Below are 115343 nucleotides of genomic sequence, written 5' to 3'. Positions count from 1 at the left end.
GGAACTAATCAACCTCTTGAGGGCCTCTTATCCAACAAAACAGCTTGCCATCGGACCTATTCAACCTCATTAATGCCACCTGAAACTACACAAATCCTTACCGTGAAACTATTTTAAATGGCACTATTCACTTCTTTTATGACTATTGACCGGGACCAAAATATTTTGGTTAATACTCCCATACTTAAATTGAAGGGAAAGGGAACAATAGGTTTGAAAAACCTTGAGAGGAAGGGATGCAGCATGTCACTTGAATGGTTTGACAGGGTAAGCGGTGAATTACAGGATCATTTGGAATCGATTTGCAGTAAATATGATCAGATAGGCAATATGTCTATTGACAGGGGTGCCAAGCATCCCAGAATGGAATTTTTTATTGAAACTGAGGATAACGAAAGGGAGTATTTTTGTACCCTCTTCTTTGATCCTCATAACGAAGAGTTCTATGTAGAAGACTTTGACTTTGAGCTTGGCCATACATCTAAAACCATGCTTTTTGATATCGAAGACATTATTGATACAGTCCATGAAAGCCTCCATGATTACATGAATGGAGAAGATGATGACTATTATGAGCTTGAAACTGATGAAGAGGACGATGTTATATATGCCTCCGAAGATGGGGATTATGTTATCGCGGATGAATATGAAGTCGTGGAAGATGAAGATGGAGATATTTTTGAGGAAGTAGATGTGGAATGGGAAACACCTGAAGTAACCGCTTTTTTCAAAGAAGATGAAGTGGAAGTATCGTACCAGTTTGGAGTGGTCCATGAAACTGGTGATGGAGTGCTTCGACGGGTTAACCGAATTTGGACTGATGACGAAGAAATGATTAAAGATGAAGACCATTTTATCTTCAGCAAAGAGGAGGCAAGTACGATCATCGCCATGATTGCCAGCCACATGGATTCGCTGAGCGGACATGAGGCTGATTATCAGTAACTTAGGGCGTTCTGAAAGTTCCTCAGAATGATTATGTTAAAATTTCTCCTGACTTAGTAAAAAGAAGTGGCTTCTCTTTGATGCCACTTCTTTAACATTATCTAATTTAAACGGTTTCTTACATACCCTAAGACTCAACTTCTGCAATAACTAAAGAGTGGTGCTATTCAGACCTTTTGACGCTTCTTCTCAGCAAAAAGCATTAAAAGCACGCACAAAAGACCGTCAGTCAACGGATTCATTGTTAAGCCCTCAAAGCTTATTCCCATTGGGATAGGCTTTTCAAATTGAATAAATAGCTTTCATGTGCCTAATGGGATTGCATTCTATCTTTAGTACTATTCACGCTTGCCTCCGCCATAAACTAATTAAAGGATAGGGGAAAAGAGGTGTAAAGATGGGGATTCATGTGATTCAATCAGGTGATAGTTTATGGGCCATTTCACAAAAATACAATATATCCATTCAAAGTATTATAACTGCAAACGGCCTGGAAAATGCACCAAGAATTATTCCTGGATTGGCTCTCTACATTCCGGAAGACAAGGGAATAATGAGATCCTATATCGTTAAGGCGGGGGATACTTTTTGGAGAATTGCCCAGCGCTTCCAAACAAGTGTAAATGCAATCCTTTCAGCTAATCCGGGAATCAGGCCAGAATGGCTGCATATCGGACAAAAACTAAACATTCCTTCTCCAGTTAGATTAAGCATGCAAACTTTGGGTTTCGTTGTCCCATATTCTCCTGATTCTTTCTTACCCATTTTTAGGCAGACAGCAAGAAACCTGACATATATTGCTATTTCAGCCTACTCCTTAACAAAGGAAGGCTATGCATATGCAGAACTTGAAGATGAGGCAATCATTGCTGAGAGCAAGCGACTGAATGTTATACCGCTATTAATGATACGCAATCTGATAGGCGGGGAATTCAACGCTGAACTAATTGGAGGAGTTCTGCAAAATCCAGTATACAGACGGAACTTAATTTTAAGCTTGATGAATTTTATTAATCAAAAGGGCTATGGAGGCGTCAGTCTGGATTTTGAATTCATTCCTCCGCTGAGGCGCCCGGACTTCAGCTTATTTTTAAGAGAATTAAAAAATGTTCTGGGCTCACTTGTTCTCCATGTCAATGTCCATGCCAAGACAGAGGATATACCAACGAACCGAATTATTGGGGCATATGATTATAAAGCAATTGGGGAGGCTGCTGATATTGTGGCAGTCATGACCATGGATTACGGCTACCCGACTGGCCCCCCTGACCCGGTAGCTCCTGTATGGTGGGTAGAAGAGGTTATTAAATATTCCATTACCAAAATCAGACCGGAGAAGCTTCAAATTGCTCTGCCTTTATATGGCTATGATTGGAGGACCGCGGACAATTTAACTCGAGCGTACTCCCTGCTAGCCCTTCAGAACATGGCCTTAAGCACGGGGTCCATCATTCAGTACGATTCTTATGCGGCCTCTCCATGGTTTAAATACTGGAGAGGGGCAGAAGAGCATCTTGTCTGGTTTGAAGATATCCGAAGCATCACTGAAAAATATAAATTAATTGATCAGTATAGCCTTTTGGGAATGACTTATTGGCAATTAAGTTTGCCTTTCCCGCAAAATTGGGCTTTTGCTGATAAAAATTTCATAATTGAAAAGGCAATAAATTAAATAATCTCCTTCATTTCCTCCTCAAAGTAGAACATTTTCGGATTTTCTTTAATTGTATATGTGTATTTTTTCATTTTAGCCACATAGCATGATTTGTTGATTGTAACCTTCTCGCCCGTGTTAATTAAAATTACGGTATCATTTTGTTCAAATTTATTTCTTCGTTTCAATACTATCCCTGCTTTCTAAACACCATTACTAAAAAGTGTTATTAATCCATTATCTCATACTTCGGGGGAATTAACCCTCTATTTCTGCTAAATGCAGCTTTATAACCAATAAAAGGAAAGGATGGAAGCGAGCAGCCTCCATCTTTTCTTTTGCATATCGGCACTTACATGATATATTAATCTAATTGAATATTTATATCGAATTAAACGAAGGAAGAGAGATATGACCGCAACACTCACTTATATAAGAGATTGGCAAAAAGCAATTTTGGCTGAAATTATTCATCTAAAAAAATACGGCAGCACCCGTTACTTAATGCTTAATGGGCGGCTGCTTTCAAAATCAGATTCATATACTTATTTTTTCGACACACCTTCAACCATTAAAGTTCCAACAGGATCTTCTATAAAAATTGAATGGGGAAGCAGGAAGGTTGAGGGACGCATCCTTTCTTCGGAAGGCAATAATGTTATCCTTGCCTTGGATGAGAATTTAGGAATGGATTTGTCGGAGACTTATTTGCTACATGATCCTTGGGAGCTTTTAGATCAGCTTTATCAGCGCTTAGAAGACATGAAGGAAAGCAAAAGGAAAAGATCCAGAATAAAAAAACTGATGAACCCTTCCATGCCAGCCAAACATCCCGAAGATAAAATAAAAACAAGCACCCATGAGCTGATTTTACGTTCCAAGTATAATCCGGTTACGTATGTATGGGGCCCTCCGGGAACCGGTAAGACCTATACACTGGCCCGTGTGGCAGCCAATAAGTATTTTAAAGGACAAAGCGTCTTGATCCTTGCCCAAAGCAATCAGGCCATAGATGTATTGATGGCTGAAATCTCGGCTTTTGCAGCAAATAAAAAGAAAGTTCCTGACGGAGAATTGCTCCGATATGGTTCGCAGATTGGGCCAGCCTTATCAGATCATCCTTCACTGACGGCGAACTACCTTTTACAAAAACACCATTCCAATCTTGCTGAAAAGAAAGACTCTTTATTTGAAGAGCGGCGATTGCTAAAGTATGATTTATCTCGTTCCTTCAGCAAAAGGGATTCCGATCTGCTTATTGACGTCGAAAAGAAACTTTCAGGAATCCTTGAAAAAATAAGACAGAAAGAAATAGAGTTTATCAAAAGCGCTTCTATAATAGGATCCACATTGGCTAAAGCAGCGGGTGATCCGGCTATTTATGAGAAGAATTTTGATTTAGTCATTCTTGATGAAGCCAGTATGGCCTATGTTCCACAGGCAGCCTTTGCAGCTTCTCTTGGTAAAAGAGTAATCATATGCGGGGATTTTAAGCAGCTTCCGCCAATTGCTGCCGCACGCCAGAAAATGGCTGAAAAATGGCTAAGGGAGGATATCTTTCATCACTCAGGGGTATCTGAGGCAGTGAAGGATGGATATTTGCATCCCCATCTTTTTTTGTTAAAAGAGCAGCGCCGGATGCATCCTGAAATTTCAGCATTTTCCAATAAGCATATTTACCATTCCCTGGTGGGAGACCACCCGGATGTTCTTGCTGCAAGGTCCGATATTGCCGCTTGCGCACCCTTTCCAGGCAAAGCGTCCGTTCTGCTAAATGCTGCTGGCTCAGGAGAATATGGCATTAAAGACGGGAACACGAATTCGAGAATTAATTTGTGGAATCTGCTTCTTTCTTTTCAGCTGATTCACGAATCCTATATAGGGGGGAGCCGTTCGATCGGATATGTAACTCCATACCGGGCTCAGGCTGTATTAATGGAACAATTGCTTGGAGAATTGTATGAAAAAGAACTGACAGAAGCGGATATCATTGCTGCAACTGTCCATCGTTTTCAGGGCAGCGAGCGGGAAGTGATGATCTTTGATACCGCGGATTCCTTTCCACATGAAAGAGCTGGAATGCTATTGATCGGGAAAGAAAGCGAGAGGCTTTTAAACGTAGCCATTACGAGGACGAAAGGAAAGTTCATCCACATCTGTGATCTGGACTTTATCCAGAAGCATGTATACAGGAATAAAACATGGCGCCGCCTGGCTGATCATCAGCTTCAAAACGGACAGGCAGTCCATCCGGATAAAATAGGCAAATGGATCAAAAATCAGCATGCACGCCTTCAATGGATGCATGCACGGAAAATGGAAAGAGTTAAAGAGGATATTCAGTCTGCACAAAGGAAGATCGTTATTTCCCTGCCGGAGGCTGAAAAACTTGGAGAGGGATGGGGCAAAGTGTTTTCTTTAAGACATAAAAGCACTAAGTTAATCTTACTTGCTCAGAATCCCATACGAGCCATTCAGACTGACGAAGTAATTCCCCATAGGTTTCCGTTTCCATTCATATTAATTGATGAACAAATATTGTGGCTAGGCATGCCTGCAGAGACGCATAAAAAGGCTAAGCCTCCGTATGTAGCCGCAAGGCTGGATTCTGCGGTTGCAGGCACCTATCTTACTTCACAATTTAATCAGAGAAAATAAAAAAGACGCCCCTAAAGGCGTCTTTTTCTACGTATTGCGGCGACCCGACTGCACTCCACATAGTGCATTGCCAATTAAGGCTGTCTGCCGTCTTATGCAATTAGCTCATCGCTTTACTAATATAACACTTTTATTGAAAGGACACAAGACTTTTTTACTTTGAGTTCGCTCCATTGCAATCCTCCATCAGTTCATTCAAAATATAACTAAACTAAAAACTGGGGGTGTGATCATTTGAATCTGAAACCATTAAAGGGTCAGCATCATGTTTCTGCCATAACAGCAAATGCCCAAAAGAACTATGAATTTTATACAAACATCCTCGGAATGCGTCTCGTAAAAAAGACTGTCAACCAGGACGACACTTCCATGTACCATTTATTTTATGCTGACGAAAGAGGAAATCCCGGAACTGACTTAACTTTTTTCGAGATACCAAATGCAGGCCGCACCTATCGCGGAACTGACAGCATTACCTGTACATTTTTACGTGTTCCAACAGATGAATCACTGCTTTACTGGAAAAAAAGACTGGAGGAGCATGGCGTATCACATGAAGATATCCGTGCAGCAGGCACTAGAATGATATTATTTTTTGAAGATTTTGAAGGCCAGCGCCTGGCCCTTATTTCCGATCAGGATAATGGAGGGGTAAAAGGGGGCCGGCCGTGGGCTCGGAGTCCTGTTCCTCAAGAGCATGGAATTATAGGGCTTGGACCGGTTATGCTGACAGTCTCCAATTTGAAACCAACAGAAAAAATACTTACAGAGGTAATGGATTTTCGAAAAATAGGATTATACACTCTGGAAGTCAATGGAGATAATACAGTCCACGTCTACGATACAGGCGAGGGCGGAAACGGGGCAGAGGTCCATATAATCGAACGCCCAGACTTGGCCCAGCAGCGGCCAGGCCGCGGCAGTGTCCACCATGTTGCCTTCCGTGTAGAAGATGAAGAAGAATTAAGGAGATGGATTCAAAAGTTGAAGGAACAGCGGATTGCAAGTTCTGGATTCGTAGAAAGATATTATTTCAAATCATTGTACTTCCGTGAACCGAACGGGATTCTATTTGAGCTCGCAACAGACGGACCGGGATTTGAAGGGGATGAACCCTTCGAACATTTAGGTGAAAAGCTGGCTCTTCCTCCTTACTTTGAAGATCAGCGAGAACAAATCGAGGCAAGAATAAAACCGCTTAATACAAAAAGTCCATAGAAAATTGAGGGATGAACATGATTGTTCGTCCCTTTCTATATAAAGGAAACCTATATCTTGAAACTTTTTATAGAGTTTGTTCGTTTAATATATAATAAGAGGACACTACTAAAAAATAAACATAACAGAGAATAAGAAGGAGTCACCATGGATAAATTTCAAAGTTTCAAGGAAGCTTTTGTGAGGTTTTGGCGAAAAAAACACTTAACACAAATACTGCTTCTTTTATTACTGACCATCATACTTTTAACGATCCTATTTTTCGCATTTCTGGCAGCTACCGCAAACGTTGAGACACTTAAAGAAGGTTTAAGGCAATCCACCGTCATTTATGATAAAGATGGTGATGCTGCCGCAAGCCTGGCAGCTAACAGGGCAGAGGGTGCTAATATTGAAGAATTGCCGGATTATGTCGGCAATGCTGTCGTGGCTATTGAAGATGAACGTTTTTATAAACATAACGGTTTCGATATTAAAGGAATTGCGCGGGCGTTTTTCAGCAATTTATTTGCAGGAAGAATTACCGGCGGGGGCAGTACCATTACTCAGCAGCTGGCCAAAAATGCTTTGCTTTCACCTGAGCAAACCTATAAACGGAAAGCTGAGGAGCTGTTCCTGGCAGTCGAGATTGAAAAAAATTATAAAAAAGATGATATCCTGCAAATGTATTTAAATCAGGTGTATTTTGGCAGCGGCGCCTGGGGAATTGAACAGGCAGCCAACAAGTACTTTAGCAAAACACCTCAGGAAATAACCATCAGTGAAAGCGCACTTCTTGCAGGACTGCTGCAATCTCCTTCCGCACTTGATCCCTATAATCATTATGAGAGGGCGATGGAAAGAAGGAATGTGGTCCTTGGAAAAATGAAGGAACATAAGATGATATCAGGGCAGGAGTATAAGGATGCTGTAAATGAAAAAATAGAGCTGAAGGAAGGCACAAGAAGCAAGCAGGAAAGGAAATACCCATACTATGTAGATGCCGTCCTTGATGAAGCAATTAATAAATACGGCTTAACACAGGAAGAGATTTTTACAAGAGGATATAAAATTTACACGGAAATGGACCAGAACCTTCAATCAAGCCTGGAAAATGTATATGTTAGGGACTCTATTTTCCCTCCTGGCATGAATGGCGAAATCGTCCAAAGCGGTGCAGTCCTTATGGATCCGCAAACGGGGGGAGTCAGAGGGCTTGTTGGGGGCAGGGGCGAGCATGTTTTCAGAGGCTTTAACAGGGCTACACATATAAAAGCCCAGCCAGGATCGACTTTAAAGCCGCTGGCTGTTTACACACCAGCCTTAGAGGAAGGGTACTCACCTACCTCTATGTTAAAAGATGAACCTGTAACATATGGAGATTACACACCAGCTAATGCTTCAGGGAAATATTCCGGTGAGGTGTCCATGTATAAGGCAGTAGAAGAATCAATCAATGTTCCGGCGGTATGGCTCCTAAACGAAATTGGGTTGGATAAAGGGCTGGATTCCCTTGAACGATTTGGCATCCCGCTTGAAAAAGAGGATGAATATTTAGGTATTGCACTCGGCGGAATGAGAAAAGGAATTTCACCACTGAAACTCGCAGAGGCTTACGCCACTTTTCCAAATGGCGGAAAAAGACATGATGCCCACTTAATTACTAAAATAGTCGGGCCGACAGGAAGCATAATTGCTGAACGGGAACGAAAAACCGTTAAGGTAACAACCAAAACCATATCAAACCAAATGACTTCCATGCTTCTGAATGTAGTTGAATCAGGCACCGGAAGTGCCACGAAAATGGAAGGAGTCCAGATTGCAGGCAAAACTGGTTCAACCCAGCTTCCATACAATGACATTAACGGAACAAAGGACCAATGGTTCGTAGGCTATACACCTAATCTGGTAGGAGCAGTCTGGCTGGGGTATGACCGGACTGACAGGGAGCATTATTTATCAAAAAGCAGTTCTGAAACAGCTGTACCTGTGTTCAGGGCGATTATGGAAGAAAGCCTTCCGTATATGGAAGAGGATCAGTTTTCTACTAAATCAGTAAATGAAAAGCTGGCCAAGAAAGAGTTAACAGCAGAAATAGAGCAGACGATTAAAGAACAAGCAGAAAAGATAGAAGGCAAGCTAAGAGATGACCTTCCTGTATGGAAAGAAAAATTAAAAGAAGGCAAACAGGAACTTGAGGAATTCGGTAAATTCCTCAAAGAAAAATGGGGCCAGTTTACTAATTAATCATTAGGCTATATTAAAGCTCATTGTTAATTTTGGCATGATGCTGATGGTAACGGAAGGCGCGACTCCTCGAAAATTTATACCCTTTTCCTTCGAGCGCTGTTGATTCGAAGATGATGGTCTAATATCCTGCTGGAAAATACGGGTTAAAGGGAGACCCCAGGTGGATCGCGCCGAAGAAGCGCCCGCCCGCGGTTCGCTGAGCTTCTAGAGCGGAAACCAGCATCCAAGTTTACCAAAGATGATCATAAAAAGGAGAATGGCATCCGCTGTTCTCTTTTTTATTTTCTTTATCCTTTATACTGGAATAATTCCAAAAAACAGTGTAACCTAAGTATTTATAGCAGCCCCTAACACTTCGACAGCAATCGCTAGCGAAAAGCTAGCAATTAGATATCATTCGCTAGGAGGATTTATTAATGAATGGAGAAACCCGCATACAGCTTAATGTTCGCATATCAAAAGATACATCTAATAAGCTAGATGAGATTGTTGAATACTATCAGGAAAACACGAAGCTTGGCAGAATTTATAAAGGCGATGTATTAACCGATATTATAGAAAAATCATATGAAGTAATGAATAAGCAGAAAAAGCTGAATAAAAAATTTTAACAGATTAATTTTTATGGGAGTATTGGAGGGATTTTTGTGAGGGATGTAAAATTAACGGATATTTTTCAGCACCGGATTGCCCAAAAATATATCACCAGGTCCGGTATCGCTCATGCAATAGCTGTTTCCTATCATGCTTTCCAGCTTGCCAAGGATCAAGATGAAGATGTTGACTCGGCTGCAAAAGCCGGTTTTATGCATGACATTGGCCATTACACCTGGTATAAAAATGGTAAATGGGATTATGATCTTTACAGGCAAAATGATATTCATGCCATTAAAGGGGCAGAGCGAGCACATAAGCTCTTAATTCGTCTTGGAGAAAACCCAGTAAAAGCGAAAGAAATAGCTTTGGCTATTCTCTTTCATACAGATTCTTTTCTGCCAGGCGGAGAGGTTGTAAGAACACCGCTGCAATCCATTGTCAAATTGGCAGATGAAAAGGATGAAGAACCTGGAGGCGGACATCATTATCGTGATCTTGATTTTGAAAGGGCGATGAAAAGCCTGCAGATCCTTGATGAAAAAATTGATGATTTATTGGAGAAGAAATGAGGAATAAACAAGCAATCTGTCTTTTTATGCGCTTCCCCAGGAAATCTGTTCATGATTTTCCGTCCCTGCGAAAGAAGGGAAGCGCATATAGTAAGCAGAATACTATTAGCAGGGAGATAAAACATTGTCAAAATAGTTAAAATTTTGATAATATTTTAGTAGGATGGTGATGGTAAGTGCGTGCAAGAAGCCGAAAACAGCAAACATTTAATGTGGAAGAATTTAAATTTGGATTAACAACCATATTCCTGCATCTATCATTTTATGCACTAATCATTTTTATACTTATACTTTTTATTGAGCTATTTAGTTAATTGCGAATGGATTTCATACATACTCCAGAGCAGGCTAGGAGCAGGCTCTGGAGCTGACCTTAATCTTTAGAAAGCAAACCCTTATCCATCAAATATCTTTCCACTTCCTTAAATTCCTCAACTGGTATAAATGGAATGTTCTTTTTGCTAAGAAGATCCTGCAGGCCATTTTTTGCAAATGTGGTGTCAGCATACTCTGCTGGGTGAGAATCTGGTTCACTGTCGCCAATAAAGAATACCATTTCATACTCATTCTTAAGGTCCTGAATAACCTTTGATTTATCAATTCCATACCTTTCGGAATAATGCCGGTGATTTTTATCTATATTCATATGGACATTTTTTTCACGATAATAGCCCTCATTGGAAAAAACCTTTACATCTTTAATCCCATACTTTTTTAAAATGTGGTAAATATAATAGTCTGTGCCGGCACTCAAGATATAAAAATCGCCGCCATTTTCTTGGACAGTTTTTATAAATTCTGGCACATCTTCATCAATGGGGATCGAAAGAATATCCTCAATAATTTGATCTTCCTCCTGATTTATCGAAGTAAAGACCTTATTTAAAAAATCGATATCCCTCATTTCACCTGCTTTCCACTTTGGCATAAGTTCCCGGCCTTCTGGATAATATTTATCCATCATAATTAAATAAAAATCCCTTTTCGAGATCGTTCCATCAAAATCAGATACAAAAGCCCACTTTTTCATCCTTTTAAACCTCCGGTAATTGTATTTCTCTTTCTAAGATTAATTCATTTATTAGTGCTCTACTAGCAATACCCTTTCTTTTTTATGTTCAATCAATGAAAAATACACCTTTTAATTTTATTCCTGAAGAGATTAATGGTATTATTAATTTGATTTTCACATAAGGAGATGATTAGAATGGCAGAAAAAGGATACATATTATTGAAAAATGGTGAAAAGGTAGAATTCGAATTATACCCGGAAGCAGCTCCAGGCACTGTTGAAAACTTTAAAAAGCTTGCGAACGAAGGTTTCTATAACGGCCTAACTTTCCACCGTGTAATCCCTGGTTTTGTAAGCCAAGGGGGATGCCCAAACGGAACAGGTACAGGCGGTCCTGGCTACACAATCAACTGTGAAACAGAAGGCAACCCTCATAAACATGAGGAAGGTTCCCTTTCAATGGCTCACGCTGGCCGTAATACAGGCGGAAGCCAGTTCTTTATCGTTCATGAACCACAGCCTCATTTAAATGGCGTTCACACTGTTTTCGGAAAAGTTACTTCCGGCATAGAAGCAGTAAAAGCGATGAGAAATGGCGATGTTATGGAGAAAGTAGAAGTTTTAGAAGGATAATTTGTTTATCGCGAAAAAGAGCCGCAATGGCTCTTTTTTGATTTTTCGCAAATAGCCTATTCAGTTATTTCTCATACTAAAGGTAGCGTTAAACACAAGGAGATGACGAAAATGGGCGCCATTGAAAGAAGCGGCTTTCGTTTTGAGCCGGAATTCAGTGTAATCAGCCAAAATGGGGCTATCCATGTATATCAAAATGGAAAGTTCGTAGAAGAAATTCAATTTGAATTTACTGGAAAGTTCCCCGAAAATGACCAAATTGAAGAAATCGTTGATACTTATTGCAATCACCATGGATTGTAAGATTCCTCTTTATCCGGCGTCCTGCACTGTCAACTCCAGGACGCCCTGCCTCTTCTATCACCTCCATTATCCTTTTTATTTTTATTTCCTATTTAAAGTTATGTACAATAGTTAATACCAGCGTAAATGAAAGGAATGATCGCTTAATGGAGCCGATCAAAGACCATTTAAAGGAAAATCTTGATTTGCTGTTTGTTGGCTTTAATCCAAGCATTCGCTCAGGAGAGACAGGGCACCATTTTGCCAATCCCAATAATCGCTTTTGGAAAATCCTCCATGAGTCGGGATTAACACCAAGGAAATTCGATTCCACTGAAGATTACAGGTTACTTGAATTAGGCTATGGCATGACTAATATCGTGCCCCGGCCAACTAAAGCAGCGGATGAAATAACGAAAGAAGAATATAAAGAAGGAAGAGAGACACTGATTAAAAAAATTAGTGCATACAAGCCCAAGGTTGTTTGTTTTGTAGGAAAAGGAGTATACCAGGAATACAGCCGCAAAAAAAAGCTCCCCTGGGGAATACAGGACGAATCGCTGGTGCCTGGGACCCTTGATTTCGTGGCCCCATCTTCCTCAGGACTGGTCAGAATGAAAATGGATGAAATTATTCAAATCTATGCCGAGATTCCTAAGTTATTAAAATCATTAAAGTGAGTTTGCTGTCTTCGTGTAAGCAGCACAAAGTTTATTATTTTTACTGGCTAAGAAGATTGGGTCTCTGTTAATCCTCCCAATTAATGACTATCTTTCGAGCGAGGCAGGGAGTATGAGGGTTATTCCTACTAATTAGCGCCCATATTTCTTGCCAAGCAGGGAACATGGTCGTTATTCCTCCCGATTAACGACCATTTCATGTCCAAACCCAGGAGCATGGGCGTTATTCCTCCCGATTAACGACCATTTCACTCGTCAACCCAGGAACATGGGCGTTATTCCTCTCGATTAACGACCATTTCATGTCCCAACCCAGGAACATGGTCGTTATTCCTCTCGATTAACGACCATTTCATGTCCCAACCCAGGAACATGGGCGTTATTCCTCCCGATTAACGACCATTTCATGTCCCAACCCAGGAACATGGGCGTTATCCCTCTCGATTAACTTCCATTTCACGGACCCTTGAATTTATTTCGTATCCTTCTATAAAGCCAACGCTTTACAAGGAAAACAGATAGACAACTTTTTTCAAAACTACTCTTCTAACCCTGCGCCTAGTGCAAATAGCATAAATTCTTCCTTTTTTCTAACCCAAATCTAGTAAATTCCCCTACGAACGATACTGTCAAAAAAGATTCAGAATTGTTAAAATAGAGATAACACCAAGAACCAGCTTCAATTTAATCTCTTAAGGAGGGAAAGAAATGGAGCAATATGTGCGCGTTATTCCTTATAAGGTAATTCAGGAGGAAGAGGAAGTTAAAGAAGTGCCAAAAGGTGTCGAATTAATTCAGGCGCCAAAGATTTGGAACGAAACCAAAGGAAAAGGCATTAAAGTTGCTGTCCTAGATACTGGCTGTGATGTAAATCATCCTGATTTAAAGGATCGTATTATTGGCGGCCGCAATTTTACAGACGATGATAGCAGCAACCCTGATATTTACACAGACTATAACGGACACGGCACTCATGTTTCCGGTACAATTGCAGCGCAGGAAAATGATGCAGGTGTAATCGGAGTAGCCCCGGAAGCAGAACTCCTGATTGTAAAGGTTTTAAACAAAAATGGATCCGGACAATATGAGTGGATTATCAACGGCATCCATTATGCAATCGAACAAAATGCGGATATTATCTCCATGTCCCTCGGCGGCCCGGCTGATGTTCCTGAACTGTACGATGCAATTAAAGCAGCAGTCAAGAAGAATATCCTTGTTGTATGCGCAGCAGGCAATGAAGGTGATGGGGATGATTCAACTGATGAATTTGCCTATCCTGGCTGCTACAATGAGGTAATAAGCGTTGGAGCGATTAACCTTGAAAGAGATTCATCTGAATTTACAAATTCCCATAACGAAATTGATTGTGTGGCACCCGGTGAAGGCATCCTATCAACATATTTAAATGGAAAATATGCAACTCTTAGTGGAACTTCCATGTCAGCTCCACACGTTTCCGGTGCATTGGCACTAATTAAAGAATATGCAAACAGGCATTTTGAAAGAAAGCTTTCAGAACCTGAGCTGTATGCACAATTAATCAGGCGGACTGTTCCGCTAGGAAATTCCCCTAAGCTGGAAGGAAACGGACTTGTTTATCTAACAGTTCCAGAGCATTTAGCCGGCATTTTTGACAAGAACTTTAAAACAATGGTTATGAACGCAATATGATTAAGATTAAGAGCATTTCCGAGGAATGGATTACTGCTCAGGCAAAACATATTAATAGTGTTCAAAACGAAATATATTACGATTCCCAGCTGGATTTAGTCAAGCAAGAGGAGTATTACAATAGCATCAATTTTGAACAAGATAATATATTTGATCAGCTCTATTCACTTTTGGTGAATACTCATACTACTCACTTGGATTATTCACCACACCAATATGTCTACCCATGGGTAGACTTGCAGGAAAACCGCAAGCTTAAGAGTTTATATTCTGGCCAAGGACTTGATCCTCTTAAAATAATTGATCAGGATTTAAAGCTCTTAAAAACGATACAAGAAGAAGGTTTTATTAGTAAGGGAAGGATCATCTTTAATACTGAGCATGTTGTGCCCCAATCCTGGTTTGGAGAAAAAGAGCCGATGAAAGGGGATCTTCATCATCTTTTTGCTTGCGAACCTGCATGCAATAGTATGAGAAGCAACTTTCCATACTATGATTTTGAGTCATATGTTCCTGAATTCCAAGGAGAGAATATTCGAAACGGCTGCGGAATGGCAGAAAATGAGAAGTTTGAACCTGAATACGGAAAAGGGATCGCCGCACGGGCAGTATTCTATTTTGCAATAAGATATAAAAAAGTGATCAGGATGGAATCCAAAATGGATCTGAACCTTTTGCTGAAATGGCATAAAGAAAATCCTGTGAATTTATATGAAAAGCACAGAAACGCAGCAATCCAGGATCTGCAGGGAAACCGCAATCCCTTCATTGATTATCCTGAACGTGCAAAAGAAATGCTCGGCTTATAAGAGAAACCGCCTGAATTCAGGCGGTTTTTCGTTTATAATAACGCTATAAACAACTAGTCAGAGGAGCCTTCATATGCAGCCGTTTACCGTAAAAGCTATTAAGATTATCCAAAACATCCCTTCCGGAAAAGTTATGACATATGGACAAATTGCAAAACTTGCCGGCAGTCCGCGGGGTGCAAGGCAGGTAGTCCGGATCCTTCACTCCCTAAGTGAAAAACATCTGCTGCCTTGGCATCGGGTTGTAAACGGGAAAGGGGAGATAGGCTTTAAAGATGACCTTTCTTTTAACCTTCAGAGAGAACTGCTTGAAAAAGAAGAAATTTATGTTTCTCCAAAAGGAATACTAGATTTGCAGGAGTATTTATATGACCCTTTATACCCTCACTGATAATCGATAATTACGTGGAATCATCAGTAAAAACCCTGCATTCCAAAGAAATACAGGGTTTCCACTAATTAGAAATACCTATTTTATTCTTGATGCATATTCCTTAATCATATCCATTGTTACCAACTTTCTGGCAGGTACAATGCCCTGTTTAGATAATTCATTAATCCTCGAGGTTACTTCATTTATCTTATCCGCAGAAAATGGCAAACCCTTTTTGCAGTTATCCAAAGCTTGTTCAATATAATATTCGCGTTCCTGATCAAGAGCTGCGAAACTCGTTATGATTTTATTTTGTTTGCCAACATGTTCTGATATTGCTTTATGTACACTCATTTTTCCACTCCTTAAAAAATCCACTTTTTCTCTATCATACCATTTTTCATAAAAATTTTAAGATTAATTTTTTATAATAAATTCACTTAAAAAAATCTGGGTATGTTGAGCCAGTCCTCATAACTTTCAAAGAGGAGAATAAAATAGTGAAGTAGATAAAAATGAATCTTTTTCCTCATACTGGAAATAAAGGGAACTCACCTTTCAAAAAAGAAAAGGTTAGGAACTAGAAATGAAAGGTGGCTTATACAAATGAAAAAAACACTGAAATTAAGTTTTAGCATGTTACTGATTCTTGTACTCGCATTTGTTCCTTTTTCCCAAACGGAATCACCACAGGTAAATGCAACAGAAGAAGGAAGCGATCTGGTACAGCAACTAAACCACATTCTTAACAATGACCCAATTTTACATGGAGCACTGGCCGGGGTCAGTATACGCAATGCAGAAACAGGAGAATTGATTTATGACCATATAGGAGATATTCGCTTACGGCCAGCTTCCAATATGAAGCTTCTGACTGCAGCTGCAGCGTTGGATACTTTGGGTGAAAATTATAAGTTCAAAACAGAACTTCTTCATACGGGTTCGCTGAACGGACAGACTCTGCAAGGTGATCTGATTTTAAAAGGAAAAGGAGATCCCACTCTTTTAAAAGAGGACTTTGATGCATTCGCAGCAAAGGTAAAGGAAGCAGGCATCAAAGTGATTCATGGTAACCTGATCGGTGATGACACCTGGTATGATGATGAGCGCTATTCAACAGACCTATCCTGGAGCGATGAATCCTGGTATTACGGTGCACAGGTTTCAGCATTGACTGCTTCACCAAACGAAGATTATGATGCAGGAACCGTGATTGTAGAGGTGTACCCTGGAGAAAAAGCTGGACAAGAGCCAGTAGTAAAAATGGTGCCTGAAACGGATTACATAAAGATTGTTAATAATGCAAAGACAGTAGCAGAAGGAGAAAGCAAGGATATTTCCATTGAACGTGACCACGGCAAAAACACTGTAACGATTGAAGGAGATATTCCTGTTGGCGGAAGCCGATCAAGGGAATGGATCGCTGTTTGGGAGCCGACAGGTTATGCACTTGATTTATTTAAACGATCTCTCGCAGAGCAAGGCATCAAGCTGCAGGGGAAGATTATAGCGTCTGCTTCGCCTGAAGGCGCAAAAGTTCTTTCAGAGCATCAATCCATGCCTCTATCAGAACTGCTTATTCCATTTATGAAATTAAGCAATAACGGACATGCCGAGACACTCATCAAGGAAATGGGCAAGGTCGAAAAAAAGGAAGGCAGCTGGGAAAAAGGCCTGGAGGTTTTAGAAGAAAAGGTCAAGACTTTTGGCATGGATAAAGAAACTCTAGTAATCCGTGACGGTTCAGGAATTTCACATGTAAACTTAATTCCGGCAAACGAAATTTCAAAGCTGCTTTTCGAAGTACAAGATAAAGAATGGTTCCCTTCCTATTTAAATTCCCTGCCGATTGCGGGGAACACAAACCGGATGGAGGGAGGGACTCTTCGGAATCGAATGAAGAACTCCAATGCTGTTGGAAATGTTAAAGCAAAAACCGGTTCAATCTCTACAGTGAGTTCATTATCGGGGTATGTCACAACAACTGGCGGAGAAAAGCTGATCTTCTCAATTGTACTAAATAACTTAACGGACGGTTCTCAAGGAAAATTAATTGAAGACCAAATTGCCAAATTATTAGCTGACCAATAAAGAGCAAACTAAAAAGGCAGGACTCCATTTCGGATTCCTGCCCTTTTCCTGACTTATTCAGCTTTGGCAGCCTGGATTTGCAGATCAATTTTCACTTTATCGCCCACAAGGACACCGCCAGTTTCAAGGGCAGAGTTCCATGTTAAGCCGTAATCGCTGCGCTTAATTACGCCCGCAGCACTGAAGCCCACTTTTTCATTGCCCCAAGGATCTTTTCCAGAACCCTCATAAGTAACCGTAAACGTTTCAGGTTTTGTTACTCCATGAATCGTTAGATCCCCTGTTACATCATACTCATCGTCACCTTTGCTTGCGATGCTTGTTGATTTGAACGTCATTTTCGGGTGGTTTTCAACATCAAAGAAATCAGCTGAACGCAGATGGTTATCACGGTCTTCATTGCGTGTGTCAATACTCGAAAGTTCTACATTAAATTGAATGTGCGCTGTTGTTAAATCTGCAGGATCTGCTTCGATCTCTGCATCGAAGCTATTAAAGCTTCCTTTCACGTTTGCGATCATCATATGTTTGATTGAAAAGTCAACGCTGCTGTGTACTCGATCAACAGCCCATTTTGTTTTTGCCATTATTTTCTCCTCCATTTGTTTGAATTCAATTGTTTTGAATTCGAGATATTTTAATTCTAGATAAATTATATGACCGTTTCAGTTTTCTGTCAATGATATTTTTTCAAAAGATGGTAAAATGAAGACTACTTAATTTTTCGTTATGATACATAACCTAATACATAATGATTACAGCACAAACTAATTGTGATGTTTAAAGGGGAACGGAACATGAATCAGCTTGAACAAATTTACGATAATGCTGCAGAGCATACGAAAATAAAAATACTGGAAGATGTCGACCGCTATCTTGGAAGTAAAGAGGACATGCCGACTTATAAGGAATACCTGTCTGAAAGGTTCCATTATATCGACCAAATCTGGGTGAATGTCTGGCTTAATAAAATTACCACTAAAATTTCAAAGCACGAAAAAAAGAAGTATTTAAGCGACAAAGGATACGAAACAGAGAACGTAGACAGGAAATTGATCAATCATTTATTTAGAACTGAGATGAGGGATTATCAGCCTTTTAATACCTCAGAATGGCTTAATGATAGGTTCGAAAGCAAAAATGAGGAATGGGAAGACCGCTATAAGAAAGCAAGAGCCCATTTTCTTCAAAAAGCTGAAGAAGAAAGCCTGCAGCAAAAAAAGTATCTTATCCGCGAAACGATTGAAGAGAAAATTGATAAAATCATTGAACAGGAATATAGCCTTCTTTATTTATATATAAGACATATGACAGCAAAGCAATTGGCATCGGATTTTAAAAACAAAACAAGATACTGTCCGGTCGATACCTTTGCACTGGAAGAGAAGCTTGAGGAAGCAGGAGACTTTCATCCCGACGAGTATAAGGCAATGGCTGATTTCCTTGGCGAACTGACTGGAAATATCCATAAAACCCTGCACTGGGGCAAGGGGTATTTTGAATACGAAACCTATTACTATGTGTATAAGAACAACATTTCCGGATATCTTTCCGATACACTGCAAACCCTAGTCCTGCAAAATCTTCCGGTTGAGCTGTTCGAGGAGTATGAAGAAACTTATGGTAAGCCGCTAACTGGGAAGGCGGTTAAAAAGCTGATTGCCCATACTCTTCATGATATCAATGAGAGCTTTTTTGAAAGTATTCAGGAAGAATATGTTGAGGATCTGCTAAAGCTCGCTGACATTCCATTTGACCCCTCTATCCATAAGGAGTTATTTGAAAGGGACCTTGAAGACAGAGAACGAAAAAAAGCAGAGGAATTAGCCGAACAGCAGCGGAAAAAAGAAGAAGAAGCCCGTATGCTGGAGTATATTTTCGGACAGGAATACAGTCCTTCACTTGAACGGGCCAAACGCTATGTTCTCCACATTGGCGAAACCAATACAGGGAAAACCCATCATGCTCTTGAAGGAATGAAGCGGGCAAGCAGCGGTATGTACCTGGCCCCTCTTAGGCTGCTTGCTCTGGAAGTATACGATAAGCTAAACCGTGACGAAGTACCTTGTTCGTTAAAAACAGGGGAAGAAGAAAAATTGGTATCCGGATCGCAGCATCTCTCATGTACGGTTGAAATGTTTCATGAAAAAGATTTTTTTGATGTGATTGTTATTGATGAAGCCCAGATGATTACGGATAAGGATCGTGGTTTCTCATGGTATAAAGCCATCACAAAAGCGAATGCCAATGAAGTGCATATTATCGGCAGCCGAAGTGCAAAAAGCATGATGCTCCAGCTTCTTGGAGATGCTGCCATCGTGCTTAATGAATATAGCCGCGATATTCCGCTCGAAGTGGAAGCAAAGGAATTTAAATTCAAGCATGTTAGGAAAGGGGACGCGCTTATCTGTTTTTCCAGGAAAAGAGTGCTGGAAACAGCCTCAAGGCTACAGCAGGACGGCCACTCGGTTAGTATGATCTACGGCTCCATGCCGCCTGAAACAAGAAAGAAACAGGTACTGCGCTTTATTAATGGCGAAACGTCCGTGATCGTTTCAACTGATGCTATTGGGATGGGGCTTAACCTGCCAATTCGCAGAATTGTTTTTCTCGAAAATGAGAAGTTTGACGGTACAAAGAGGCGGCTGCTTACTTCACAGGAGGTTAAGCAAATTGCTGGGAGAGCCGGCCGCAAAGGCTTATATAATATTGGGAAAGTAGCGTTTACCAAAGATATTAAAAGAATGAAGGCATTACTTGAAATGGAAGATGAACCTGTCCATACCTTTGCGATTGCCCCGACAAATACTGTATTTGAAAGATTTCAAAGGTATTATCGTGATTTAGGCACTTTTTTTGAGCTATGGGATAAGTTCGAAAGCCCTAAAGGCACCAAAAAAGCGGCTTTAACAGAGGAAAGAGATTTATACGAGCGGATCCGCGGAACTGAAATAGAAGCTAAACTTGGTATTATGGATCTGTACGGCTTTCTCCATCTCCCGTTCTCAAAAAAAGAGCATGATCTTGTACGGCAATGGGAAGAGACCATGTATGCCATAATTGATGGTGTTGAGCTGCCTGAGCCGCGTATAAAAAACCGCAGCCTGGAGGAATTGGAACTCACATACAAGGCAATTGGCCTGCACCTTCTGTTTCTTTACCGGCTTGAACAGAGAACCGAAGCACTATATTGGGAAAGGTTAAGGGAGGAAATAAGCGACCATGTTCATGAAAGGCTGAAAACTGACATTAAGGAGCTCTCAAGAAAATGCCGGAGATGCGGCAAAAAGCTTCCTTGGGAACATGAATTTCAAATTTGTGATGAGTGCCATACTGCCCGCTCCAGGAAGAGATATAATTATTATAGAAAGTAAACAATCCAGGAATGATTGGATGCGATCAGAATGTTATTTGGCTGCCATTTAAGCATTAGAGAAGGCTATTTAGGGGCTGCAAAAGCTGCTCAAAGAATGAATGCTTCCGCCTATCAGTATTTCCCCAAAAACCCGAGGAGCCTAACTGTAAAGAATTTTAATCAGGAGGACGCTAAGCTTTGCAGGGATTTTTGCGAAGAGCATGGGATCTTTTCTATCGCACACACACCCTATCCGACCAGCCTGACTCCACAGCCGGAGAAAAGAGATATTACTATTAAGTCTCTGCTGAATGACCTTGAAATAGCCAATGCCTATGGTTCTGCGGGAGTAGTCGTGCATTTCGGGAGTCCGATAAGAAGCAGTGATCCGCTTGCCGGCTATCAATTAATGATCGAGATGCTCAATAAAGTGCTTAGCCAGTGGAACGAACCTTGTTTGATTCTGCTTGAAAACACTGCCGGCCAGCCTGGGACAATGGGAACGACAATAGAGGAACTTGTTCAGGTCCGCAGCTTATGTGATTACCCGGATAAAATTGGCTTCTGCCTGGATACCTGCCATGCTTACGCAAGCGATCTCTTGAATGGGGACAACCTTGAACATTTCCTTCAAAAAGGAGAAAATCTGAACTATTTTGAACATTTAATAGCTATTCATTTTAATAATTCCAAATATCCGGCGGGTTCTGGTAAGGACCGGCACGCCAATATATTCAACAGAGGACATATAACCGAAAAACAGTTTGATGAGTTGGTAAAAGCAGAGCCATTTAAAAAGCTGCCTTTTATCCTTGAGACGCCGTCCGATGAAGGAATAAAACATTCAGATGAGGTAGCGCTTCTTATAAAAAAATGGGGTTAGCAGCCCAGATACAATTTGAAAAAGCCTGCTGGTAAAACAGCAGGCTTTTCATAATTAAGGCTTTAAAATCACTTTAATGCAATCATCTTCATGCCCATTAAAGATTTTATACCCATGGCTTGCATCCTTAAGATTCATCTTATGCGTGATAATGTCCTTTGGATCGAATTCTTTGTTTACAATTTTTTCATACAGCATAGACATAAATGGGATGACAGGTGCCTGTCCCATTTTCAGCGTAATGTTTCTGGTGAAAAAGGCACCCAGCGGGAACATATTGTAATTTGCACCATAAACCCCGGTAATTTGGACAGTTCCTGTTTTTCTGACAGCTTTTGTCGCAATTTGAATCGGCCCCAATGTTCCGCCTTGAAGCTTTAACTTTTGCTCAATAAACTCAAGAGGTGACTTTTTGCCGTCCATGCCGACACAATCAATCACAACATCAGCGCCTCCATGAGTAATTTCTTTTAAATGCTCTCCCATATCCGGGTACTTTGTGAAATCGGAGACTTCAACCTTATTCGTTGCCTTGGCATGGTTGATTCGGTAATCGAGATAATCAACCGCAATGACCCGCTCGGCTCCTTCCATCCATGCAAATTTCTGTGCCATTAAACCAACGGGCCCACAGCCCAGGACAATGACAGTATCACCTTTTTTAACGCCTGCATTTACAACACTCCAGTAGGCAGTAGGAAGGACATCAGATAAAAATAACAGGGACTCATCTTCCAATTCACACGATTCCGGAACAAGAAATGGTGTGTAATTGCCGAAAGGAACTTTTAAATATTCCGCCTGCCCTCCAGGGTGATTTCCAAATTTTTCAGTGTATCCAAAATAACCTCCCGAATCATAATGCGGATTGGAGTTATCGCATTGGCTGGTTTGATCCTGCTGGCAATAAATACACTGTCCGCAAGATACATTAAATGGGATGACAACTCTGTCGCCTTTTTTCACTTTTGTCACCTCAGGGCCTGTTTCTTCTACAATGCCCATAGGTTCATGGCCGATAATATAGCCTTCAGGAAGGGGCATATTCCCCTGATATAAGTGTAAATCCGATCCGCAGATCGCCGTTGACGTTATTTTAACGATAATATCATCTTTTTTTTCGAGCTTCGGGTCATCTGCATTCGTAACAGCAACACGATTGGGACCCTGATAAGTAACTGCCTTCATATTTAACACTCCATTTTGGTTGTTGGCCCCAATTCAGTCCAATGAAATGAAAAAGGGGTTTGGTTTTGCTATACTTTGTGAAAGCATTTTTTTAAACTTACTGGCACCACTAATCTTAATAATATAAGTTCCGCTTTTTTGCTGTTAATTATTCCATTTGTATCATTTAATTTGGAGGGAAAAAGAATGTTTATCGTCAAACTATATAATCAAAGTGCAGAGGTTCTGCATATAGGCCGTTTCGGAACCTTGCAGGAAGCAGAAGCGGGAGGAGCCAGAGGGTTAAAATACAGCAGTACAGCCATCATCTATGATGGAGAAATGCCTGTGAAGCTGTTTGATCATGCTTCCTACCCGGAAGGATTCCCGCTTGGCACGGGAAGCTATTAATTTTTGAAAGAGGGGGAAACCTTGAAATTAAGTATTCTGGATCAAGCACCCATTTCTTCAGGATTTACACCAAAGGAAGCATTAGAGGCTTCCGCCGGGCTTGCACAAGCTGGAGAAAGGCTGGGATATACCAGGTATTGGATTGCAGAGCATCATGATTTATCTGATTTAGCCTGCTCCGCTCCTGAAATTATGTTAAGTTATATTGGTGCCAAAACAGAGAAAATTCGTATCGGTGCTGGGGCCATATTACTCCCGCACTATAAACCTTACAAGATTGCAGAATTGTTCAATATGCTAGCTACTTTGTTTCCTGATCGAATTGATCTGGGGATTGGCAGGGCACCAGGCGGATCAGCTGAAGCAGCGATGGCACTTTCCGATCAGTTTTTGGAAGGTGTCCGGAAAATGCCTGAAACAGTGAAGGATCTGCTTCAATTTTTAAATAAAGACTTTCCGGAAGATCATATGTTTTCCAGGATATCCGCTTCGCCTGTTCCCAAAATCAGTCCAGAATCATGGATCTTGGGAACCAGCGGCAAAAGCGCTCTTATGGCTGCCGAAAACGGTGCAGCCTATGCATTTGGGCAATTTATGAGCGAAAAAGATGGAGAGGAAATCATAAGGCAATACAGGAAAAATTTCAAAGCAAGAGGAAGCCTGCAGCAGCCCAATGTGGTTTTAACGGTATCCGCTATTTGTGCGGAAACAGCCGAGGAAGCAAAAGAGCTAGCCCTCAGCAGCATGCTGTGGAAGATGAAAACAGATAAAGGCGAAGGCAACTGTGGAATTCCTTCGATTAAAGAAGCAAAAAGCTATTTTCACTATGTAAATCAGGACCCTTTTAATAAAAATTCCAACTTAATTATAGGCAACCCAAAGGATGTTGCCCAGGAGCTAAGAGAGATGCAGCACCGGTATCAGGCAGATGAGATCATGATTGTAACCATTGTTCACCGTTATGAAGACCGCTTGCGTTCATACGAACTAATTGCTGAAGAAGTCCTGAGTTAATTCTAAAATTGATGAATCTCACCCGACTATTTTGAATACATATTCATGGAAACCAACTATGAAAACTTTAAAAGGGGCGGTAAAAATGCCAAACTGCACACATCAGGCAGAAGTAAATGTACCAATTGGGTCGATCTGGAATTTTGTTAGTGATATCGGCAACTGGGCGCCTTTAGTACCCGGTTATATTGCACATGAGGTACTAAATGACAAAGAATCAACATGGAGCTTTAAAAGCGATATGGGGATCCTGAAGAAAAAAATTGAATTAAAAGTGGACATCACAAGCTGGCAGGAGCCAACAAAGGTGACGTTTAATTTAACCGGGTTAAATGAGAAGTTTACAGGGCATGGATATTTTCTGGCAGGTAAAGGAAAAAATAATAGAAACTTGATGACTGGTGCTCTGGATATTAAGGCAGAGGGGATGATGGCTAAAGTAGCAAATTCCTTGCTTAATACAACTCTTCCAGAAATTACAGCAGAGCTGACAGAAGCCGTCGCTGCAAAGCTGGAACAGGAATATAAGGAGCATGCAGGCGTTTAGTTGCAGGATCTTAATCAAGCAGTGAAAAGAACTCATTTTTTGAGTTCTTTTTTAACCCTTATTTCGTATACCGATTGGCATAGCTGGAGGCTACAAACGCTTCCGGTTTTATTTTTGGCTCCAAGCCAATGGATTCGATCCTGGAGACCATTTCCTTCACAAATTCCCTCGTTTTATTTCTATTGCCGGATCCGATGTCCATATGTCCCTCCATCGAAAAGGATCCTCCTTTATATATAAATGGCAGAACAATCTCAAACATCCTATCTTTCCGCTCATCTGTAAATAAAGAAACCACTTCTTCCGTTAAGGAGGTTTCATATGAAATTCTTTCGTGCAGATGCAGCATTTTTCTTGGAATAATGGTTTTTCTAATGCAGGCCCAAGCTCCTTTCCGCTCATTTTGAATTACAATTCCGGTAATGAAAACAGTACGGTTGCAATGGACCTGGGAATCTGTTCCGATCATTAAACGGAAGTTTCCGTCCGGATTTCTTTTCATAAATAATAAAATACGGTTAAACACCTGATCGAACGTCAAATGCCGTTCCAGGAGATTTTGAAATTTATATTCAGCACTCACCTGTTATCACCACATTAAGTATTTTATTTTGAAATAATACTATTTGAAAAACCTTTAACTTAAGATTAAAAACCTTTTATTATCATTATATTGAGAGGTTTCGAACAAGTTGTTTATTTTTTTTAAAGAAAATGCTTTTAACAAAGGAAAAACGATTCATGAATGGGAAAATGACGAGTGTTAAAAAATAAGACATAAAGGAGGAAAACAGATGAATAATACCTTGATATTGTTACTTAAATTTGTATCCACTGTGATTGCGTTTGCAATTGCTCTCGACTTATTTTTCGATGCTGCCTTTGCCGATATTGTTTCATTCAGCCTTTTGGTCACGATTATGTCCTACATGATTGGTGATCGAATCATCCTTCCACGGCTGGGGAACCGTAATGCCCTCATTGCTGACTTTTTCTTAGTTTATGCCGTTGTATGGGTTTTTGGAAGTGTACTGCTCAACAGTTATTTGCAGATTGCATGGGGAAGTGTGATTGCAGCTGCGATCATCACACTTTCAGAAGTGTTTATCCACCGCTATCTTTTGAACAGAATGGAGGTCAGCCAGGAAGAAAAACGGAGCGAATCCGCCATGAATCCAAGACTCGCTTACGGGATGGAGGCAGGGGAAGAAAAAGATCCATTAAAAGAATGAATCTTTGCATCTCTTTATATAAAATGATGGAAATGGCTCAGGTTTTTATTTTGTCCATCCTGTTAGTATAGGGAACAAGTAGATGTTGAATATTTTCAGCTTGATCTAATTTCTCCAAAATATAGCGAAAAAATATGAGTGCAGCGTAAGCTAAAAAAGCGAATGAAGTCATTGGCATCATTTTCAGGGGATTCAGCCTGGTCAAATGGAAGTTATGCACTTCCCTGTAAAAAACAATAGGGCTAGAAGATCCCAATTTAGACTTTTATTAGTCTGGATTGGGATTTTTTATCTGATTGGTGTTATCAATGAATGTGGACAGTTTGTTTGTACTAAATCATATTAGAATGCTTGCTATTTTTTCTGCAAACACACAATATAGATAAGGGCATAATATCCTAAAAGATATTTTTCAAAAAAGCTGTGTTAAAGCTTATTGTTGATTTTAGCACCCTGTTGATTGGAGTGGAAGGTGCGAGATCCTCGGAAATGCTGACACATTTCCTTCGTGCGGTGTTTATTCGAGGAAGCTTATTCAATGTCCTGCGGGAGAAGCGTGTCAACGGGAGACCCCACAGGTGCGAATGCGCCGTGGCTCCCGGACCCGCGGTTCGCTGAGTACCTGGAGCGGAAATCAACAGGCAAATTTAACAGAGCCTTTAAAAAAAATACGCCAGGAAAAGAAAGTAGGGTTTTATTTGCAGGAATTTTTAACATTAGGCATTTCAAAACAGCTCTCAAAAACATTGCTGAACCATGGTATCGGAAAACCTACTCCGATTCAGGAGCAGGCAATTCCCGCTGTAATAGAGGGCAAAGATCTGATTGCCCAAGCGCAAACAGGAACAGGCAAAACATTTGCCTTTATTCTGCCGATTCTGGAAAAGATCGACCCGTCTGCGGCTTTTATCCAAGCTCTAATTGTAACGCCCACCAGAGAATTGGCATTACAAATAACAGACGAGGTTCTAAAGCTTACTGCAGACAATGCTGCTATAGATGTTTTGGCAGTATACGGAGGCCAGGATGTGGATAAACAGCTGAAAAAGCTCAAAAAAAATGTCCATATCGTTGTCGGAACACCCGGCCGATTGCTCGATCATATTAAAAGGGAGACAATAGATTTGTCCAGTACCAATTTTTTAGTATTGGATGAAGCCGATCAAATGCTTCATATCGGCTTTCTGGATGAAGTAGAGGATATTATAAAAGAAACACCACCTGAAAGGCAGACCATGCTGTTTTCTGCAACCATTCCACCAGAAATTCGAAAGCTGGCAAAAAAACACATGAAAGAGCCTGAGTATATCCAAATTGAAAAAACGCAAGGGCCTGCCCATTCAGTAAAGCAGTTGGCTATACATACAACAGACCGTGCCAAGCAAGCAACGATCATGCAGTTGGTTCAAACCCACAGACCCTATTTAGCTGTCATATTTTGCCGGACTAAACGCAGGGTAAGCAAGTTATACGAGGTGCTCAAATCGAATGGCTTTCAATGTGATGAGCTTCACGGCGACTTGTCGCAGGCAAAACGGGAACAAGTGATGAAACGGTTCAGAGATGCTGAAATCCAATTATTAATTGCTACAGATGTGGCTGCAAGAGGCCTCGATGTCGAAGGGGTCACCCATGTATTCAATTATGATATTCCTCTTGACCCAGAAAGCTATGTTCACCGTATCGGAAGAACAGGACGAGCTGGGACGAAAGGATTGGCGATTACCTTTTATTCATCGGCGGACAAGCCTCTCCTTGAGACAATCGAAAAAGGGCTCAATATAAAGATCCCTAAACAGAACCTGGGAAATACCAGCAACAATGAGGATAATAGAGAAAATGGAAAACCTTTCAGAACTGCAGAAAAAAGCGGCCAACCCCAAAAACGACAGGGTTCTTCAGGAAGAGGGAAGAGAGAAAGCAGAGAAGGAGCAACCAGGAAAGATAAGGATAGCAGAGGACCTAATAAGAAAAGCAGGCATGGGCAAAGCAAGCGCTCAGAGATATCAGGTTCCACCCGAACAGGCAGCAGAACTTCGCAGGATAAAAAGAGGACTTCAGCAGCCAAGCCTGTGAGAAACACTTCAAAAAGACGTGGAAGATAATCAGTTTTAAAGGAGGAAGTGCACTGTGTTAAAAGAACGGATCGAAAAATACCTAAAAGAGCAGGGAAACAATATCTATATAGAAGAAAAAGAATATGCGGAAAAGCATCAGTTAATGTCTGAAGGTGATGCTTTTGAAGTAAAGGACCCTGATACCCGCTTTACAGAAGCCTATATTGAGCGAGGGGACAAGGAAACAGAAGAAGTTCTAGGCAGGGAAACAGCTGATTTTTTGAATAAATCCATCGAATACTTTAAAAGACACATAAATGAATTTATGTACCTGGAATCACAATGGTTCGAGATAATAGGTGTAGACGCAATCTCTTTTGAAGTGGATGACCTGTTCCGTACCTATGATGTTATGCTTGGTTTAAAGCTGCCTAAAAAGAAGGAGGCAGCTATTAGGTCATATATGGAAAGAACGCTACAAGGCGATTCACCCACATTTGATCTCATGTTCAACCAGCAAGATGGGTTATGGGATCTCAATTTTGCTTTGGATAATATACAGGGCTTTAGAGAAGATCTGACCATTGGCAATGCGTATCTTTTAATTTACAGGTATTTGTTTCATTTGGTGGAAACAGTTGAAGCAGAGATTAAGAGTATGTAATGAATGACTAAAAAAGCGGGTCGAATAGATCCGTTTTTTTATTTTTATAAAATTAAGGAATATTTCTTTGTGAAATTCTGCAACATAAAAATTGTTGAATACAAAAAGGAGGAATTCAAAATGGAAAATCAGCCTAATCAAATGCACCAAAATATGCATACAGGAAATATCCCACAACAGCTTAATCATGGTGCCCATGAAGTGCTTGATGTTCATGAGGTTTTATCTGGGGCAGTCGGGAATCTAAACATGTACTCTTTGCTGCGTCAGCACGTACAGGACCAGGAGCTTGCAGATATCATGGATCGCCAGTATCAGTTCATGCAGCAGGAGTATAATATTACACTTGAATGCTTTAAGACAGGCCAAGATCCATCTATGCCAACACAAAGCTATAAAATGAACCAGGGTAATGACTTTATTTATGGTTTAAAACCTTCTCAGCCAAAAAAACCAATTCAATCTGTTTCGGAAATGAATGAAGAAACAGTCTCCGGCTGCCTGCTGGGAGCTATGAAATCTTCAGCTTCCATGAAGACAATGGCTGCCCTTGAAGCAACAAATCCTGTTGTTCGACGCGTATTGGCTGACTCAGTCCCAAATTGCATTGAAATGGCTTATGAACTTTCACTTTATCAAAATAAAAATCATTACTATCAGGTACCTCAGTTTACACAACAAGATATGCAGCAAATGTTAAATGCATATGGTCCTGCTCAAGGACAGATGCAAACACCAAACAATAATATTCCTCATTAAAAAAATCCCCTTGGTTACTCACCAAGGGGATCTCTTTTTAAACGGTATTAAATGCTAAAAAGACCTGCAATGAATTTTCTCCACCAGCTGAAAATTGAACCTTGCAAGCTTTTTAATCCATAAGTGGAGAACCAGTCGATGTATGCTGATTCATCCAATCAAGAGATACCCTGGAAACACTCTGCCAATCCGGGATATTTTCTTTGTTTTGTTCTACCCAGCTCATTGCGAACTGTGAATCAATGTTTTTCTCATCACATTGCGATAAAAAATCTTGTACTGTCGATTCATTGACGTTGTCCCAGGTGCCGCAGGTCTGTTGCCATATTTCCTCCACATGGGCTTGCATAGAAGAATTGGCGCCATTTTTATGATCTTGCATTCAAACCACTCCTTTTATAAATCATTAACAATTTCATTATGTCCTATGAGATTTAAAGCCATGTATATGGAATTGAGCTGCTGGAAATATCGGAAAAATTTTTTTTATTTTTATAAGGAGAAAACCTTTAATTAAGGCCTATTTATAGGATCTGCTCCTAATTTATTGGGCCAACCATGACATTTATCATGGTTTGGACATGACACCTATGTCTACAAAGCATGGTGAAAACCCTTTATTATAAAGTTAACGTCATGATGAAGGGAATTAAAAAATGACTTCTAAACAAAAACAACTCAACTTAAAAAAACAGATGGCACCTTATGAAAAATCAGATTTAAAACGCAGTATTATGCAGTTGGTCAATACTCTTGGACCATTTTTCCTGCTGTGGTTTCTAGCCTATAAAAGCTTGGGTGTGTCCTATTTCCTCACTCTGGGCATTTCGGTAATAGCGGCAGGATTTCTGGTAAGAATATTCATCATTTTCCACGATTGCTGTCACCATTCCTTTTTTAAAAATCGGTCTGCCAATAAAATTGTTGGAACGATAACCGGGATTATTACAGTTTTCCCATATCACCAGTGGCAGCATGACCACAATGTCCACCATGCGACAAGCGGAAACCTGGACAAGCGCGGAACAGGAGATATTTGGACTTTGACAGTGAAAGAATATCAGGCTGCTTCACTAACGACTCGTGCAGCTTACCGTATGTACCGCAATCCGTTAGTTATGTTTCTTTTAGGACCGATTTATGTTTTTATGTTAAAAAATCGCTTTAACCGCAAAGGTGCGAGAAAGAATGAGCGTATTAACACTTATCTGACAAACGCCGCAATTGTTGGTTTATACGCGTTAATGTGCTGGGCAATCGGCTGGGATGCTTTCCTGATGGTTCAGGGCCCAATCTTTTTAATTTCAGGAGCTGCTGGGATTTGGCTGTTTTATGTACAGCACACATTTGAAGATTCTTATTTTGAAGAAGATGATAAATGGGAATATGTTAAAGCTGCTGTGGAAGGAAGCTCTTTTTACAAGCTTCCAAAGGTTATGCAATGGCTTACAGGAAACATCGGATTCCATCATATTCACCATTTAAGTCCGCGTGTGCCTAACTATAACCTGGAGGATGCACATTATAATACGGCGGAGCTTAAAAATGTGCCAACGATCACGCTTTCTACAAGCCTGCAGTCTCTAAGATTCCGACTTTGGGATGAGGACTCACAGAATTTCACAGGTTATCAGGCTGCTAAAAAAGCAGCCCACAGCAAAAAGCAAAACAGAGCGCGGAAAGCTGCATCTGTTAAGCCTTAACGTATTCAAATGGCATAAATGACCAGACTCACTTACTAAAGAACAGCTCCTTTGTGGTATGATGACAAAGGAGCTGTTTATTTTTATGAAAGTTCTATTAGACTTGCCTGTTGATTTCCGCTCAAGAAGCTCACTGCGGTCTGGGAAGCCTTTTCAAGTACTAAGCCAGCAGGGTCTCCCTTTGACATCCTACTCCCGCTGGACTTGGAATATGCGTCCTCGAATAAACATCCCACGAAGGAAATCAGAATATATTTTCGAGGATCTTGCATCTTCCGCTCCAATCAACAAAGTACCAAAATCAACAATTGGCTTTAACTTGCCATTAAGAAAAGCAAAAGAGGTCCTATCTATGTTCAAAAAATTCTTTAACACTTTAAAAAGCTCAGGCATCTCTCCATATATTTGGAGTGTTTTTAGCATATTGCCTTTTTATTTTATATTCAGATCCACCTCTAAAATTGAAATTGCCGTAGGGGTAATACTGACGATCCTATTTTTTATTTCATTGCGTTTTGCGTTTATTTCGCGGCAATGGCCAGTCTATCTTTGGACTGGAATTTTAATCAGCATTTCCATTACAATGACGATTCTTTTTCAGTTTGTTTATTTCGCATTTTATATTGCTTATTATAATGGTCATATAACAAACAGAATTGCTTTTTTAACCCTTTATGTCATTCATTTGGTCGCTACCACGATTTCAATCAACTTTAATTTCGTTACTCAGGAACCTTTATTTTTAGAGCAATTGCCCTTTATTATCATCATCTGGATCAGTGTTATTTTGCTCCCATTTAACATATACAATAGGAAAAAGCAGGAGAAGCTTGAAGAACAGCTTGAAGATGCCAATAAAAGGATTGCTGATCTTGTGAAGCAGGAGGAAAGGCAGCGCATTGCCCGCGATCTGCACGACACTCTTGGCCAAAAGCTATCTCTTATCGGCCTGAAAAGCGACCTTGCCAGGAAGCTTATAAGCAAAGATCCGGAACAGGCAAAGGAAGAACTTATTGATGTTCAGCAAACCGCAAGAACGGCTTTAAACGAAGTAAGAAAAATGGTTTCACAGATGAGGGGCATCAGGCTTAAAGATGAAATCATCCTTGTTAAACAAATACTGAAAGCCGCTGCGATCGACTTCATCGGCGAGGAAGATATCAAATTAAACAATGTATCTTTATTTCTTGAGAATATTTTAAGCTTGTGCATGAAAGAAGCTGTTACGAATGTAGTCAAGCACAGTAAAGCGACCGAGTGCCGCATCAGCATCGAACAAACCTGGAATGAAGTCAGGATCACTGTACAGGACAACGGCATCGGAATGGATCCCGCAGAGGATATCGGCAAGGGGTCAGGATTGCTGGGATTAGGCGAGCGCCTTGATTTTGTTAACGGAAGCATTGATATTATTTCTAATAACGGAACAACCATTGTAATGAAAGTGCCAACTGTCGTAAAGCAAACGGATAAGGAGGAGCGTCCATGATACGGATTGTCATTGCTGAAGATCAACGGATGATGTTGGGGGCTTTGGGATCCCTGCTAAGCCTTGAAGATGATATAGAGGTTGTCGGTAAGGCAGCAAATGGAGAAGAAGCTATTTCACTCGTTAAAAGACTTCAGCCCGATGTATGCATAATGGATATAGAAATGCCGGAAAAGAGCGGTCTGGAAGCAGCAGAAGAACTGAAGGGGATAGGCTGCAAAGTTATTATTTTAACCACCTTTGCAAGATCTGGTTATTTCCAGCGGGCATTGAAGGCAGGGGTAAGAGGGTATTTATTGAAGGATAGCCCCAGTGAGGAGCTGGCAAGTACCATCAGAAGCGTAATGGCAGGCAAGCGCATCTATGCACCTGAATTAATGGACGATGTCTATGGCGAAGAAAACCCTCTGACAGACCGTGAAAAAGAAGTGCTTGAACTGATAGCGGACGGCAAAAACACCAGGGAAATCGCCGATAAGCTCAGCATTAAAACAGGGACTGTAAGAAACTATATATCTGCCATACTCGAAAAGCTTGAAGTAACGAACAGGATTGAAGCCATTACTCAATCCAAGGAGAAGGGCTGGTTTAAATAAAAAGGATATTTGTAAAGAAGGACGTCAGCCTATTAGGGCTTGACGTCCTTTTTCATTTTTTTCATTTCTTCCATGACAACAAAAGCAAGATCATCATTGCCGAACATGGAAAGGACTCCAAGCAGCGTCTGGTCTGGTACATCACCTGCTTCTTCCTTAGTGACTGTCAGATCAATTGCTTCTTGTAGAGCCTGGTTCTTTGCCTGGCCGGGATAGGCTCTTAAATAAATTTCTTCAGGGTTCAAATTATGATTTATGCACCACTGGGCAAAAACAAGAATCATCATTTTTTCTTCACCCTGATAGTTTTGAATAATTTTTTCTTCTAGCTCTTTTTGACTCATCATATTTCTCCTTATGGGTTGATATATATATTATAGTTTCAAATCCCAGCTATTTCATCTAATAGGAACGGTAATTGCGAACAGAATTTTCAACATTTCGGATCAATTCGAAATTTATTGTCAATTCATATTGACATTTAGTCATTAGAATATCATAATATTAGAAAAACTTATAAAAACTTTAACAGGTAACTGCACTACTGCCTTGAAGTAGAAAAGAGCGAAAGGCAAATCTAATCATTCCTAAGAAAAAACAGCATTAAAGTCCTTTAACAGTGAAAACCATTGCTGGATTTTTAAACTGTTTAGCATCCATATTGGTTGTTGCCGGGAAGCAAGCCCTTTCGTCCACGTTCGGAGGATGACTGGGCGTTTTTATTTACCCTCTTAAGAGCAGCAGGAACAGCAGGCATTAGGTTTTTAAATCATCTACAGATGGGGAGTAATCACAATGACTGAATTTAAAATTGAAATCAATCGTACACCAGAGAAAAAACAAAAACCACAATTCGACAACCTGGAGTTTGGCAAGAACTTTACAGACCATATGTTTGTAATGGATTATACTGCCGGCCAAGGCTGGCATGATCCAAGAATCATTCCTTACCAGCCGCTTACTCTGGATCCCGCAGCAATGATTTTCCATTATGGCCAGAGTGTCTTCGAAGGATTAAAAGCATACCTTACAAATGATAATGAAGTTTTGCTATTCAGACCCGAAAAAAACATGGAAAGATTAAACCGTTCCAATTCGCGGTTATGTATCCCAGCAGTTGATGAAGAGCTTGCCCTTTATGCGTTAAAAGAGCTGATTGCGATTGACCGGGAGTGGATTCCGAATGTTGAAGGAACTTCTCTTTATATCCGCCCGTTTGTTATCTCTACTGAACCTTACCTTGGGGTTGCACCTTCAAAGAGATATAAGTTTATTATTATCCTATCTCCTGTTGGTGCCTACTATAAAGAAGGCATCAATCCAGTCAAGATTGCCGTACAAAGCGAATACGTACGCGCTGTAGCCGGCGGAACTGGCACGGCGAAAACAGGCGGAAACTATGCAGCCAGCTTAAAGGCACAGGAGCTTGCAGGTTCATCAGGATACTCGCAAGTATTATGGCTTGATGGCAAAGAAAATAAGTATATTGAAGAAGTAGGCAGCATGAACATTTTCTTTAAAATAAATGGGGAAGTTGTCACACCTGCCCTTAACGGAAGTATCTTAGAAGGAATTACACGAAATTCTGTTCTTGAACTACTAAAACACTGGAACATCCCAGTATCTGAGCGAAGAATTTCGATTGAAGAGATTTATCAGGCACATGCAGACGGCCAACTGGAAGAAGCCTTTGGAACAGGCACCGCTGCTGTCATTTCACCAATTGGCGAATTCTTCTGGGATAATAAAAAAATTGTGATCAACGATGGTATGACAGGTTCATTATCCAAGAATATTTATGATACATTAACAGGTATCCAAAAAGGCACAGAGCCGGACCCGTTCGGCTGGAGTGTAAAAGTTGAAAATAAAGAGGCTGCTGCTGTTAAATAAAATAAAAAAAGGATTGGCTTTTATAAGCCTATCCTTTTTTATTTTAGGCTATGTTAAAGATCATTGTTGATTTTGGCACTCTGTTAATTGGAGTGGAAGGCTCAAGATTCTCGAAAATGCATTCGCATTTCGTTCATGCGTTCTTTATTCGAGGAGCTTAGGAGCTTACTCAAAGTCCTGCAGGAGAAGCGTATTAAAGGAGACCCCGCAGGCGCGTAAATGCGGAGAGGAGCGTCGGACAGACCGCTGTTTGCTTAGCTTCCTGAAAGGAAATCAAAAGACAAGTTTAAAAGAGCTTTATTTCAAGCATGAAACGCCTTGTAAATGGGAAAATAAAGAATGAACACAATTTGGAGAGGAGATGGAAAACATGGACAAGATCCAAGTCGGCGAAATTTTTACGATTAGTGACGAAAGCGGACAGGAAATGGAAGTGGAGGTTCTTGCCTCTGCGGAAGTTGAGGGAATTAGTTATGCTGCCGTCAGCTTTGTTGAAGATCTGGAGGAAGACACGGAAGAGGATATTGATGTGTTCTTCTTAAAGCTTGATGAAGATGGAGACTTTACTCCAATTGAGAGTGAAGAGGAATTTAACAAGGTCTCTGCTGTATTTGATAACATGATTGAAGAAGAATAGAAGAGAAGGGATCATTCCTTCTCTTTTTTATATACAAAACGGATCAGAAAAAACAGGTGAGAATATGAAAATATTATGTATAGATGGCGGAGGGATACGGGGTGTTTTTGCTGTAAGTATTTTAAAAGCCTTGGAGGATGAACTTCAGCAGCCTGCAGGCGATCTTTTCGACATGATTGCAGGAACCAGCACCGGATCGATTATAGCATCTTCCTTAACCTTAAAAAGGAATATGGACAGTGTATTAAAAGGGTATGAATCGTATGGAAAGAAAATTTTTGTAAAGCAGGCGAAAGTTGGCCTTTTTAAAAGCGTCTACAGCGATAAATACTTACGCCGTTTTTTTCGGAAAGCCTTCGGGGAAACAGCCCTTTCCGAAATTCAAAAGCCCCTTTTGATTCCTGCTGTGGACGTTACGCATGGCAAGCCTTTTGTGCACCGTTCCAACTACGGCCATCCGGGCAATGAAAGCTTATCCATGAAGCTTTGGGATGCTGTTCTATCCTCCTGCTCAGCGCCAATTTACTTTCCTCCCAACAATATTAATAACAGTTACTTATCCATTGATGGCGGACTGTGGGCCAATAACCCGTCGCTTGTATGCATTACAGAAGCAATGCATCATTTTAAAGAGGATTTGAAAAACATTAAAATCCTTTCACTGGGAACTGGTTTACAGAAAATAGATTTCACCATTGATCATGATAAATACTGGGGAGTAAGGCATTGGCTTCCGCTCCAGCTTCCATCCATGAAGGTCATGCCAAAACTGCTTGATCTTGCTCTTCACCTGTCATCGGAATCAGTTACATATCATTGCCAGAATCTGTTGGCAGACAATTATTTGCGCTTAAATGAAGAGCTTGGCGAAGAAATGCCTTTTGATGATATCCGGTTTGTGGATGAATTGATTAAGCTTGGAGAGAAGGTTTTTAAGGACAGGAAAGAGGAAATCAAGGAATTTTTACTCTCCTGAATTGGATTATTTGTAAAATAGGGTATACAACTGTAAGGTAAGAGTTATCAAACCTAATGGATATGTTAAAGCTCATTGTTTATTTTGGCACCCTGTTGATTGGAGTGGAAGGCACGAGACTCCTGCGGGAGAAGCGTGTCAAAGGGTGACCCCGCAGGCGTTCACGCCGAGGAGGCTCCCGGACCGCCCGCGAAAAGCGAGTGCCTGGAGCGGAAATCAACAGGCAAGTTTAACAAAACCAAACCTAATAAAAGAGGAGAAATCGATCCATGCGTTTAAAAGGAAGAAAAATATTAAGTTTAGTGCATCATGACTTTGAAGATCTGGAACTATGGTACCCGATACTCAGGCTGCAGGAAGAAGGTGCAGATGTCCATTTTGGCCGGCGAGCATGCAAACGAGAAATACATTGGCAAATACGGAGTGCCTGCAACTTCCCATTATTCTTATAGTGAGGCAAAGGGTGAGGATTATGATGCCATCCTTGTACCTGGCGGCTGGGCACCGGACAAAATCCGCCGTTTTCCGGAGGTGCTGTCCCTTATTAAGCACATGGAGGAAAATAAAAAACCAATCGGGCAAATTTGCCATGCAGGTTGGGTGCTCATATCGGCAAAAGTATTGGAGGGTAAAAAGGTAACAAGCACTCCAGGGATCAAGGACGATATGGAGAATGCAGGTGCCGAGTGGTATGATGAGCCAGTTATCGTTGACGGACACCTCGTGTCTAGCCGCCGTCCTCCAGATTTACCGGATTATTTACGGGAACTGATCAAGGTTATTGAAAGCAAGTAGGAAGTTAAAGCAGTGACAGAAAGAGCATGGGATTCCCATGCTCTTCTTCTGGTTTGTCAATTTAATACGAATTTTTTACTGAATAGTATTTCACTGGTTTAGTTTCCGAGTCTTTAAGGACCTCCGCAATCGCTCCAGCAAGGCTGTAAGGCCCTTTGGCATCATGGCCAACTTCCCAGATCATCATGCCGCCGAATCCGTTGTTTAATGCCAGATTCGTTTTCTTTTGCATGGTAGATTCACCATTATAATAGTAGGTTGTGCCATTTATATTTATTATGTCCCGCAAAGCATTTTCCGGGCTGCGGTTAATAATTGCTTCATAAGATACCTGTTTGATGGATGGATCTTCAGGCTGTGCATAAAAAGGAACACCAAGAACTAGTTTATCTTTAGTAATATTGAGTGTATCGAAGAGATTTGCCCAATAGTTTACGATATTCTCTGTAAAAGGATAGGGAGACAAATTGGCTGCATTATAGCCGCCGTCCCACTGTCCGTCATAAGCCATGATATTGACATGATCTACATCCTTAAACATGGATGAATTATACACAATGTTTCCTGTTTCTGTTCCTGTAACACTATGAATTTTCGAATGGACCGCTACTGAAAGCTCTTTATCATTTGCATGAAGCTTTTTGCTAAGATCATGGATAAAAACTTCGAGAAAATCGGCTTCATTCTGTGAACGAGGATGCTCAAAATCAATATCTATGCCATCAAGTTTTTCCCTGTCAGCTACATTAACAAGTTCATTCACCAGCTTGTTCCTTGAAGCCGGGCTTGCTATCGCTGATTTAAAATATTCATAGGATTCTCCGCCTTTTATATGGAACCAACCGCCCACTGCCAGAATCGCTTTTGTATCATGCTTGTGTGCGTTCGAAACCATACTGCGCAGATTATTCATTGCCGTATCGCCATTAAAAGAAAGGCTGCCATCCTTTTCGGGGTGGACAAATGAAAAAATAACATGGCTCAAGCTTGAATAATCAACAGCATTGGGATCACGGTAATCCTGTACATAACCAATCAACACCTTTGAAGGTGCATCCGGTAACTTAGGAGTACTTTTTTGAACTGGATTTTTACCAGACTGAGCTGCTGTTTTGGCAAGTTTAATAGAATCAGGCTGAGCACTATTTTTTGTAAAAATTGTCCCCGCCGCAAAACCGCCTGCAAAGATGATAGCAATCATAATAAGGATCTGATACTTTTTCTTCATTAAAAGTTAAACCTCCGTTATTCATCCCTTAAAAGTGTAACAAAAAAGGAGTGAATAAGGGGGTGGAAATATCAGGCTTACATTCCATCATTGCGCTTAAAAGTCGTTAAACTGCGCGCAAATCGACCTGCACGCATGAATTTGGCTTTTCCCCGCAGGTCAATCACAAACCTGCGCAAAACTTCCGGTTCCCCGCTTAAAACCAGCTATTTTCCGCCTCTAAACTGGAACAGTTTCTTAACATGGCACTAACATGGCACCCTGTGAACTAAAATACCCCTAACATATGATGTTCATCACATAATAATTATTCTTCGTGTGTTACATTGCTAATGAGAAGTATTATCAAACTCAGTTTGGTATACAGGAGGTAATGAACATTGAGCGAGATTATTAATAACCGTGAAAAACAAAAAAACCTTAGCAATCCTATGCAAGACAGCCTAAGAGAACGCCCGCTGAAAAAGCCTGAAGAAGAGCCGGGGCATCCTATCCACACGTTTATTCAGGAAAACAGGGAGATTGATAAGCATCTTCGGGAAAAACTTAAGGTTCATCTGGAAGCTTTTATAAATGCTGATACCAAAGAAAATGTGTACAAACTTTTGGAGGACTGCACTCTGTTGCTTGATCTTGATAAGCATTACAGCCGAAAAGAGAATTTACTTTTCCCATACCTGGAGAAATACGGGATTTACGGTCCAACAAACAATATGTGGAGTATTGACGATTTTATAAGAGATGGCATCAAAGAAGCTAAGCAGCTCCTGTCAAATTACAATGGGGACAAGCAGAAGGTAATCGAAGAGGTTCAATTTATCTTTAATGAAGTAAGTGCCATGATTTATAGGGAGGAACATATCCTTTTCCCAATGGCCCTGAAAAACCTGACAGAAGATGAATGGGTAAAAATCGCGCATGAAAGCGACGAGATAGGCTTCTGTCTGACAGGCCCTGAAGCGGAATGGAAACCAGAACGGAAAGCGATTGACACTAAGGCCATTTCAGAAGGCTATATTAAGATGGAAACCGGCATATTATCCCTTAAGCAGCTAGAGCTGCTTTTGAACCACCTTCCAGTTGATATCACCTTTATTGATCATGAAGATGTTGTCCGCTATTTTTCACATGGAAAAGAAAGGATTTTCGCCAGGACAAAAGCAGTTATTGGACGTACTGTGCAAAATTGCCACCCGCCACGGAGTGTGCATGTAGTCGAGGAATTGCTGGAAGACTTTAAGGCAGGCCGTAGAGATTCTGAGGACTTTTGGATCAAGTTCAGAGACAAGTATGTTTATATTCGATATTTTGCCGTAAGAGACAAAAACCACTCCTATGCAGGCACTCTGGAATTCACACAAAATATCAGTCCTATCCAGGAAATTGAAGGGGAGAAAAGGATCCTTTCATAAACGGACAAAAAAAGCTAAAGAGCTTTTATAGCGCCCTTTAGCTTTTTTTGATTTTTGAAGGGTTGTTGATTTTATATGGAACAGGATCTTCAATAATAAATTCCTCTTCACAGTCTTTCCCTTTCGGCAGTTTCTTTTTGACGATTTTCCCATCAAATTCGAGTGTTTCACCAGTCTCCAATTCGAACTTCTTCAAGGTTTTCGAGTGGGAGCACCAGGCTAGTCCTACTTCAACAGGATTATCCTGCTGAATGACGACATTTTCGAGAACGACGACTTCATCATTATCTTCATTAAAATGGTTCCAGCTTAAAGCAAATTGTTTGATTTTAGCGGTAAAATGCACTTTTTCCATAGGAAGGTCCAAGGCTGGCTGCTTTTCTTTCTTTGGCTTTTTGACATCAGTTTTTTTCTTTGTGCTGTTTTCCTCTGATTTCTTTGGCACATCCGCAGGTTTATCATTATCATCCGTTAATGCTTTCTTTTCAGATGAAGCTAAAGCTGTTTCGCCAAAATCGGCAATGACCGCTTTTCCAAAGCTCGGAGCCTGCATTTCTTTAAGATAAGCAGGGTGTATACAGCTGAGATTTCCGTCCTGAAATTCAATAACAATGGTATGATAATCTCCTGATTCGCCGTAAGCCTGAAAACCCTTAATCACAATGAGGCGCTGATGTGTTTTTTCCTTATACCAAAATTCTTTTTTTACTTCCTTTGTGGTTGATAATCCCCATTCCCTAACTTTCTCTTCATAATGAGCATCATCTTCAAAAGTTTCATATTCACCTTTTGGAGGAAAATATACAGTATTGTTTGTATCTTCTATATGAGGCAGTGTAATGGCCAAACCGTCCACATCCTTTCATGAATATTTTAATGGTCCAATAAGATAAAATCAAAAAAGATGAAGGGTTTTGCAGATAACTTTTGAATATAGTTAATAATAGAATTAAAGCTATGTTATAAAGGAGTTTAAAAGATGATTACATACAAAAACAGAAATGAAGTGCCTGAAAATGAAAAATGGAATCTGAATGATATTTATCCCAGTATGGAAAAATGGGAGGAAGACTACCAGCACATTGAAAAAATAGCTGAAAAGCTGAAGGAATATGATGGCCATATCACAGATGGATCTTTGCTATATCAATATCTTGAACAAAAAGAAAAGCTTTCTTACTTATTTAATAAGCTTTATGCCTATGCCATGCTCAAAACAGACGAAGATACAAGGGTGACTGAATCACAATCTTATGTGGACAGAGCAAAACAGTTAAGTGTAAAAATCAGTTCATCCACGTCTTTTTTCATGCCCTATCTTTTAAGCTTGGCGGAGGATACATTAAAGAGGTATATTGCAGAAGAAAAAGGCTTGAAATACTTCGAGGAAGACCTGCTTGAATCCTACCGCTACAAGCCTCATGTCCTCAATAAAGACAAAGAAGAGGTTTTATCCCAGCTGGGTGAGGCACTTTCCGCACCAAGCCACACGTTTGGGATGATTAATAATGCGGATATTAAGTTTGGTGAAGTAACCGGAGAAAATGGGGATAGGGTAGAACTAACCCGTGGGATGTACGCAAAAATCATGGAAGACGAAGACCGTTCAAAGCGGAAAGAGGCATATAAAGCCTACTACCAGCCATACGTACAGCTAAAAAACTCCATTGCGTCTACCCTATCAGCAGCAATCAAAAATAATGTAACAATGGCTAAAATCCGAAACTATCCATCCGCTCTTGAAAAGGGGTTATTTGGAGACAAGGTGCCAAAAGAGGTTTATGAAAACCTGATTGAAACGACAAAAAACCATATCGGGCCCATGCATCAATATACCAGAATCCGCAAGGAAAAGCTTTGCCTTGAAGAATTGCGCCAATATGACATGAATGTTCCTTTAGTAAAGGGCGTTAAGCCCGTTATTACTTATGAAGAAGCCTATGAGACTATGTGCAAAGCTTTATCTCCTTTAGGAGAAGATTATATCAGCACCTTAAAGGAGTTTAAAACTGGACGCTACATTGATGTACGGGAAACGCCAGGCAAGCGATCTGGTGCTTATAACTTGGGCATTTATGGAGTTCACCCGTATATTTTGCTGAACCACCGCGATGACCTTGACAGCTTATTTACGCTTGCGCATGAATGCGGCCATGGCGTACACAGTAAACTGAGCTCACAGCATCAGCCGCAAATAACTGCCCGCTACAGCATCTTTGTCGCTGAAGTGGCATCAACCGTTAATGAAGTATTGCTAATTAACTATTTATTAAACAATGAAAAAGATGAAGAAGTCCGCAAACATCTTCTTAACCATTTTATTGATCAATTTAAGGGAACCTTTTTTACTCAAGTCATGTTTGCCGAATTTGAAATGAGGGCACATGAAATGGCAGAAAAAGGGCAGCCGCTTAATGCCGACGTCTTTAACCAAATATATGAGCGCTTATTCCGTGAATATAATGGCAATGAAATCATTTTGGATGAAGAAGTCAAATACGGCTGGTCGAGAATCCCCCATTTTTACCGCCCCTTTTATGTTTACAAATATGCAACAGGCTTTGCTTCAGCCATTCATTTGGCGACAAAAATTCTTGAGGGAGACAAAGAAACGCTTAATAGCTATCTTGAGTTTCTGAAAAGCGGCAGTTCCGATTATCCGCTGGAACTATTGAAAAAAACTGGTGTTGATTTGACTACCCCGTATCCGATTGAAAACTCACTAAAAAAATTCCGTGAGCTAGTAGAGGAATTCGGAGAGCTATAAGTATTTAAGCAAGCCTGCTTCCAGGTTGATAGGAAGCAGGCCTTTTTTACAATCAAACATTTCAGATGCAGACAAACAAATAATGGACAGAAGGAAATATTCTTGTAATAATTGATGCAGACTTTTAAATGAAAAGACTTTTTATAGAATTTTAATGACAGAGGATGAAATCATGAAAGTACTTCTAGCTAGCCCGAACTTTCACCAGGCAAGAGGCAATACAGTAACCGTCCAGAGGATATCAGACAGCCTTAAAAAACTCGGCATTGAAACTGAAATTATTAATATGAAAGACGACAGCAAGCCTTTAAGCTTGCCCCACGCTGATATCGTTCATGGCTTTCATGCTTACCGGTTTGGAAAATTTATTGAAAAGCTTGATATAAAGCCGGAAACCTACGTGGTTTCAATGACCGGCACTGATTTAAATGTGGATCTTTTTGATGAAATGAAAAGAGCAGATGTCATTCGGACATTAACAAAGGCAAAAGCCATTCACGTGTTTGCCGAAGAAGCAAAGCAGATATTGGGCAATGAGATTTCCGGTATTCAGGCAAAGACCACCGTGATTCCCCAGGGCACTGTAGCATTCCCTGAAACTGCGCATGCGTTCAAAAAGGAGCCAGGCACCTTTTTATTTGTTCTTCCGGCAGGGATCCGCAAGGTAAAAAATATCCCTTTCGCCATCGATCAGCTTAAACGCATTTATAAAAACCATAAAAATATCCGTCTATGGCTGGTGGGCCCTATCATTGAAGAAGATGAGGGGCGGATGGTAAAGGAACTGGCAGTAAAGCATAAAGAATGGGTTCAATATCTTGGACAGGTTCCTCATGATTCCATGGGAGAGGTGTACAAACTGGCAGACGCAGTATTGAATACATCTCATTCTGAAGGGCAGCCTGCGGTCATTTTGGAAGCCATGGGATACAGCCTGCCTGTGCTGGCATCCAATAATTTAGGGAACAGAAATATCATTACACATGAAAATACCGGTTTAATCTATACTAATCCGGTTGAATTTCTTGATTATGCGGAGAAACTAGTCAATAATAACGAAATGAGGATAAAAATTGGGCGTGCTGCTAAATTCTATGTAGAGTGCAATCATTCTTCTGAATACGAAGCAAAGGCATTGCAGAAAATCTATAAGAGTATTTTAGAGAAGTCCGGCACGATCCCTTCTTCTTCATGTGAAAAATAAAAATAATTCAGCAAGGAGAGAGAAACATGTCTAAAGAAGAAATCATTAAACTAACTTCTTTATCTACAAAAGGCGGCTGAGGATGCAAAATTGGTCCTGAAGACCTGGCGCAGGTTCTGCGCCATTTGCCAAAGTCTGTACCTGATCCCAACCTGCTTGTAGGGCTGGATACTTCGGATGACGCAGGCGTTTATAAAATTAACGATGATACTGCACTTGTGCAGACACTTGATTTCTTTACTCCTATCGTTGATGACCCATATATGTTTGGACAAATTGCTGCCGCCAATTCCTTGAGCGATATATACGCAATGGGCGGTAAGCCAATAACAGTTATGAATATTGTAGGCTTCCCGATTAGTACATTGGATAAGAGCATTTTGGCGGACATATTGGCCGGCGCATCAGATAAAGTAAGGGAATCAGGCGCTGTTTTAGTTGGAGGCCATTCAATTGATGACCAGGAGCCTAAGTTCGGCCTATCTGTTACAGGAACGGTCCATCCTGAGCGGGTAAGAACGAATGCCGCGGCCAAACCGGGGGACAGCCTGATTTTAACCAAGCCCATCGGTGTTGGAATCCTGACACAAGCTATTAAGAGGGACATGCTTGACCAGGAAGGCATTGACGGTGTCATGAAGGTAATGGCTGCCCTAAATAAAGATGCTGCAGATGCCATGGATCATTACCATGTTAATGCCTGCACGGATGTTACAGGTTTTGGATTACTAGGCCATGCCATGGAGATAGCAGAAGGCAGCTGCACAGGCATTACAATCGACAGCAAAACAGTTCCTATTCTTCCTAAGACACGGGAGCTTGCCGAACAGAATATCATTCCTGGCGGTTCAAAAAAGAATCATAAGTGGCTGTCTGGACGGATTCACTATGAGAATATCGATGAAGTAGACCAATGGATTCTATGTGATGCCATCACATCCGGTGGCCTGCTAATAACTGTTCCGGAGGCAGAAGCTGATTCACTCCTCAAAGAGCTTCATGAAAAAGGAGTGCAGTCAGCTGCCATTATTGGAAAAGTGACAGACGAACAGCCTGGCTGCATTACTGTTATCTGATAAAAAGGACTCGCAAAGGGTCCTTTTTATCGTAATTTTTTCTATATGCACACTGATTTTTACATCTTAAACAGGGAAGTGGAAAACATGAAAAAAATCCTATTGTTAATGACTATTTTACTATTGATGCTTTTGACCGCCTGCGGTGGAAATCAATCAGAGGGTACAAATGAAAATAAAGAAGAAACAGCAGAAGCTTTTACCATTGGCGTCATACCTGTTCAAACTGAGGGATCCATGGAAGGTGCAATGGAGAAATTACAGTCAACACTGTCTGAAAAACTTGATCGCGAGGTAGCGGTTGAAGTGTATCCGGACTATAACGGTGTTGTTGAAGCCATGAACTACGATAAGATTGACATGGCTTACTTTGGACCATTAACTTATGTGGTTGCCCATGAAAAAAGCGGTGCAAAAGCCATCATTACACAGCTGATTGATGGAGAACCATTCTATTACTCTTATATCATAACCCACAAGGACAATCCTTGGAATTCGCTTGATGAATTGCTCGAAAAGAGCAGTGAAATCGACTTTGCTTTTGGTGACATTAACTCTACCTCCGGATCTTTAATTCCTTCGATTGAGCTGAAGGACCGGAAAGTTTACGAATCTGAAGATACACATAGCTTTAACTCTGTAAGATTTACAGGTTCCCATGATGCGACGGCATTGGCTGTCCAAAATAAACAAGTCGATGCAGGTGCCATTGACAGCGCAATTTACAACCAATTAGCCGATTCAGGAAAAATAGATGGCGACCAAATAAAAACCATTTGGGAATCAGAGAAGCTGTTCCAATATCCTTGGGCTGTTCATAAGCATACGGACGAGAAAACAATTACCGCTCTTAAAGAGGCTTTTCTAGCTATTGAAGATCCAGAAATCCTTGATGCATTCGGGGCAAGCGGTTTTACAGAAGCCAGCAACGAAGATTACGAAAGCATCCGCCAGGCAGCCCTTAAAGAGGGAATCATTAAAGAATAGGGCTGATTAGATTGTGGTTTAAAAGACGCAGCATTATCACATATACTCTATTGGCTTTATTCGTTTATTTAAGTATGAAGCTGACAGAGTTTGATTTATCCAAATTCAGAGACTTCCGTAACATGATTGATTTCCTGTCCCATTGGTTCCCGATGGATTTCTCTCTTCTTCCGAAGATTTTGGAAGACAGTTTGGAAACACTGGCCATGGCCTTTTTGGGAAGTTTTTTCGGTCTTCTCATCGGTTTGCCTCTAAGCTTTATGGCTGCCAAAAATACAGCCGGTGCTCCGTTTGTTTATCATTTAACCCGTGTTGGTCTTAGCTTTGTACGATCCATTCCTGAAATCGTATTTGGCTTGATTTTATTAACAGCACTTGGGCTGGGCCCTTTCCCGGCTGTATTGGCTATCATGTTTCACAATATTGGTGTATTGGGAAAATTAATCTCGGAACTCATAGAAGCATCCGATCCGGGGCCGCAGGAGGCCATGAAAGCAGTAGGAGCAAAGAACTGGTTTGCTTCCCTTTTCAGTATACTGCCGCAAATCTGGCCTAATGTTTTATCCAACTATTTCTACCGATTTGAGGTTGCGATCAGGACTTCGCTTGTACTTGGTTTTATTGGCGGAGGGGGAATCGGCCAAAGACTCTTTAATGACTTTAAAACTTTTCAATATACAGCTGTTTCACTTGATGTTCTTGTTATTATGATTATCGTTATTCTTGTTGACTTTTTTGGAAGCTATGTAAGGAACAGAGTAATCTAAATGGAGGCCAGGCAGATGCTTGAGATTCGAAATGTAACAGTCCGTTATCCTGGTATGAAGGATAATGCATTAAATTCTATAAACCTCACTTTCCATGAAGGAGATTTCATTTGTGTTTTGGGTAAAAGCGGTGCGGGGAAGTCAACATTGATTCGCTGTCTTAACGGATTGCAGAAACCAGCTTCTGGTGAGATTGTCTGGGATGGCCTTCCTTTATCCACTCTTCATGAAGAACAGCTCCAAAAGGTCCGCAGGGAAATGGGAATGATTTTTCAGCATTTTAACCTGGTTCCCAGATTGACTGTTTTCCAAAATGTGCTGACAGGCATGTTCGGTTACAGAAGCAGCTTTAAAAACATGATTGGCTGGTTTACATCTGAAGAGAAATCCCTGGCTAAACAAGTGATTCAAGAGGTCGGCCTAACAGACTTCATGGATCGGAGAGTCGAGCATTTAAGCGGCGGGCAGAAGCAAAGAGTCGGCATTGCCCGGGCATTGCTGCAGCAGCCCCGTGTTCTGCTGGGAGACGAGCCTGTTGCCAGCCTGGATCCAGGTACTTCAGACCGGATCTTTAGTTTATTAAAAGAAATGCACCATCGGCATAAATTGCAGACAATCATAAATGTCCATGATGTTCAATTGGCTAAACGTTATGCCACCCGCATTATTGCATTGAAAGAAGGCGAAGTCATCTTTGATGGCAAACGTGAACAATTTACTGATGATATGTTTGTCCATACGTATGATGCTTCTGGGTATAGCGAAAGGCCCTATACACTTACTACCTAGGCAGAGGAGGAAAATTGATGGCAAACTGTCCATGAGTGGTCGATAGCTCGAACGTCGTGTACGATTCGAATGATTCCAATGTTATGGTATATAATAAACTGGCAACTTCAAGGAAAACAGTAGTATTAACCTTTGACGATGGTCCTGGAAGAGTTCTGCCGGAAATTCTTGATATCCTGAAAGAAGAAAAAGTGCCGGCAGCCTTCTTCTGGCAAGCCAGGCTTTTATATCCTAAACGGCCCTGGAAGAGGGTAATGGATGAAGGGCATATGATTGGCACACATTCTGCCAAACATAACAACCTGGTAAATTTACAGTTAAATGGACAGCATCAGGATTTGCAGTACAGCAAATCAAAGATTGAATCCATTACCGGCCAGGAAGTGAAGTACTTCCGCCCGCCATTCGGGCAATACAACAACGATACGATTTCTGCAGCAAAAAAGCTCGGTTTAACTCCTGTTATGTGGAGAATCTCGTCAATGGATTGGGAGCTAAAGGACAGGCCTGAACAGATCATCACAAACGTGACAGATAATCTCGAAGACGGCGCAATCATTCTTCTGCATGAATTGCCTCAGACTGTTGAAGCTCTTCCGGATTTAATTGCTGAAGTACGAAGAAAAGACTATGAATTTACCCTTCTAACTTGAACCTGTAGCATATTGCTATAGGTTTCTTCATTTTTAATGCATTTTACTCCATTATTGACAGCAGAAAAATAATATGATATTAAAATTATTGGGTTAGCACTCCAGAAAGCAGAGTGCTAAATTGCAAAATTAACTATTTTATTTCTTAAAGGAGAGGTTGATATGGTAAAGAAACAGTTTCAAGCAGAATCCAAGAGATTATTAGAAATGATGATCAACTCCATTTACTCTCAAAGAGAGGTATTTTTAAGAGAGCTGATTTCCAACAGCAGTGATGCAATCGATAAAATTTATTACAAAGCGCTGACAGATGATCGTTTAACCTTTGATAAAGATAGCTATTACATAAAGATAATTCCTAATAAAGAAAACAGAACCTTAACAATCAGAGATACCGGAATCGGCATGACAAAAGAAGAACTGGAAAATAATCTTGGCATTATCGCAAAGAGCGGTTCATTGGCGTTTAAAAAAGAAAATGAAATCAGAGATGGACATGATATTATCGGCCAATTCGGTGTAGGTTTCTATGCAGCTTTCATGGTAGCCGATGTTGTAACGGTGATCAGTAAAGCACTTGGCAGCGAAGAAGCCTATAAATGGGAATCCGAGGGAGCAGACGGCTACACAATCATGGCCTATGAGAAAGATACAGTTGGTACCGATATTACTCTTAAGATCAAAGAAAATACAGAAGAAGAGAACTTTGATGAGTATTTAGAGGAATACCGCTTAAAATCCATTATCAAAAAATACTCTGATTTCATCCGCTATCCTATTAAAATGGATAGTAAGAACAGAAAACCAAAAGAAGGCATGGAGGACGAGTTTGAAGAAGTTACAGAAGAACAAATTATTAATAGTATGGTTCCGATTTGGAGAAAAAATAAAAATGAGCTTACTGACGAAGATTACGAGAAGTTTTATCAGGAGAAGCATTATGGCTTTGATAAGCCGCTAAAGCATATCCATATCAGTGTTGACGGCACCATCCGCTATAATGCAATTCTTTTTATCCCTGAAAACATTCCATTCGATTATTATTCGAAGGAATATGAAAAAGGGCTAGAGCTTTATTCAAATGGCGTGTTAATCATGAACAAGTGTGCAGATTTGCTGCCTGATTATTTCAGCTTCATGAAAGGCATGGTGGATTCCGAGGATCTATCTCTTAACATTTCTAGGGAAATGCTTCAGCATGACCGCCAGCTGAAACTTATCGCCAAAAATATCAGCAAAAAGATTAAAAACGAACTGCAAAGCCTGATGAAAAACGAACGGGAAAAGTATGAACAATTTTATAAGTCATTTGGCAGACAGTTAAAGTATGGGGTGTACAGTGATTTCGGCACCCATAAAGAGACATTGCAGGATTTACTGATGTTCTACTCTTCAAAAGAGAAGAAAATGGTTACACTTGAAGAATATGCATCACGAATGAAGGAAGACCAGAAATATATTTATTATGCTTCTGGGGAGTCCTATGAAAGAATTGAAAAACTTCCACAAACAGAGCTGGTCGCAGATAAAGGCTATGAAATCCTTTATTTCACAGAGGACATTGATGAGTTTGCCATAAAGATGCTAATGTCCTATAAAGAAAAGGAATTTAAGTCTGTTTCAAGTGGTGACCTTGGCATTGAGGAAGATAATGGAAAAACAACCGAAGCCGAAGAAAAAGAATATAAAAAGCTTTTTGACAGCATGAAGGAGATTTTAGCAGGAAAGGTTTCGGATGTCAGGATTTCAAAAAGGCTTAAAAGCCATCCAGTCTGCTTGTCTGCTGATGGGGAAGTAACCATTGAAATGGAAAAAGTCCTCAGCTCTATGCCTGAAAACCAGAATGTAAAAGCAAATAAGGTATTGGAAATTAATCCAAACCACGAAGTCTTCCAGTCATTAAAGCAAGCAATGGAGAAAGATAAAGAAAAATTAAGCCTTTATACAAACCTTCTTTATAATCAAGCCCTGTTAATAGAAGGCCTCCCAATCGGAGATCCTGTAGAATTTACGAATGATATTTGCAAAGTTATGGTTTAACAATTTGGAAAACAGCCCGAAAGATCGGGCTGTTTTTTTGACCTCATTTATTGCTGCCGGAAAGCGCCTTGATAATTAAACTGAGATTGAGTTTGGAATTGATTCTGATTAGGCTGCTGCATAGCTGTTAAACTTCCTCCAGCCATTCCTTGTCCAGAAAGCTGTCCTTGCATTTGATTGCAAATATTGACCACTTCCTGACAGCGCTGAATGGCCAAATCATGATTCTGCAGGCTTTGCTCCAATAACTGTGCGGCCTGTTTTTCCCGCTGAAGAAGCTGTTCAAGCATCTGAACATTTTGCTGTTCCTGCTGAAGCATCATTCGGTACTGCTGGCTGCCTTGCTGGGTTTGCTGAATTAGCTGCTGTGCTAGTTGTTTGGCTTGTACTGCTTGCTGTAACCCATGTTGTGTAGTATGCATATTCAGCCTCCTGAAAAGTGTCTTGTGGGACTTTGCCCCTTCGATATTTTGTCACCTTCCCCCTCAATAACCCATGCAAAATAAAGCCATTTCATTTATACGCCTTCCTTTAAATACAAAAAATTCCAAGAGAATTTTTTTCTCTTAAGGTTATATTAAAGGTTGTACAGAGATTTAAAGAATATTTCACATGCAACTATACACATAACCATTAAAGGAGGAGTAAAATGCAGCATGTTAAGGCTTTAGCCATTAAATTCATAGCCAGTCTTATTCTTCTTTATGTCATTCTTGGTCTCATTTATGGTATGAGTTTTGGAAATGTATTCATCATAACCGCCATATTAGGAATCGTCTCCTATGTATTAGGCGATATGCTAATTTTGCCGAGGAGCAGCAACACTGTTGCCACAGTGGCTGATTTAGGATTAGCGTTTGTGCTTATTTGGTTTTTAAGCTCGATTTTAACATATGGAGATAACCTCTTTATTATGTCTTTAATTGCAGCTGCTGGCGTTGCTTTATTTGAGTACTTTTTCCATGGTTATCTAGTTAGAAACATGACCGAGGCAAGTACAGAAACAGGCATAATGAACCAGGGGAACCTGCGCTATAACACGGAAGTTTCTGAAGATTTGACACCTGTCAGGCCGGACGTAAGAAGCGATGATGAGGAGTAAGGGCAAAGAGTTAGGAACTAGACTCCCTAAATGTCAGGGAGTCTAGAAATACATTCTGAGAGCTTTTGGGAAGGGGATTAGTATGTCTGTTTTCGTATATCAAACCTTTGAAGTAAAACAGGATAAATTTGTGGAAGCATTAAAGAACCTGAGAATGATTCAAAGCTATAGAAATGAAAACTATGAACATAAGATAGAACTTTTGTCTCCTATATCAGGAGCTGACCATACTTATGCTTTTTTATGTACCTATGAGGGCCTTGCAGAAATGGAGCTCCAAAACAAAAAGATGTTTGAAGATGAAGAATATAAAAAGCTTATAGAGGAGTTCTTCCTTGAGGATATTGTCCAAGGCAGCATGAATACCCAGCTGTTCCGGTCGGTGACTGGGTTAAAAAACGACAGCGCAGAGAAAAACAAATAGACGCTTTGGAACAAGTCCTTTGCAGATTCGAAACCGAGCCGATCACCATAAGGAATCGGCTTATTTATTTGGATGGAAGAGTCGTCATACTCTTACTTAGACGGACAGAAATCTGGATCAAGATGGAAACTTTTCGAAAAAAGGAGGTACATCATGGATTTTTTTCTTCCCAGTGGCAATTCTTCAAAAGGAAGTGAATCCGGTGATTTAAAATGGTGGCAATTATCTTTAATAGGTGTCGGATGTACAATCGGTACCGGGTTTTTTCTGGGGTCTGCTATCGGCATCAAAATCACCGGACCATCTATTGTCTTTTCATTTGTCCTGGCTGCAATTGGAACTTATATTGTCTATAACCTGTTAGCTAAGATGACAGCTGAAGACCCTCAGGAGGGATCGTTTTGCTATTATGCCAATAAAGCATATGGAAAGTGGGCAGGCTTTAGCTGCGGATGGAATTATTGGAGTTCAAATATTCTTATCATGGGAAGTCAATTAACAGCACTCTCCATTTTAACAAGGTTCTGGTTTCCGAATGTCCCTCTTTGGATATTTGCTGCTGGATACGCAATCCTTTCCATTATTGTTGTACTAACAGGCAACAAAGGCTTTGACAAGGTAGAGGACCTATTTGCAGTTATTAAAACGGCTGCTATTATAATGTTTATTATTTTGGCATTAGCAGCCCTGGCTGGGGTAATAGATGGGAATGCCAAACATCCTGGTTTTCCCGGTTCAGCAGGTGAGTTGTTTCCTGAAGGGTGGAAAGGCTTTTGGTCTTCCTTAATTTATGCCTTTTATGCTTATGGAGGCATTGAAGTAATCGGACTTATGGCAACCAGGCTAAAGCAGAAAGAGGATGCCCCAAAAGCAGGCATTATTATGCTAATCGTGCTTGTGATCATTTATGTTATTTCACTTGGTTTAGCTGTATATATGGCCTCACATGGAGCGTTTAACGAAAAGGAGAGCCCATTTGTCACTGCGATGGATAAATACCATTTGGATTTTTTTCCGCATGTATTTAATGCGGCGATCATTATTGCCGGTTTTTCTACTATGACAGCGTCCCTGTTTGGTGTTACGGCTTTGCTTGTTACACTTGCTGATGATGGGGATGCCCCTGCAGTTTTCTCAAAGAAAATCAAAAAGTTGAAGGACCTGCCGCTGCCATCTCTAGGGTTGGCAACAGCTGGGTTAATAGCTTCGATTGTCACAGCTTTGCTGCTGCCCGGAAAAATTTATGAGTATATCACAACCGCAGCAGGAATATTAATCTTATTTAACTGGTCTTTTATTATTATCTCTGCCCTTCGTATTCTGGAGATTAAGGTTTTCGGGAAACTGATGGCCTTCCTTGGATTGGTACTGATCCTGGCTGCCGTGAGCGGGACATTGCTTGAAAAATCGATCAGGTTTGGTTTCTTCGTTAGTTTACTTTTTGTAGCTATAATTGGCATCGTGGCAGTAATTATGCAGAAGAAGGTTTGGAAGAATGGAGGCCAGACGGGTTAAAAGAGGCAAAAACAAAACACCAGAGTGTCATCTGGTGTTTTGTTTTTGCCTTCCTTTAAGCATTTAAATTATTTATTTAACTCAATCTGCAGCTGTCAAAAGAGGATTAAACGTACATTCTGAAATCTCCGTAAGAAGAGACTATAAGGATGGCTAAAAGTTTAAGAACAATAATGAAAACACTATAATCAAACACAAAACTAGTCCCAACAAAATGGCAGGCACGTGTGGAGGATTGCTATGCTGGGGTAAATAGAAAGGCCAGAATTTTTGATAACTTTGGAAATTCACAAAAATGGAAGCTTTCTAAATTTACTTTTTAAATTCTCTATATTTCCAGATAATTATTTATTTTAATATGAAAATTTATTATTGACATGAAAAATGGGTGTAAAGAAAGAGGCAAGAAATCAAATAATGAAGAAGGGAGGAAGAACAGTGGTTTGCAACATTTTATATAAAATTTCTGGGACCATATATAGAGTAGTCCCAGTAACAAATAAATATTCTAAATAAATTGTTGCATTTTTATACCAATTCATCATTTTAAATAAGGACTTAGTTTTAGTATTAATTGGTTTAATTTTTCAGAGTTTTTATTGTACATTTTTTGGGCTTTTTTAGAATCTGTTTGCAAAGAAAATACTTCCAAGTCAGCTGCACATTGTTTCATCATAGCCATTAAAAGGGGTCTTTGCTGAGGAGATGGGACCTTTATTTTATCATCATAAATGTCTATTGTTAATTCTCCGTATGAATCAATCTGACCTACAAACACATTATCAAGTGTTACCCCCAGCTTTTCTAGCTCCATATTCAGCCATTTTCTTGTTTTTCCGGATTCAGCCAATGGGTCATTTAAGATATTTCCATCCATAATAACGGTTTGAGGTTCTTTCTCCTGTGCAACCTTTAGATTAATATCTTTTGGTGTCAGCGGCTGGTTTTCTTTTTTCAGCATAACGCTGAGGTCTCCTCTGGGCTCCAGCACGGCGAATTCTACATCAGCTGCTTTAAAGACATTTCTTTGCCTTAGTAATGCATTTAAATCATCTATCGAATATCTTTCCTTTTTAAGATTATCCTCTTGAATTTTTCCATCTTTTATTAAAACTGTACCCCTTCCCTCGAAAAAGTTTCGAAAGTTTTTACTTTTAAGGGAAAGTATATCTGCAAAAAAGGTAACAAGGCCAAAGATCATGATGGAAAGAATACCGCTGCCCCAATGATTATTAAGACCCATTATGATCTCACCGGCAATACTTCCGATTGTTATACCAGCAACATATTCAAAAAAGGAAAGCTCTGATATTTGTTTTTTCCCTATTAATTTTGTAACGGCAAACAAGACTACGACAAATAAAATCGAACGAAAACCCACTTCTACCCAATCAGGCATATATTCACCCCTAAACTATTAGTTCGGTTTATATTGCGGCTCTTCAAATTCCAGCTCTGTTTTCCTAGATTGAAGATCTTTCTTTATATCTCCGATTTCAAGCATGGTTTCATGAAATAACCTTTTAGCTTCCTCATCAAGTGAAGTTAAAGCCAGACTTGATAGTTGTGCCTCAATCGCACGTATAGTTGCCAGACATTGATTTACATTTGAAGCAACAGTCATTCTAACATCCGCCCAATCAGAATTATTTTCTAAATAAATTATGGGCTGGCAGGGAGCCAGCCGAAAAAAATTTATTGGTTGTATTGTGGCTCTTCTTGCTGAATTTCCTTAAGGCGAGGTTCAATGCTATCTATGATCGATTGTGTTTGCTGTGCAGCATTTTGATAAAGCTGCTTTGCATTTTGATTTTCTGTTCCCAATGCAAAAGTTTCAAGGCTCGCCTGAGCACTTTTTAAACCTGCTATCGTTTGCATGACCTGAGTTCCAACTGTCATTTCATTCATTCCTTCTTTCTTTTGTAATTTAAACTACACATGTAGTATTACTTTTCATTTTTTGTTTATGTATTTTTCTTAATGGTAATTTAAAGAAAGCTTTACTAAAAAACCTTCCATTAAGAGAAGCTGAACGTTTAGTCTACCTAATGTTGTTGCAAAAGGCATTTTCAAATTAGTCATTAACTGCATCCTTTCTATACTATTTGTATTCAATTCATATTCCATTCCAAAATATTAAATCCGTTCATTTCCATTTTTAAAATTGTCATAAATTAAACACCCTATTTATAGTAGCGTAATGAAAGGAGAAAAACCTAAAAATGATGGTACGTACTATTTTATTAACAGTATGGGGATATCTGGATCCAATCTATTTTCCATTTACCCGTTTGCAATATCCTGCATCAGATCAAGAAAGAGAAGGAGTTTTTCGTGGATATCCGCAAATATTAATTACAAATCAGACAAAAATATTGCCAGCATATTCGTTTCCCTTAAAGTACAAATTAATAAACGGAAGGTGAGAAACCTTACTTTCTTATTACTTTTAAAGGGAGTGCTAAATCTTGAATAACTGGATAAATGGGCTATTTAATATGAGGAGAATGCAGCCTTTTTTAAATATGTTTGGAAGAAGGAAAAGAAGAAACAATAGAGGAATGTTATGGGGATCTTTATTAAGCCTGGGCTTAAGTGCAGCTGCATATGGATTAACAAGAAACCGCAACAGAAATATGGCTCGCCCGCTTCAAAATTTAATGAACAATACTCGAATGGGAAACTTTCAGAAACCTAATATGGCTGGTTTAACAGAGTTTGCGGAGGAATTAACCCCAAATAAAAATCCGTTAAACAACAACAACCCTTTAAAGAACAATCCTTTAAACAACAAATAGATTATAAAAGCCCACAGGAGTGTGGGCTTTTATAATAAAAAAATCATTTAAAGATATTATGGATTTTGATTCAATTTCCCAAAATATCCAAAACCCATTTTTTAAGATCTACTATCCGCAGGCCGTCAATACTTTTTTGGTGCCGGTAACAATGATAGGTGCCAGTGAATCAGCTTTATGCATAGAGCCATGGGCTGCACCGCCGGAATGCTGAGGCGAACTCTCTCCAATGAACTCATACCCAGGCTTAGCGTCAACGATTAGGAATTCACCCTGCTGAGAATGAATAGCTCCATATAGCCTTGCCAGTCCATCAGGATAATCTTCATAAATAATTTGTTTATTCTTTATTGTTAAATCAAGAATGGAGAGGTTTCCTTTTAAAGACCATGTTTGATTATAAACATCTTTATACGGTCCTCCAGAAGTATAAATAAGAGATCCTTCATGGTCGCCAGCTATCACATGGATCATTTCATTTTCCCTTCAGGCAATCCAGCCAATTCGATTATCTGTTTGCAATGTTTGGGCAATATTTTCTAAAGAAAGACTTTCATTAATTTTATAAATATAAGCCATCCGTTCATTCGCAGTAATGACAATGTCATCGTCCTTTGAAACGGCCTTGCCCAGCTTTAAAACTCTATAATCGGAGAGGATTTCCTTTAAATTAATTAAAGCTTCTTTTTTATCCTTTTTAACGGCTGACTGATAGCTGTCCCCCGTTATAACCCAAATGTAATTATTAAGAGCATCTTCCCACTGTGGAAACATATTTAAAACTTCCTGAAGGTGTTTATCAAGTTTTTCAATCCCTTTTGTCGTAGTTGGACCTTTTTTATGTACAGTATGATCATTTTCACTTAGATACATGATTGTAAATTCAGGGAGAATATTTTTTTCCAATAGATATTTTAATTCTTGAACCGCAAAGGCATCATTAAGACCTAAACGTTTTACAATATGTTTATTATTAGGATCCTGGCGAATAAATGCACCTAAAGACAGCATATTGGGCCCAGCGGTTTCATATTCTCCAGGTAAGTCACTTACCTTTGCTATAAGCTTCGGAACTTTAAGGGTATGATGATCATTTCCCCGATAAATTAACGCATTAATGGATGCAGTTTTTCTTTTGTGCTGGGCTAAATCTTCATGAATGGTCTTTACTTTTGGATTTAGGTCAACAATATTATATTGGTGCATAATATTTTCAGCAAAATTAGAAAACCCGAGCTTCAGGATTTCAAAAAAGCCATTTCCATAAGTAATGATCTGCTTCTTATCATTATCAAACCAAACGAGTCCCGGGATTTTATGCTGATCCGGGTATGTACCAGTTATTAAAGAACTGTCGATCGTTACTGACATCGTTGGAAAGGAACTCACTAAATTCTTACTATACTGGCCGTTTTTTAAAAAGAAGGCTAGGGCAGGGGCCTTATTTTCCTGAATAGCCTTTTTTAACGGCTCATCCATTAATGAATCTAAAACCAGAAGTATTATTTTAGGCGGGGAATGACTGTCTGTTAAAAAAGCCTTTGGTATTTTTCTCTTTTCTTTTGCTTTATTTCTGCTAATTATGAAGCCGATCATTATTATTGAAATAAGGATTATAAAAATCAAAAGAATTAACATATATTTTCACCTTCGTTTTCGAGTAGATTATTCATTAGATTGCTGTAACTTGTTATTGAACCATAGTTTATAAAAAAGGATTAAACAGACTAGAAAGAAAAGGTATGAGATAACTCCCAGCAGTAGATTATGACCTGACGAAAAAATTTGCTCTCCGCTGTAAGCAAGCAAAAACATAGGTGGCAGCATTCCAATGGCAGTTGCCATAAAAAAGTACCTAAATCGAATTTCAGATGCTCCACAATAAATGTTAATCACCTGAGGAGGAATAATAGCGATCATTCGTCCGAATAGAATAGCAATAAATGCATTTTCTTCAAATAGGGATTGAAATTTTTTAATTCCTCTATACCTTATCAAAAAGGCAGTGAAATAATCCCTAAAGTAATAACGTGATAAAAAAAAGTAAATAAGAGAAGCAGAGAGAATGCCAAACCAATTAATCAGCAAACCAATAATCGCACCAAATTTCACTCCCATTAACCCGGCAAATAGAGTAAAAGGCAAGAATGGAATTGATGCAATAAGAACAGAAAAGAAAAACATACCTGGAAGCCAGGAGGAATCACTGTTTTGCAGCCAATTTAATATATAGTCTTTTTTGATTAACCCGATAATCAAAATATTGATATAGGCTATTACAATCCACCATTTTCGCATTTTATTATGGCTCCTTACATAAAAGCCCTTAATTTTTACTCAATTTACCTTTCCAAAACCTTACTATCAGTATGCTTATTTTTTCATAAGGAAATGTATTAAAAAGGACAAAAACATATTCTGAAACCCATCATAAAATAACATGGAGTAAAAAAGGAGAGGAAGGTAAAGTTAATGCACTATGATCCAAACATGAATTATGGATATTATACGCCATACAGAAATTTAAAAAGTGAGACGTTAACAATTATAAAACCATTCGTGAACTACGGTTTATCAGAAGCAAAATTCACTTCAGTTTCCCATGCCATGATAGAAATTGCGGCTATGGCTTATTTGATTGGAAAAGGCTATGATCCGCAAATAGCTTATAAAACAGTTGAATCATGGGAGATAAATGAAAAGTTTTAATCAGAAAATGATCAAACCCGGAATTTAAACCATAAACCTTTCCTCTGAAAAGTGCTGAGGCAAGGTTTATGATTTTGGGTAAGTTACCTCTAGAAAAATATGGTCTTTATTAATAAGACCAAAAGTAACAACTAGAATTGTTGATTAGCGGAGCAAGCCTAAACTAAAATTAGATAATCATTTGCTGAAATGCCAGACCATAATAGGGAATAAGCTCATACATCAATTATTAAATCGTAATTCTTATTCCTGAAGGGAGAATTTTATTATAGGAGAGGGGGAATATTTTAATAACCTTAATATTTATTTTTCCTAGTTTACATAATATATATTATAGGAAGTAATTAAGAAAACTAAATAAAAGGTCTCATTATCTAAGTATACTTAAGATAGTGAGACGAAATGAAAATTTTTACCGAAATTGGTTTTTATTACTTAAAAATTCATATTGATTTGTTAAGTACATTTACATACATATGAATTTATTCTAATAAAACTTTGCCATTCATTATTCATAAATTCAAATCAAGTAATTTTATTTTTAGTGATTTCATATATATTTTAGGATTTCACAAGACTAAGTTAAACATCATTATTTTTTAATGATCAGTAATTTTATGCCAGTATTATTAATAAATTTTCTTCAATTATAATCTTTCACTCGGAAAAAGCTTTACATTTTATAGCTTATAGCCAATAAAAAATGATTAATATTCCCCTCTTTTCAAGATTTTTACCTAGTTTACATAATATTATTATTGGTTAATCAGCCTGTGCCTCATCTTATCAGGTTTATCAATAACTTTATTCATTTCTCTCCATTTGTTTATTCACTATCCTGGGTATTGTTAAAGAACATTTCTGCTTCATCTTTCTTTTTCTCTGTATTTTTGTCCTTCTTCCCCATTTTCCCATCCGATTCATAGCTCAATTTAAAAGAATTTTCCTCGTTTTTCTTCAACATTATCACTCCTTTGCTCCTATGATTTGTTTTGTTTTCATTTTTATTCAAAAAAACAAAAAACACAGGTTATCCTGTGTTTCATGTCAAACAAACTGTAAAGCCGCTTGAAGGTACTTTCTTGGTGTATCGTAATAGAGTATTTTACTGAATTGCGGATATACCGATTCAAAATGTATAAAGATCGGTGAATCGAGGAGCCATGGATAGTTCGAGTAAAAGCTGCTATCACCATAGACCATTGCTGTTAAGGCTAAATCCAACTCTTTCTGGAAAATCATAAACCTTATTTTGGAGTATTGTTCATCAAATTCCCCTCCGCTGATATACACCTTCCCGCTCAGGACATACTGGCCCATCTGCGGCTGCCACTCTGCAAACACTTCATCACGAAATTTAGGACGTATGGCATTTAGATCGTAATAGCCGCCTATCGCCAGAAATAATTCTCCTGTAGCATCTGAATGCGTAAGCGTGTATTTCCTGCGATCTACTGGCCTGAATTCAGTCGCAGGAGGCAAATAATTGACTGCAAGCTTAGATGGATTAAATTTACTCATATAAGCGCCCCCCATAAGCAAATATACTTATGTTAGTGTATGAGATCCGCCTATAAACGTGACAGATGCCTAATTCTTATTGGAGCTTTGCGGATTCATCTTCATTACCTTCGTGTTTTTCAGTACCCATTTGCCTTTTTCATATAGCCAGAAAGATTCAACAAAAGCGATGGTATCAGCATTATAAGCCCCGCTGATTCTCTGTACGCCCAGCAATCCTTTCTCGCCTTCCACAGGGGTTATTTTTAATGTACTATAAGGGTTTACCATTAGCTCAGTTGGTTCACTAAGCTTCCCATTTACATATAAACCAAGACGCTCATATTCCTCCCCGCGGTCCCTTAAATCAAAGGAAAACGATTGACTGGTATCTTGAATGCTTACAGATGCTTTATATCCATTTTCAAATTGGCTATTAATTATTAAGGGGGTTGGAACCGTCAAGTTACTCAATTTGAAATCTTTTAAGGAATACAAATAAAAATTGGATAATCCCCCGCTTCCTCCAGTCGGAATTCTTATATACATATCCTTGATGGCATCTCGGTTTAAATCTTCAAATTGTATCTGTGGTTCATATCCGCCTGATAGTGCCGCTTTATAAGTTTTCCCGTCAGAGGCTGCTATCTCCAAAAAGACTTCCTTTAAAAAAGCCGCACCCTCTTCATAATAGACACCCTTTATATAAACCGTATCTTCCTTCTTATCACCGGACACATCCACTTTTTCTTTTGATAACGTAATGATCTTTTCTTCCTCTTCACCAGCGTACACACCTGTTATGGCCGATAAAGACATAAAAAAGAACGCAGCAAACGCAAAGAGCAATTCTTTTTTCATAATATGAACCTCCCCTATTTTTTATTAGCTTCCCCATAAACATGGAAATTTAATGTAAAAAATCATAAAAAAACCTCCTATCACGAAGGATAGGAGGTTTCATAAAAAAATTATTTACCTGTTTTCTTTAAAGCACTTTCCTTTGTCTCCCATGATTCAATTCCATCGAGTCCAGGGATAGAATCAGCATAGAATACCGGATCTTTTCCTTCTTTACGCTGGGCCTTATAATCCTTAAGTGCTGCAAAGGCAATTTTTCCGAGCATTGTAATGGCAATCAAGTTGATTAACGCCATTATGCCCATGAATAAATCAGCAAGGCCCCATACAGTAGCCAGGTCAACCAAAGCACCGAAAATAACCATGCCGATTACTCCCAAGCGGTATATAAATATAGCCACTCGACTTTCTTTAATGAATTCAATATTTGTTTCACCGTAATAATAGTTGCCGATTACTGAACTGAATGCAAATAGGAAAATCGAAACAGCAACGAAAATTGGTGCCCAAGTGCCAATATGTGAAGATAAAGCTGTTTGAGTTAACTGAATACCTGATAAATCAGGAGTTGTATAGGCTCCTGAAAGAATTATCATAAATGCAGTCGCAGAACAAATTAGAATTGTGTCCACAAATACTCCCAAGGTTTGAATTAAACCTTGCTTTACAGGGTGAGTAACAGCTGCCGTTGCAGCTGCATTAGGTGCACTACCCATACCTGCCTCATTTGAAAATAAGCCCCTTTTAATCCCCATCATAACCGCAGCACCCATTGCTCCGCCAAATGCCTGATCCATGCCAAATGCGCCTTTTACGATTGTCGCAATCAGGCTTGGCACTTCAGTGATATTTAATACCACAATGACAATGGCAACCAATAAATAAATGACAGCCATAATTGGAACAATCACCTGGGATACATAGGCAATTCTCTTAATACCGCCAAAAATGATAATGGCAGTCAATACTGCCAGAATTAGGCCGATCATTAAGCGGCTTGTTCCAAAGGCTTCATTGAAAGCTAAAGAAATGGTATTGGATTGGACTGAATTAAACACAAGACCAAAACAAAATGTGATAATTACAGCAAACAGAATGCCCATCCATCGTTTATTTAGTCCTCTTTCCATATAGTAAGCAGGGCCGCCTCTGAAGCCATCTTTATCTTTGATCTTATAAATCTGAGCTAAAGTACTTTCTACAAAACTAGATGCTGCCCCTAGAAAGGCGATTACCCACATCCAAAAAACTGCACCTGGTCCGCCCGCTGCAATCGCAGTAGCAACACCTGCCATGTTACCAGTACCAATCCGGGATGCAGCACTGATTGTGAAAGCCTGGAAGGAAGAAATCCCTCGTTTGCCTTCTGCAGATACCATTCGTTTATCTCCTAGTATTCTGAACATTTCTCCCAAATAACGAAATTGTACGAACTTGCTTTTAACACTAAAATAAAGGCCTAAAATGATTAATACTGCGATTAGAATATAAGTCCAGACCAAATCATTTAAAAAGCCTACGGCTGAATTTAATCCTTGTAAGAATAAATCCATGCATTTCCCCCCTAGTTCATAATTTTTTCAATTGCGGCATTTTACTATTTTACAAAAGCAATACCCTTTCTAATCTATCAGAAGAATTTTTAATAGACAAGCCGTATATTCATTCCAAATGCTTAAAAATCATAAAAAAAGCTTGATAAAACCATAAAACGCCAAGTTTTTTATTCCCAAATTAATTTGTCTTTAAACGTTTTCATATAATTTTTTATTAGTTTTTTATACAGAAAAAAATCTAGCAGTAATAAGTATTCTTATGTAAAAAGGAATTTCTGCCAATGGAGTGATTCCTAAAATATTCATGGGTCGTCCGCTCGACCTAATAAACAGTTTCGTTGGTTTGCTATCATAGCGGATTCAATTCCAACACCCTTACAATATGATTAAATCGATATGCTAATATGTACAGAAAAAACCCCCTGCTAAAGGCAGAGGGTTACAAGAAATCTTATTATGTCGTTTGACTGCTATTATCTTGCTGATCTTCAATCTTCCAAATACATTTCGCTTTTCCGCTCTCAGATTCATCAATAATGAACGATCCATTTGAGTACCTGTCATTAAATCGGATAGCTGAAGCTTTGACAGCTTCTATATGGCCTTTCTCGGTTTCAATGAATATAGAATCGCTGCCTCTGATAATGACGGATCCAACAATGCGATGAGGGTTGGATTTTAATTCACGGAGCATGACCACACCGCGCTTGGCACGGGTAGTACGTTCGAACTCGCCTAGCTTCATTTTTTTAATGGAACCACGCTGTGTAACGATGACTACAGCCTGTTCCTTTGGATCTTCAATAAGCTGGGCAGCAGTAACAAAGTCGCCGTCCTTCAGATTAATGGCTTTCACTCCGGCCGCCCTGGCACCGACGATACTTACTTCTTCCTCATGGAACCATAATCCATAGCCTTGATGAGTAGCAAGGAATATTTCTTTCGTGCCATCAGTCTGATAGACATCCAGAACTTCATCATTGCCCTTTACATTAATGGCAACGAGCGGTTTGGAATACCTTTGCGCTTTATATTGCTTCAGCTCTGTTTTTTTCACCATTCCGTTCTTCGTCATAAAGAGCAGGAATGCCTCGGTTTCAAAATCTTTTACTGGAATAGCCCGGACAATGGAGTCATCCCGGTCAATCGGAATGATGTTGGCAATATGCTGGCCAAGATCCTTCCATCGTATGTCTGGCAGCTGATGAACCGGACAGTATAAATAATTTCCTTTATTCGTAAATACGAGCAGTACATCGGTTGTGTTCATATCCAGCTGGGCAATCAGCCTGTCCGAATCCTTCATGCCGAAATCCTGTCCGTTTGAAGCGGCAAAGGATCGCTGGCTTGTACGCTTGACGTAGCCTTCCTTTGTTACGGTGACGATGACATCTTCACTTGCCACCAGCACTTCCAGGTTGATTTTTATTTCTTCAATTTCCGCTTCAATTCTGGTGCGGCGTTCATCAGCAAAACGCTTTTTAACGTCTTTAAGTTCCTTTTTAATCACAGAGTAAAGCTTTTTCTCGCTTTCCAGAATGGCCTTCAGCTCCTGGATCTGCTTGGCAAGCTCTTCAGCCTCCGCTCTCAAAGCCGTTATGTCTGTATTTGTTAAGCGATATAGCTGTAAAGAAACGATGGCTTCAGCCTGTGGTTCTGTGAACTCAAACTTAGCAATCAAATTATCCTTTGCATCCCGTTTATCCTTGGAAGCACGGATGGCCGCTATTACTTCATCCAGAATTGAGAGTGCCTTCATCAAGCCTTCTACGATATGCTGGCGGGCTTCTGCCTTATGCAGGTCAAACTGTGACCTCCGGGTTACAACGTCTTTACGGTGGCCGATGTAGGCATCCAAAAGCTCCCTGAGGCCCATTAATTTTGGATGTCTATTGTGAATGGCTACCATGTTGAAATTATATGTTATCTGCAAATCGCTGTTTTTGTATAAATAATGCAAAACGCCTTCAGGATCCGCATCCTTTTTTAATTCTATTACGATACGGAGACCTGTGCGGTCCGTTTCGTCCCGGACCTCGGAAATGCCTTCCACTTTTCGGTCCAGGCGGAATTCATCAATTTTCTTCACGAGATTGGCTTTATTAACTTCAAAAGGAATCTCGGTGATGACAATTTGCTTTTTCCCACCGCGCAGGTCTTCAAATTCGGATTTTCCGCGGATAATGATTTTGCCTTTACCTGTTTCATAGGCTTTTTTAATGCCATCAACGCCCTGGATTATGCCACCGGTAGGAAAGTCGGGTCCTTTAATATGCTCCATCAGCTCATCAATTGAGCAATCCGGTTTATCCATACGCAAAATAACACCATCAATGATTTCATTTAAATGGTGAGGCGGAATTTCAGTTGCATACCCCGCTGAAATTCCTGTGGAACCATTAACAAGCAGGTTAGGATACCTGGCAGGCAGGACTGTTGGCTCATTGGACGTATCGTCAAAGTTAGGGATAAAATCAACTGTCCTTTTTTCAATGTCCATCAGCAATTCGGATGAAAGGGCAGAAAGCCGGGCCTCCGTGTAACGCATGGCTGCCGGTGGATCTCCGTCTATGCTTCCGTTATTCCCGTGCATTTCAACGAGAAGGTTTCGGACCTTCCAATCCTGGCTCATCCGCACCATGGCATCATATACAGATGTATCACCATGAGGATGATAATTGCCGATTACATTTCCTACTGTTTTTGCTGATTTTCTGAACCCTTTATCCTGGGTATTGCCCTCAACATGCATGGCATACAAAATACGTCTTTGAACCGGCTTTAACCCGTCACGCGCGTCGGGAAGTGCACGGTCCTGGATAATATATTTACTGTAGCGGCCAAAACGGTCACCAAGTACATCTTCAAGAGGAAGGTCACGGAATTTTTCTGCAGAACTCATGATTCAGCCTCCTCCTCTAAAACAGAAATATTTTCATTTTCAAGTATGCTTCCGTCTTCTTCAAGTCCGAATGCAACATTGGATTCAATCCACTTGCGGCGCGGTTCTACCTTGTCGCCCATCAACGTGGTAATACGGCGCTCCGCCCTTGCTGCATCATCAATCTTCACGCGAATCAGCGTACGTGTTTCAGGATCCATCGTCGTTTCCCATAACTGGTCTGCGTTCATTTCGCCAAGACCTTTGTAGCGCTGGATCATATAGCCTTTCCCAACTTTTTTAATAGTGTCTTGAAGGTCATCATCACTCCATGAATACTCAACCACTTCTTTTTTGCCTGATCCTTTGCTGACTTTATACAAAGGGGGAAGAGCAATAAATACTTTACCAGCTTCAAGAAGAGGCTTCATATACCGGTAGAAGAAAGTGAGAAGCAGCACCTGGATATGCGCTCCATCTGTATCCGCATCTGTCATGATAATTACCTTGTCGTAATTGATATCATCCAGATTAAAATCAGCTCCAACCCCTGCTCCAACCGCATGGATAATTGTATTAATCTCTTCATTTTTAAAAATATCCTGAAGCTTTGCTTTTTCTGTATTGATTACTTTACCTCTTAGCGGAAGCACAGCCTGGAACCGTCTATCCCTTCCTTGCTTGGCCGATCCGCCTGCGGAGTCACCCTCTACAAGGTATAATTCATTTCTTTGCGGATTGCGTGATTGGGCTGGAGTCAGTTTGCCTGATAGTACTGCTTCCGATCTCTTCCGTTTTTTTCCGCTCCTGGCTTCCTCGCGTGCTTTGCGGGCAGCTTCTCTGGCCTGGTAGGCCTTGATCGCTTTTTTGATTAATAGGGAGCTTGTCTCAGGATTTTCTTCAAGAAAATAAGACAAATGCTCAGAAACAACAGAATCAACAGCCGAACGGGCTTCGCTTGTTCCGAGTTTGCCTTTCGTCTGTCCTTCAAACTGCAGAAGCTCCTCAGGCACCCGAACAGAGACAATAGCGGTAAATCCTTCACGGATATCGGCTCCATCCAAGTTTTTATCTTTTTCCTTTAACAAATTCACCTTTCGTGCATATTCGTTAAAGGCGCGAGTCATAGCTGTTTTTGAACCCGCTTCATGTGTTCCCCCGTCTTTTGTCCGGACATTATTGACAAAGGACAATACATTTTCCGAATAGCCGTCATTGAATTGAAAAGCGAAATCGACTTCAATTCCATTGCTTTCTCCTTCAAAGCTTACTACCGGGTGAAGGACATCCTTTTCCTCATTTAAATATTCAACGAAAGCCTCTATGCCGTTTTCATAATGAAATACGTCATGAAAATCATTCCGTTCATCAAGGATCTCAATTTTCATTCCCTTTAGGAGGAACGCTGACTCACGAAGACGTTCACATAGAGTCTCGTAATTATAAGTAGTAGTGGAGAAAATCGTCGGGTCAGGCTTAAAATGGATTGTTGTGCCCGATTGGTTAGTCTTGCCTACTTTCTCAAGAGTGGTAACCGGTTTTCCGCCATGCTCGAACCGCTGTTCGTATACAAATCCGTCCCGCTTAATTTTTACAACCAGCCACTCGGAAAGGGCGTTAACAACCGAGGCACCGACACCGTGCAGCCCTCCGCTTGTTTTATAGCCACCCTGGCCGAACTTTCCCCCGGCATGGAGAACGGTCAATATAACTTCAGGCGTTGGCTTGCCCATCCGGTGCATTCCGGTTGGCATACCGCGGCCTTTATCTTGAACACTTATTGAATTGTCTTTATGTATTTTGACAATGATATGATCCCCGTAACCTGCCAGCGCTTCATCCACAGCGTTATCGACAATCTCATATACAAGATGGTGCAAACCCCTTGCATCCGTACTTCCAATGTACATCCCAGGGCGCTTTCTTACTGCTTCCAGCCCCTCGAGTACTTGTATGGCATCATCATTGTAGTCAAATGCTTCCTGATTTTTTGCCACGAACATACCCCTTTCATTTCTTGCAGCAACACTGGCCGCCAATTGCGGCTCTTGAACACCCGTATAAGTATTCGGCTCAAAGATCGTTTTTCCTTTATAAAAATTAGATAAATCCCGATATAAGAACAGGTGTTCTACACTCATATTTTACCATATAATTTAATAAGGTCTATGCTTTATTTTATCTATTTATTTGGTTTTGGCAAATACGTTCTTGAGTCTAAGGGAATTTTTAAAGATTATTTCCGTTAGTTAATCCCTTTATTTACCGACTTTATATAAAAAATAAAAACATGAGATCTTTTCAAGACCTCATGCTGATTTTACTTCGTTAATGCATGTTCAACTTTAATGCAGCGGTCCATGATGACAGTGTATCCCTTTTCTTTAAGAAAATCGTATGCTTCCTGATTTTCTACACCCAGCTGTGCCCAGAAAATATCTGCATCAATTTCAGCAAATTCCCTTGCAACCTCCGGAAGAAACTCGGATCTCCTGAAAACATTTACGATATCAATATGTCCCTCGATCTCTTTAAGGCTTGAAACGGCTTTAACGCCAAGAACTTCATCAACGGTTGGATTCACCGGGATTATATCATAACCTGCATTTTGCATTGCTTCGGAAACCATATATGAAGTACGATCAGGATTTCCGCTTAAACCAACAACAGCAATGCGTTTTGACTTTTTCAAAAGTGCGCCGATTTCTTCCCGGCTTGGATTTTCAATAGCCATCTTTTTCCCTCCCAAAACTTATAGTCTATATCTATATTACCTAAATTTCCTAAAATGTACTATCTAATTGCTTTAATGCTTATTTATTCTGCCTTATTTGCAGTTTATAATAATACAATGCGCGCTCTCTTTAAACCCTGCATTTTTAAATAGAGCTAAAGGTTTTTCATTTGTTGTTCCTGGACATAAGTTTATAACAACTGCTCCGTGGTTAAAAAAGTATGAAACTGCCATATCGGGCAATTTCCCTCCAATTCCGCATAACGGTCTTTTTCATTCACCCCAATAAACTCGATGCTGCCTTCTTGTTCTTCAAGATTGTATTATGCATTTAGATAGCCTTTCAAACCGCTATCTTCTCCTGAAGTATATACCTTTTGATTACTACTCATTCTTTCAATGATTTCCTTGCCAGAATAATAAGTATTTGGAAAAACGTTATCATGCAAAGAAATATACTCTCTATATTGTTTAGCCATTTATTATCATAAAAAATCGGCTGACTTGTTGATCAGCCGGGATAACAGCTTAATATACTACTGTTTCCAGTCTATTGATTAATCTTTTTATACTTGTGTTCGCTTCTTTTAACACAATGTCCTTATTAACCGTTTTTAGCTTTCTATTTTCCATCAAAATTTTTCCGTTTACTATGGTTGTTTCCACGTCCGCTCGAGTTGCGGAATAAACGATTCTAGAAATAGTATCTATGTCAAACGAAGGATAGACATGGAAATCATTTAAATTTAGGATGGCAAGGTCAGCTTTCTTGCCACGTTCAAGGCTCCCGATCTCACCTTCCATCCCAACAGCTTTTGCCCCGCCAATCGTAGCCATTCTGAATACCGTCCGGGCATTCATGGCTGTAGGCCCATGAACCGGCTTTTGAATAATCGCTGCCAATCTCATTTCATTGAACATGTCGAGATTGTTATTGCAAGGAGCGCCGTCTGCCCCCAAACTGACAAATGCCTGCTGCTCCAATAAATAAGGAACTTCAGCCACACCCGATGCCAGCTTTAAATTGGAACCCGGACAATGACTTACCTTCACTCCCCGCTGTTTTATAATTCTCTTTTCTTCCTCATCCAGCCAAACACAATGGGCTAGAATCAGCCTTTCATTGGCGAGTCCAATGCTGTCCAAATAAACAACATTCCTCATTCCATATTCTCTTTCAACAAGCAGAATTTCGTTTGCGTTTTCAGAAGCATGTGTATGGACTCTTACATTGTAGCCGGATGAAAGGTCCCTTACATTCGTAAGCAAGTCTTCAGTACAGGATACGACGAAGCGGGGGCAAAAAGCATATTGAATACGTCCATTATCATGGTTATGCCATTTTTCAAGAAGGTCCACACTCTCCTGAATGGATCTCGATGTTTTTTCTCTTAATAGAACGGGAACCTCGTCGCCCTTATCCATCATGACCTTGCCTGCGAGAGCCCTAATGCCGCTCTCGGCAATGGCCTGAAAAGCATATTCTGTATAATGGACCGTTTCCATGTCCACCACAGTTGTCGTACCGCTTTGCAGCAGCTCTCCGATTCCAAGCATGGCAGAGTAATAGATGGACTCTTCATCATGCGAGGCTTCAAGCGGCCAGATTTTTTGTTTAAGCCAATCCAGCAATTCAAGGTCATCGGCTTGCCCGCGGAAAAGGGTCTGGCAGAGGTGGATATGCGTTTGAATAAAACCGGGGATGACTGTTTTCCCGGAAGCATCTATTACTTTATCAGCTGAAACGTTTAAGTTTGGCCCTATTTCTGCAATTCGGTCATCCACTATATAGAGATCCCCGAAGAGAATATCTTCTTTCGCATTCATCGTAATGATTTCGGCATTTTTGATCAGGATGCTGCTCATTATACTCCGCCTCCTTGAAGTGGGCTTGACTGTATAACTTTTTGATTGCCGTAATTCAATATAAGCTGTTTGTAAAACTGGATGGACCGCCGGTAAGCTTCAATGCTGACCCATTCGTTCGGCTGGTGGGCAAGTTTTTCGTCCCCGGGTCCGTAGATTAGAGTCGGAATTTCACTTCTCGGATTCAGGACAGCCCCGTCTGTATAGTAAGAGACGCCGAAGTAATCTGTATTGGATCCTCCTTTTAAAATTTGGGCTATTTGAATGATATTTTCTGAAGGCTGTGTTAATATGGACGGGCGGTCCAATATTATTTCGACACGATATTGGAAAATTTCATTTTGTTCAATTAAGTGGTCCAGCTTGCTCTTCAGCAATTCAATAAAGCTGTAATGGGATTGTGGCGGAACCGTACGAATATCTGCTCTAATACTGCATTTATCAGGAATCACATTAGTTTGCACTCCGCCCTCAATCATGGTTACCGCTAGGCTGCTCTGACCAAGGGGTTCTTTTTCAGCCCTCCATCCAACCTTCATTTCATTCAGTATTTGGATGACCCTAACCATATGGTCCACTGCATTGATTCCCTGCTCCGGCATGGAGCCATGAGAGGTCCTTCCGAACGTTGTAATTTCGAGCCAGAGGGCTCCTTTATGGCCAATCACAATTTTTTCATCAGTTGGTTCGGCAATGACAAGCGCATCAATCTTTCTTTTTTCATTATCTTTTAAAAATGCTCTTGCCCCGCAGCTATCGACTTCCTCACCGGCTGTGGCGAGGAACGTTACGGTGGCGGGAGGAACTGCATCTGTCAGGAATATTTCCTCCAGCGCCAAAAATAACCCGGCCAGACCGCTTTTCATATCAGATGCGCCCCTCCCATAGATTCGCCCATCCACGATTTCACCTGAAAACGGTGGGTAATTCCATTCACCTGAACCAGGAGAAACGGTATCCATGTGCCCGCATAAAAATAGCTGTTTATCGCTTTTCCCTTGAAGGGTTACTTCAAAATTGCTTCTGTTCTTGTCCAGAAAAGTAACTTTATACGGCACCCCCTTTTCTTTACACCGGTTTATAAAAGCTTCAGTTACCAGATGTTCGTTTCCAGGAGGATTGGAGCTGTCGATTTGGAGCAGCTGCTGAAGAAATTGGATATCATTCATCAATCCGCCTCCACTATTTGCATTTTTAACGGGGTAACCTTAAACCCGTTTACAGGTGCCATATCCTGCGAGCAGGTAGTACAGGCAATGACCACATCACAAAGTGCTTTCAGCCTGACATAGTCACCCGGTTTGGAAAGGGGCTCTGCTATTTTATAATCACCCAAGTCATCAAGCACATTGTTCATGAATAGGTTGATAGGATCCGGGATAATAGGAGGATGGATGTGAAAAGCTCTCAAAGCGCTTTCAATATTATCATGGCAATTCGGATGGTCTTCTTTGCCAAAATCCACTTTATAACGGTAATAATCGCATGCTGGGAAAAAGAAATCATGCTTACCGACAGTATCCTCGACCAGCTGCATAAGCGGGCGGCGCCGATTGCTGTAAAGCAAATCGCCCGTTTTTAACCGGATGCTGCTTAATGAAGCCCGCATATGTACAGGAGATACATGCTCTGACGGGTCTTCATAGCTGAAACAGACAAAATCGCCCACCTGTTTTCCTTCCATATCAATAATAATTAGTTCCTCACCTTTGTAGAGCCTGGCACTTCTGCCTTCATAAGGAGGAATGATGATTTCCTCACGTAACCTTACTTTTTTAAAAACTTCTCCCAAGTGATCTCCTCCTTTAGTTATTATTCAATGGCTGTTTTAAAACTTATTTTAGATTTGGCACCCTGTTGATTGGAGCAGTAGGTGCAAGACTCCTCGAAAATGCATTCGGATTCCTTCGTACGGAGTGACTCATTCAATGGCCCGAGAGAGGAGCGTGTCTAAGGAGACCCCGCAGGCGCGAATGCACCGGGGACCGTCGGACCGCCGGCGGTTTTGCTGAGCTTCCTGAGCGGAAATCAACAGGCCAGTTGAACAGAGCCTATTCAATAAATACAGCTACTGCCCTTATTGGAGAGCCGGTGCCCTTTCGGATACGGAGCGGCAGGCCAAAATATAAAAACCGCATACCCGCAACTTGATCAAGATTACATAAGTTTTCAGTATTGGTGATTCCATATTCGCGGCAAATTAGATGGCCTGAATATTTCGGGTCATCCGGATGGTCAATGGCCGGTGCATCAATGCCAATATTCACTGCACCTTTGTCAGCGAGCCATTTAGCGGCCTGGTAATCGAGGCCTGTATAGACTGTAAGCCATTCTTCAGTTCCATATGAGCGGTTATAGTGACCTGTATAAAGGAGTACGATATCGCCTTTTTCAATAAACTGCTGCGAATTCCGCAGTGCATCCTCCAGATCTCTGCTTGTAATATAACGGTCAGGCGGAACATGCGACACATCCAGGCAAACAGCAGGACCGTAAAAAAAATCAAGCGGCATTTCATCAATGTATTCCCCATTTGGATCGTACTCATATGTGGCGTCACTGTGGGTAGGACCGTGTTCATTGATTAAAAGATTATTGGTGGCAAACATAAAGCCGATTTGCTTTTCACTTTCCTCGTGGGAGATGTTAGGGAATATCATCGTTTTTTGGTGCAGGGGAAAGACCGGCATCCCCTGATAAATTTCCTGTGTTAAATCGACTAGTCTGACTCCCATGGTTTTCCTCCTTTAAATAAAATTTTGTTACTATATGAAAAGCGGCAAGGACCGCCGCTTTTACGATCAATTGATAATGGTCGGAATAATTTCGAACTTATCTACATCAATTAAACCCATATCAGTAATTTTCCATTTAGGGCTTGTGACAAGTGACCAGAAGGATAAGTGCATAAACGGAACATCCATGCCGCAGCCCAGCACCTCTTTAGCAAGCAAAGATAATTCGTCTACCTTTTCACTCATTTCTTTACCTGTTAATTCATCTGTCATTAAACCGCCGATCCTTAAAGGCAGATCGCCGACAACTTTGCTGTCCTTGATCATCGCAATTCCGCCATCCATGGCGATTACGCGATTGACAGCTGTTACCATATCTTCATAATTTGTCCCTGTTACAATAATGTTGTGTGTATCATGCGCCACGCTTTCTGCGATGGCACCGCTTTTTAAATCAAATCCATGCAAGAACGTTTTGCCGATTTTACCTGTTCGGCCATGGCGCTCCACTACAAGAAGCGGAAGAACATCCTGCTGCAGGCATGGCTGGACGATCCCTTCTTTCACATTTAGGGTAAATTCACGCCCGCCAGTTAAATTCTGATATGGAATCGCATCAATCGCCCTCACCCTGGCACGGCTGCCTGGTGCTTCAATTGCCAAATCCTTAACAGTAACCGGCTTGCGCTTCACGGACTTCTTTACACTTTCCGGATATATGTAAGGAGCAATTTCCATCGTTAGTTCGCCTTTTTCGGCCGCTTTTTTACCAGCCAGATAAACCTGTTCAACGGTCATATTAGTCAAATCGCTAATGACTACTATATCCGCTCTTTTACCAGGAGCAATAACCCCCACATCCTTAAATCCAAAATGCGTGGCAGGGTTGATCGTTGCCATTTGGATGGCTTCAACAGGATCAATCCCTTCAGCAATCGTACGCCGGATAATATCGTTCATATGGCCGTAATTCAATAAATCCGCAGGAACCATATCGTCTGAAACAAGAATGGCTCTTCTTGAATCAAGGCCGTCTTCCGTAATGGCTCGAATGCAATCTGCCATATTTCTCTGTGAGGAACCTTCACGCATAAATACGCTCACACCATAGCGCAGCTTTTCTACTGTTTCTTCTTTTGTGGTCGTTTCATGGCAAGACACATGTGTTCCTCCGCTGATGATATGCGCGGCCAATTCCTTTCCAAACAACCCTGGGGCATTCCCTTCCACGGTCTTACCGATCGAATTTGCATAAGAGACGGCAGCAACGAGGTCATCAATCAATTCTGGAGCATGTTCGTAAACTGGCTTAATATTGCTGAAACTTTGAATCTCGCCGATTCCCTGGACATAGTCATCCGAGAGAAGCTCCTTCATATCTTTGGATGTAACATCGAACCCTGAAGTTTCAAGACCAGGGGCGTCCGGTACGGCGCATGGTACCGTAAACAAAATCCTGTTTGGAAGCGTTTTTGCTTCTTCAATCATAGCCTGCATGCCTTTTACACCAAGAACATTTCCGATCTCATGCGGGTCCCCGATTAAAGTAGTTGTTCCGGTTGGAATGGAGAGCTTGGAAAATTCCGTACAAGTCAGCATGGCACTTTCAAAATGCATATGTGAATCAATAAAGCCGGGACAGATGAACTTTCCTTTTACGTTTTCAACCTTTGTTTTCGGTCCGATTAAGTCTTTTGCATCCCCAGCCATTAGAATAAATTCGCCCTTGATCGCAACATCCGCTTCATAGATTTCACGAGTTATAACATTTATAAAATACCCGCCCTTTAGAACCAGATCTGCATGTAAATGGCTATCAAGCAATACATCAATCAGCTTGCGATGCTGGATCGCTTCTTTAATTCTTTTTGCGTCCATTTTCCTTTACCCCCCTGTCTTCGTTCCTTCCACACTATCAATAATTCCGATTATCGCAGCATCAATGGGAGCCTCTTTGTTTTGGACAGCTCTTGAAGCCATGCTTCCTGTCACGTAAATCACCTTTTCTCCAATTCCAGCTCCTACAGTATCAACGGTAATAATGGGGTTCGGTAACATGCTGCCATCCAATCCAATAGGCTGAGTGATTAATAGTTTGGTGCCTGTTAAATTTTCGTCTTTCCTTGTGGCAGTTACACGGCCCACCACCATTCCCATTTGCATACTAATCTTCTCCCTTAAAATAGATTGTTCAAAAGTCCGGAGGTTAGTGCCTTCCTGTTTGAGCAATCATTAAAATGTTTTGAGCAATATATTTAATTCCTTGGCCATATCCCTCGCTAGAGGCGTAATGATGCTTCCACCTTGAATTCGTATTTCAGTTTGGTTATGCAGATGTGCATTCCGGATTGTTTCCTTTGAAATGACGGTTTTTTTATTCTCTTCCGGTTTGAAATCGGCTTTTTCATTCTTGGAAATCAAAATAATGCCCATTGACTTTAGCTGGACAAGCTGCTGCAGCATTGTTCTTTTCAATAGCGCAGGCCCTTTGTCCATTCCTTTCATTTTCCAATAAGGATCATGGGGATCTGCGCCGGTTTTTAAAGCTACAATCTTTTTCCCTTTTAAAAGTGCTTCCAGAATAAGGCGGACAAATGGCCTTTGTTCATTCAGGGATAAGAGGTCATTTACTAAGGAAAAAGAAAGGATGGGGAGGAAAATTCCATCTATTTCTCTTAAAATTTCTTCCCCCAGACATGCCTGGGGGATCCAATCATCATTCCCCGCAGCCTTAATAAGTTCCCTGAGCTCCATCTTGGCCAAGAGTGAGTTTTCACCTGTTAGCCGAAGAGTAATAGTATCCTTTTGCATTTCCTTTAAGTAAGAAAATCCCGGTTCCATTCCAATCATATGATAGGTTAATAGAGCCAGGACATATGGTTTTCTAGGGAATCCGCCTCCACGGTGGTAAATCTCTTGCAGAGTGTGTTTGACCATTTCACTCTGCACAGCTTTAACCATGCTTATTCACCGATCTTTTTGGATAACAATGCTCTTTCAACTTCACTGTGAGGGCGAGGGATTACGTGTACGGATACCAGTTCACCAACACGGCTTGCAGCTTCTGCCCCTGCATCTGTTGCGGCTTTAACGGCCCCAACATCACCTCTGACCATTACTGTAACAAGTCCGAATCCTACTTTTTCGTATCCGCAAATCTCTACATTTGCAGCTTTAACCATTGCGTCAGCAGCTTCAACAGCTCCCACAAGACCTTTTGTCTCAACTAACCCTAATGATTCTCCCATGATAATGCCTCCTTGAATAATGTTTGTTAATCTTTATCGCCATCCGCCCCGTTATTGCTTTTTTTCTTATCTTTCTTTTTCGCCGGCCCTTTTTGTTTGGTTTTGCTTCCGCTATCGGCTTGGGCATCCGCCATTTGTTCCGGCTTGGTTTCTGTGTCTTCTGCATTCTTCTCATTCAGCTTAAATTGAGGAAGAAGCTTACCGGAAACCTCACTATGGGCTCTTGGTATAACATGCGATGATATCACCTTTCCAACTCTTTCAGCCGCATTCACACCTGCATCAACCGCCGATTTTACGGCAGCAACGTCTCCATTAAAGTGAATCGTTACACCAAGATATCCGCTGACACCAATTATTTTTTCAATGCCTGCAATTTCTACATCAGCTGCCTTTACTGCAGCATCTGCAGCCGAAACCGCGGTAGTATAACCAACTGTTTCGATTAGTCCCAATGCCTGCAATTATGATGCCTCCTTCCAGGGGAATTACTGCAATAAACCCTTTATTATTACTTGATTCTTTCGGCTTCCTTTTTCAGATCCTCTGAAATCTTGGAAACTGAATCATATTCTCCATAAATCAGCAGGTAGTTTTTTTCAAAGGAGAATCCTGCAGTTATGGCCGGATTCCTTTTTAAATAACGGTCAGCCAATAAAACGCCTGTATAATAATCGAACCCTTCAATCACTGCTGCTCCGCTCACAGATCCCTTAATATCAAGCTGTTTCGTCAGCCATGGGCTCGGAGAAATGGCTTTATAAATGTGAATACTTTGATAAGTCCTTTGGGAAACCTTTTTGTAGAAAACCTTTACCGCATCCAGAAGCGCTTGTTCGTTGTCTTCATACAATTCTAAAACAAAGCTCTGCCGGCTTTCCTTATCCCACGTTAAACAATACTTCATGGAAGGGTATTCTCTTAAAAGGTCATTTAAGTAAAAAAGTTGTCCTGCCGTACATTTTTCGGAAGTGATAACGCCGATTGAATTTGACTTTAATGATCGCTGAAAGTTATTTTCAAGGCTTGAGTGCAAGTCATTGAAAAGCCACGCTTTAGTGCCATCTGCTGTTTGACCAATTAGTTTGCTTTCTCTTAGTGAACGCTGCTGTTGTGAAGAAAAAGATTCATAGGAGCCTGCAGGCTTTTTGCCCTGGATTAAGGAAATGGTTTGCAGCTGTGCAAGAGGATCTTTTAAATATCCTTTTGCCCTATTATTATTTCCGTTCGTAGGCTGTTGCGGCTTTACCTGTTTAGATATATGCGTTCTTTGATGAGAAGGTGGTACAGCGGCTGCAACCGAAAGTCTTTTATCCATTTTTGCCCGCTGATAGTTCGGGCGGCTGATCCCCGGTATTGCCTGATTGCTTTTCATTTCCTTCATAGGCTGTTCAGTTTTCTGTACTTGAGGAGGAATTGCCATAATGGGATTCATCTTTGGCTTTTGATAGGGCTTCATGACTTCTTCCACTACACTTTTTATGAAATCCGACACTCAATTTCCACCTCCTTTATAGGATCTTGCTTAGTTCAGAATGGGGGCGAGGGATGACATTAGAAGAAACGAGTTCTCCGCCAGTCTTGCTATGGGCGGTTTTTCCAACCTCTACAGCTGCTGTTACGGCGGCAACATCCCCCTCAACAATCACTGTCACTAGTCCTGATCCTACTCGTTTCATATCAACTAAACTTACATTTGCAGCTTTAGCCATTGAATCGAGCGCTTCAATTGCGGCTGTTAACCCCCTTGTTTCGATCATGCCAATTGCTTTCATTTTAATCCTCCTCTATAGAGACAGCGGAAGGTGCTATTTTTTAAACTTAGAAGGTTTGATATTTATAATTTCCTATAAATAATCTTCAAGATTCACTTCAAATGGAATCGAAGTTCTCTTAAACAACTCTTCCTTGCCTAGCGGATAGGTAGCATCGATTCCCATTTTGTCGGTGACTCCCTTTAAATGGTAAGATGATTCCAGCGGCGACCCTTTTGCACCAGGGACAATAAAGACATCATCAGAAGCCTGAACCCTGGTTGCAATGGCCCATTCCACATCGTCCGAATCAAAAATGTCCACATCATCATTCACAACTACCACATGCTTCAAATCTTTATCACTGGCAAAAGCGGCCAGTGCAGCCTGTTTTCCATCCCCTTCATGCTTTTTTTCAATTTGGATTACTGCATGATAACGGGCCACCCCTCCCATGGGGATATGGACTGCTTTTATATTGGGAACAACCTGCCTGACCGTACTGAATAGGGTTGCCTCCCTGACCAGCGCCATTGGCAGCTTTTCTTCATAGCTTGAAGGGAAAATGGTCTGTGCAATTGCATTATTGCGGTACGTAACAGCCGAAAATTCAACAATTGGCTGAGGAGTTTTGGTTCCATAATAGCCGGCCAGTTCGCCAAATGGGCCTTCCATTTCTCTTTCATAAGGAAGCATCCGGCCTTCAAGAACAATCTCTGCCTCAGCTAGAACTTCCAAATCTACTGTTTTGCATTGAACCACATCCAGGGATTGTCCAAGTAATGCACCTGCCACATCCAATTTATCTGTATGGTAGAGATGGGTACTGATCTGGGAACTCAAGACAACAGCAGGTACAACACCGAACATAACTGCCACTTCCATTGGTTCCCCCATTTTTTCAAAATGTGCATACTGTTCCATTAATTCCGGAGAGGTTATGAGGATATTGGTGCGGTTTCCACCCAAGTATTGCATCCTTCTGATTGAGGTATAGCGTTTCTGGCCGGATAAATCTTTCACCACGAGAATGCCTGAAACATAGTAAGCACCGGAGTCTTCCGCATGATAGGTTGGGATCGGAAATAAATCTGCCAGATCAAAATCGCCTGTCACCAGATTTTCCTGTACGGGTCCGGTTTGCTTTAAAGTTGTTTGAATAGGATTGACGATCGATTCGATTATTTTAGGAACTAGGTCAGATGCCGGGATTCCCATGCTATCCGCAAGCAGATCTCTGTCACCTCCAAGGCCGGCAGCCATCGGGGTGTGATAACCCTTTATCTTTTCAAATAAAAAAGGTTCTCTTCCATTTCTGGCATTAACCACAGCACCAAGCTCATATAAGGGATCAACTTCTTTTCTAACCCGGTGAAGGAAGCCTCTTCCTTCCCAATTATCCAAAAGTGCCCTCAGTGTTACTGGGTTCATTGTGCTTCCCCCCATCTTTCCAAAAGCTGATGATCAATATCCAGCATATCCAAAATACGGGAGACCATAAAATTGGCCAGCTCCCATATTTCTGTAGGCTTATGGTAAAAGCCTGGTGATGCAGGCATGATGCACGCTCCGCTTTCAGCAAGAGCCGTCATGTTCCGCAAATGGATTAAATGGAAAGGGGCTTCGCGCGGAACAATAATAAACTTCCTGTTTTCTTTAAGTACAACACTCGCTGCCCTGCTTAGAAGAGTGTCGCCCACACCATTTGCAATCGCACCCAATGTATTCATGGAACAAGGAACAATCACCATCCCATCTGTCTGAAAAGAGCCGCTCGCAACCGAGGCAAAAAGGTTTCGGTTGCTATGTATAGTGGCATATTCCTTGAGCTCCTCCATCTTGACTCCACATTCAAATTGCATGACCTTTTCTCCCATCTCCGTTGCAATTAAATGCGTTTCTATTCCGAGTTGATGGAGGGCGCGGATCAATGTATATCCGTACAGCGACCCGCTTGCTCCGGTAATTCCCACTAATATCCGCTTTTTTCTTTCGGATGTTTGTGATTTAGACAACTGTATTGTCTTGGGAGAACTTCTTTTTAGCCATTTCCTTGTATTCTTCTGTAGTTAAAATATCGCCAAAGATGTCAATATCACGCAAACCGGATACATGCATATCATCATCCTGGGAGGCAGTTCCATCTGATATGCAGATGACGTTATAGCCATGATATAAAGCATCCGATGCCGTGCTGCGTACACAGACATTCGTCCAAACACCTGTTAACACGACCGTATCAATTTCTTCCTCTCTTAAGAAAAGGTCGAAATCTGTGTAGCTGAACGCGCTGTGACGTCTTTTTTGCACAACATAGTCACCCTTGCTTTCATCAGGCTGCAGCTCAGGAATGAACTGGGATCCCCACGTACCTTTTACAGCATGGACAGGCCGCACCCGGAAGTCGCGGTCATTTTTCCGGTGGGCTTCCTGAACATGTACCACCTGAATATTATTTTCATGGGCAAACTCAATGAGTTCTTGAATTTTTGGAACGATTTTCTCCCCGTTTTCACATCGTAAAGCGGCTTTTTCCCCGATAAAATCATTCAGCATATCAATAATAACCACACAATGCCTATTTCCTCTTAGTTCCATCCAAACCCAACCTCTCTCTTTATTAATAGATCTGTTAAAAGTCTGTTGATTTCCGCTACATGTGCGCAGCGAACCGCGGGTGGTCCGACGCTCCCCGGCGCAGTGCGCCTGCGGGGTCTCCCTTTATCTCGCTTTTCCCGCAGGCCATTGGAAGAACATCCTCGAACAACAACCGCGAAGGAAAATGCAGATGTATATTTTCGAGGAGCCTCGCGCCTTCCGCTCCAATCAACTGAGTGAAAAAACAACAATGTGCTTTTACAGAGCCTTATTGTTTAACTGTTTCTTTGGAAGTTACTTTCACTTCATTATATTTCTCATATTTAAATGTTCTCTCCAGGCGCTGAATGCTTTGGCGCGGTACAAATTCTCCGTACCCGGCTTCGCCCGTAATACCTTTATCCTCTTCAAAGACAATATTTCCGCGGACAATCGTCTGTACCGGCTTTCCTTTAAGCTTCATGCCATGGAGCGGATTATATTTAGCCATGGATTCTGTTTTCTGCTCATCAATCACATATTCTTTGTTTAGATCAATGACCGTGAAGTCGGCATCTGCCCCAATTTCCATGGAACCTTTTTTCGGATAGATACCATAATGGATTGCGGCATTTCGGCTTGTAACCTCAACAAACCGGGAAAGGGATAAGCGGCCTTTATTTAATCCTTCACTAACAAGGATCGGAACCATTGTTTCTACACCAGGAATTCCTGGGAATGTATTCCAGATTGTCGCTCCAGGATAGTCTTTTTCCGTAGCAATTTCATATGGTGCATGGTCAGTTCCAACAAAATCAATCGTTCCATCAGCAAGTGCCTGCCAGTGAGACTCATTGTCTTCTTTTCCGCGCAATGGAGGTGCAATTTTTGCATATGCCCCGCGTTCAGTCATGGCATCCTTGGCATTTAGGACTAAATAGTGAGGACAAGTTTCTGCAGTTACTTTCACACCACGTTTCTTTGCTGCCTTTACAAGCTCGACGCCTTCCTTTGTGCTCATATGTACTACATGAACACGGGCATCTGTTGCTTCTGCAAAGCTCAGGATTAACTCGATTGCCACTTTTTCAGCAAGGCTGGAACGCGCTTCCGCCCACGCAGGACCATCCATCCTGCCTTCTTTTTCAAGCTTCTTGGAATAGAAGGTGCATATATCATAATTTTCAGCATGGACGCCAATTGGCAGGCCTGTTTTGGCTACATTGCTGAAAATCTCCAGCATTTCAGCATCTGAGACTTTAGGGAAAGTTGGCACTGAAGGTGTCATATAAACCTTGAATGCAACAACTCCTTGATCAATTTGAGGATATATATTATCAATCCATCCTTCACGGGCATCTTCACCAGTCATTCCGCCCCAGAAGCAATAATCTATATAAGCCTGGCCCCGGATAGGCGCAATTTTCTTATTAAAGCTCTCGCCATCACGGACAGAAGGTTTACTGCAGCAAGGCATATCAATAATGGTAGTTAAACCGCCGGCAGCAGCAGACCGGCTGCCTGTCGCGAAAGTTTCCCTGTGGGTAAAACCAGGATCCATGAAATGGGTGTGTGGATCGATACAGCCTGGCACAACGAGCTTTCCAGCAATATCAATCACTTTTTTGGCATTAAGGAAGCTGATATCATTGGTGTAGCCTACAATCTTCCCATCGTTTACCAGAATGTTTGTTAATACTTGACGATCTCCTTGAGGAATATTTGCGTTTTTTAAAATTAAATCCATTTACCCTGCTCCTATCTATTATTTGGATTTCTGCTTCAAGGCAGATTGAAAGAAATAAGTCTATTAAATCGCTTCAGCTGAGTGATCACTCTTCAGCTGTTCGATTCTTTCTCTATCACTTATATTTAAATCTTTATGATTAAATACCAAATTTAATAAAATTGCCGTAATACTTCCTAGCACAATTCCATTTTCCACTAGCAAACGGGCACTAGTAGGGAGACTTTCGAAGATTTGCGGAACTACGGCTGAGCCCAGTCCAATACCTATTGAACAGGCCACAATCAGCAAGTTTTCATTTTTGGAGAAATCTACGGATGAAAGCATCCTAATACCTGAGGATATAACCATACCGAACATTGGGATCATGGCCCCGCCCAGAACAGCCATAGGAATAATCGTTGTTAAAGCAGCTACTTTAGGCAAGAGTCCAAGAACCATGAGAATTACTCCAGCAGCGATAACGACATTCCTGGTCTTTACCTTCGTGAGGGCAACAAGGCCGACGTTCTGTGAAAAAGAAGTATATGGAAAAGCATTAAAAATACCTCCTATTGCAACAGCAAGCCCCTCAGCCCGTAGTCCCTTTTTAATATCTTTGGAGTCTAGCTTTCTTTCACACACATCACCTAGCGCCAAAAATACCCCCGTAGACTCTATCATGCTTACAATGGCAACAAGAGTCATGGTAAGGATGGCAGATGCATTGAAGGTCGGAAAGCCGAAATAAAATGGCTGGACAACATGAAACCAGGAGGCATCCGAAACTTCCGACAAGCTTACCAGCCCCATGAAATAAGCAGCAATGGTGCCTGCGATGAGTGAAAGCAAGACAGAAATGGCTCTCATATACCCTTTAAATAAACGATTCATGACAATAATCAGCACAAGGGTAAAAACAGCAAGAAACAGATTTTTTCCGCTTCCATAATCCGGTGATCCAAGTCCGCCTGCTGCATTATTCATCGCAACCGGAATAAGCGAGACCCCTATTATCGCCACAACCGAACCTGTAACAACAGGCGGAAAAAAGCGCATGATTTTACTCATAAACTGCGATAAAATCATAACGATGATGCCCGAAGCAATAATGGCTCCATAAATGGCAGTTATCCCCTGCAGATTGCCAATGGCGATCATCGGCCCAACAGCTGTAAACGTACATCCCAGGATCACAGGCAGTTTTATGCCAAAATGCTTCCCGCCAATCACTTGAAGCAAAGTGGCAATCCCGCAAGTAAATAAATCAATTGAAATCAAGTAAGCAAGCTGCTGAGCGTTAAGGCCAATTGCAGGGCCCACGATTAGCGGTACAATCACAGCTCCCGCATACATGGCCAGAACATGCTGAAACCCTAAAGTCCCTACCTTCCAAGGATTTAATTTTTCCAAAAGCTTCCCCTCCAGGTTAATCTTTTGTTTTCTTTTGCATGAACCAGCAATAACGAATGGACAAATCACCTCCCTAAAAAAAAGATATAAAAAAAACCGCAGCAATAGAACACATCACAAACGGATGATCTATTGCTGCGGTTTCATAAAGCTTTCGGTAAACAAAAGCTGAAGGAACCGCCTTCATATGGATTTAAGATAAATGCGTCATACACAGCTATCCCAAATATAATCTTTTACTCTTTAAAATATATAATTGTGCATGCTTCTTCTGTAACAGGATCATAATCTTTTAAAATGGTCCTTACTTTGAGATCAAGAGTTGCTTCGATATGCACCTTAAATAACGATTTAAACTCTGCAATCAATGCAGAATCAACCGAAATGGTTAGGTGATGAAAGTTTTTGCTTAGCATCTTCAGCGCCTGTACGCGCTTATGCTGGGCAAAAATGATCACTCTGTCATCAAAGGTTTCAATCCGCTGTTTTTTTACTCCCACACCATAGATCTCCTGGTTAATTCGGTTATATAGGTGAGCAAGGTCTTTTTTAAAAGTTGGATGAAAGTGGGATGAGGTGAAATTCATAATGTCCTCCTGTTAAACACTATATTAAACAAACTGCTTTTATGCGTCAATATTGTTTTTCAGAAAATTTTGACTTGACAAAATATTAACGGAGCTATTAAACTTCAAAGCAACTTACCCCTAATTTCTATAAAAATTGGCCAAAATCCTCTCAATGAAAAAAAATACTTACCTGATTTTCGTATAACCTCAATAATTGGTTTGAGGGTCTCTACTAGGAACCGTAAATTCCTGACTACGAAAAGAGATGTGTGCTTTATCTGCACAAGACTCTTTTCTTATTTAGGAATTTTTTTATGTTTTTTAGTCTATTTAGAAGAAAAGGCATAATATCTTAGATAAAAACACCAAAACTTCCAGACCACAAATACTCCAAAATTCAAATCTGCCAAAAAGGGCTAATTGCCTATCCAGTTTTGTACCATCTAAAAATTAATAGGTTGACAATGGGAATTCCTATAGATTCCCTTTCCATAAGGAGGCATAAAATTGAAAACCATTCAATTCACAGTTAATGGAGTACAGTGCTCGATTACCTGCCCGCCTGCCAAAACTCTTCTCGATGTCCTCAGAGAAGATCTCGGGCTGACTGCAAGCAAAGAATGCTGCGGAAAAGGAGAATGCGGTTCCTGCTCTGTACTAATCAATAACGAGGTTGCCTGTTCTTGTCTTGTCCTTGCCGGTCAGGCAGAAGGACAGGACATCATCACATGCGAAGGTGTGGGGCTAACTCCCAACCTGGATGTAATTCAGGAGTCTTTTGTTGAAGAAGGTGCTACACAGTGCGGTTACTGTACACCTGGAATTATTGTTTCTGCAAAAGCTTTTTTAAACGGAATTAACCAGATTCCAACTACGGATGAAATAAAAACAGCACTAGGCGGGAACCTGTGCCGCTGCACAGGCTATACCAAAATAATCAAAGCTGTCCAATCAGCCGCAGCCAAAAATGATTCCAAAAAGGAAACCATTACAGGCTAATGGCAGGTGCGGCCATTCTCTTGGCAGGAGGACAGTCTACTCGGATGGGGGAATTAAAAGGACTGCTCTCCTGGCATGGACGGACATTATTTGAATACCAGCTGCAGACACTGATTGAATCACCTTTTTCAGATGTTATCGCTGTTGTAGGCTACAGGTCTGAAGAATTAGAAACGATGGCAAAAAATTATCCCGTCAAAGTTGTTAAAAATGACTTATTCCATACAGGAAAATGCTCTTCCATCATTGCCGGCGTTAGTGCTGCTAACACTCACGCGCGTAATATTCTAATTACAGCGGTCGACCAGCCGGCATCAGAACTGACATTAAAACGGCTTTATAACGTGCAAATCAGAGAGCGCAGCCTAATTACTGTTCCAGTCTTTCAGGGTAGAAGAGGACATCCCGTTTTGTTTTCTTCCGGTTTGCGTGAAGAGCTTTCTGCCATCAAAGAAGAAACAAAGGGGCTGAGAAGTGTTTTCCAAAAGCATAAAAGCCTCGTAAAAGAAGTTCCAGTAGATGATTCTTCTATCCACTTGAATTTAAATACCCCGGAAGATTATTTACATGCATTAAAAATAAAATAAGGAGGTTTGCCCATGCTTGTTTCTGAAATTGATATCATCACCCCTTCCTCTCTTTCTGAATGCCTTGCGTTTCTGGCCCAAACTAATAAAAAACATAAATTGCTTGCAGGCGGCACAGATGCAACAGTACGGATGAAGGAAGGAAAATGGCGCCCTGAGGTTTGGGTTAATATAAAGAGCTTAAAAGAACTTCGCGATATCGAAGAAAAAGAAGGCTGCATCCATATCGGTCCCTTAACAACACATACAGACATTGTCCGATCTCCCCTGCTCCAGAGAAAAGCGGATGTTCTGGTTGAGGCGGCCCGGGAGGTTGGGGCAACGCAAATGCAAAATATGGGGACAATCGGCGGCAATATCGGAACTGCTTCCCCCGCAGGAGATACACTCCCGGCTTTATATGTCCTTGGAGCCATACTTGAAATCAGCTCATTAAACACCAAAAGGCTAGTCCCCATTGAACAGTTTTTCACTGGTCCGGGAAGGACTGTTTTAAGAGAGAATGAAATGATTACGAACATCTTGATTCATCCGCAAGTGCCAAACGAGATCGGGATTTTCCAAAAGCTCGGCCCCAGGAAAGCCCAATCTATTTCCATTGTGAATGTCGCGATTTCCTTAAGAATGATTGAAGGCCGGCACTGCCAAGGCGGGAAAATTGCTTTTGGGTCGGTCGGCCCAACGATCATCCGTGCAAAAAAATGTGAATATCTTCTTTCACAGGGACCGCTGACAGAAGATTTAATCCAGAATATCGCCAAGATTGCCTGGAAAGAAGTCATGCCAATCACAGATGTCAGAGCGACTGCAACCTATCGGCGCGATATGGCGAGCGCCCTGCTGGAAAGAGGATTATACCGATTGATCAGGAGGTGGGAAAACCGATGACCGATAACCAAGCCAATCCTGAAACCTTCAAGTGGGTTGGAAAAAGAGTCAAGAGAATAGACGGCCCTGAGAAAGTAACAGGGGAATTAAAATATATGACGGATTACCATTTCGATAACATGGTATGGGGAAAAGTATTACGGTCCGAATATCCTCATGCAAAAATTAACCATATTGACACCAAAGAAGCCAAAAAGCTTCCTGGAGTGATATGTGTTCTGACACACAAGGACATTCCCGGATTTAACGGATTTGGAATTGTAGTGCCCGATCAGCCAGTCCTTTGCTCTAAGGTGGTCCGCTGCACGGGCGATGCTGTAGCGCTTGTCGCTGCAGAAACACTGGAAATTGCCGAACAGGCTCTCTCTCTAATAAAAGTAGATTACGAACCATTGGAGGTTGTGACAGATGCAGAGTATGCTATGACACTTTCCGCTCCCCGGCTTCATCCTGACGGGAATATTCACAGCCACGTAGCCATCAAAAACGGGGATACCGAAAAAGCGTTTCAGGAAGCAGATATTATTGTTGAAAATACCTTTTATTCCCCGCGGCAAATGCACGCTTTTATTGAGACGGAAGGCGGCTGGGGAGTTATGGATGAGGAAGGATTTATTACGATTCGCTGCCCAGGCCAGTATGCATACCGGGACCGGATGCAGATTGCCCGTTCGCTTGCCTATAATCCTGAACGCATTCGGGTGATTTCCAGCCCTATTGGCGGTGCTTTTGGCGGGAAAGATGAAATCACGGTTCAAATTTATCTTGCGTTATTAGCCATGCATACGAACGGCCGGCCTGTTAAAATCCATTACAGCCGTGAAGAGTCTGTGATTGCCGGCATAAAGCGGCATCCTTTTAAAGTCCAGATGAAAACAGCGGCCAAAAGTGACGGAACACTCCTGGCAAACGAGGTTAGGGCAGTTGGTGATACAGGCGCTTATGCCTCCCTTGGCGGAGCTGTTATTGCACTTGCCATAGAACATTCTTGCGGACCCTATAAGATTCCGAATGTTGATCTAGAAGGATTTTGTGTTTATACAAACAATGGCATTGCAGGGGCTTTCAGAGGTTTTGGCGTTAACCAGGTTTGCATGGGGATTGAAACCCATATGGACATGATTGCAGAAAAGCTGGGTATCGACCCAATAGATCTGCGCAAAAAAAATGTTTACCATCAGGGTGAAGTTTCAAGTGTAGGGCATGTCGTCAAATCGAGCGTCGGGACTTATAAGACACTCGAAACAGCGGAAAACTGTGACTTGTGGCGAAACAGGGAAAAATATAAAGCTGATGTAAGTGAACCCTGGAAAAAGAGAGGGATCTCATTGGCGACCTCCTTCCACGGGATCGGAATGGGAATCGGCCTTCCGGACTATGGTGCAGCATCAATCGAGTTGCTTCCAGATGGGAAATTTCTAGTTGGGGTGGGATGTGAAGAAATCGGCGGAGGCAACAGTACGGTCTATGCCCAGGTGGCTGCGGAAATACTTAACAGTGATATCTCAAATATTCAAGTGGTTCAGGGTGACACTTCCCGAACCTTGGATGGAGGAACCGTCACTGCCTCGCGTTCTACCTATACAGGCGGCCGCGCCGTTGCCACTGCTGCCCCCAATATGGTGAAACTGCTGACGCAAACAGCTGCAGAAATGCTGAACATACCTGCTTCTAAAGTAGCAATCAACAGAAATCATATTGCAGCAGATGGGAAAAAATTAGCCTATCAATCCATCTATCAATATCTTTATGATAATCGTAAAACTACTAGGGTTGAAGGGCATTTTTACCTTCCCAAAGAAAAAGAAGAGATTGAAGGATCAGGCGGAGCCCCCCATCATTTGTACGGCTATTTAACTCATGTCGTGATGGTTGAAGTAGATACGCTAACTGGAGAAACGGATGTTCTTCGTGTCGTTTCCATTCCGGATGCAGGAAAAGTGATGAACCCACAGGGTCTTGAAGGGCAAACGGAGGGCGGAGCCGTTATGGGGATTGGCTATACACTTTTTGAAGATATTTTAATTGAGGACGGCTATCATAAAACCCGCAATTTTACGGATTACATCATTCCAACGATTCGGGAAACCCCTCTAATAGAGACCTTCCCTGTTGAGGAAACGGAGGCAACAGGACCTTTTGGGGCAAAGGGGATCGGTGAGGTAGTGATGATTCCGATCATCGCGGCCATTATCTCGGCAATCCATGATGCAACAGGGGCCAGAATCTATCATTTGCCCGCAACCCCTGAAAGGGTATTTAACGCGTTAAAATCTCTAAAAAATAAAAAGACCCAGTCTGCAAGGTGATCCAATTGATGAACCCTGATATGTATAAAAAACTGGAAGATACGATTAAAAGCCGAAAAGATATTTTCCTGCTGACAATTACCGATCATTCGGACAGCGGGCTGATCGGATCCAAAGCATTGCTGCATACCGATGGAAAACTATATACTGATTACCTCCTTCCTCCTAATTTAAAACAAAAATTAATTGAAAACTGCGAAAAATTCATACGCAAAAAATACTCGGGTTCAGTTAGATTTTTCAGCAATAATACTTCTGTAGAATGCTTTGCAGAATACTTCCCTGCCCCCCTTCACCTCATCGTCGCTGGTGCCGGCCATGTTTGTGAACCGATGGCTGGAATGGGAAAAATGCTCGGTTTCTATGTCACAGTCATTGATGACCGGCCTGAATTTGCTAACAGAATTCGTTTTCCCGAAGCAGATGAGGTAGTTTGCGAATCTTATATTAACTATTTCAAGAACGTAGACATCACGGAAAAAACTTATATCCTTCTTTTGACAAGAGGTCATAAATTTGATGTTTTAAGCTTAACCGAACTTTTAAATCGCAATGAACAGCCTGCTTATATCGGCATGATTGGCAGCCGCCGGCGAATCTCCGGTGTTTTTGAGGAGATACGCCAGGAATATCCAAATGAAAGCTTTGATCATCTCTATACTCCTGTCGGCCTCGATATTGGTGCAGAAACACCTGCCGAGATTGCCGTCAGCGTGATGGCCGAAATTTTAAAAGTTAAAAATCAAAAATCTGGCAGCTCATTGAGCGAGAAAATCAAAAAGCATGCCAAAAAAGGTTTTCATGAGGGGGCCGGCACATGGAACAAATGCACCTCATAAGGCGGTCTCTGGAAATCATGAAAGGGGGTGAAAAAGCCGCACTGGCAACCATTATCCGTACGAAAGGTTCTACTCCGCGAAAAGCCGGAAGCAAAATGATTGTCTACCCTTGCGGAAAAATTGAGGGAACCATTGGGGGCGGCTGCGGGGAGGCAGAAGTAATAGAAAAAGCGTTTGAAGTGATTAAGACGAACAGGCACAGCCAGCAGCGTGTCGATCTCACAAAAGGCCTCTTTTATGAAGATGGCGGAATTTGCGGCGGCATTATGGATGTCTTTATTGAACCATTGTAATACTTCAAATTTATGGTGTTAAACAGATTTCGCGGAAGATTTTCGAGTTTTCGCGGGATAAAATGAAATTTTCGCGGTTATATTTAATTTTTCGCGGATATGTTTATATTTAACTATTCCTCGCAGATGGATTTAGCCATTTTAACGGTTAAATTGTACTTTCTGCTGATTATTCCAGAAATCTACAGATTTCCTATTTAAAAATTTTATCTTTTAACAAAAAATATTGAATCTTTCTCGTTTCCAGCTTATTTGCACTAGGACTTGCTGATCTCGGAATGCAAATTTAAGCAAGGAGTGATCATTCATGTCGATGATTGAAAAGGATTTAGGATCCGGTCTCCCACCCTCCTCACAGGCAAGCCTACTAGAAAAGATTTTTAAGCTTTCTGAACGGAAAACGAACGTTAAAACAGAAATTCTCGCTGGCATTACTTCGTTTATGACGATGAGCTATATTATTTTCGTGAACCCGAGCATATTGGCTGATGCAGGAATTCCCAAAGAAGCTGCATTAGCTGCAACCATTTATGCAAGTGTTTTTTGTACACTTTTAATGGCACTTTGGGCCAACTTCCCTGTAGCAGTTGCACCGGGAATGGGGTTGAATGCATTTTTCGCTTATACGGTTGTGCTGGGGCAGGGACTTTCCTGGCAAACAGCCTTAGGTGCAGTTTTTATATCGGGTATAGTGTTCTTAATCCTGACCGTGACCGGTGTCCGGCAAAAAATTGTCGACGGCGTCCCCGGTGTGCTGAAATCAGCCATAGGAGTCGGGATTGGTTTATTCATCGCCTTTATTGGCCTGAAAAATGCTGAGCTTGTCGTAGCAAATGAAGCCACTTTCGTGGGGCTTGGAGATATCACAAGCACAGGTCCCCTGCTTGCTCTATTCGGACTGATTACTGCTGCTTTATTAATGGCTAAAAAAGTGAAAGGCGCCCTTTTAATCAGTATTTTGGGCACTAGCGTATTAGCCATGATAGTAGGTTTTATCGCCTATCCAAAAGCAATCAGCGATGTTGCTTCCCTTTCATTGCCCAGCATGTCTGAGACTTTTATGGCAATGGACATAATGGGGGCAATTCAATATGGTATTATTTCTGTCATTTTCTCCTTCACTATTGTTGAATTATTTGATAATTTAGCCACATTGATCGGATTATCCAAAAAAGCCGGCCTTACAGACGAAAACGGCAAAATCGAAAACCTTGACCGCGCCCTTCAGGCTGATGCGGTTGGAACCATGGCCAGCGCAGCTTTTGGAAGTACAGCTCTAAATGCATACGTCGAAAACGCAACCGGTATTTCCGAAGGGGGGCGTACAGGTTTAACCGCTTTAACAGTCGGTTTGCTATTTTTCCTTTCACTTATCTTCGCTCCGTTAATCTATTTCATTCCATCCGTAGCAACCGCGCCTATACTCATTCTCGTGGGAGCCTTAATGCTTAGTGAAATTAAGCATATCAGCTTTGATGATTTTACAGATGTCATACCTGTATTTTTAACGATTATTTTAATGCCATTAACCTTCAGCATTGCGCAGGGTCTGGCTTTTGGTTTTATCTCTTATACCCTATTAAAGCTTTTAACAGGCAAGCGAGATCAAATCCACTGGATTATGTATTTTGTCAGCGCAGCTTTTATAATCAACTTTATCATGGGCGGGCATTAATTTTAGGCTCTGTTAAACTGGCCTGTTGATTTCCGCTCCAGGCACTCAAGCTGTCGCGGGCGGTCCGGAAGCCTCCTCGGCGCATTCGCGTCTGCGGGGTCTTCCTTCGACTCGCTCCTCCCGTTGGAATCTCGCGCCTTCCACTCCAATCAACAGGGTGCCAAATACACAACAATCAGCAATAACACAGCCTAATTTTAAAAAGGGAGGAGTTTAAATGAAGCTAACATTGGAGGTTTTAAAAAAAAGAATTGACGTGGCAGCCAAAAGGACTCCTGCCGATCTCGTTATTAAAAATGGGAAAGTTATAAATGTTTTTACCAGAGAGATCCTCCAAGAAGATATAGCGATTGCTGATGGCTATATCGCAGGATTGGGCAGCTATGAGGGGAAGCATACCATTGATGCTGCGGGCAGCTACATTGCCCCCGGTTTCATTGATGGGCATGTCCATATTGAATCCGCGATGGTTACGCCTGCTGAATTCAGCAACGTTGTCCTCCCACATGGTGTTACCACCGTTATTGCTGATCCGCATGAAATTGCAAATGTCAGCGGATTAACAGGCATTGATTTCATGCTCAAAGCTTCAGAGGATATACCGCTTGATGTGTTATTTATGCTTCCTTCTTGTGTACCCGCAACACCGTTTGAAAATGCCGGTGCACAACTAAGTGACACGGATCTTGAAGGCCTTTACGCCCACCCGAGAGTGATCGGACTTGGAGAGGTTATGGATTATCCCGCAGTTATGCAAAATCATGAAGGAATGTTAAAAAAGCTTGAGGGCGCAAGCAGCAATGGCAAGTATATTGATGGCCATGCGGCTGGACTGAATGCTGATGGCATCAATGTATACATGTCAGCAGGGATTAGAACCGACCATGAATGCATAAATGCTGAAGAAGCACTGGTTCGTCTTCGCCGAGGCATGCATGTCATGCTGAGAGAGGGATCTGCTGCCAGAGACTTAATCCCTCTTCTAAAAGCAGTCAAAGAACAAAGCGCACGACGCTGTTTATTTGTGACCGATGACAAGCATCTTGACGACCTTATGAACGAAGGCAGCATTGACCATAATGTCAGAATGGCTATAAACGAGGGCGTGGACCCCATACTTGCTATCCAAATGGCCACTCTGAACGCTGCAGAATGCTTTGGCCTCAAGCACAAGGGCGCGATCGCTCCAGGTTATGAAGCTGATCTGCTGTTTCTAAGCGATCTGAATACCGTCAAAATCGATAAGGTAATGAAAAACGGAATACTTGCAGCTGAAGACGGTGCCATCAAACATCCTGCAAAGACCAATATGGCTCCAGCCCCTTCAATAATAGACAGTGTCAGGATTAACAGCTTAAATTTTGAGGATCTTAAAATAAATATAGGAGAAGGCAATGCAAATATAATTGGAATTATTCCTAATAGTATTGTTACCAAACACTTGGTGGAAAAGCCGGATAGCCTCCATGGCTTTTTCCAGCCCAACCCTGAAAAAGACTATTTGAAGCTTGCCGTCCTTGAAAGGCATAAAAACACCGGCAACCTTGGCCTGGGTATCCTAAAGGGGCTGGGTATCAGCAGAGGTGCGATTGCTTCAACTGTGGCACATGATTCCCATAATATTGTCGCTGCCGCCACCTCTGACGAAGATTTGCTTGTGGCGATTAATCATACTGCAAAAATAAAAGGAGGCCTGGCTGTTGTACAAGATGGAATAGTCCTCGCTGACCTTGCCCTGCCCATAGCCGGCCTCATGACGGATCGGGATTCAGCCTTCATCAACGGTCAATTATCAGAATTGAATCAGGCATTGCGGAAAATCGGCTGCAGCATGCTCTTCAACCCTTTTCTGACACTATCGTTTTTGGCGCTCCCCGTTATACCGGAGCTTAAGCTGACCGATAAAGGATTGTTTTCAGTAAAAATATTCCGCCACATATCGGTTGCTGAACAGACTCTGCAATAAAAAATGAGGCCGGGATTAGCTCCCGGCCTCATTCTATTTTTTAGTAACTTGCTCATCGCCTAAAGACAATGCCGTCCATGCTGATTCGTCTGCAAAATACCGGCTCCAGCTTGCAACTCCGGCCAATTTGTATTTTCTTGCCAAATCAGCGCGTTTTTTCAGAGATAATTCATCTTCTAGCCATATCCTGTACGTGGTTTGATCTTCTTCCGAATAATGCTCTGCATAATTTTGTCCGCTTGCATGATCATAAGCTGGATTAATCTTGTTCTCGCTAAGCCATTCTTTTACTTTGTTCATGGATAAAGCCTTGGAAGACACTTCTCCTGACTGTTTTTGTTCCCATAGCCTTGCATATAAAGGAACTCCCAATATTAGTTTTTCATTAGGTACTGCCTCCAGAAGAATTTTCAGGTTTTCCTCCACCCACGGAATGCTCGCCACACTCCCCGCAACCGGAGAACTTCCCCAATGTTCATCATAAGCCATGACCACCATATAATCCGCTATCTCGGCAAGTTCATCCCGTTCATAAAAAGCTGACCAATTCCCGCTGGAAGAAATGAACGTAATATCCATTGACACAATCAAACCTGCTTCATGAAAATAAGGGGTTGCTTCACGTACAAACTGTGTAATAAGGGGCCCATCCCCAGGGTTGACATTTTCAATATCAAGATTGATTCCGTTTAATTCGTACAGCTCGCTGAAATGGAGCAGCTGGCGAATCATGTTCTGCCTTGTTTGGAAGGACTGGAACGCTTCATGGGTCAAAACCGGATCAAACGCATTGGAGAACAAGCCCCATACTTGGTAACCCTGCTGCTGTGCCCATTTTGAAAATTCAATCGAGCCGCGGTTCTTAATAGAGCCGTCTTCCTTAGAAAGTTCAAACCAGGTTGGAGATACGACATTGACGCCAGGCATCTTTGGAATCTTCGAAGTATTGGGATTATGTGAATAAACGGCTTCCCAGGTCAGCTGGATAGGCCCTTCAATTCTTGGAACAGGTTTCACCTCTTCCTCTATAGCAATGGAAACTTGCTCTGTCTTCCCTTTTACGATGTATTCTTTGTTTAGATAACCAGCTGTACCGTCTTTTTTTCTAACAAAATAGTAATCTTCTTTAACATCCTCAACCAGAATTTTCTCTTTTGGAGAAACAGAAGCTGTATACGGTGACTGCAAACTGGCATCAGTGCGAAGTCGGAGCATTTCTTTATGAATATCTTTATCAGCTACTTTTCCGGCAGCCAGCTCCTCTCCGTCTTTTTGCACCCATACAGTTCCTGAATCCGGCAGAATCGAATAGGTTATCGGGTAATAAGTTAAAAGCGGTTCAATCGCCAGATATTTCTCTTCTCTATTTTGTTTAAAAACATTAAAATGCAGATCGATTGGTGTCTCGTTTACGTAATAAGTAAGAGATTCAGAAGGCATCTGCACCACTTTATTTTTAGTTGCTATAATAATAGACTGCGATTTTTCGTCAAAGATGATATTCTCATCGATAAACCCGTGTAAAAAAGATAGCGGCAAATAAACTGCTTCACCTTCAATAAGGGCATTGCCCTGCTGCTTCCCCTCAAATAAAATTGGATTTTCACCTTTAAAATAGGATGCTTTTTCATTTGAAGCAAAAGGATATATCAGCATAAGCACACTGGAAAGCATCAATATAAAAGCAAACAAAAGCCCTGCAAAAATAAGCTTTTTGGCTTGAGGCTTTTGCTGGTTTATTTCAATATTAGCCATTGACATTTCCTCCCTTATAACCATCGTATCTAAATGTTCAGAAAATGGGAAGGAAATATAGAACGGCTGGCAGGTTCGCACTAATTTCTTGCCCCCTTATATAACGAAAGAAATATAAGAATAGTTTCGATATTAGTGCAATTTAGCAAAAATTTCTTAATAGGTTGTAAATTGAGTGAGTTTTTGCAGCCTATAGGTAATATATTTTAAAGTCGGCAGCTTTTCATTCGATTTATAATCATTTGTATATACTGCTCCTTTATTTGCCCATAGCTTATGAAAATATGCCTCCACATCCTGCATGACTTCCGATTGGGCAGGAGCGATAATTTTCAAATCTGTTTCCAAATTCAGGTCATCCAAATTTCTTCTCGTAAAATTAGCTGACCCTGCGATTATAATGCTATTTTCTTTTCCAGTTATATACATAAGTTTCGAATGATATTGTTCAAAACCTGTGTTATACCAGCGGATCTTAATATTCTCTTGGCCGAGCTTGTCCAGTTCTGCTGCCACTGGGATATTCGGAAGGCCAATCTTTTCCGATCCAAATGCGTTCTGATTGGGATCGAGAATCATTTTAACCTTTACTCCCCGTTCAGCGGCATCTTTTAAGGCATTAACGACTTCCCGGTCTGCTAGATAAAACATGCCCAGCCAGATGGATTCACCATGTTCAGCTTCATTAATCTCTTTGACAATATGTTTATATATTTTACCTTCTGTCAGTACTTGAGCCTTCACTGAACCGTTTTTTCCATTTGTCCGTGACTTGACGGAAGGAAGATTGCCGGATGCAGAATAGTCCACAACAGCCTGTTCGGTTTTTACCAGGTCAGACAAAATAGTTCCCTTCACTTCAAAGGCGATATTTGAATGGAACCCGCTGGCATTATGAGGATTTCCGGATGTAACGATTCCTGTTTTTTCGGTCACAAATACCTTTCGATGATTTGCTTTAATGTTCATAAGATCCAGATAAGAGCGGAATGTAACGTCAGGTGCATTCTTGGCTAGTGGATTAGGAAGCCACCCTTCTCCCCCCTGGCCAAACCATTGAAGAAACACGCGCCAGAAAGCGGAATAGATGGGATTTGAATCCCTTAAAGGTATTAGTGCAGTAAAAACAACATTTACTCCATTCTCTTTAAGTTCCTCAAGTTCCGGCACCCTATGAGATCCATAACTGCTGTTTATACGATCCGTAATAACAGTGATCTCCATATCAGGGTGTTTTTTCTTTTGGGCAATAATTTTGTCCATTATCTTGCCGCTAATATCCGGAAAATCCTGGTCACTATCATGGTAGCCATTAAATAAAAACATATCCATCACAATGAAATCTTCTGCTTCTCCAATCGCTTCAGTTATTCGCTGAAATATCTGCTGATCACTTTCCCTCTTGCCATTTTTCTTTTCATAGGTAAGGTCATATAGAAATTGAATGTCTTCAACAGGGTAAACGTCCCCCTCAAAAGAAAGGCCATTTGGCAATGGTTTATTGCTTTGATAGATAATGGTTGCTGTTAAAATAAGAATCAGGCTCAATATGGGAATCCATACCCTTTTTCTTTTTATAAACCCCTGAACCTTTTGCACTAAGACTCCCCCTAAAGTCAGATACCTATATATAGACCATTTTTGACCATTGTAAACGCTCTTATGCTTCTCAAAGAAAAATAAAAAGGCGGAAGATTGTGCCTCCGCCTTAAAAACTGTTCCACTGGCCCAGTTGCCATTTATCCTACAACCTTAACAAGCATATGTGACAGCTTATGTTTCTCCTCTTCAGTTCCTGCCTTCCAAAGTTCCTGAAGCAGCTTCTCTTCACGATTACGAGGTTCTTCTTTGGAAGCTAAATAGTCTCCCACTTTTTGAGCTGTGTTGGCTAATTGTTCTTCATCCATGCCCATCTTTTTGCCCATTGAAATTTTTCCGCTTAGATATTCTTTAAATTCATCAAAGTTAGAAAGAATTTCTTCCTTCTTTTCACTTCCCATATTGTTAAGCTTTTGTTCCACGTTTTCTGCTTGTCCATTTGTATTATTCATGTTTTGTTCCATACTGCATCTCTCCTTTTACTGGTTTGAATGCTGTGACAGTTAATAATTACCCTGAAATATTTTTATCAAACAAATAAATACAGTAAAAAATCATCTCCACTTTTTAAAATGAATTTTAATTTAACTAAAAACCTTTAATGTAAATCGTAATAATTACGATAATTTCAGTATATTGTATTTACAAATTAATTACTAATAGGTTAGACTATAAATCGTAATAATTACTATTTGTAAATTGGTGAAAAAATGGATTCTTTGCAAACTTTGTTTAAAACCCTGAAAGTGAATGGCTTCCATCTAAATGAAAAGCGCATTCTTCTTATTACCCTTCTAGAAGATCAGAATAAATTCATCACGGTCCAGAAACTAAAAAATCTAATGCAGAGAAGTTACCCTGATATCAGTTTGGATATGATATACCGATGCCTAAGTATCCTTGAAAGCTTTAAGCTAGTTTATGTAAGGTACAATCACGGGGAAAAGCATTATTTCCTGAGTGGACAATTAACAGGAGATTTGGATATTGCATATTTTTTATGCGAAAAATGCAGCAAAGTTATTGTCCTTCCATATAGTTTTCCCGAAAGTTTACTTGCTGAAAATGTAAATATCCAGCATTGCTGCTTTGAGATCTATGGAACATGCCGCTCATGCAGCTCAGCACTGATTCAAATAGCAGAAAGAAAAAAATCGAATAACCATTCAGGAGATGAGAAAAATTGAAAACAAAGGCTATATTTGTAAGCATTTTATTGATCCTTGGTTCCTTAGTTGCCGGCTGTTCCGGCACATCAAAGGAAACGGTGGCGGGTAAAGATGATATAGTCACCCTAACAGTATTTACAACTATTTTTCCTTTGGAGGATTTCACAAAGAAAATTGGCGGCAAATATGTTGAAGTGAAAAGTGTATACCCGCCTGGCATTGACGCCCATACCTATGAACCTACTACTAAAACAATGACTCAAATCGCAGAAGCTGATCTATTTATATATTCAGGAGCGGGAGTTGAGGGATTCGCTGAAAAGGCAGCTGAAACGCTTAAAAACGAAAAAGTAACTATCTTAAAAGCTGCTGAAGGCATAGAGTTTATAAAGACAGATAAGCAAGATCATGAAGAACACAGGCATGAGGGGGAAGCTACTCAAGAAGAAGAGCATGTCCACGACAGTGAAGTCTCTCACAAGGAGGAGCACAGTCAGGATGATAAGACTAATCATGAAGAAGACCATAGTCACGAGGGAGAACCTTCTCACGAAGAGGAACATGACCATGGAGAAGATAGCCACAATCATGGAGACATAGATCCCCACGTTTGGCTAGATCCTATTCGGTCAACAAACCTGGCTGAAAATATCAAAAACGCACTCATTAAACAAATGCCTCAAAATGAAGAGGAGTTTGAAAAGAACTTTCTGCTTCTAAAAAATGATTTAGAAGCACTCGACAAAAAATATTCTGATACTGTTAAAAATGCTAAAACGAAGTTCATTCTAGTCTCCCATGCAGCATATGGATACTGGGAAGAACGCTATGGAATTGAACAAATTGCCATTTCAGGTTTATCCCCTACTCTGGAGCCTTCACAGAAGGGCCTAGAGAAAATTATTGAAGAATCAAAAGCCCATGATATTCACTATGTAATTTTCGAACAGAATGTTTCACCAAAAGTATCGGAAATGATCCAAAAAGAAATTGGGGCTGATTCTCTGACTCTGCACAATCTTGAAGCAGTAACTGAAGAGGATATAAAAATTGGAAATGATTATTTTAGTATAATGGAAAAGAACTTGGAAGCTATTTATAAAGCCTTAAACTAAAGAAAAAGGAGTAATTATTTCGTTTGAAATAATTACTCCTTTTTCTTTTAAATATTCCTTTAATCAATGAGCCCGTAACAAGAAAAGGGTGAATTCCTTCACAACTTAGATCAAATCAAAAAATTAAAGGCTGGACTTCTAAAGTAGAATTCAGCCTTAATAGTTAGGATATAACCAGATAATACTTCATATTTTCAGCATGATTTATTTTGACAATCTCTGTATAGTCTATCCATCTATAATTTTCTATTTTCTCTTCCAGTTTTTTGTTTATGTCATCTTCAATTTCATGCATCAACTTAACTGTTTCTTCAATTGTCATATTGAAGCGGCTGGCTGCTTGATGGTGGGGTGAATGCTCTTTAAGCAGGCTTAAAAAATGCTCCTTCGTTTCTGATTGCTGTGCCAGCATATCTTCTACACTTTCAATAAATTGATAAACCCTTTTAATAATTCGTGCTTAATTTTTTTATCCCTCATCTTATCCTTTTCCAATAACCGGTCCACTCTTCCGCCTTTGTCTGCAAATTTTTGCTTTCCTGTATAGAACGGATGAGTATCAGAACTTACCTCAACTTTGATTAATGGGTAATTATTTCAATCTCCCCTCTTCTAAAAAACATGACCTCAGCCGGAGAAATATTATAACTTACAGTATTAACAAGGGCATTCATAACCTGAAGATCAGTGAAAAGAGTATCGCTAAAACCACTCTATTTTTCAAAGGTTCCCCCTACTTCCTCTATATTTAAAAAATTTCCTACCTCCCTTTGTACAATATATTTATATCAAAAATTAACATAAATCGAAATTGTTACGATTTACAAATACAATATTACTTTTAACACGCTGATTTGTAAAGATTTCTAATTTAAAATAATTTTTCAATCCTTCTTTTTCAAATCAACATGGTGTAGATTTCATTTTGCATGGTACAATATAGTAACGATGAATGTATGAAGGAGAGTTTTCATGATTTATGGAATTATTATCATTTTAGCTTATTTACTTGGCTCCATTCCTTCCGGTTTAATTGTCGGGAAAGCATTTTATGGAGTGGACATCCGGGAGCATGGAAGCGGTAATTTAGGAGGAACAAATACATTTCGGACACTCGGCGTCAAGGCCGGGATGATCGTAACAATAGCTGACATTTTGAAAGGGACGCTTGCTGCTGCTCTTCCCTTTTTCTTCGGATCGGACATGCATCCGTTAATGGCCGGAGTTTTTGCAGTAGTTGGGCATATGTATCCTCTTTTTGCAGGGTTTCGGGGCGGAAAGGCAGTCGCAACTTCAGGCGGCGTGCTTTTGGCGTATGTACCTTTAATGTTCCTGATTATATTGGGAGTTTTCTTCTTAAGCCTATACATAACGAAGTACGTATCATTATCTTCAATCATGGCTGCAGTTGCCTCGATTATTTACGCGCTGATTGTTTGGGATGTCCCCCTTATTATCGTTGTATCCATCCTTGGCTTCTTTGTCATATATAAACATAGGGCAAATATAAAGCGGATCAGGAACAAGACAGAACCTAAAATTAAATGGCTCGGTTAAAGCAAATCTAAAACAAAAAAAGCAGCAGAATTTTTTCTGCTGCTTTTACTATTCCATTCGTGCAATGCCAAACTCTTTTAAAGCCTGCATAAGATTATTGTACATTTTCACATGATCAAAGCGGATCCCCAACGTGACGATGGAATGTGCCAGCTCGGGCATCATCCCGGTTAAAGACACTTCAACCCCTGTCAGCTCGAGGGCATCAATGATTTTAAACAATTCCTGCGCAACCATCGTATCTACTACCAAAACACCAGATAAATCAACAATTAAGCAATTAACCTCCTTCTGGCTGCTTTCCCTTAAGGAGTGCTCCATAAGTTTTTTTGCCCTGTGTGTATCGATATCACCAATAAGCGGAAGTACAGCCACTCCGTCTGTTATCGTTATAATGGGTGTACTTAATTCATCAATCATTTCCTGCTGAGAACGCATTCGTTTGACTGTATAAGCACTATATGATGCAGAAAATCCTTCTATTATTCCATCCAGGGTAGTATCTACCTTCCTTCCCAGCTTTATTGCTTCTGCAATCTCCATTTTATTTTCCAGAAAAAACCGCTCAAGGCAATCCCAGAGTACATCTCGAAAAACATTAAATTGTGAAATGGATCTGGTAAGGCCGATGTCAATTCTTGCCCTTCTTTCACCTGCTTCACTGCTCCACGTTTCCAGGTTCTTATCATGCTCTAGGGAAAGACTATTTGCAATGACTCTAATAAGTTCATGGTTGGAATCAATAAGCTCTTTTACAATTTTTTGCGGCATATGATTGGAATAGATGGATGAGTCATCCTCCCCCCGCCTTACAGATAGCCATTTTTCAGTGATCGTATCGCTATTTTCAAGAAGATAGTTTTTTAGTTGTTCATTTGCTGTCATTCTATTTGCTCCTTCAAAGCCGTATCGTTTTGTTGATTCTGAGTTTTCAATAACACTATACTAGTTATATAGGCCTGTCTCTTATCATCAAACATAATTTGAGGCCTGCGATTTTTATTTATTTTTTATACATAAATAAACATAATCTGATATCTTTCGCCATACATTAGTTTATGGCTGTTAAATCACTTTTTACTTACCACAAAATGATATTTGTAAACTTTAATTTCAGCCAAAACACTTTTATAGTTAGGGTGGTTAAGAAATGTATTTAACAAAAAGTTTATTGGAAAAAATGCCTTTTCCCTATTTTTTAATAAATGGAAATTACGAGATTTTGTCTGCTTCCTTAAGTGAAGATGATAAGTGGACAGGCCTATTATTTACAAACTTTTTGGCATCTGAAGAAATTGGCAGCTTTAAAGTTGAATTAAACAGGAATGGATATACAGTATTAAAATTAAAACTAGGTGATAGGTATTTGCCTCATCGAATTTATCTGTTAGAGGAAGAAGAAAACCGCCATCATTTATTCTGTTTTCCTCTATCAATAGAAGACCAGGAATTTAAGCAAACGGCTGATCGTGTCGAAAAGAAGCTGCTGCAATTTAATCTTCAACTGTTGGAAAAAAAGAAGTACTTTGAAAAAACAGCAAAAGAAATTCATGAAGCTTCACTCGCATCTGATTATATGGCCAACGTTGGGCAGCTTGCCGCTGGCATTGCACATGAGATCAGAAATCCCTTAACGACTGTAAAAGGTTTTATTCAGCTCTTAAAACCATATTTAAAAGAGATCGGCAAAGAGCAATATGCTGAAATTGCATTAGAAGAGATTAATCGTGCGAATGATATTATCTACGAATTTTTAAATGCCGCTAAGCCGCCGGAGAAGAAGAGAACGGAAATATCCCTCAATAAACTTATCAAAGAAATGACGATATTATTTGAAAGCGAAGCACATCTCCATAATATTGATCTTTCCATACAACCCAGCGATTTCAATCCCTCAGTTTTTGGTGATAACAAACAGATTAAACAGGTATTGGTGAACATTTTAAAAAACGCATTAGAAGCACTTCAAAATGTTAACAGGTCAGATGCCAGGATCCGACTATCAGCTGAAACAAAAAAAGCAAAAGCCTATATAATTGTCGAGGATAACGGTTCGGGAATGTCACAGGAGACTATTGACCAATTATTTGTCCCATTTTATACAACAAAAGAAAATGGAACAGGCATTGGCCTGTCGATTTGCAAAAAAATAATAGAGGAACATGGCGGCAACATAATCCTCTATTCTCAGCCTGGTGATGGAACAGTATTTAAGATCGAGCTTCCACTATTTTCAAACAAGAAAAATATATGAACTTTTGTTCGTGAATTTGTCAAAAGATAAAAAAAAATTCCCTTCTGTTAGATAGTAAACTAATAGTAGAACAAGAATTGTTTTAGTGGAAGGTGGGTCAATTGAAAAATACAGAAATGCTAAAAGAGCAAAGCTATATCTTCACCACTTCTGTCACCGAAGCATCCCCAAAAGTGGATTTCTTAGTTGAACTTTTTGAATTTTGTCCTGATATGGACTGTGATGGGTTACCATTAATAGTTTTGAAAGGCTTTGATGAACTGATTGATTTCATTGAAGAAATGGAGATGAATTAAAAGAAGCGATGCCATTCGGCATCGCTTTTGCTGTTTGAAAACCGCAACTCATCATTTTTCGCTATGTTAAATCGTACAGGCATGTTTAATAGCGCTAAATTTTTAATAACTGAAAGCGGCCTCTTCCAAAGACATCTTCTACATATTCCAGCTTGGTGCTATCAAAATGAACATAGTCACGCTCATGGATAAGCACATCGATCCCCTCTATCTCCAGCACTTTATCTTAACTTAACGGCTGCTCTTCCAGAGACAGCTTTAATTGAGGACCGCCTCAACCAATACCCATTGAAAGCCGGACATACAATTGTTCCGCAGGCTTGTCTTTCTTTTCATTTTCAATGGCATTGGAAATCACATTAATTGCATTGGCAGTCATTTTAAACATCTGATTCACCTCTTTTAAGATATTTTTCTTTCTTTTACCCCTGATTGAGTAAAAGAAACGACAAAAACCGCCATAAAAAATTAAATTTTAAAAATATAAGGAAAAATGTATAAATTTATATTATATTAAATTTAAGCCTATTCATATATTTTTATGCCTATACGTTAAGGGGAATACTTTATGAAAATAAAAAAAGCGTTATTGTTTTCCACACTTTTTTGCTCAGCATTAGTATTACTTTCATTCTTTTTGATTTTTAAAATGTATACGGAAAATAAAGCTTCTGCTGCAGTCAAAAAACCCGCTCAATTTCATTTCCAGGCTCGGGAATCTGTTTTGTTAAGCAAACAGCTAACAGAGGAGGCAATTTTGGGGGCCATTGGCGATATTCTCATCCATGACCGGGTGTATAATGACGCAAAAACACAAGCCAGCTACGACTTCAAGCCAATGTTCGAACATATAAAACCTATACTGGGAGAGCCTGACCTTCTACTTGCCAATCAAGAAACAATTTTGGGCGGAACGGCCATTGGTGTTTCCAGTTACCCGATGTTCAATAGTCCACAGGAAGTGGGAGATGCCCTAATTGATGCGGGGATTGATATTGTTTCAACAGCAAATAATCACTCACTGGATAAAGGAGAAAAAGGCCTGAAAGCTTCACTGGACTATATGGATCAAATTGGATTGCCCCATGTGGGAACAAGCAGGTCTGCAAACGAGCGGCAAACATTAAAAATCATGAATATAAACGGCATTAAGGCCGCTTATCTATCATATACCTATGGTACAAATGGCATTCCTGTCCCCAAAGGAAAAGATTATCTTGTTAATTTAATTGATAAACCTTTCATGCAGGAGGAAATTCATCGAGCTAAAAATGAAGCAGACATCGTTGTCATGAGCCTGCATTGGGGAAATGAATACCAGCTTCAGCCTACGGATGAACAAAAGGAGCTGGCGAAGTATCTTGTTGATGAAGGTGTTGATATTATATTTGGCCACCACCCGCATGTACTCCAGCCCATGGAATGGATTGAAGCTAAAGATGGACGAAAATCCCTCGTCGTATATTCCCTTGGCAATTTCCTGTCAGGCCAAATGCGTGATTATAAAGATATTGGCGGCCTGGCAACAGTGCATATAACTAAATATATTGACCAAAAGGGCGTCAAAATCAAACTTTCCAATCCAAGTTTCTTTCCAACCTATGTGAGCAATAAACAGCAAAAAAATTATCGAATCGTCCCTTTAAAAGAAGCTGGCAGCTATGGAATGAAAAATGCGGAATCCAAGTACAACGAAATTCAGGAACATATGCTTGGAAAGCTGGACTAAAGCGCCTTAACCTGGCGCTTTTTAATGTAAGAAAAATGGTGAAATAATAGTCAGGTAAAAGGGGTGATGATGATGGACGTCTCTCATGCGAAGAAAAAAGATTTTCTCTATTTACAGCTGAGCATTTTTCTGGCTGTTCTTCTGCTTTTTCAATTTAAACTTTTTATTTTTGCTTTTATCCTGACTTTTGCACTCATTCTTTTTTTAGTTTTTACTTCCCGGCAAGAGCGTGTATTTTCCTGGACCATTGCCGCTTATTTGGCCGGCAATCTAATATTTTTGTATGGAGACAGGCTGCTTGATGAACTGCCTTTTCACACTTATATATTATTGATCCTTAACCGTGTTTTGTTAATAATACCTATCCTGCTTATTATATATGTTAGTAAGAAATTTAATAAGTCAGCAAATCACTATTGGCAAAAACCTAGCTGGGAAACCCGAATTTATTTTCCGTTTATATGGAGAGGGTTTCATTCGCTTTCAATTAAAGGATTTTTGATTATAGCTTTGATTATCAATAGCGTTATTTTATCCCCTGCCATTTTTTCAGCTGATATTCCTTTTGGAAATGATTTTTTTGTTTTCCTGATTGGCTTTTCAGCTGTAAATGCAATTATGGAAGAAGTTTTATGGAGGGGAATTTTATTAACTAGAATGGCAGACCTAGCAGGAGAAAAAGCCGCTGTCATTTTCTCCGGAATTTCTTTTGGATTTTCCCATTTGATGCTTGGTTACTCTCTTGCTGTATGTCTCTTATTTGCCATAGGAGGAGTATTCTATGGAGCCATAACGGTCAAATCGGGCAGCATGATCCCTGCTATACTTTGGCATAGCGCAATCAACGTATTAATGATCCTTAGCGGCTCCATCCCATTTTCAGTATAAAAAAGGAGTCCGTGCAGTTTTCTATGCAAGGACTCCTTTTTTATCTTAGTGTGCTCCTCCGAAAATCGTTTCCTGCAGAAAAACCATTCCTACAGAAAGCAAAACCAACACCGCCATCAACGGGACAAAAAGATTTTTATTTTTATGAAAAACAGAAACGAGGATAAAATACAAAAGGGCAGAAACTGCTATAAAGCTCCCTGCTTCGATTAGTTTTTTTGCACCGCTGGTTTGGATAAACATCTGCAGGGCAATCCCTGCAAACAAAATGGCACCCAAAATATTAAAAAACCGATAGGAAGTCATCTTATCACCTCTTTAAAGAATTTAATAAATGGCAATGAAACCTGGATTGACTGTTTCAAATTGGATCATTCGCACTTAAATAAAATCTAGCCTATAATATAACTATCACCCAAGAGGAGGAGTTTCAAAATGAAAATACATATTAACGATCAGGCTGCCGCATGGTATCAAGAAGAAATGCTCTTGAACAAGGGTGACTATGTCCGCTTTTTTGCAAGATACGGTGGCTGCAGCACCGTCCAGCAGGGATTTTCACTGGGTGTCTCCAACGAACAGCCCCACAATGCAGGTGTACACACTGAAAAAGACGGAATCACTTATTTTATAGAAGAAAAAGACCTTTGGTATTTCGATAATCATGATCTATTCGTAGAATTTAATGAAAAAGCGAAGGAACCTGAATTTAAATACGATAAGTAATGACGGAAGCAGACCAGGTCTGCTTCTATTTTTTGTTTTAATCAAGGATGTTTTTTCAGCATGTCGCCTCGTCATTTCCAAATTCCTTAAATCGTTTTAAATGATCCATGAGCTGTTCCTTCTTTAAAATTTCTGCTTGCCTTTCACCGACTAAATCAAAGTGTGAGTAGCCATCTTTTCGGAGGTCGATCCATTCTGGCTTAAGGCCATGTTTTTCTCCCCATTCGATCAATTTCTTCAAATCAGAACAGCCGACCTTTGTGACTGTTTTACATCCAGGGAAGCGATCATCAATCCAATAATGGGTTAGGAAGGCAATTTCTCCCTGGTCTATTTTCATTTTCCATTCACAAAGCTCTTTTTTTCGAAGGCCGAAAGCCATGTCATTCTCCATCCTTTACATAAACAGCAATCCAAATTATCTTATAGCCTCTTCTGGCTGCTTTTTAGCTTTTTCGTATGCTTCGTGCCAGTCCGGATACTTCTTTTTGATTGATATCGGGCGGAAGGAATCCTTTTTGACGCATACATGCTTCGAAGAGCCAGTGACAGCAAGCTCTCCCCCGTCATTAAAAATTTCATAGCCATAGCTGACACGGAAGCCGTCATATTCTTCAATCCATGTCTTAATTGTAGCTATTTGTCCATAACGGAGCGGCTTTTTGTAGGATGCCTGAATATCCAGAACTGGAGAGATGATTCCATCCTGTTCCATTTCGGCATAACTGAATCCCAGGTCTTTAATGATCTGGGTCCGCCCGAGCTCCATCCAAATCAGGTAGTTCGCATGATAAACGACGCCCATCTGGTCTGTTTCTGCATATCTGACTTCCACTTCTTTTGTTGATATTAACATTGCTAGTCCCCTTTTCTCATCTTATTTAAAGCTGTCTCGAAGTCCTCTCTCTCCAGTATGCTAACCTGCTCATGATCTTGATCGATGCTCAGTTCTGAAACAATTCTCATGGCCTGTGCCTGGATCGCTTCATCCGCAAGGTTTGCAGCAAAACGGCCGTTCCCATTAATCGTTATTTCAGATAAGGTAGTCACCAGATAATCCTTTGCCCGCTCCGTTAGCCTGTATTTGTACTGGTTAGCGTAAGATACGATGATTTCCAAAAGCTCACCGGTTGAATAATCATTGAAATGAAAGAATTTTTTAAACCGGGATTTTAACCCTGGATTGCTATTCAGCAGCCCTTCCATTTCATTTGGATATCCTGCTAATACAACGACAAGGTTTTCGTTATGTTTTGTCATTTCATCCACTAATGTATCAATGACTTCTTTCCCGAAATCACCTGAAGTTTGGGATAATAGCGAGTAGGCTTCATCTATAAAGAGAACGCCGCCTAAAGCTTCTCTTATCTTTTTCTTTGTTTTTATCGCTGTTTGGCCGACATAGCCAGCCACAAAATCTGCCCGGCTAGCAACCATTAGATGCCCTCTTTTCAGAAAGCCGCAATCCTTCAGCAGTTCTGCATATATTTTTGCAACTGTTGTTTTACCCGTCCCTGGATTCCCTGTAAATACAGAATGCAGTTGAATCGGTACGACAGGCAGTCCTTTCTCGCGACGTATCTGCTGCATTTTTACAAAAGAAACAAGATTCTTAACCTCTGCTTTAACCGTTTCGAGGCCAATTAATTGATCAAGCTGCTCACGAGGATCCATTTGTTGTTCCTCATCTTCGCTTTCAAAATCTTCTTTCTCCAGAAGTGTATATGCCAAGATGTTTTGATCGGTTTTTGATTGGGATCCTTTTTTAAAAATGGCATCCAAAACTATATTTCTGACAGTCCGGGCATTGCCAAACGTGTCATCCACCCGCTCTTTTTCAATCCGTTTGCCAAGCTCTATTTTTGCACCTTCTGTCAGAACATAGTCATTATCAGCGGCAAGCTTTTCTGCAATCAAGAGAAGCTCCTCATTTGAATAATCAGGCAGTGCAATAAAGTTTGATTCCGGAAAACGGCTACGCAAACCGGGATTGCTGTCCAGAAATTGCCTCATTTCTTCAGGATAGCCGGCCATAATAACCGCGAATTTGCCTCCGTACTCATTCCCTGTCATGAGAGAAACGAGTGTATCGATTGCGGTTTGCCCGTAGTCGCTTCCAGTCTGTCCCTCCCGTTTTAAACTATAGGCTTCATCGATAAACAGAACCCCTCCAATTGCTTTTTCAACTGCAGACCTGACATTTTCTTCTGTTTGACCGACAAATCCTCCCACTAGCTGTGAGCGGTCAGCCTCGATTACCTCTTCACGCGGCAGTACACCAAGACTGTGGTAAATTTTAGCCAGAAGCCGTGCAATCGTTGTTTTACCTGTTCCCGGATTGCCGGTCAATATCATATTAAGGCTAAGTTCATCTCTAGTCTGAAAACCAAGTGATTTCCGTTCATTTTGATATTTTAAGAAACGGTAAAAGTCATGGAACCTGGTCTTAACCGTCTTTAACCCAACCATTTCATTTAACTCATCCAGTGGATCCTTTTCTGAATCCATTTCATCTTCATCAGCTTCAAAAACTTCTTTCCATTCTTCCTGTAGCTGTTTAATCTCCATAAGGTGCTTCTTCATATCTGTGTAGTAAGTAGAAGTATGAAATACACCGGAGATGGATTGCTCATATTCTTCTGAAGCCCTTAAGAGCAAAGCTGTTTCTTCAATTGCTTTTTCCAGGATTGCAGAAAGTTTGTGATACTCAGGACCCTGATAAGCTTTAATTTTCTTATTGAGATCATCCAGCTCATCATCAGCCTTATTTATAAAACTGCGGCAGATTTCGATAAACTGTTCTGCCGTTTTCTTTTTTGCAGCCCTGTTGTCCGTTTCTCGGATCGGAGGAAAAGTCAGTCCCTCCAGAACATTTGACTTGTTTTTCCATTCTGATTTTCCCAATTGGGCAGCAGCCTTAAGATTTTCAGGATCCAGATCAACTGCCTTTTGAAGCCACGCAGTCCCTAGATTATCGTCAGTAAATTTATGGCATCTTGAAAGACCTGCTAATGTTAATAATTCAGAAAGGAGCTTAGGCTCTTTCTCTTCATTCAAGTTTTTAATAAAATAAAGCAAATCTGCTTCATTCTGTATGTATCCTTTATAATCAAGTTCATTTTTCCATTCCTGAACCTGCTCATCGGCTGTTTTTTGCTGTCTATACTGTTGTGCCACTATTCATCACTTCTCTTCTTAGTTTCCACAACTTATCTTACCATATTTCTTCTATATTCTATAAGGATGAGCACTTACTAATATCGATGCTACCTATAGGAAAAAACCTAATCAAAATTTGATCAGGTTTTTTCGGAAGATTTTTTATTAATAGTTATTTTCGTTTTTGTATCCGTTTTGCTGTGCCTGGTATTCATCTTTTATCTCAGAGCGGAATGAATCAATACTTTCGCGGCGTCGCTCATTTTTGGCTTCGATTCGGGCAAGCTCCTCGGCATTTGCAAACTCCATTGACTCCTCCGCTTCGTCCATGTTTTCAATTGTATGGACGATCATGGATTGAAGCTTTTCTACATTATCGCTGCGGTCATCGGGATTTGGTTTGTTATGTGCCATGGTAAGTTCCTCCCTTAGATGAGTGATGGTACAAAATTAGTTTGTGAAAGAGCAGATAAATTATCGGCGGAAAAGTGTGGGTATCTTGCCTTTAGAGAATTTGATTAAAATAGAAAACCCGCCGCAGGGGGAAGCGGCAGGCATATAACCTGTATATTATTCACCTTTTGTTTGTATAACTTGTGCATGCTGACCGGATTTATCCTGCATTTTCTTGCCTTTATTGCCGCCAAATCCGCGCGATTGTGTACCAATATGATTTGGAGCAAAATGCTCTCGGTTTTTTTTCGGGTTGCCCATCAAAATCCCTCCTCATTTAAAGTATGGTCAGATGAAGAGGGTTTCATGAATGGGAAGTACTGCTATTCAGCTTTATCGAGACGCTTTTTTTCAAGGCGTTCTTCAATTTTATCCATTGCATCTTGATCCCTAAGTAATTGACGCTTATTTTCTAATACTAATTCCGCAAAGGAGCGTTTTCTCGGTTTTCTCATGAACATTCACCTTCCTTTAAACAGTATTGTAACAGTCATTATGTCCAAAAACCGTTTAAATTATTACAACTTTTTGAAAATTTAATCCGCTAATTCATCATATGTGAAAAAAGTTCATTTGATTCAAAATTTTAACAAATTAACAAAAGATTCAGATAAATAAAAATTGGTCAGTCTTTACTTTAACCCGTTTAATGTCATTCAAACAAATAGACAACTGAACTTGTTTCAGTATTAATCTTCTCAAATAAAAAAACATCTGCCTTTCAGCAGATGCTTTCATGTTACATTTCATCAATATACTGCCTCATTATTTCTAAAGGCACGGCACTTAAGTATTTATTCCTGATGATCCCTTTTTCATCGATAAAAAACGTCGTAGGAATCGTTAAGATTTGATAGGCTTTTACTGCTTTCTCTTCCTCATCAAGCAGAATGGGAAAATTAATACGCATTTCTTTTGCAAATCCGGCCACATCATATTGAGGATCAATGTTAACAGCCAAAATGGCAACTTCATCCCCTTTTTCGGTATAGAACTTTTGGATATCCGGCATCTCAGCTTTGCAAGGAGGGCACCAGGTTGCCCAAAAATTCAGCATAACCTTCTTTCCTTCATAATCCGAGAGCTTCACCGTTTCACCCTGAAGATTTTCCAATTCAAAATCAGGCGCCTTTAAGCCTATTCCCAGCCCCGTTTGATTCACTGGTTCTGTCTTTTCTTCATCTTTCTCAACTGCCTGAACAAGAACTGTGGTGACCAATACAAACAATACCGCTGCTGCAATCATCTTCTTGAACATACTGACATTCCCTCCAGCTTACAGGCTAAACAGCCTTTTGCTTTCTTGTTTGTATTGTAACCTAGAAAAGTAAAATAAATAAGGTTCTGACCAGCCAAAAAGATAACAGAAATGTGACAGTTCCATAAATAATCCCGCTTAACCAGCTTTGTACCCTATAACGGCTCTTTCTAATTCTCCATGCAACATAGGCAAGGGCCAGAATAAGACCTAAAACCAATCCTTTCATTCCCCCGGAAAAATATAAAATTCCAATAGGGTTAGTTATCATATTTTTTGTCTGGAAGAGAACTGAACTAAACTTGTATGTAAAAAAACCGATTAAGACAGCATTGATGATGTCATTTAAAAAGTCCTTTTTAAAATCCTCTTCTTTTTTCAAAGCCTGTCTTACTACAAAATAAGAGATAATACCTGCCAGGAAAATAAGAACCCATTCATACTTAATTAATAATGGTCCAAGCAAAAAAGCACCCAATGTTAGCCCTCCAATAAACTCATCTAAAGCTAAAATACCTAATCCAGTATCTTTTGTAAAATAAAAAACCGCCATGTGACGAATCACATAGCGGTTTGAAACCTTTAGTTTGCTAATTTATCTCGAAGAACCATTTGCAGGATTCCGCCGTGACGGTAGTAATCGATTTCAACTTCAGAATCGAATCGTACAAGAGCTTCAAATGTAGTCTTGTTGCCGTCTTCATCTGTAGCTGTAACTTTTACAAAGTCACGTGGTCTTACATTTTCATCGATTTGTACATCGATTGTTTCTTTACCAGTTAAGCCAAGAACCTCTGCACTCTCGCCTTCCTTGAACTGAAGCGGAAGTACGCCCATTAAAACAAGGTTTGAACGATGAATACGCTCATAGCTTTCGGCAATAACTGTCTTAATTCCTAGTAAGTTCGTACCTTTTGCAGCCCAGTCACGGGAAGATCCCATTCCATAGTCTTTGCCGGCAAGAACCACAAGACCTGTTCCATCTTCTTTGTACTTCATGCAAGCATCATAGATAGAAGTTACTTCGCCAGTAGGCCAGTACGTAGTAAATCCGCCTTCTGTGCCAGGAGCAATTTGGTTCCGGATACGGATGTTTGCAAATGTACCGCGCATCATAACTTCATGGTTTCCACGGCGGGATCCATAAGAGTTGAAGTCGCGTGGTTCAACACCGTTCTCGCGAAGATATTTTCCTGCTGGTGTATCTTTCCCGATCGCACCTGCCGGAGAAATATGGTCAGTTGTTACGGAATCACCGAACTTGCCGACAACACGCAATCCTGATAAAGGTTTAACTTCATCAGCATTAGGAGTTAAGCCTTCAAAGAACGGAGGGTTCTGGATATATGTTGAATTATCATCAAATGAATATAAAGGCTCATTGCTAGTTTGAATTTGATTCCAGCGAGCGTTGTCATCAAACACATGCTCATATTCTTTACGGAACAATTCAGGTGTAACAGTCTGTTTAACAACTTTATTTACTTCAGCAGTTGATGGCCAGATATCGTTAAAGAAGACATCATTGCCATTTTTATCCTTGCCGATTGGTTCTTTTTGAAGATCGATATCAACTGTTCCTGCCAAAGCATAAGCAACCACTAATGGCGGAGAAGCCAGATAGTTTGCTTTTACAAGCGGATGGATACGGCCTTCAAAGTTACGGTTTCCGGAAAGAACTGAAGTTACGAGAAGGTCGCTTTCAGCTACAGCCTTTTCGATTTCTTCTCTTAATGGACCAGAGTTACCGATACATGTTGTACAACCATAACCTACAAGGTTGAATCCAAGCTGCTCCATGTATGGAAGAAGTCCTGAATCACGCAGGTAGCCAGTAACAACTTTTGACCCTGGAGCCAAAGAAGTTTTAACGAACTTAGGAACTTCCATTCCAAGTTCGACTGCCTTTTTTGCAACTAATCCTGCCCCAACTAAAACGTAAGGGTTTGAAGTATTTGTACAGCTAGTGATCGCCGCAATCGCAACAGCACCCGTTTTCATCTTAGTTGAATCGCCATTTGCAAATTCAACAGTAATTTCTTTGTCTATTTCTTTCTTATCCAAGCCGAAGCCCTGGTTGCCTTGTGGAGCTGTGATAGCATCATTAAATTCCTTTTTCATAGCAGAAAGCGGAATTAAATCCTGTGGACGCTTAGGGCCTGAAAGGTTCGCTTCGATTTCGGAAAGATTGATTTCAACTACATTTGTATATACTGGCTCTAGAGATGGATCGAAGAACATTCCATTTTCTTTGCAGTATTTTTCAACAATTTTGATTTGCTCTTCCGGACGGCCGGTCAGGCGCATGTAATCAAGCGCTTCCGCATCAACAGGGAAGAATCCGCAGGTAGCACCGTATTCTGGAGCCATGTTTGCAATTGTTGCACGGTCAGCCAAAGGAAGCTGTGTAACACCAGGACCGAAGAACTCTACGAACTTGCCAACTACTCCCTGACTGCGAAGTACTTGAGTTACCTTCAAAGCTAGGTCGGTAGCTGTCGTTCCGTTAGGAAGCTCCCCAGTAAGCTTTACCCCTACAACTTCAGGAACAGGGAAGTATGATGGCTGTCCAAGCATTCCTGCTTCAGCTTCAATACCGCCTACACCCCATCCAAGAACGCCGATACCGTTGATCATGGTTGTATGGGAGTCGGTACCCACAAGTGTATCAGGGAAAGTCTCGAAATCGCCTTCAGTAGTTTCAAGAGCATGAACAACATTTGCCAGGAATTCAAGGTTTACCTGGTGAACGATCCCAGTTGCCGGCGGAACCGCACGGTAGTTGTCAAATGCTTTTTGAGCCCAGCTTAAGAACTGGTAGCGCTCAGCATTACGCTCGAATTCAAGTTCCATATTCGCTTCAAGCGAATCAGGAGTGCCATATTTGTCAACCTGTACAGAGTGGTCGATAACAAGATCAACCGGCTTCTCAGGATTGATTTTATCTGGGTCTCCACCCATGTCTGCCATTGCTTTACGCAGTGAAGCCAAGTCAACTACTGCAGGAACCCCAGTGAAGTCTTGCAGAATAACGCGTGACGGCTTGAAAGGAACGTCGACCTCTTTAACTTCTGAAGTTCCCCATTTTGCCAGATTTTCAACATGTTCTTTAGTAATTACACGGCCGTCATATTGACGAAGTACTGATTCCAATAAAACCTTAATGGAATACGGCAATTTGGAAACATTACCCACTCCAGATTCTTCCAGAGCACCTAAGTGATAGTAATGATAGCGCTTCCCATCCAATTCAAAGGATTTGCGGGAATTGAACACATCATTCTTTGCCATATGTATTACCCCCTCTTTCATTAAACATCATATACCAAGTGATAG

The 115343-nt window shown here is 40.6% G+C and carries 116 protein-coding genes, 2 pseudogenes and 1 riboswitch; of the genes and pseudogenes, 61 read left to right on the top strand and 57 right to left on the bottom strand.

The window, feature by feature from the left end; translation table 11 throughout:
• Nucleotides 1-243 precede the first annotated feature (243 nt).
• Together DFO73_RS20635 and DFO73_RS20630 are read left to right on the top strand one after the other, a co-directional pair.
• Nucleotides 244-945 (top strand): hypothetical protein, encoded by a 702-nt coding sequence (locus DFO73_RS20635; protein WP_110066577.1) that lies wholly within the window; start codon nucleotides 244-246, stop codon nucleotides 943-945.
• Nucleotides 946-1342: 397 nt separating this feature from the next.
• Nucleotides 1343-2617: a LysM peptidoglycan-binding domain-containing protein gene (locus tag DFO73_RS20630; protein WP_110066576.1), complete on the top strand. Its 1275-nt coding sequence runs from the start codon at nucleotides 1343-1345 to the stop codon at nucleotides 2615-2617.
• Here DFO73_RS20630 and DFO73_RS28815 read toward each other — a convergent pair.
• Nucleotides 2614-2787, bottom strand: a complete 174-nt coding sequence (locus DFO73_RS28815; protein WP_181396072.1) for a hypothetical protein — start codon at nucleotides 2785-2787, stop codon at nucleotides 2614-2616. The genes DFO73_RS20630 and DFO73_RS28815 overlap by 4 nt on opposite strands.
• Nucleotides 2788-3010: 223 nt before the next feature.
• Between DFO73_RS28815 and DFO73_RS20625 the strand changes: the two genes are divergently transcribed.
• The 5 genes from DFO73_RS20625 to DFO73_RS20605 all read left to right on the top strand — a co-directional run bounded on the left by DFO73_RS20625 (nucleotide 3011) and on the right by DFO73_RS20605 (nucleotide 9870).
• The gene (locus DFO73_RS20625; RefSeq protein ID WP_110066575.1) at nucleotides 3011-5257 is read left to right on the top strand and encodes a DEAD/DEAH box helicase; all 2247 of its coding nucleotides are present in this window, start codon (nucleotides 3011-3013) and stop codon (nucleotides 5255-5257) included.
• Between the two features lie 234 nt (nucleotides 5258-5491).
• The gene (locus tag DFO73_RS20620; protein ID WP_110066574.1) at nucleotides 5492-6475 is read left to right on the top strand and encodes a ring-cleaving dioxygenase; all 984 of its coding nucleotides are present in this window, start codon (nucleotides 5492-5494) and stop codon (nucleotides 6473-6475) included.
• 147 nt (nucleotides 6476-6622) lie between these two features.
• The gene (locus DFO73_RS20615) at nucleotides 6623-8701 is read left to right on the top strand and encodes a transglycosylase domain-containing protein (protein ID WP_110066573.1); all 2079 of its coding nucleotides are present in this window, start codon (nucleotides 6623-6625) and stop codon (nucleotides 8699-8701) included.
• Between the two features lie 419 nt (nucleotides 8702-9120).
• A complete protein-coding gene (locus tag DFO73_RS20610) occupies nucleotides 9121-9315 on the top strand; it encodes a hypothetical protein (protein ID WP_110066572.1) in 195 nt (64 codons plus the stop codon).
• Nucleotides 9316-9351: 36 nt separating this feature from the next.
• Complete coding sequence (locus tag DFO73_RS20605; protein WP_110066571.1) at nucleotides 9352-9870, top strand: HD domain-containing protein; 519 nt, start codon at nucleotides 9352-9354, stop codon at nucleotides 9868-9870.
• Nucleotides 9871-10243: 373 nt separating this feature from the next.
• Here the strand turns inward: DFO73_RS20605 and DFO73_RS20600 are convergent, their stop codons facing one another.
• A complete protein-coding gene (locus DFO73_RS20600; protein WP_110066570.1) occupies nucleotides 10244-10900 on the bottom strand; it encodes an MtnX-like HAD-IB family phosphatase in 657 nt (218 codons plus the stop codon).
• A 177-nt stretch (nucleotides 10901-11077) separates the two neighbouring features.
• Between DFO73_RS20600 and DFO73_RS20595 the strand changes: the two genes are divergently transcribed.
• The 6 genes from DFO73_RS20595 to DFO73_RS20570 all read left to right on the top strand — a co-directional run bounded on the left by DFO73_RS20595 (nucleotide 11078) and on the right by DFO73_RS20570 (nucleotide 15351).
• Entirely contained in the window at nucleotides 11078-11515 is a 438-nt protein-coding gene (locus DFO73_RS20595) for a peptidylprolyl isomerase (RefSeq protein WP_110066569.1), read from the top strand.
• Between the two features lie 111 nt (nucleotides 11516-11626).
• On the top strand, nucleotides 11627-11818 hold the full coding sequence (locus DFO73_RS20590; RefSeq protein WP_110066568.1) for a YbxH family protein: 192 nt from the start codon (nucleotides 11627-11629) through the stop codon (nucleotides 11816-11818).
• Nucleotides 11819-11964: 146 nt separating this feature from the next.
• Nucleotides 11965-12477, top strand: coding sequence for a mismatch-specific DNA-glycosylase (locus DFO73_RS20585; protein WP_110066567.1), 513 nt, complete (start codon nucleotides 11965-11967; stop codon nucleotides 12475-12477).
• Nucleotides 12478-13185: 708 nt separating this feature from the next.
• Nucleotides 13186-14151, top strand: a complete 966-nt coding sequence (locus DFO73_RS20580) for a S8 family peptidase (protein WP_110066566.1) — start codon at nucleotides 13186-13188, stop codon at nucleotides 14149-14151.
• Nucleotides 14148-14960 carry an endonuclease I family protein gene (locus tag DFO73_RS20575; protein ID WP_110066565.1) on the top strand — a complete coding sequence of 271 codons (813 nt, stop codon included), beginning with the start codon at nucleotides 14148-14150 and terminating at the stop codon, nucleotides 14958-14960. Before DFO73_RS20580 ends, DFO73_RS20575 begins: the two co-directional genes overlap by 4 nt.
• A gap of 73 nt (nucleotides 14961-15033) precedes the next feature.
• Nucleotides 15034-15351: an MGMT family protein gene (locus tag DFO73_RS20570; protein ID WP_110066564.1), complete on the top strand. Its 318-nt coding sequence runs from the start codon at nucleotides 15034-15036 to the stop codon at nucleotides 15349-15351.
• Nucleotides 15352-15429: 78 nt separating this feature from the next.
• Here the strand turns inward: DFO73_RS20570 and DFO73_RS20565 are convergent, their stop codons facing one another.
• Nucleotides 15430-15687, bottom strand: a complete 258-nt coding sequence (locus DFO73_RS20565; RefSeq protein ID WP_110066563.1) for a YpbS family protein — start codon at nucleotides 15685-15687, stop codon at nucleotides 15430-15432.
• A 252-nt stretch (nucleotides 15688-15939) separates the two neighbouring features.
• On the opposite strand from DFO73_RS20565, the gene dacB reads away from it, so the two are divergent.
• Entirely contained in the window at nucleotides 15940-17424 is a 1485-nt protein-coding gene (gene dacB, locus DFO73_RS20560; protein ID WP_110066562.1) for a D-alanyl-D-alanine carboxypeptidase/D-alanyl-D-alanine endopeptidase, read from the top strand.
• A gap of 53 nt (nucleotides 17425-17477) precedes the next feature.
• Here the strand turns inward: dacB and DFO73_RS20555 are convergent, their stop codons facing one another.
• Nucleotides 17478-18011: a YceI family protein gene (locus DFO73_RS20555; protein WP_110066561.1), complete on the bottom strand. Its 534-nt coding sequence runs from the start codon at nucleotides 18009-18011 to the stop codon at nucleotides 17478-17480.
• A gap of 210 nt (nucleotides 18012-18221) precedes the next feature.
• On the opposite strand from DFO73_RS20555, the gene DFO73_RS20550 reads away from it, so the two are divergent.
• Together DFO73_RS20550 and DFO73_RS20545 are read left to right on the top strand one after the other, a co-directional pair.
• Entirely contained in the window at nucleotides 18222-20798 is a 2577-nt protein-coding gene (locus DFO73_RS20550) for a helicase-related protein (RefSeq protein ID WP_110066560.1), read from the top strand.
• 30 nt (nucleotides 20799-20828) lie between these two features.
• Complete coding sequence (locus tag DFO73_RS20545) at nucleotides 20829-21662, top strand: deoxyribonuclease IV (protein ID WP_181396080.1); 834 nt, start codon at nucleotides 20829-20831, stop codon at nucleotides 21660-21662.
• A 54-nt stretch (nucleotides 21663-21716) separates the two neighbouring features.
• Here the strand turns inward: DFO73_RS20545 and DFO73_RS20540 are convergent, their stop codons facing one another.
• Nucleotides 21717-22850, bottom strand: a complete 1134-nt coding sequence (locus tag DFO73_RS20540) for a zinc-dependent alcohol dehydrogenase (protein WP_110066558.1) — start codon at nucleotides 22848-22850, stop codon at nucleotides 21717-21719.
• A 186-nt stretch (nucleotides 22851-23036) separates the two neighbouring features.
• Here DFO73_RS20540 and DFO73_RS20535 point away from each other — a divergent pair, with 186 nt between their 5' ends.
• The 3 genes from DFO73_RS20535 (at nucleotide 23037) to DFO73_RS20525 (ending at nucleotide 24801) form a co-directional block, all read left to right on the top strand.
• The gene (locus DFO73_RS20535; protein ID WP_110066557.1) at nucleotides 23037-23240 is read left to right on the top strand and encodes a hypothetical protein; all 204 of its coding nucleotides are present in this window, start codon (nucleotides 23037-23039) and stop codon (nucleotides 23238-23240) included.
• A 21-nt stretch (nucleotides 23241-23261) separates the two neighbouring features.
• Nucleotides 23262-24254 (top strand): LLM class flavin-dependent oxidoreductase, encoded by a 993-nt coding sequence (locus tag DFO73_RS20530; protein ID WP_110066556.1) that lies wholly within the window; start codon nucleotides 23262-23264, stop codon nucleotides 24252-24254.
• A gap of 85 nt (nucleotides 24255-24339) precedes the next feature.
• Nucleotides 24340-24801 (top strand): CoxG family protein, encoded by a 462-nt coding sequence (locus DFO73_RS20525; RefSeq protein WP_110066607.1) that lies wholly within the window; start codon nucleotides 24340-24342, stop codon nucleotides 24799-24801.
• 58 nt (nucleotides 24802-24859) lie between these two features.
• On the opposite strand, the gene DFO73_RS20520 is transcribed toward DFO73_RS20525, so the two are convergent.
• Nucleotides 24860-25384 (bottom strand): ribonuclease H-like YkuK family protein, encoded by a 525-nt coding sequence (locus DFO73_RS20520; protein ID WP_110066555.1) that lies wholly within the window; start codon nucleotides 25382-25384, stop codon nucleotides 24860-24862.
• Between the two features lie 211 nt (nucleotides 25385-25595).
• On the opposite strand from DFO73_RS20520, the gene DFO73_RS20515 reads away from it, so the two are divergent.
• From DFO73_RS20515 to DFO73_RS20500, 4 genes are all read left to right on the top strand, one after another.
• Entirely contained in the window at nucleotides 25596-26033 is a 438-nt protein-coding gene (locus tag DFO73_RS20515) for a YndM family protein (protein ID WP_110066554.1), read from the top strand.
• A gap of 698 nt (nucleotides 26034-26731) precedes the next feature.
• A complete protein-coding gene (locus DFO73_RS20510; protein WP_110066606.1) occupies nucleotides 26732-28138 on the top strand; it encodes a DEAD/DEAH box helicase in 1407 nt (468 codons plus the stop codon).
• Nucleotides 28139-28163: 25 nt separating this feature from the next.
• Nucleotides 28164-28754, top strand: a complete 591-nt coding sequence (locus tag DFO73_RS20505) for a branched-chain amino acid aminotransferase (protein ID WP_110066553.1) — start codon at nucleotides 28164-28166, stop codon at nucleotides 28752-28754.
• Nucleotides 28755-28874: 120 nt separating this feature from the next.
• Nucleotides 28875-29513 (top strand): spore coat protein, encoded by a 639-nt coding sequence (locus DFO73_RS20500; protein ID WP_110066605.1) that lies wholly within the window; start codon nucleotides 28875-28877, stop codon nucleotides 29511-29513.
• A gap of 112 nt (nucleotides 29514-29625) precedes the next feature.
• Here DFO73_RS20500 and DFO73_RS20495 read toward each other — a convergent pair whose 3' ends face one another.
• Complete coding sequence (locus DFO73_RS20495) at nucleotides 29626-29895, bottom strand: hypothetical protein (RefSeq protein ID WP_110066552.1); 270 nt, start codon at nucleotides 29893-29895, stop codon at nucleotides 29626-29628.
• Between the two features lie 274 nt (nucleotides 29896-30169).
• On the opposite strand from DFO73_RS20495, the gene DFO73_RS20490 reads away from it, so the two are divergent.
• The 3 genes from DFO73_RS20490 to DFO73_RS20480 all read left to right on the top strand — a co-directional run bounded on the left by DFO73_RS20490 (nucleotide 30170) and on the right by DFO73_RS20480 (nucleotide 33301).
• Nucleotides 30170-31216 carry a fatty acid desaturase gene (locus DFO73_RS20490; RefSeq protein WP_110066551.1) on the top strand — a complete coding sequence of 349 codons (1047 nt, stop codon included), beginning with the start codon at nucleotides 30170-30172 and terminating at the stop codon, nucleotides 31214-31216.
• A 352-nt stretch (nucleotides 31217-31568) separates the two neighbouring features.
• Complete coding sequence (locus DFO73_RS20485; protein ID WP_110066604.1) at nucleotides 31569-32705, top strand: sensor histidine kinase; 1137 nt, start codon at nucleotides 31569-31571, stop codon at nucleotides 32703-32705.
• On the top strand, nucleotides 32702-33301 hold the full coding sequence (locus DFO73_RS20480) for a response regulator transcription factor (RefSeq protein ID WP_110066550.1): 600 nt from the start codon (nucleotides 32702-32704) through the stop codon (nucleotides 33299-33301). Before DFO73_RS20485 ends, DFO73_RS20480 begins: the two co-directional genes overlap by 4 nt.
• Nucleotides 33302-33333: 32 nt before the next feature.
• Here the strand turns inward: DFO73_RS20480 and DFO73_RS20475 are convergent, their stop codons facing one another.
• Nucleotides 33334-33645: a hypothetical protein gene (locus DFO73_RS20475; RefSeq protein WP_110066549.1), complete on the bottom strand. Its 312-nt coding sequence runs from the start codon at nucleotides 33643-33645 to the stop codon at nucleotides 33334-33336.
• Between the two features lie 451 nt (nucleotides 33646-34096).
• Here DFO73_RS20475 and DFO73_RS20470 point away from each other — a divergent pair, with 451 nt between their 5' ends.
• From DFO73_RS20470 to DFO73_RS20450, 4 genes and pseudogenes are all read left to right on the top strand, one after another.
• The gene (locus DFO73_RS20470; protein ID WP_110066548.1) at nucleotides 34097-35194 is read left to right on the top strand and encodes a branched-chain amino acid aminotransferase; all 1098 of its coding nucleotides are present in this window, start codon (nucleotides 34097-34099) and stop codon (nucleotides 35192-35194) included.
• 370 nt (nucleotides 35195-35564) lie between these two features.
• Nucleotides 35565-35831 carry a DUF1292 domain-containing protein gene (locus tag DFO73_RS20465; RefSeq protein WP_110066547.1) on the top strand — a complete coding sequence of 89 codons (267 nt, stop codon included), beginning with the start codon at nucleotides 35565-35567 and terminating at the stop codon, nucleotides 35829-35831.
• Between the two features lie 64 nt (nucleotides 35832-35895).
• Nucleotides 35896-36807 (top strand): CBASS cGAMP-activated phospholipase, encoded by a 912-nt coding sequence (locus DFO73_RS20460; protein ID WP_110066603.1) that lies wholly within the window; start codon nucleotides 35896-35898, stop codon nucleotides 36805-36807.
• A gap of 269 nt (nucleotides 36808-37076) precedes the next feature.
• Nucleotides 37077-37602: pseudogene (locus tag DFO73_RS20450) on the top strand (type 1 glutamine amidotransferase domain-containing protein).
• A 61-nt stretch (nucleotides 37603-37663) separates the two neighbouring features.
• Here DFO73_RS20450 and DFO73_RS20445 read toward each other — a convergent pair.
• Entirely contained in the window at nucleotides 37664-38830 is a 1167-nt protein-coding gene (locus tag DFO73_RS20445; RefSeq protein ID WP_110066546.1) for a glycosyl hydrolase family 18 protein, read from the bottom strand.
• 431 nt (nucleotides 38831-39261) lie between these two features.
• On the opposite strand from DFO73_RS20445, the gene DFO73_RS20440 reads away from it, so the two are divergent.
• A complete protein-coding gene (locus tag DFO73_RS20440) occupies nucleotides 39262-40242 on the top strand; it encodes a DUF438 domain-containing protein (RefSeq protein ID WP_258309661.1) in 981 nt (326 codons plus the stop codon).
• 37 nt (nucleotides 40243-40279) lie between these two features.
• Here DFO73_RS20440 and DFO73_RS20435 read toward each other — a convergent pair whose 3' ends face one another.
• Nucleotides 40280-41089: a hypothetical protein gene (locus tag DFO73_RS20435; protein ID WP_110066544.1), complete on the bottom strand. Its 810-nt coding sequence runs from the start codon at nucleotides 41087-41089 to the stop codon at nucleotides 40280-40282.
• Nucleotides 41090-41221: 132 nt separating this feature from the next.
• Here DFO73_RS20435 and pepF point away from each other — a divergent pair, with 132 nt between their 5' ends.
• The 8 genes from pepF (at nucleotide 41222) to htpG (ending at nucleotide 50525) form a co-directional block, all read left to right on the top strand.
• Nucleotides 41222-43009, top strand: a complete 1788-nt coding sequence (gene pepF, locus DFO73_RS20430) for an oligoendopeptidase F (protein ID WP_110066543.1) — start codon at nucleotides 41222-41224, stop codon at nucleotides 43007-43009.
• Between the two features lie 172 nt (nucleotides 43010-43181).
• Nucleotides 43182-44213: a glycosyltransferase gene (locus DFO73_RS20425; protein WP_110066542.1), complete on the top strand. Its 1032-nt coding sequence runs from the start codon at nucleotides 43182-43184 to the stop codon at nucleotides 44211-44213.
• A 26-nt stretch (nucleotides 44214-44239) separates the two neighbouring features.
• Nucleotides 44240-45289 (top strand): selenide, water dikinase SelD, encoded by a 1050-nt coding sequence (gene selD, locus DFO73_RS20420; RefSeq protein WP_110066541.1) that lies wholly within the window; start codon nucleotides 44240-44242, stop codon nucleotides 45287-45289.
• A gap of 87 nt (nucleotides 45290-45376) precedes the next feature.
• On the top strand, nucleotides 45377-46276 hold the full coding sequence (gene phnD / locus DFO73_RS20415) for a phosphate/phosphite/phosphonate ABC transporter substrate-binding protein (protein ID WP_110066540.1): 900 nt from the start codon (nucleotides 45377-45379) through the stop codon (nucleotides 46274-46276).
• An 11-nt stretch (nucleotides 46277-46287) separates the two neighbouring features.
• A complete protein-coding gene (phnE, locus tag DFO73_RS20410) occupies nucleotides 46288-47043 on the top strand; it encodes a phosphonate ABC transporter, permease protein PhnE (RefSeq protein ID WP_110066539.1) in 756 nt (251 codons plus the stop codon).
• A 15-nt stretch (nucleotides 47044-47058) separates the two neighbouring features.
• Complete coding sequence (gene phnC, locus DFO73_RS20405; RefSeq protein ID WP_110066538.1) at nucleotides 47059-47832, top strand: phosphonate ABC transporter ATP-binding protein; 774 nt, start codon at nucleotides 47059-47061, stop codon at nucleotides 47830-47832.
• An 83-nt stretch (nucleotides 47833-47915) separates the two neighbouring features.
• Complete coding sequence (locus DFO73_RS20400) at nucleotides 47916-48485, top strand: polysaccharide deacetylase family protein (protein ID WP_110066602.1); 570 nt, start codon at nucleotides 47916-47918, stop codon at nucleotides 48483-48485.
• A gap of 162 nt (nucleotides 48486-48647) precedes the next feature.
• A complete protein-coding gene (gene htpG, locus DFO73_RS20395; protein WP_110066537.1) occupies nucleotides 48648-50525 on the top strand; it encodes a molecular chaperone HtpG in 1878 nt (625 codons plus the stop codon).
• A 47-nt stretch (nucleotides 50526-50572) separates the two neighbouring features.
• On the opposite strand, the gene DFO73_RS20390 is transcribed toward htpG, so the two are convergent.
• Nucleotides 50573-50947, bottom strand: a complete 375-nt coding sequence (locus DFO73_RS20390) for a hypothetical protein (RefSeq protein ID WP_110066536.1) — start codon at nucleotides 50945-50947, stop codon at nucleotides 50573-50575.
• Between the two features lie 227 nt (nucleotides 50948-51174).
• Between DFO73_RS20390 and DFO73_RS20385 the strand changes: the two genes are divergently transcribed.
• The 3 genes from DFO73_RS20385 to DFO73_RS20375 all read left to right on the top strand — a co-directional run bounded on the left by DFO73_RS20385 (nucleotide 51175) and on the right by DFO73_RS20375 (nucleotide 53566).
• A complete protein-coding gene (locus DFO73_RS20385) occupies nucleotides 51175-51627 on the top strand; it encodes a YndM family protein (RefSeq protein ID WP_110066535.1) in 453 nt (150 codons plus the stop codon).
• A gap of 82 nt (nucleotides 51628-51709) precedes the next feature.
• Nucleotides 51710-52051 (top strand): hypothetical protein, encoded by a 342-nt coding sequence (locus tag DFO73_RS20380; protein ID WP_110066534.1) that lies wholly within the window; start codon nucleotides 51710-51712, stop codon nucleotides 52049-52051.
• Between the two features lie 153 nt (nucleotides 52052-52204).
• On the top strand, nucleotides 52205-53566 hold the full coding sequence (locus tag DFO73_RS20375; protein WP_110066533.1) for an amino acid permease: 1362 nt from the start codon (nucleotides 52205-52207) through the stop codon (nucleotides 53564-53566).
• Nucleotides 53567-54107: 541 nt separating this feature from the next.
• Here DFO73_RS20375 and DFO73_RS20370 read toward each other — a convergent pair.
• The 3 genes from DFO73_RS20370 to DFO73_RS20360 form a co-directional block, all read right to left on the bottom strand.
• A complete protein-coding gene (locus tag DFO73_RS20370) occupies nucleotides 54108-54965 on the bottom strand; it encodes a DUF421 domain-containing protein (RefSeq protein ID WP_110066532.1) in 858 nt (285 codons plus the stop codon).
• An 18-nt stretch (nucleotides 54966-54983) separates the two neighbouring features.
• Nucleotides 54984-55190 (bottom strand): DUF1657 domain-containing protein, encoded by a 207-nt coding sequence (locus DFO73_RS20365; protein WP_110066531.1) that lies wholly within the window; start codon nucleotides 55188-55190, stop codon nucleotides 54984-54986.
• Nucleotides 55191-55261: 71 nt separating this feature from the next.
• Nucleotides 55262-55465, bottom strand: a complete 204-nt coding sequence (locus DFO73_RS20360) for a DUF1657 domain-containing protein (RefSeq protein WP_110066530.1) — start codon at nucleotides 55463-55465, stop codon at nucleotides 55262-55264.
• A gap of 323 nt (nucleotides 55466-55788) precedes the next feature.
• On the opposite strand from DFO73_RS20360, the gene DFO73_RS20355 reads away from it, so the two are divergent.
• Nucleotides 55789-55992, top strand: a complete 204-nt coding sequence (locus DFO73_RS20355; protein WP_110066529.1) for a hypothetical protein — start codon at nucleotides 55789-55791, stop codon at nucleotides 55990-55992.
• A gap of 42 nt (nucleotides 55993-56034) precedes the next feature.
• On the top strand, nucleotides 56035-56364 hold the full coding sequence (locus DFO73_RS20350) for a hypothetical protein (RefSeq protein WP_110066528.1): 330 nt from the start codon (nucleotides 56035-56037) through the stop codon (nucleotides 56362-56364).
• A gap of 111 nt (nucleotides 56365-56475) precedes the next feature.
• Here DFO73_RS20350 and DFO73_RS29450 read toward each other — a convergent pair whose 3' ends face one another.
• From DFO73_RS29450 to DFO73_RS20340, 3 genes are read right to left on the bottom strand one after another with little or no spacing between them, the layout of a single operon-like run.
• Nucleotides 56476-56838 (bottom strand): nucleotide pyrophosphatase, encoded by a 363-nt coding sequence (locus DFO73_RS29450; RefSeq protein WP_258309646.1) that lies wholly within the window; start codon nucleotides 56836-56838, stop codon nucleotides 56476-56478.
• Nucleotides 56839-56850: 12 nt separating this feature from the next.
• A complete protein-coding gene (locus DFO73_RS20345) occupies nucleotides 56851-58002 on the bottom strand; it encodes an alkaline phosphatase family protein (RefSeq protein ID WP_258309645.1) in 1152 nt (383 codons plus the stop codon).
• A gap of 27 nt (nucleotides 58003-58029) precedes the next feature.
• A complete protein-coding gene (locus tag DFO73_RS20340; protein WP_110066527.1) occupies nucleotides 58030-58662 on the bottom strand; it encodes a TVP38/TMEM64 family protein in 633 nt (210 codons plus the stop codon).
• Between the two features lie 174 nt (nucleotides 58663-58836).
• Between DFO73_RS20340 and DFO73_RS20335 the strand changes: the two genes are divergently transcribed.
• A complete protein-coding gene (locus tag DFO73_RS20335; RefSeq protein ID WP_110066526.1) occupies nucleotides 58837-59073 on the top strand; it encodes a hypothetical protein in 237 nt (78 codons plus the stop codon).
• 826 nt (nucleotides 59074-59899) lie between these two features.
• Here DFO73_RS20335 and DFO73_RS29445 read toward each other — a convergent pair.
• The 24 genes from DFO73_RS29445 to DFO73_RS20220 form a co-directional block, all read right to left on the bottom strand.
• Nucleotides 59900-60034 (bottom strand): hypothetical protein, encoded by a 135-nt coding sequence (locus tag DFO73_RS29445; protein WP_258309644.1) that lies wholly within the window; start codon nucleotides 60032-60034, stop codon nucleotides 59900-59902.
• A gap of 86 nt (nucleotides 60035-60120) precedes the next feature.
• Entirely contained in the window at nucleotides 60121-60594 is a 474-nt protein-coding gene (locus tag DFO73_RS20330) for a staygreen family protein (RefSeq protein WP_110066525.1), read from the bottom strand.
• Nucleotides 60595-60663: 69 nt separating this feature from the next.
• Nucleotides 60664-61434, bottom strand: coding sequence for a hypothetical protein (locus DFO73_RS20325; protein WP_110066524.1), 771 nt, complete (start codon nucleotides 61432-61434; stop codon nucleotides 60664-60666).
• A gap of 110 nt (nucleotides 61435-61544) precedes the next feature.
• On the bottom strand, nucleotides 61545-62987 hold the full coding sequence (locus DFO73_RS20320; RefSeq protein ID WP_110066523.1) for an alanine/glycine:cation symporter family protein: 1443 nt from the start codon (nucleotides 62985-62987) through the stop codon (nucleotides 61545-61547).
• A gap of 457 nt (nucleotides 62988-63444) precedes the next feature.
• Nucleotides 63445-65892: a DNA topoisomerase IV subunit A gene (gene parC, locus DFO73_RS20315; protein WP_110066522.1), complete on the bottom strand. Its 2448-nt coding sequence runs from the start codon at nucleotides 65890-65892 to the stop codon at nucleotides 63445-63447.
• Nucleotides 65889-67868 (bottom strand): DNA topoisomerase IV subunit B, encoded by a 1980-nt coding sequence (gene parE, locus DFO73_RS20310; RefSeq protein ID WP_110066601.1) that lies wholly within the window; start codon nucleotides 67866-67868, stop codon nucleotides 65889-65891. The genes parC and parE overlap by 4 nt, the downstream gene beginning before the upstream one ends.
• A 323-nt stretch (nucleotides 67869-68191) precedes the next feature.
• Entirely contained in the window at nucleotides 68192-68605 is a 414-nt protein-coding gene (locus DFO73_RS20305; protein ID WP_110066521.1) for a CoA-binding protein, read from the bottom strand.
• 528 nt (nucleotides 68606-69133) lie between these two features.
• On the bottom strand, nucleotides 69134-70471 hold the full coding sequence (locus DFO73_RS20300; RefSeq protein ID WP_110066520.1) for a 5'-deoxyadenosine deaminase: 1338 nt from the start codon (nucleotides 70469-70471) through the stop codon (nucleotides 69134-69136).
• Nucleotides 70471-71640, bottom strand: a complete 1170-nt coding sequence (locus DFO73_RS20295) for a M20 family metallopeptidase (RefSeq protein WP_110066519.1) — start codon at nucleotides 71638-71640, stop codon at nucleotides 70471-70473. Before DFO73_RS20295 ends, DFO73_RS20300 begins: the two co-directional genes overlap by 1 nt.
• Complete coding sequence (locus DFO73_RS20290; protein WP_110066518.1) at nucleotides 71640-72263, bottom strand: DUF1989 domain-containing protein; 624 nt, start codon at nucleotides 72261-72263, stop codon at nucleotides 71640-71642. The genes DFO73_RS20295 and DFO73_RS20290 overlap by 1 nt, the downstream gene beginning before the upstream one ends.
• Before the next feature lie 259 nt (nucleotides 72264-72522).
• Entirely contained in the window at nucleotides 72523-73206 is a 684-nt protein-coding gene (locus DFO73_RS20285; protein WP_110066517.1) for a cyclase family protein, read from the bottom strand.
• 66 nt (nucleotides 73207-73272) lie between these two features.
• Nucleotides 73273-75084 carry an adenine deaminase gene (ade, locus tag DFO73_RS20280; RefSeq protein WP_110066516.1) on the bottom strand — a complete coding sequence of 604 codons (1812 nt, stop codon included), beginning with the start codon at nucleotides 75082-75084 and terminating at the stop codon, nucleotides 73273-73275.
• A gap of 6 nt (nucleotides 75085-75090) precedes the next feature.
• Complete coding sequence (locus DFO73_RS20275) at nucleotides 75091-75369, bottom strand: EutN/CcmL family microcompartment protein (protein WP_110066515.1); 279 nt, start codon at nucleotides 75367-75369, stop codon at nucleotides 75091-75093.
• A 69-nt stretch (nucleotides 75370-75438) separates the two neighbouring features.
• Nucleotides 75439-76167: a hypothetical protein gene (locus DFO73_RS20270; RefSeq protein ID WP_110066514.1), complete on the bottom strand. Its 729-nt coding sequence runs from the start codon at nucleotides 76165-76167 to the stop codon at nucleotides 75439-75441.
• 2 nt (nucleotides 76168-76169) lie between these two features.
• On the bottom strand, nucleotides 76170-76454 hold the full coding sequence (locus DFO73_RS20265) for a BMC domain-containing protein (protein ID WP_026581688.1): 285 nt from the start codon (nucleotides 76452-76454) through the stop codon (nucleotides 76170-76172).
• 26 nt (nucleotides 76455-76480) lie between these two features.
• Entirely contained in the window at nucleotides 76481-76918 is a 438-nt protein-coding gene (locus DFO73_RS29670) for a BMC domain-containing protein (protein ID WP_110066513.1), read from the bottom strand.
• A 47-nt stretch (nucleotides 76919-76965) separates the two neighbouring features.
• A complete protein-coding gene (locus DFO73_RS20255; protein ID WP_110066512.1) occupies nucleotides 76966-77949 on the bottom strand; it encodes a hypothetical protein in 984 nt (327 codons plus the stop codon).
• A gap of 16 nt (nucleotides 77950-77965) precedes the next feature.
• On the bottom strand, nucleotides 77966-78229 hold the full coding sequence (locus tag DFO73_RS20250) for a BMC domain-containing protein (RefSeq protein ID WP_309043914.1): 264 nt from the start codon (nucleotides 78227-78229) through the stop codon (nucleotides 77966-77968).
• Between the two features lie 72 nt (nucleotides 78230-78301).
• Nucleotides 78302-79639, bottom strand: a complete 1338-nt coding sequence (locus DFO73_RS20245; RefSeq protein ID WP_110066510.1) for a UbiD family decarboxylase — start codon at nucleotides 79637-79639, stop codon at nucleotides 78302-78304.
• Complete coding sequence (locus DFO73_RS20240) at nucleotides 79636-80181, bottom strand: UbiX family flavin prenyltransferase (protein WP_110066509.1); 546 nt, start codon at nucleotides 80179-80181, stop codon at nucleotides 79636-79638. The genes DFO73_RS20245 and DFO73_RS20240 overlap by 4 nt, the downstream gene beginning before the upstream one ends.
• A gap of 34 nt (nucleotides 80182-80215) precedes the next feature.
• A complete protein-coding gene (locus tag DFO73_RS20235) occupies nucleotides 80216-80806 on the bottom strand; it encodes a cysteine hydrolase family protein (protein WP_110066508.1) in 591 nt (196 codons plus the stop codon).
• Between the two features lie 268 nt (nucleotides 80807-81074).
• A complete protein-coding gene (allB, locus tag DFO73_RS20230) occupies nucleotides 81075-82532 on the bottom strand; it encodes an allantoinase AllB (RefSeq protein WP_110066507.1) in 1458 nt (485 codons plus the stop codon).
• 63 nt (nucleotides 82533-82595) lie between these two features.
• A complete protein-coding gene (locus tag DFO73_RS20225; RefSeq protein WP_110066506.1) occupies nucleotides 82596-83924 on the bottom strand; it encodes a nucleobase:cation symporter-2 family protein in 1329 nt (442 codons plus the stop codon).
• A gap of 236 nt (nucleotides 83925-84160) precedes the next feature.
• Complete coding sequence (locus DFO73_RS20220) at nucleotides 84161-84511, bottom strand: Na-translocating system protein MpsC family protein (protein WP_110066505.1); 351 nt, start codon at nucleotides 84509-84511, stop codon at nucleotides 84161-84163.
• Nucleotides 84512-84670: 159 nt separating this feature from the next.
• A riboswitch (purine riboswitch) is annotated at nucleotides 84671-84769 on the top strand.
• A gap of 231 nt (nucleotides 84770-85000) precedes the next feature.
• Between DFO73_RS20220 and DFO73_RS20215 the strand changes: the two genes are divergently transcribed.
• The 8 genes from DFO73_RS20215 to ade (DFO73_RS20180) all read left to right on the top strand — a co-directional run bounded on the left by DFO73_RS20215 (nucleotide 85001) and on the right by ade (DFO73_RS20180) (nucleotide 94049).
• Complete coding sequence (locus DFO73_RS20215; protein ID WP_110066504.1) at nucleotides 85001-85492, top strand: (2Fe-2S)-binding protein; 492 nt, start codon at nucleotides 85001-85003, stop codon at nucleotides 85490-85492.
• Nucleotides 85492-86079: a nucleotidyltransferase family protein gene (locus tag DFO73_RS20210; RefSeq protein ID WP_110066503.1), complete on the top strand. Its 588-nt coding sequence runs from the start codon at nucleotides 85492-85494 to the stop codon at nucleotides 86077-86079. The genes DFO73_RS20215 and DFO73_RS20210 overlap by 1 nt, the downstream gene beginning before the upstream one ends.
• 12 nt (nucleotides 86080-86091) lie before the next feature.
• A complete protein-coding gene (locus DFO73_RS20205) occupies nucleotides 86092-86967 on the top strand; it encodes an FAD binding domain-containing protein (RefSeq protein ID WP_110066502.1) in 876 nt (291 codons plus the stop codon).
• Nucleotides 86964-89276: a xanthine dehydrogenase family protein molybdopterin-binding subunit gene (locus tag DFO73_RS20200; RefSeq protein WP_110066501.1), complete on the top strand. Its 2313-nt coding sequence runs from the start codon at nucleotides 86964-86966 to the stop codon at nucleotides 89274-89276. Before DFO73_RS20205 ends, DFO73_RS20200 begins: the two co-directional genes overlap by 4 nt.
• A gap of 8 nt (nucleotides 89277-89284) precedes the next feature.
• The gene (locus tag DFO73_RS20195) at nucleotides 89285-90115 is read left to right on the top strand and encodes an XdhC family protein (protein ID WP_110066500.1); all 831 of its coding nucleotides are present in this window, start codon (nucleotides 89285-89287) and stop codon (nucleotides 90113-90115) included.
• Nucleotides 90094-90408, top strand: coding sequence for an XdhC family protein (locus DFO73_RS20190; protein ID WP_110066499.1), 315 nt, complete (start codon nucleotides 90094-90096; stop codon nucleotides 90406-90408). Before DFO73_RS20195 ends, DFO73_RS20190 begins: the two co-directional genes overlap by 22 nt.
• A gap of 307 nt (nucleotides 90409-90715) precedes the next feature.
• Nucleotides 90716-92083 (top strand): NCS2 family permease, encoded by a 1368-nt coding sequence (locus DFO73_RS20185; protein WP_110066498.1) that lies wholly within the window; start codon nucleotides 90716-90718, stop codon nucleotides 92081-92083.
• A gap of 217 nt (nucleotides 92084-92300) precedes the next feature.
• On the top strand, nucleotides 92301-94049 hold the full coding sequence (gene ade / locus DFO73_RS20180) for an adenine deaminase (RefSeq protein ID WP_110066497.1): 1749 nt from the start codon (nucleotides 92301-92303) through the stop codon (nucleotides 94047-94049).
• Between the two features lie 33 nt (nucleotides 94050-94082).
• Here the strand turns inward: ade (DFO73_RS20180) and DFO73_RS20175 are convergent, their stop codons facing one another.
• From DFO73_RS20175 to DFO73_RS20165, 3 genes are all read right to left on the bottom strand, one after another.
• Nucleotides 94083-95804, bottom strand: a complete 1722-nt coding sequence (locus DFO73_RS20175; RefSeq protein WP_110066600.1) for a glycosyl hydrolase family 18 protein — start codon at nucleotides 95802-95804, stop codon at nucleotides 94083-94085.
• Between the two features lie 156 nt (nucleotides 95805-95960).
• Nucleotides 95961-97403 (bottom strand): phospholipase D family protein, encoded by a 1443-nt coding sequence (locus tag DFO73_RS20170; protein WP_110066496.1) that lies wholly within the window; start codon nucleotides 97401-97403, stop codon nucleotides 95961-95963.
• A 140-nt stretch (nucleotides 97404-97543) separates the two neighbouring features.
• Nucleotides 97544-97867 carry a DUF3243 domain-containing protein gene (locus tag DFO73_RS20165; RefSeq protein ID WP_110066495.1) on the bottom strand — a complete coding sequence of 108 codons (324 nt, stop codon included), beginning with the start codon at nucleotides 97865-97867 and terminating at the stop codon, nucleotides 97544-97546.
• Nucleotides 97868-98113: 246 nt separating this feature from the next.
• Between DFO73_RS20165 and DFO73_RS20160 the strand changes: the two genes are divergently transcribed.
• The gene (locus DFO73_RS20160; protein WP_110066494.1) at nucleotides 98114-98590 is read left to right on the top strand and encodes a Fur family transcriptional regulator; all 477 of its coding nucleotides are present in this window, start codon (nucleotides 98114-98116) and stop codon (nucleotides 98588-98590) included.
• Entirely contained in the window at nucleotides 98587-99687 is a 1101-nt protein-coding gene (locus DFO73_RS20155) for a metal ABC transporter solute-binding protein, Zn/Mn family (protein WP_110066493.1), read from the top strand. The genes DFO73_RS20160 and DFO73_RS20155 overlap by 4 nt, the downstream gene beginning before the upstream one ends.
• 163 nt (nucleotides 99688-99850) lie before the next feature.
• Here the strand turns inward: DFO73_RS20155 and DFO73_RS20150 are convergent, their stop codons facing one another.
• Both DFO73_RS20150 and rpmE read right to left on the bottom strand, forming a co-directional pair.
• Nucleotides 99851-100099 (bottom strand): hypothetical protein, encoded by a 249-nt coding sequence (locus DFO73_RS20150; protein ID WP_110066492.1) that lies wholly within the window; start codon nucleotides 100097-100099, stop codon nucleotides 99851-99853.
• Between the two features lie 5 nt (nucleotides 100100-100104).
• Nucleotides 100105-100284, bottom strand: a pseudogene (gene rpmE / locus DFO73_RS20145) (50S ribosomal protein L31); the annotation flags it as partial.
• Between the two features lie 375 nt (nucleotides 100285-100659).
• On the opposite strand from rpmE, the gene plsY reads away from it, so the two are divergent.
• Nucleotides 100660-101244, top strand: a complete 585-nt coding sequence (gene plsY / locus DFO73_RS20140; protein ID WP_110066490.1) for a glycerol-3-phosphate 1-O-acyltransferase PlsY — start codon at nucleotides 100660-100662, stop codon at nucleotides 101242-101244.
• Between the two features lie 48 nt (nucleotides 101245-101292).
• On the opposite strand, the gene DFO73_RS20135 is transcribed toward plsY, so the two are convergent.
• On the bottom strand, nucleotides 101293-102129 hold the full coding sequence (locus DFO73_RS20135; RefSeq protein WP_110066489.1) for an STAS domain-containing protein: 837 nt from the start codon (nucleotides 102127-102129) through the stop codon (nucleotides 101293-101295).
• 265 nt (nucleotides 102130-102394) lie between these two features.
• On the opposite strand from DFO73_RS20135, the gene DFO73_RS20130 reads away from it, so the two are divergent.
• From DFO73_RS20130 to DFO73_RS20115, 4 genes are all read left to right on the top strand, one after another.
• A complete protein-coding gene (locus tag DFO73_RS20130; protein WP_110066488.1) occupies nucleotides 102395-103498 on the top strand; it encodes a sensor histidine kinase in 1104 nt (367 codons plus the stop codon).
• Between the two features lie 101 nt (nucleotides 103499-103599).
• Complete coding sequence (locus DFO73_RS20125) at nucleotides 103600-103794, top strand: hypothetical protein (RefSeq protein ID WP_110066487.1); 195 nt, start codon at nucleotides 103600-103602, stop codon at nucleotides 103792-103794.
• A gap of 568 nt (nucleotides 103795-104362) precedes the next feature.
• Nucleotides 104363-105523 carry a CapA family protein gene (locus tag DFO73_RS20120; protein WP_110066486.1) on the top strand — a complete coding sequence of 387 codons (1161 nt, stop codon included), beginning with the start codon at nucleotides 104363-104365 and terminating at the stop codon, nucleotides 105521-105523.
• Nucleotides 105524-105595: 72 nt separating this feature from the next.
• Nucleotides 105596-106411: a CPBP family intramembrane glutamic endopeptidase gene (locus DFO73_RS20115; RefSeq protein ID WP_181396070.1), complete on the top strand. Its 816-nt coding sequence runs from the start codon at nucleotides 105596-105598 to the stop codon at nucleotides 106409-106411.
• A 45-nt stretch (nucleotides 106412-106456) separates the two neighbouring features.
• On the opposite strand, the gene DFO73_RS20110 is transcribed toward DFO73_RS20115, so the two are convergent.
• Nucleotides 106457-106717, bottom strand: coding sequence for a hypothetical protein (locus DFO73_RS20110; RefSeq protein WP_110066484.1), 261 nt, complete (start codon nucleotides 106715-106717; stop codon nucleotides 106457-106459).
• Between the two features lie 129 nt (nucleotides 106718-106846).
• On the opposite strand from DFO73_RS20110, the gene DFO73_RS20105 reads away from it, so the two are divergent.
• On the top strand, nucleotides 106847-107137 hold the full coding sequence (locus tag DFO73_RS20105) for a HesB/YadR/YfhF family protein (RefSeq protein WP_110066483.1): 291 nt from the start codon (nucleotides 106847-106849) through the stop codon (nucleotides 107135-107137).
• A gap of 55 nt (nucleotides 107138-107192) precedes the next feature.
• Here DFO73_RS20105 and DFO73_RS20100 read toward each other — a convergent pair whose 3' ends face one another.
• The 9 genes from DFO73_RS20100 to acnA form a co-directional block, all read right to left on the bottom strand.
• On the bottom strand, nucleotides 107193-107519 hold the full coding sequence (locus tag DFO73_RS20100; RefSeq protein WP_110066482.1) for a hypothetical protein: 327 nt from the start codon (nucleotides 107517-107519) through the stop codon (nucleotides 107193-107195).
• A 36-nt stretch (nucleotides 107520-107555) separates the two neighbouring features.
• Nucleotides 107556-107993, bottom strand: coding sequence for an acyl-CoA thioesterase (locus tag DFO73_RS20095; protein ID WP_110066481.1), 438 nt, complete (start codon nucleotides 107991-107993; stop codon nucleotides 107556-107558).
• Between the two features lie 2 nt (nucleotides 107994-107995).
• The gene (locus DFO73_RS20090) at nucleotides 107996-110314 is read right to left on the bottom strand and encodes an AAA family ATPase (protein WP_110066480.1); all 2319 of its coding nucleotides are present in this window, start codon (nucleotides 110312-110314) and stop codon (nucleotides 107996-107998) included.
• A 147-nt stretch (nucleotides 110315-110461) separates the two neighbouring features.
• Nucleotides 110462-110710 carry a small acid-soluble spore protein Tlp gene (tlp, locus tag DFO73_RS20085; RefSeq protein ID WP_110066479.1) on the bottom strand — a complete coding sequence of 83 codons (249 nt, stop codon included), beginning with the start codon at nucleotides 110708-110710 and terminating at the stop codon, nucleotides 110462-110464.
• 156 nt (nucleotides 110711-110866) lie between these two features.
• Nucleotides 110867-111010, bottom strand: coding sequence for an acid-soluble spore protein N (locus DFO73_RS20080; protein WP_110066478.1), 144 nt, complete (start codon nucleotides 111008-111010; stop codon nucleotides 110867-110869).
• A gap of 62 nt (nucleotides 111011-111072) precedes the next feature.
• Nucleotides 111073-111204 (bottom strand): FbpB family small basic protein, encoded by a 132-nt coding sequence (locus tag DFO73_RS20075; protein ID WP_110066477.1) that lies wholly within the window; start codon nucleotides 111202-111204, stop codon nucleotides 111073-111075.
• 284 nt (nucleotides 111205-111488) lie between these two features.
• Nucleotides 111489-112007 (bottom strand): peroxiredoxin family protein, encoded by a 519-nt coding sequence (locus DFO73_RS20070; RefSeq protein WP_110066476.1) that lies wholly within the window; start codon nucleotides 112005-112007, stop codon nucleotides 111489-111491.
• A gap of 61 nt (nucleotides 112008-112068) precedes the next feature.
• Nucleotides 112069-112560 carry a hypothetical protein gene (locus tag DFO73_RS20065; RefSeq protein WP_258309637.1) on the bottom strand — a complete coding sequence of 164 codons (492 nt, stop codon included), beginning with the start codon at nucleotides 112558-112560 and terminating at the stop codon, nucleotides 112069-112071.
• Nucleotides 112561-112589: 29 nt separating this feature from the next.
• Complete coding sequence (gene acnA, locus DFO73_RS20060) at nucleotides 112590-115298, bottom strand: aconitate hydratase AcnA (RefSeq protein WP_110066475.1); 2709 nt, start codon at nucleotides 115296-115298, stop codon at nucleotides 112590-112592.
• Between the last annotated feature and the right edge of the window lie 45 nt (nucleotides 115299-115343).

The organism is Cytobacillus oceanisediminis (assembly GCF_003182355.1).
In the GTDB taxonomy this organism is placed as follows: Bacteria; Bacillota; Bacilli; order Bacillales; family Cytobacillaceae; genus Cytobacillus; species Cytobacillus oceanisediminis_A.
Note: the sequence above shows the minus strand (reverse complement) of the source record. Positions and strands in the feature narration are given on the sequence as shown.

Bases quoted from the DNA above. Each gene is read 5' to 3' on its own strand.
- DFO73_RS20635 (WP_110066577.1), top strand. From the start codon at position 244: ATGTCACTTGAATGGTTTGACAGGGTAAGCGGTGAATTACAGGATCAT.
- DFO73_RS20630 (WP_110066576.1), top strand. From the start codon at position 1,343: ATGGGGATTCATGTGATTCAATCAGGTGATAGTTTATGGGCCATTTCA.
- DFO73_RS20625 (WP_110066575.1), top strand. From the start codon at position 3,011: ATGACCGCAACACTCACTTATATAAGAGATTGGCAAAAAGCAATTTTG.
- DFO73_RS20615 (WP_110066573.1), top strand. From the start codon at position 6,623: ATGGATAAATTTCAAAGTTTCAAGGAAGCTTTTGTGAGGTTTTGGCGA.
- DFO73_RS20610 (WP_110066572.1), top strand. From the start codon at position 9,121: ATGAATGGAGAAACCCGCATACAGCTTAATGTTCGCATATCAAAAGAT.
- DFO73_RS20600 (WP_110066570.1), bottom strand. From the start codon at position 10,900: ATGAAAAAGTGGGCTTTTGTATCTGATTTTGATGGAACGATCTCGAAA.
- DFO73_RS20595 (WP_110066569.1), top strand. From the start codon at position 11,078: ATGGCAGAAAAAGGATACATATTATTGAAAAATGGTGAAAAGGTAGAA.
- DFO73_RS20590 (WP_110066568.1), top strand. From the start codon at position 11,627: ATGGGCGCCATTGAAAGAAGCGGCTTTCGTTTTGAGCCGGAATTCAGT.
- DFO73_RS20585 (WP_110066567.1), top strand. From the start codon at position 11,965: ATGGAGCCGATCAAAGACCATTTAAAGGAAAATCTTGATTTGCTGTTT.
- DFO73_RS20580 (WP_110066566.1), top strand. From the start codon at position 13,186: ATGGAGCAATATGTGCGCGTTATTCCTTATAAGGTAATTCAGGAGGAA.
- DFO73_RS20575 (WP_110066565.1), top strand. From the start codon at position 14,148: ATGATTAAGATTAAGAGCATTTCCGAGGAATGGATTACTGCTCAGGCA.
- DFO73_RS20570 (WP_110066564.1), top strand. From the start codon at position 15,034: ATGCAGCCGTTTACCGTAAAAGCTATTAAGATTATCCAAAACATCCCT.
- DFO73_RS20565 (WP_110066563.1), bottom strand. From the start codon at position 15,687: ATGAGTGTACATAAAGCAATATCAGAACATGTTGGCAAACAAAATAAA.
- dacB (WP_110066562.1), top strand. From the start codon at position 15,940: ATGAAAAAAACACTGAAATTAAGTTTTAGCATGTTACTGATTCTTGTA.
- DFO73_RS20555 (WP_110066561.1), bottom strand. From the start codon at position 18,011: ATGGCAAAAACAAAATGGGCTGTTGATCGAGTACACAGCAGCGTTGAC.
- DFO73_RS20550 (WP_110066560.1), top strand. From the start codon at position 18,222: ATGAATCAGCTTGAACAAATTTACGATAATGCTGCAGAGCATACGAAA.
- DFO73_RS20545 (WP_181396080.1), top strand. From the start codon at position 20,829: ATGTTATTTGGCTGCCATTTAAGCATTAGAGAAGGCTATTTAGGGGCT.
- DFO73_RS20540 (WP_110066558.1), bottom strand. From the start codon at position 22,850: ATGAAGGCAGTTACTTATCAGGGTCCCAATCGTGTTGCTGTTACGAAT.
- DFO73_RS20535 (WP_110066557.1), top strand. From the start codon at position 23,037: ATGTTTATCGTCAAACTATATAATCAAAGTGCAGAGGTTCTGCATATA.
- DFO73_RS20525 (WP_110066607.1), top strand. From the start codon at position 24,340: ATGCCAAACTGCACACATCAGGCAGAAGTAAATGTACCAATTGGGTCG.
- DFO73_RS20515 (WP_110066554.1), top strand. From the start codon at position 25,596: ATGAATAATACCTTGATATTGTTACTTAAATTTGTATCCACTGTGATT.
- DFO73_RS20500 (WP_110066605.1), top strand. From the start codon at position 28,875: ATGGAAAATCAGCCTAATCAAATGCACCAAAATATGCATACAGGAAAT.
- DFO73_RS20495 (WP_110066552.1), bottom strand. From the start codon at position 29,895: ATGCAAGATCATAAAAATGGCGCCAATTCTTCTATGCAAGCCCATGTG.
- DFO73_RS20490 (WP_110066551.1), top strand. From the start codon at position 30,170: ATGACTTCTAAACAAAAACAACTCAACTTAAAAAAACAGATGGCACCT.
- DFO73_RS20485 (WP_110066604.1), top strand. From the start codon at position 31,569: ATGTTCAAAAAATTCTTTAACACTTTAAAAAGCTCAGGCATCTCTCCA.
- DFO73_RS20480 (WP_110066550.1), top strand. From the start codon at position 32,702: ATGATACGGATTGTCATTGCTGAAGATCAACGGATGATGTTGGGGGCT.
- DFO73_RS20475 (WP_110066549.1), bottom strand. From the start codon at position 33,645: ATGAGTCAAAAAGAGCTAGAAGAAAAAATTATTCAAAACTATCAGGGT.
- DFO73_RS20470 (WP_110066548.1), top strand. From the start codon at position 34,097: ATGACTGAATTTAAAATTGAAATCAATCGTACACCAGAGAAAAAACAA.
- DFO73_RS20465 (WP_110066547.1), top strand. From the start codon at position 35,565: ATGGACAAGATCCAAGTCGGCGAAATTTTTACGATTAGTGACGAAAGC.
- DFO73_RS20460 (WP_110066603.1), top strand. From the start codon at position 35,896: ATGAAAATATTATGTATAGATGGCGGAGGGATACGGGGTGTTTTTGCT.
- DFO73_RS20445 (WP_110066546.1), bottom strand. From the start codon at position 38,830: ATGAAGAAAAAGTATCAGATCCTTATTATGATTGCTATCATCTTTGCA.
- DFO73_RS20440 (WP_258309661.1), top strand. From the start codon at position 39,262: ATGCAAGACAGCCTAAGAGAACGCCCGCTGAAAAAGCCTGAAGAAGAG.
- pepF (WP_110066543.1), top strand. From the start codon at position 41,222: ATGATTACATACAAAAACAGAAATGAAGTGCCTGAAAATGAAAAATGG.
- DFO73_RS20425 (WP_110066542.1), top strand. From the start codon at position 43,182: ATGAAAGTACTTCTAGCTAGCCCGAACTTTCACCAGGCAAGAGGCAAT.
- phnD (WP_110066540.1), top strand. From the start codon at position 45,377: ATGAAAAAAATCCTATTGTTAATGACTATTTTACTATTGATGCTTTTG.
- phnC (WP_110066538.1), top strand. From the start codon at position 47,059: ATGCTTGAGATTCGAAATGTAACAGTCCGTTATCCTGGTATGAAGGAT.
- DFO73_RS20400 (WP_110066602.1), top strand. From the start codon at position 47,916: ATGGTATATAATAAACTGGCAACTTCAAGGAAAACAGTAGTATTAACC.
- htpG (WP_110066537.1), top strand. From the start codon at position 48,648: ATGGTAAAGAAACAGTTTCAAGCAGAATCCAAGAGATTATTAGAAATG.
- DFO73_RS20390 (WP_110066536.1), bottom strand. From the start codon at position 50,947: ATGCATACTACACAACATGGGTTACAGCAAGCAGTACAAGCCAAACAA.
- DFO73_RS20385 (WP_110066535.1), top strand. From the start codon at position 51,175: ATGCAGCATGTTAAGGCTTTAGCCATTAAATTCATAGCCAGTCTTATT.
- DFO73_RS20380 (WP_110066534.1), top strand. From the start codon at position 51,710: ATGTCTGTTTTCGTATATCAAACCTTTGAAGTAAAACAGGATAAATTT.
- DFO73_RS20375 (WP_110066533.1), top strand. From the start codon at position 52,205: ATGGATTTTTTTCTTCCCAGTGGCAATTCTTCAAAAGGAAGTGAATCC.
- DFO73_RS20370 (WP_110066532.1), bottom strand. From the start codon at position 54,965: ATGCCTGATTGGGTAGAAGTGGGTTTTCGTTCGATTTTATTTGTCGTA.
- DFO73_RS20365 (WP_110066531.1), bottom strand. From the start codon at position 55,190: ATGACTGTTGCTTCAAATGTAAATCAATGTCTGGCAACTATACGTGCG.
- DFO73_RS20360 (WP_110066530.1), bottom strand. From the start codon at position 55,465: ATGACAGTTGGAACTCAGGTCATGCAAACGATAGCAGGTTTAAAAAGT.
- DFO73_RS20355 (WP_110066529.1), top strand. From the start codon at position 55,789: ATGATGGTACGTACTATTTTATTAACAGTATGGGGATATCTGGATCCA.
- DFO73_RS29450 (WP_258309646.1), bottom strand. From the start codon at position 56,838: ATGATCCATGTGATAGCTGGCGACCATGAAGGATCTCTTATTTATACT.
- DFO73_RS20345 (WP_258309645.1), bottom strand. From the start codon at position 58,002: ATGTTAATTCTTTTGATTTTTATAATCCTTATTTCAATAATAATGATC.
- DFO73_RS20340 (WP_110066527.1), bottom strand. From the start codon at position 58,662: ATGCGAAAATGGTGGATTGTAATAGCCTATATCAATATTTTGATTATC.
- DFO73_RS20335 (WP_110066526.1), top strand. From the start codon at position 58,837: ATGCACTATGATCCAAACATGAATTATGGATATTATACGCCATACAGA.
- DFO73_RS20330 (WP_110066525.1), bottom strand. From the start codon at position 60,594: ATGAGTAAATTTAATCCATCTAAGCTTGCAGTCAATTATTTGCCTCCT.
- DFO73_RS20325 (WP_110066524.1), bottom strand. From the start codon at position 61,434: ATGAAAAAAGAATTGCTCTTTGCGTTTGCTGCGTTCTTTTTTATGTCT.
- DFO73_RS20320 (WP_110066523.1), bottom strand. From the start codon at position 62,987: ATGGATTTATTCTTACAAGGATTAAATTCAGCCGTAGGCTTTTTAAAT.
- parC (WP_110066522.1), bottom strand. From the start codon at position 65,892: ATGAGTTCTGCAGAAAAATTCCGTGACCTTCCTCTTGAAGATGTACTT.
- DFO73_RS20305 (WP_110066521.1), bottom strand. From the start codon at position 68,605: ATGGCTATTGAAAATCCAAGCCGGGAAGAAATCGGCGCACTTTTGAAA.
- DFO73_RS20300 (WP_110066520.1), bottom strand. From the start codon at position 70,471: ATGAGCAGCATCCTGATCAAAAATGCCGAAATCATTACGATGAATGCG.
- DFO73_RS20295 (WP_110066519.1), bottom strand. From the start codon at position 71,640: ATGAATGATATCCAATTTCTTCAGCAGCTGCTCCAAATCGACAGCTCC.
- DFO73_RS20285 (WP_110066517.1), bottom strand. From the start codon at position 73,206: ATGGGAGTCAGACTAGTCGATTTAACACAGGAAATTTATCAGGGGATG.
- ade (WP_110066516.1), bottom strand. From the start codon at position 75,084: ATGGACGCAAAAAGAATTAAAGAAGCGATCCAGCATCGCAAGCTGATT.
- DFO73_RS20275 (WP_110066515.1), bottom strand. From the start codon at position 75,369: ATGCAAATGGGAATGGTGGTGGGCCGTGTAACTGCCACAAGGAAAGAC.
- DFO73_RS20270 (WP_110066514.1), bottom strand. From the start codon at position 76,167: ATGGTTAAAGCTGTGCAGAGTGAAATGGTCAAACACACTCTGCAAGAG.
- DFO73_RS20265 (WP_026581688.1), bottom strand. From the start codon at position 76,454: ATGGGAGAATCATTAGGGTTAGTTGAGACAAAAGGTCTTGTGGGAGCT.
- DFO73_RS20250 (WP_309043914.1), bottom strand. From the start codon at position 78,229: ATGAAAGCAATTGGCATGATCGAAACAAGGGGGTTAACAGCCGCAATT.
- DFO73_RS20245 (WP_110066510.1), bottom strand. From the start codon at position 79,639: ATGAACCCAGTAACACTGAGGGCACTTTTGGATAATTGGGAAGGAAGA.
- DFO73_RS20235 (WP_110066508.1), bottom strand. From the start codon at position 80,806: ATGGAACTAAGAGGAAATAGGCATTGTGTGGTTATTATTGATATGCTG.
- allB (WP_110066507.1), bottom strand. From the start codon at position 82,532: ATGGATTTAATTTTAAAAAACGCAAATATTCCTCAAGGAGATCGTCAA.
- DFO73_RS20220 (WP_110066505.1), bottom strand. From the start codon at position 84,511: ATGAATTTCACCTCATCCCACTTTCATCCAACTTTTAAAAAAGACCTT.
- DFO73_RS20210 (WP_110066503.1), top strand. From the start codon at position 85,492: ATGGCAGGTGCGGCCATTCTCTTGGCAGGAGGACAGTCTACTCGGATG.
- DFO73_RS20205 (WP_110066502.1), top strand. From the start codon at position 86,092: ATGCTTGTTTCTGAAATTGATATCATCACCCCTTCCTCTCTTTCTGAA.
- DFO73_RS20200 (WP_110066501.1), top strand. From the start codon at position 86,964: ATGACCGATAACCAAGCCAATCCTGAAACCTTCAAGTGGGTTGGAAAA.
- DFO73_RS20195 (WP_110066500.1), top strand. From the start codon at position 89,285: ATGAACCCTGATATGTATAAAAAACTGGAAGATACGATTAAAAGCCGA.
- DFO73_RS20190 (WP_110066499.1), top strand. From the start codon at position 90,094: ATGGAACAAATGCACCTCATAAGGCGGTCTCTGGAAATCATGAAAGGG.
- DFO73_RS20185 (WP_110066498.1), top strand. From the start codon at position 90,716: ATGTCGATGATTGAAAAGGATTTAGGATCCGGTCTCCCACCCTCCTCA.
- ade (WP_110066497.1), top strand. From the start codon at position 92,301: ATGAAGCTAACATTGGAGGTTTTAAAAAAAAGAATTGACGTGGCAGCC.
- DFO73_RS20175 (WP_110066600.1), bottom strand. From the start codon at position 95,804: ATGGCTAATATTGAAATAAACCAGCAAAAGCCTCAAGCCAAAAAGCTT.
- DFO73_RS20165 (WP_110066495.1), bottom strand. From the start codon at position 97,867: ATGGAACAAAACATGAATAATACAAATGGACAAGCAGAAAACGTGGAA.
- DFO73_RS20160 (WP_110066494.1), top strand. From the start codon at position 98,114: ATGGATTCTTTGCAAACTTTGTTTAAAACCCTGAAAGTGAATGGCTTC.
- DFO73_RS20150 (WP_110066492.1), bottom strand. From the start codon at position 100,099: ATGCTGGCACAGCAATCAGAAACGAAGGAGCATTTTTTAAGCCTGCTT.
- plsY (WP_110066490.1), top strand. From the start codon at position 100,660: ATGATTTATGGAATTATTATCATTTTAGCTTATTTACTTGGCTCCATT.
- DFO73_RS20135 (WP_110066489.1), bottom strand. From the start codon at position 102,129: ATGACAGCAAATGAACAACTAAAAAACTATCTTCTTGAAAATAGCGAT.
- DFO73_RS20130 (WP_110066488.1), top strand. From the start codon at position 102,395: ATGTATTTAACAAAAAGTTTATTGGAAAAAATGCCTTTTCCCTATTTT.
- DFO73_RS20120 (WP_110066486.1), top strand. From the start codon at position 104,363: ATGAAAATAAAAAAAGCGTTATTGTTTTCCACACTTTTTTGCTCAGCA.
- DFO73_RS20115 (WP_181396070.1), top strand. From the start codon at position 105,596: ATGGACGTCTCTCATGCGAAGAAAAAAGATTTTCTCTATTTACAGCTG.
- DFO73_RS20110 (WP_110066484.1), bottom strand. From the start codon at position 106,717: ATGACTTCCTATCGGTTTTTTAATATTTTGGGTGCCATTTTGTTTGCA.
- DFO73_RS20105 (WP_110066483.1), top strand. From the start codon at position 106,847: ATGAAAATACATATTAACGATCAGGCTGCCGCATGGTATCAAGAAGAA.
- DFO73_RS20100 (WP_110066482.1), bottom strand. From the start codon at position 107,519: ATGGCTTTCGGCCTTCGAAAAAAAGAGCTTTGTGAATGGAAAATGAAA.
- DFO73_RS20095 (WP_110066481.1), bottom strand. From the start codon at position 107,993: ATGTTAATATCAACAAAAGAAGTGGAAGTCAGATATGCAGAAACAGAC.
- tlp (WP_110066479.1), bottom strand. From the start codon at position 110,710: ATGGCACATAACAAACCAAATCCCGATGACCGCAGCGATAATGTAGAA.
- DFO73_RS20080 (WP_110066478.1), bottom strand. From the start codon at position 111,010: ATGGGCAACCCGAAAAAAAACCGAGAGCATTTTGCTCCAAATCATATT.
- DFO73_RS20075 (WP_110066477.1), bottom strand. From the start codon at position 111,204: ATGAGAAAACCGAGAAAACGCTCCTTTGCGGAATTAGTATTAGAAAAT.
- DFO73_RS20070 (WP_110066476.1), bottom strand. From the start codon at position 112,007: ATGTTCAAGAAGATGATTGCAGCAGCGGTATTGTTTGTATTGGTCACC.
- DFO73_RS20065 (WP_258309637.1), bottom strand. From the start codon at position 112,560: ATGGCGGTTTTTTATTTTACAAAAGATACTGGATTAGGTATTTTAGCT.
- acnA (WP_110066475.1), bottom strand. From the start codon at position 115,298: ATGGCAAAGAATGATGTGTTCAATTCCCGCAAATCCTTTGAATTGGAT.